The organism is Sulfitobacter sediminis (genome assembly GCF_040811725.1).
Taxonomy (GTDB): Bacteria; Pseudomonadota; Alphaproteobacteria; order Rhodobacterales; family Rhodobacteraceae; genus Sulfitobacter; species Sulfitobacter sediminis.
The window spans coordinates 1-112350 of sequence record NZ_JBFNXX010000001.1 but is presented as its reverse complement, the minus strand read 5'-3'; the positions used below and the strand labels follow the sequence as shown (position 1 = coordinate 112350).

108 protein-coding genes, 1 tRNA gene and 1 pseudogene (1 of these 110 only partly in view) are annotated in these 112350 nt (G+C 62.4%); 45 read left to right on the top strand and 65 right to left on the bottom strand.

All coding sequences use genetic code 11. The annotated features are described in order from the left end of the window. Positions 1–418, top strand: partial view of an oxygen-dependent tRNA uridine(34) hydroxylase TrhO gene (gene trhO, locus AB2B41_RS00550; protein WP_367875778.1) — the 3' portion only. The gene continues 476 nt to the left of window position 1, outside the view; only the last 418 of its 894 coding nucleotides appear in the window; its start codon lies beyond the left edge, outside the window; its stop codon occupies positions 416–418. Here the strand turns inward: trhO and AB2B41_RS00545 are convergent. Then, positions 384–1622, bottom strand: a complete 1239-nt coding sequence (locus AB2B41_RS00545) for an MFS transporter (RefSeq protein WP_420014275.1) — start codon at positions 1620–1622, stop codon at positions 384–386. The two genes, trhO and AB2B41_RS00545, sit on opposite strands and share 35 nt — an antisense overlap. Positions 1623–1762: 140 nt before the next feature. Here AB2B41_RS00545 and AB2B41_RS00540 point away from each other — a divergent pair. Continuing rightward, positions 1763–1879, top strand: a pseudogene (locus tag AB2B41_RS00540) (chemotaxis protein MotB); the annotation flags it as partial. A 183-nt stretch (positions 1880–2062) separates the two neighbouring features. Here AB2B41_RS00540 and AB2B41_RS00535 read toward each other — a convergent pair. Next, positions 2063–2422 carry a flagellar biosynthesis protein FlgN gene (locus tag AB2B41_RS00535; protein ID WP_367875777.1) on the bottom strand — a complete coding sequence of 120 codons (360 nt, stop codon included), beginning with the start codon at positions 2420–2422 and terminating at the stop codon, positions 2063–2065. Then, positions 2358–2588: a rod-binding protein gene (locus AB2B41_RS00530; RefSeq protein ID WP_420014277.1), complete on the bottom strand. Its 231-nt coding sequence runs from the start codon at positions 2586–2588 to the stop codon at positions 2358–2360. Before AB2B41_RS00530 ends, AB2B41_RS00535 begins: the two co-directional genes overlap by 65 nt. Positions 2589–2757: 169 nt before the next feature. Here AB2B41_RS00530 and AB2B41_RS00525 point away from each other — a divergent pair, with 169 nt between their 5' ends. Next, positions 2758–4293: a flagellar hook-length control protein FliK gene (locus AB2B41_RS00525; RefSeq protein WP_367875775.1), complete on the top strand. Its 1536-nt coding sequence runs from the start codon at positions 2758–2760 to the stop codon at positions 4291–4293. A gap of 11 nt (positions 4294–4304) precedes the next feature. Continuing rightward, complete coding sequence (locus tag AB2B41_RS00520) at positions 4305–4967, top strand: flagellar hook capping FlgD N-terminal domain-containing protein (RefSeq protein WP_367875774.1); 663 nt, start codon at positions 4305–4307, stop codon at positions 4965–4967. A gap of 5 nt (positions 4968–4972) precedes the next feature. Here AB2B41_RS00520 and AB2B41_RS00515 read toward each other — a convergent pair whose 3' ends face one another. From AB2B41_RS00515 to AB2B41_RS00495, 5 genes are read right to left on the bottom strand one after another with little or no spacing between them, the layout of a single operon-like run. After that, entirely contained in the window at positions 4973–6301 is a 1329-nt protein-coding gene (locus AB2B41_RS00515; RefSeq protein WP_367875773.1) for an NAD(P)/FAD-dependent oxidoreductase, read from the bottom strand. Further along, positions 6301–7119 (bottom strand): ABC transporter permease, encoded by an 819-nt coding sequence (locus AB2B41_RS00510; protein ID WP_367875772.1) that lies wholly within the window; start codon positions 7117–7119, stop codon positions 6301–6303. The genes AB2B41_RS00515 and AB2B41_RS00510 overlap by 1 nt, the downstream gene beginning before the upstream one ends. Then, a complete protein-coding gene (locus tag AB2B41_RS00505; protein WP_367875771.1) occupies positions 7116–7991 on the bottom strand; it encodes an ABC transporter permease subunit in 876 nt (291 codons plus the stop codon). Before AB2B41_RS00505 ends, AB2B41_RS00510 begins: the two co-directional genes overlap by 4 nt. A 2-nt stretch (positions 7992–7993) precedes the next feature. Beyond that, positions 7994–9154, bottom strand: a complete 1161-nt coding sequence (locus AB2B41_RS00500; RefSeq protein ID WP_420014274.1) for an ABC transporter ATP-binding protein — start codon at positions 9152–9154, stop codon at positions 7994–7996. A 46-nt stretch (positions 9155–9200) separates the two neighbouring features. Beyond that, positions 9201–10286, bottom strand: coding sequence for a polyamine ABC transporter substrate-binding protein (locus tag AB2B41_RS00495; protein ID WP_367875769.1), 1086 nt, complete (start codon positions 10284–10286; stop codon positions 9201–9203). A 146-nt stretch (positions 10287–10432) separates the two neighbouring features. Here AB2B41_RS00495 and AB2B41_RS00490 point away from each other — a divergent pair, with 146 nt between their 5' ends. Together AB2B41_RS00490 and AB2B41_RS00485 are read left to right on the top strand one after the other, a co-directional pair. Then, a complete protein-coding gene (locus AB2B41_RS00490) occupies positions 10433–11122 on the top strand; it encodes a GntR family transcriptional regulator (protein ID WP_367875768.1) in 690 nt (229 codons plus the stop codon). Between the two features lie 85 nt (positions 11123–11207). Then, the gene (locus tag AB2B41_RS00485) at positions 11208–12605 is read left to right on the top strand and encodes an aspartate aminotransferase family protein (protein ID WP_367875767.1); all 1398 of its coding nucleotides are present in this window, start codon (positions 11208–11210) and stop codon (positions 12603–12605) included. Between the two features lie 61 nt (positions 12606–12666). Here the strand turns inward: AB2B41_RS00485 and AB2B41_RS00480 are convergent, their stop codons facing one another. From AB2B41_RS00480 to dapE, 5 genes are all read right to left on the bottom strand, one after another. Continuing rightward, a complete protein-coding gene (locus AB2B41_RS00480) occupies positions 12667–13845 on the bottom strand; it encodes a lytic murein transglycosylase (protein ID WP_367875766.1) in 1179 nt (392 codons plus the stop codon). 187 nt (positions 13846–14032) lie between these two features. Then, a complete protein-coding gene (gene rnr / locus AB2B41_RS00475; protein ID WP_367875765.1) occupies positions 14033–16297 on the bottom strand; it encodes a ribonuclease R in 2265 nt (754 codons plus the stop codon). A gap of 20 nt (positions 16298–16317) precedes the next feature. Further along, positions 16318–16902, bottom strand: coding sequence for a TIGR04282 family arsenosugar biosynthesis glycosyltransferase (locus tag AB2B41_RS00470; RefSeq protein WP_367875764.1), 585 nt, complete (start codon positions 16900–16902; stop codon positions 16318–16320). Further along, a complete protein-coding gene (locus AB2B41_RS00465; protein ID WP_367875763.1) occupies positions 16899–17315 on the bottom strand; it encodes a GNAT family N-acetyltransferase in 417 nt (138 codons plus the stop codon). Before AB2B41_RS00465 ends, AB2B41_RS00470 begins: the two co-directional genes overlap by 4 nt. Continuing rightward, a complete protein-coding gene (dapE, locus tag AB2B41_RS00460) occupies positions 17312–18457 on the bottom strand; it encodes a succinyl-diaminopimelate desuccinylase (protein ID WP_367875762.1) in 1146 nt (381 codons plus the stop codon). The genes AB2B41_RS00465 and dapE overlap by 4 nt, the downstream gene beginning before the upstream one ends. Positions 18458–18699: 242 nt before the next feature. Here dapE and AB2B41_RS00455 point away from each other — a divergent pair, with 242 nt between their 5' ends. Then, positions 18700–19794 carry a Hint domain-containing protein gene (locus AB2B41_RS00455; protein WP_367875761.1) on the top strand — a complete coding sequence of 365 codons (1095 nt, stop codon included), beginning with the start codon at positions 18700–18702 and terminating at the stop codon, positions 19792–19794. A 42-nt stretch (positions 19795–19836) separates the two neighbouring features. On the opposite strand, the gene AB2B41_RS00450 is transcribed toward AB2B41_RS00455, so the two are convergent. From AB2B41_RS00450 to AB2B41_RS00435, 4 genes are all read right to left on the bottom strand, one after another. After that, positions 19837–20175, bottom strand: a complete 339-nt coding sequence (locus tag AB2B41_RS00450; protein WP_367875760.1) for a hypothetical protein — start codon at positions 20173–20175, stop codon at positions 19837–19839. Positions 20176–20239: 64 nt separating this feature from the next. Beyond that, positions 20240–20494, bottom strand: coding sequence for a GlsB/YeaQ/YmgE family stress response membrane protein (locus AB2B41_RS00445; protein WP_367875759.1), 255 nt, complete (start codon positions 20492–20494; stop codon positions 20240–20242). Between the two features lie 58 nt (positions 20495–20552). Further along, entirely contained in the window at positions 20553–21380 is an 828-nt protein-coding gene (gene dapD, locus AB2B41_RS00440) for a 2,3,4,5-tetrahydropyridine-2,6-dicarboxylate N-succinyltransferase (RefSeq protein ID WP_367875758.1), read from the bottom strand. 66 nt (positions 21381–21446) lie between these two features. After that, a complete protein-coding gene (locus AB2B41_RS00435; RefSeq protein WP_367875757.1) occupies positions 21447–21995 on the bottom strand; it encodes a thioredoxin family protein in 549 nt (182 codons plus the stop codon). A gap of 479 nt (positions 21996–22474) precedes the next feature. On the opposite strand from AB2B41_RS00435, the gene AB2B41_RS00430 reads away from it, so the two are divergent. Then, positions 22475–23320, top strand: a complete 846-nt coding sequence (locus AB2B41_RS00430; protein WP_367875756.1) for an LOG family protein — start codon at positions 22475–22477, stop codon at positions 23318–23320. Positions 23321–23331: 11 nt separating this feature from the next. Here AB2B41_RS00430 and AB2B41_RS00425 read toward each other — a convergent pair whose 3' ends face one another. From AB2B41_RS00425 to rlmN, 3 genes are all read right to left on the bottom strand, one after another. After that, entirely contained in the window at positions 23332–23544 is a 213-nt protein-coding gene (locus tag AB2B41_RS00425; RefSeq protein ID WP_367875755.1) for a hypothetical protein, read from the bottom strand. Positions 23545–23686: 142 nt separating this feature from the next. Then, positions 23687–24112: a phosphatase domain-containing putative toxin gene (locus AB2B41_RS00420; RefSeq protein WP_367875754.1), complete on the bottom strand. Its 426-nt coding sequence runs from the start codon at positions 24110–24112 to the stop codon at positions 23687–23689. Positions 24113–24202: 90 nt separating this feature from the next. Continuing rightward, positions 24203–25384 carry a dual-specificity RNA methyltransferase RlmN gene (rlmN, locus tag AB2B41_RS00415; protein ID WP_367875753.1) on the bottom strand — a complete coding sequence of 394 codons (1182 nt, stop codon included), beginning with the start codon at positions 25382–25384 and terminating at the stop codon, positions 24203–24205. Between the two features lie 223 nt (positions 25385–25607). Here rlmN and AB2B41_RS00410 point away from each other — a divergent pair, with 223 nt between their 5' ends. Continuing rightward, positions 25608–25943, top strand: coding sequence for an EamA family transporter (locus tag AB2B41_RS00410; protein WP_367875752.1), 336 nt, complete (start codon positions 25608–25610; stop codon positions 25941–25943). A gap of 12 nt (positions 25944–25955) precedes the next feature. On the opposite strand, the gene AB2B41_RS00405 is transcribed toward AB2B41_RS00410, so the two are convergent. After that, the gene (locus tag AB2B41_RS00405) at positions 25956–26486 is read right to left on the bottom strand and encodes an invasion associated locus B family protein (protein WP_367875751.1); all 531 of its coding nucleotides are present in this window, start codon (positions 26484–26486) and stop codon (positions 25956–25958) included. 178 nt (positions 26487–26664) lie between these two features. On the opposite strand from AB2B41_RS00405, the gene AB2B41_RS00400 reads away from it, so the two are divergent. Then, a complete protein-coding gene (locus AB2B41_RS00400; protein ID WP_367875750.1) occupies positions 26665–27645 on the top strand; it encodes an asparaginase in 981 nt (326 codons plus the stop codon). A 26-nt stretch (positions 27646–27671) separates the two neighbouring features. Here the strand turns inward: AB2B41_RS00400 and AB2B41_RS00395 are convergent, their stop codons facing one another. From AB2B41_RS00395 to serB, 4 genes are all read right to left on the bottom strand, one after another. Continuing rightward, positions 27672–27986 carry a YciI family protein gene (locus tag AB2B41_RS00395; RefSeq protein ID WP_367875749.1) on the bottom strand — a complete coding sequence of 105 codons (315 nt, stop codon included), beginning with the start codon at positions 27984–27986 and terminating at the stop codon, positions 27672–27674. A 14-nt stretch (positions 27987–28000) separates the two neighbouring features. Then, a complete protein-coding gene (locus AB2B41_RS00390; RefSeq protein WP_367875748.1) occupies positions 28001–28444 on the bottom strand; it encodes an SRPBCC family protein in 444 nt (147 codons plus the stop codon). Beyond that, positions 28437–28760 (bottom strand): ArsR/SmtB family transcription factor, encoded by a 324-nt coding sequence (locus AB2B41_RS00385; RefSeq protein WP_420014273.1) that lies wholly within the window; start codon positions 28758–28760, stop codon positions 28437–28439. Before AB2B41_RS00385 ends, AB2B41_RS00390 begins: the two co-directional genes overlap by 8 nt. Positions 28761–28825: 65 nt before the next feature. Beyond that, positions 28826–29701, bottom strand: a complete 876-nt coding sequence (gene serB / locus AB2B41_RS00380; protein ID WP_367875746.1) for a phosphoserine phosphatase SerB — start codon at positions 29699–29701, stop codon at positions 28826–28828. A gap of 158 nt (positions 29702–29859) precedes the next feature. Between serB and AB2B41_RS00375 the strand changes: the two genes are divergently transcribed. From AB2B41_RS00375 to AB2B41_RS00365, 3 genes are all read left to right on the top strand, one after another. Then, the gene (locus tag AB2B41_RS00375; protein ID WP_367875745.1) at positions 29860–31023 is read left to right on the top strand and encodes a phosphoserine transaminase; all 1164 of its coding nucleotides are present in this window, start codon (positions 29860–29862) and stop codon (positions 31021–31023) included. A gap of 113 nt (positions 31024–31136) precedes the next feature. After that, a complete protein-coding gene (serA, locus tag AB2B41_RS00370; RefSeq protein WP_367875744.1) occupies positions 31137–32732 on the top strand; it encodes a phosphoglycerate dehydrogenase in 1596 nt (531 codons plus the stop codon). An 85-nt stretch (positions 32733–32817) separates the two neighbouring features. Further along, positions 32818–33558 (top strand): metallophosphoesterase family protein, encoded by a 741-nt coding sequence (locus AB2B41_RS00365; protein WP_367875743.1) that lies wholly within the window; start codon positions 32818–32820, stop codon positions 33556–33558. Here the strand turns inward: AB2B41_RS00365 and AB2B41_RS00360 are convergent. Then, a complete protein-coding gene (locus AB2B41_RS00360) occupies positions 33555–34562 on the bottom strand; it encodes a phosphatase domain-containing protein (RefSeq protein ID WP_367875742.1) in 1008 nt (335 codons plus the stop codon). The genes AB2B41_RS00365 and AB2B41_RS00360 overlap by 4 nt on opposite strands. 135 nt (positions 34563–34697) lie before the next feature. Here AB2B41_RS00360 and AB2B41_RS00355 point away from each other — a divergent pair, with 135 nt between their 5' ends. After that, entirely contained in the window at positions 34698–35879 is a 1182-nt protein-coding gene (locus AB2B41_RS00355; RefSeq protein ID WP_367875741.1) for an acetyl-CoA C-acyltransferase family protein, read from the top strand. 88 nt (positions 35880–35967) lie between these two features. Here the strand turns inward: AB2B41_RS00355 and AB2B41_RS00350 are convergent, their stop codons facing one another. From AB2B41_RS00350 to ubiE, 5 genes are all read right to left on the bottom strand, one after another. Further along, positions 35968–36945 (bottom strand): EAL domain-containing protein, encoded by a 978-nt coding sequence (locus tag AB2B41_RS00350; RefSeq protein ID WP_367875740.1) that lies wholly within the window; start codon positions 36943–36945, stop codon positions 35968–35970. Positions 36946–37008: 63 nt separating this feature from the next. Continuing rightward, a complete protein-coding gene (locus AB2B41_RS00345) occupies positions 37009–37941 on the bottom strand; it encodes a diguanylate cyclase domain-containing protein (RefSeq protein ID WP_367875739.1) in 933 nt (310 codons plus the stop codon). Between the two features lie 75 nt (positions 37942–38016). Beyond that, positions 38017–38529: a putative pterin-binding protein gene (locus AB2B41_RS00340; protein WP_367875737.1), complete on the bottom strand. Its 513-nt coding sequence runs from the start codon at positions 38527–38529 to the stop codon at positions 38017–38019. 171 nt (positions 38530–38700) lie between these two features. Continuing rightward, complete coding sequence (gene ubiB, locus AB2B41_RS00335) at positions 38701–40233, bottom strand: 2-polyprenylphenol 6-hydroxylase (protein WP_367875736.1); 1533 nt, start codon at positions 40231–40233, stop codon at positions 38701–38703. A 3-nt stretch (positions 40234–40236) separates the two neighbouring features. Then, positions 40237–41010, bottom strand: coding sequence for a bifunctional demethylmenaquinone methyltransferase/2-methoxy-6-polyprenyl-1,4-benzoquinol methylase UbiE (gene ubiE, locus AB2B41_RS00330; protein WP_367875735.1), 774 nt, complete (start codon positions 41008–41010; stop codon positions 40237–40239). Between the two features lie 105 nt (positions 41011–41115). Here ubiE and mutM point away from each other — a divergent pair, with 105 nt between their 5' ends. From mutM to gyrB, 7 genes are all read left to right on the top strand, one after another. Beyond that, positions 41116–41967 (top strand): bifunctional DNA-formamidopyrimidine glycosylase/DNA-(apurinic or apyrimidinic site) lyase, encoded by an 852-nt coding sequence (gene mutM / locus AB2B41_RS00325; protein ID WP_367875734.1) that lies wholly within the window; start codon positions 41116–41118, stop codon positions 41965–41967. 63 nt (positions 41968–42030) lie between these two features. Continuing rightward, complete coding sequence (locus AB2B41_RS00320) at positions 42031–42807, top strand: enoyl-CoA hydratase (protein WP_367875733.1); 777 nt, start codon at positions 42031–42033, stop codon at positions 42805–42807. A 218-nt stretch (positions 42808–43025) separates the two neighbouring features. Continuing rightward, a complete protein-coding gene (gene rpsT / locus AB2B41_RS00315; RefSeq protein ID WP_367875732.1) occupies positions 43026–43289 on the top strand; it encodes a 30S ribosomal protein S20 in 264 nt (87 codons plus the stop codon). A 519-nt stretch (positions 43290–43808) separates the two neighbouring features. Next, positions 43809–45170, top strand: a complete 1362-nt coding sequence (gene dnaA / locus AB2B41_RS00310; RefSeq protein ID WP_367875731.1) for a chromosomal replication initiator protein DnaA — start codon at positions 43809–43811, stop codon at positions 45168–45170. Positions 45171–45312: 142 nt separating this feature from the next. Continuing rightward, entirely contained in the window at positions 45313–46431 is a 1119-nt protein-coding gene (gene dnaN / locus AB2B41_RS00305) for a DNA polymerase III subunit beta (RefSeq protein WP_367875730.1), read from the top strand. Between the two features lie 132 nt (positions 46432–46563). Next, on the top strand, positions 46564–47661 hold the full coding sequence (gene recF / locus AB2B41_RS00300) for a DNA replication/repair protein RecF (RefSeq protein WP_367875729.1): 1098 nt from the start codon (positions 46564–46566) through the stop codon (positions 47659–47661). A gap of 94 nt (positions 47662–47755) precedes the next feature. Continuing rightward, entirely contained in the window at positions 47756–50170 is a 2415-nt protein-coding gene (gene gyrB / locus AB2B41_RS00295) for a DNA topoisomerase (ATP-hydrolyzing) subunit B (RefSeq protein ID WP_367875728.1), read from the top strand. Between the two features lie 58 nt (positions 50171–50228). On the opposite strand, the gene AB2B41_RS00290 is transcribed toward gyrB, so the two are convergent. Genes AB2B41_RS00290 through AB2B41_RS00275 form a run of 4 tightly spaced genes read right to left on the bottom strand, consistent with a single transcriptional unit; the run spans position 50229 to position 54134 of the window. Beyond that, positions 50229–50792, bottom strand: coding sequence for a PqiC family protein (locus AB2B41_RS00290; RefSeq protein ID WP_367875727.1), 564 nt, complete (start codon positions 50790–50792; stop codon positions 50229–50231). 2 nt (positions 50793–50794) lie between these two features. Beyond that, positions 50795–52879: an MlaD family protein gene (locus AB2B41_RS00285; protein ID WP_367875726.1), complete on the bottom strand. Its 2085-nt coding sequence runs from the start codon at positions 52877–52879 to the stop codon at positions 50795–50797. Next, entirely contained in the window at positions 52876–53520 is a 645-nt protein-coding gene (locus AB2B41_RS00280) for a paraquat-inducible protein A (RefSeq protein WP_367875725.1), read from the bottom strand. The genes AB2B41_RS00285 and AB2B41_RS00280 overlap by 4 nt, the downstream gene beginning before the upstream one ends. Continuing rightward, positions 53487–54134 carry a paraquat-inducible protein A gene (locus AB2B41_RS00275; RefSeq protein WP_367875724.1) on the bottom strand — a complete coding sequence of 216 codons (648 nt, stop codon included), beginning with the start codon at positions 54132–54134 and terminating at the stop codon, positions 53487–53489. Before AB2B41_RS00275 ends, AB2B41_RS00280 begins: the two co-directional genes overlap by 34 nt. 169 nt (positions 54135–54303) lie before the next feature. Between AB2B41_RS00275 and AB2B41_RS00270 the strand changes: the two genes are divergently transcribed. Continuing rightward, positions 54304–54864, top strand: a complete 561-nt coding sequence (locus AB2B41_RS00270; protein ID WP_367875723.1) for a type 1 glutamine amidotransferase domain-containing protein — start codon at positions 54304–54306, stop codon at positions 54862–54864. A 34-nt stretch (positions 54865–54898) separates the two neighbouring features. Here the strand turns inward: AB2B41_RS00270 and AB2B41_RS00265 are convergent, their stop codons facing one another. From AB2B41_RS00265 to AB2B41_RS00235, 7 genes are all read right to left on the bottom strand, one after another. Further along, positions 54899–56017, bottom strand: coding sequence for a CaiB/BaiF CoA transferase family protein (locus AB2B41_RS00265; protein WP_367875722.1), 1119 nt, complete (start codon positions 56015–56017; stop codon positions 54899–54901). Beyond that, the gene (locus AB2B41_RS00260) at positions 56014–56985 is read right to left on the bottom strand and encodes a C45 family autoproteolytic acyltransferase/hydrolase (protein WP_367875721.1); all 972 of its coding nucleotides are present in this window, start codon (positions 56983–56985) and stop codon (positions 56014–56016) included. Before AB2B41_RS00260 ends, AB2B41_RS00265 begins: the two co-directional genes overlap by 4 nt. Positions 56986–57004: 19 nt before the next feature. Further along, a complete protein-coding gene (locus AB2B41_RS00255; RefSeq protein WP_367875720.1) occupies positions 57005–58462 on the bottom strand; it encodes a biotin carboxylase in 1458 nt (485 codons plus the stop codon). A 16-nt stretch (positions 58463–58478) separates the two neighbouring features. Then, complete coding sequence (locus tag AB2B41_RS00250) at positions 58479–61211, bottom strand: aminotransferase class I/II-fold pyridoxal phosphate-dependent enzyme (protein ID WP_367875719.1); 2733 nt, start codon at positions 61209–61211, stop codon at positions 58479–58481. An 80-nt stretch (positions 61212–61291) separates the two neighbouring features. Then, entirely contained in the window at positions 61292–62404 is a 1113-nt protein-coding gene (locus AB2B41_RS00245; RefSeq protein ID WP_367875718.1) for a carbon-nitrogen hydrolase family protein, read from the bottom strand. Positions 62405–62570: 166 nt separating this feature from the next. Next, on the bottom strand, positions 62571–65321 hold the full coding sequence (locus AB2B41_RS00240) for a TRAP transporter permease (protein WP_367875717.1): 2751 nt from the start codon (positions 65319–65321) through the stop codon (positions 62571–62573). A 108-nt stretch (positions 65322–65429) separates the two neighbouring features. Continuing rightward, on the bottom strand, positions 65430–66386 hold the full coding sequence (locus AB2B41_RS00235; protein ID WP_367875716.1) for a TAXI family TRAP transporter solute-binding subunit: 957 nt from the start codon (positions 66384–66386) through the stop codon (positions 65430–65432). Between the two features lie 414 nt (positions 66387–66800). Between AB2B41_RS00235 and AB2B41_RS00230 the strand changes: the two genes are divergently transcribed. Beyond that, entirely contained in the window at positions 66801–68399 is a 1599-nt protein-coding gene (locus tag AB2B41_RS00230; protein ID WP_420014272.1) for an FMN-binding glutamate synthase family protein, read from the top strand. A 71-nt stretch (positions 68400–68470) separates the two neighbouring features. Here the strand turns inward: AB2B41_RS00230 and gabT are convergent, their stop codons facing one another. After that, the gene (gabT, locus tag AB2B41_RS00225; RefSeq protein ID WP_367875714.1) at positions 68471–69877 is read right to left on the bottom strand and encodes a 4-aminobutyrate--2-oxoglutarate transaminase; all 1407 of its coding nucleotides are present in this window, start codon (positions 69875–69877) and stop codon (positions 68471–68473) included. A 188-nt stretch (positions 69878–70065) separates the two neighbouring features. Here gabT and AB2B41_RS00220 point away from each other — a divergent pair, with 188 nt between their 5' ends. Next, positions 70066–70617 (top strand): cupin domain-containing protein, encoded by a 552-nt coding sequence (locus tag AB2B41_RS00220; RefSeq protein WP_367875713.1) that lies wholly within the window; start codon positions 70066–70068, stop codon positions 70615–70617. Positions 70618–70669: 52 nt separating this feature from the next. Here the strand turns inward: AB2B41_RS00220 and AB2B41_RS00215 are convergent, their stop codons facing one another. The 4 genes from AB2B41_RS00215 to AB2B41_RS00200 all read right to left on the bottom strand — a co-directional run bounded on the left by AB2B41_RS00215 (position 70670) and on the right by AB2B41_RS00200 (position 73360). Continuing rightward, the gene (locus tag AB2B41_RS00215) at positions 70670–70828 is read right to left on the bottom strand and encodes a hypothetical protein (RefSeq protein ID WP_367875712.1); all 159 of its coding nucleotides are present in this window, start codon (positions 70826–70828) and stop codon (positions 70670–70672) included. 98 nt (positions 70829–70926) lie between these two features. After that, positions 70927–72648, bottom strand: a complete 1722-nt coding sequence (locus AB2B41_RS00210) for a sensor histidine kinase (RefSeq protein ID WP_367875711.1) — start codon at positions 72646–72648, stop codon at positions 70927–70929. A 2-nt stretch (positions 72649–72650) separates the two neighbouring features. Then, positions 72651–73208: an RNA polymerase sigma factor gene (locus tag AB2B41_RS00205; RefSeq protein WP_367875710.1), complete on the bottom strand. Its 558-nt coding sequence runs from the start codon at positions 73206–73208 to the stop codon at positions 72651–72653. Next, on the bottom strand, positions 73205–73360 hold the full coding sequence (locus AB2B41_RS00200) for a NepR family anti-sigma factor (RefSeq protein WP_367875709.1): 156 nt from the start codon (positions 73358–73360) through the stop codon (positions 73205–73207). The genes AB2B41_RS00205 and AB2B41_RS00200 overlap by 4 nt, the downstream gene beginning before the upstream one ends. A gap of 113 nt (positions 73361–73473) precedes the next feature. Between AB2B41_RS00200 and AB2B41_RS00195 the strand changes: the two genes are divergently transcribed. From AB2B41_RS00195 to AB2B41_RS00185, 3 genes are all read left to right on the top strand, one after another. Next, positions 73474–74283 carry a response regulator gene (locus AB2B41_RS00195; RefSeq protein ID WP_367875708.1) on the top strand — a complete coding sequence of 270 codons (810 nt, stop codon included), beginning with the start codon at positions 73474–73476 and terminating at the stop codon, positions 74281–74283. Between the two features lie 116 nt (positions 74284–74399). Further along, a complete protein-coding gene (locus AB2B41_RS00190; RefSeq protein ID WP_367875707.1) occupies positions 74400–74726 on the top strand; it encodes an ElaB/YgaM/YqjD family protein in 327 nt (108 codons plus the stop codon). Between the two features lies 1 nt (position 74727). Then, on the top strand, positions 74728–75078 hold the full coding sequence (locus tag AB2B41_RS00185) for a hypothetical protein (RefSeq protein WP_367875706.1): 351 nt from the start codon (positions 74728–74730) through the stop codon (positions 75076–75078). Here AB2B41_RS00185 and AB2B41_RS00180 read toward each other — a convergent pair. Beyond that, positions 75038–75394 carry a hypothetical protein gene (locus tag AB2B41_RS00180; RefSeq protein ID WP_367875705.1) on the bottom strand — a complete coding sequence of 119 codons (357 nt, stop codon included), beginning with the start codon at positions 75392–75394 and terminating at the stop codon, positions 75038–75040. The two genes, AB2B41_RS00185 and AB2B41_RS00180, sit on opposite strands and share 41 nt — an antisense overlap. Positions 75395–75481: 87 nt before the next feature. Between AB2B41_RS00180 and AB2B41_RS00175 the strand changes: the two genes are divergently transcribed. Next, on the top strand, positions 75482–76210 hold the full coding sequence (locus AB2B41_RS00175; protein ID WP_367875704.1) for a Crp/Fnr family transcriptional regulator: 729 nt from the start codon (positions 75482–75484) through the stop codon (positions 76208–76210). A 1-nt stretch (position 76211) separates the two neighbouring features. Here AB2B41_RS00175 and AB2B41_RS00170 read toward each other — a convergent pair whose 3' ends face one another. Continuing rightward, positions 76212–77138: a YihY/virulence factor BrkB family protein gene (locus AB2B41_RS00170; RefSeq protein ID WP_367875703.1), complete on the bottom strand. Its 927-nt coding sequence runs from the start codon at positions 77136–77138 to the stop codon at positions 76212–76214. 11 nt (positions 77139–77149) lie between these two features. Next, positions 77150–78001 carry a formate/nitrite transporter family protein gene (locus AB2B41_RS00165; RefSeq protein WP_367875702.1) on the bottom strand — a complete coding sequence of 284 codons (852 nt, stop codon included), beginning with the start codon at positions 77999–78001 and terminating at the stop codon, positions 77150–77152. 126 nt (positions 78002–78127) lie between these two features. Here AB2B41_RS00165 and AB2B41_RS00160 point away from each other — a divergent pair, with 126 nt between their 5' ends. The 4 genes from AB2B41_RS00160 to AB2B41_RS00145 all read left to right on the top strand — a co-directional run bounded on the left by AB2B41_RS00160 (position 78128) and on the right by AB2B41_RS00145 (position 83304). Next, positions 78128–79381 (top strand): aminotransferase class V-fold PLP-dependent enzyme, encoded by a 1254-nt coding sequence (locus AB2B41_RS00160; RefSeq protein WP_367875701.1) that lies wholly within the window; start codon positions 78128–78130, stop codon positions 79379–79381. Positions 79382–79420: 39 nt separating this feature from the next. Then, on the top strand, positions 79421–80704 hold the full coding sequence (locus AB2B41_RS00155) for an acetylornithine deacetylase/succinyl-diaminopimelate desuccinylase family protein (protein WP_367875700.1): 1284 nt from the start codon (positions 79421–79423) through the stop codon (positions 80702–80704). A gap of 90 nt (positions 80705–80794) precedes the next feature. Beyond that, positions 80795–82273, top strand: a complete 1479-nt coding sequence (locus tag AB2B41_RS00150) for an ABC transporter substrate-binding protein (RefSeq protein WP_367875699.1) — start codon at positions 80795–80797, stop codon at positions 82271–82273. 59 nt (positions 82274–82332) lie between these two features. Continuing rightward, the gene (locus AB2B41_RS00145; RefSeq protein ID WP_367875698.1) at positions 82333–83304 is read left to right on the top strand and encodes a nuclear transport factor 2 family protein; all 972 of its coding nucleotides are present in this window, start codon (positions 82333–82335) and stop codon (positions 83302–83304) included. A 2-nt stretch (positions 83305–83306) separates the two neighbouring features. Here the strand turns inward: AB2B41_RS00145 and AB2B41_RS00140 are convergent, their stop codons facing one another. Together AB2B41_RS00140 and AB2B41_RS00135 are read right to left on the bottom strand one after the other, a co-directional pair. Further along, entirely contained in the window at positions 83307–84422 is a 1116-nt protein-coding gene (locus AB2B41_RS00140; RefSeq protein ID WP_367875697.1) for an acetoin utilization protein AcuC, read from the bottom strand. Positions 84423–84516: 94 nt separating this feature from the next. Then, positions 84517–84924 carry an HdeA/HdeB family chaperone gene (locus AB2B41_RS00135; RefSeq protein ID WP_367875696.1) on the bottom strand — a complete coding sequence of 136 codons (408 nt, stop codon included), beginning with the start codon at positions 84922–84924 and terminating at the stop codon, positions 84517–84519. 277 nt (positions 84925–85201) lie between these two features. Here AB2B41_RS00135 and AB2B41_RS00130 point away from each other — a divergent pair, with 277 nt between their 5' ends. Genes AB2B41_RS00130 through AB2B41_RS00105 form a run of 6 tightly spaced genes read left to right on the top strand, consistent with a single transcriptional unit; the run spans position 85202 to position 90702 of the window. Continuing rightward, positions 85202–86149 carry an ABC transporter permease gene (locus AB2B41_RS00130; protein WP_367875695.1) on the top strand — a complete coding sequence of 316 codons (948 nt, stop codon included), beginning with the start codon at positions 85202–85204 and terminating at the stop codon, positions 86147–86149. Next, entirely contained in the window at positions 86146–86961 is an 816-nt protein-coding gene (locus AB2B41_RS00125; protein WP_367875694.1) for an ABC transporter permease, read from the top strand. Before AB2B41_RS00130 ends, AB2B41_RS00125 begins: the two co-directional genes overlap by 4 nt. Continuing rightward, positions 86958–88556 (top strand): ABC transporter ATP-binding protein, encoded by a 1599-nt coding sequence (locus AB2B41_RS00120; protein ID WP_367875693.1) that lies wholly within the window; start codon positions 86958–86960, stop codon positions 88554–88556. Before AB2B41_RS00125 ends, AB2B41_RS00120 begins: the two co-directional genes overlap by 4 nt. Further along, complete coding sequence (locus AB2B41_RS00115; RefSeq protein ID WP_367875692.1) at positions 88553–88906, top strand: cupin domain-containing protein; 354 nt, start codon at positions 88553–88555, stop codon at positions 88904–88906. The genes AB2B41_RS00120 and AB2B41_RS00115 overlap by 4 nt, the downstream gene beginning before the upstream one ends. Before the next feature lie 7 nt (positions 88907–88913). Beyond that, positions 88914–89903, top strand: coding sequence for a P1 family peptidase (locus AB2B41_RS00110; RefSeq protein WP_367876161.1), 990 nt, complete (start codon positions 88914–88916; stop codon positions 89901–89903). After that, complete coding sequence (locus AB2B41_RS00105; RefSeq protein ID WP_367875691.1) at positions 89896–90702, top strand: alpha/beta fold hydrolase; 807 nt, start codon at positions 89896–89898, stop codon at positions 90700–90702. The genes AB2B41_RS00110 and AB2B41_RS00105 overlap by 8 nt, the downstream gene beginning before the upstream one ends. A 26-nt stretch (positions 90703–90728) precedes the next feature. On the opposite strand, the gene AB2B41_RS00100 is transcribed toward AB2B41_RS00105, so the two are convergent. Beyond that, the gene (locus AB2B41_RS00100; protein ID WP_367875690.1) at positions 90729–91424 is read right to left on the bottom strand and encodes a fumarylacetoacetate hydrolase family protein; all 696 of its coding nucleotides are present in this window, start codon (positions 91422–91424) and stop codon (positions 90729–90731) included. A gap of 232 nt (positions 91425–91656) precedes the next feature. Continuing rightward, entirely contained in the window at positions 91657–92673 is a 1017-nt protein-coding gene (locus AB2B41_RS00095) for a threonine/serine dehydratase family protein (RefSeq protein ID WP_367875689.1), read from the bottom strand. Positions 92674–92877: 204 nt separating this feature from the next. On the opposite strand from AB2B41_RS00095, the gene AB2B41_RS00090 reads away from it, so the two are divergent. Beyond that, positions 92878–94332 (top strand): mannose-1-phosphate guanylyltransferase/mannose-6-phosphate isomerase, encoded by a 1455-nt coding sequence (locus AB2B41_RS00090; RefSeq protein ID WP_367875688.1) that lies wholly within the window; start codon positions 92878–92880, stop codon positions 94330–94332. Positions 94333–94335: 3 nt separating this feature from the next. Here AB2B41_RS00090 and rfbA read toward each other — a convergent pair whose 3' ends face one another. From rfbA to AB2B41_RS00065, 5 genes are all read right to left on the bottom strand, one after another. Further along, the gene (gene rfbA, locus AB2B41_RS00085; RefSeq protein ID WP_367875687.1) at positions 94336–95208 is read right to left on the bottom strand and encodes a glucose-1-phosphate thymidylyltransferase RfbA; all 873 of its coding nucleotides are present in this window, start codon (positions 95206–95208) and stop codon (positions 94336–94338) included. Next, positions 95205–96056, bottom strand: coding sequence for a dTDP-4-dehydrorhamnose reductase (gene rfbD, locus AB2B41_RS00080; RefSeq protein WP_367875686.1), 852 nt, complete (start codon positions 96054–96056; stop codon positions 95205–95207). The genes rfbA and rfbD overlap by 4 nt, the downstream gene beginning before the upstream one ends. Next, the gene (rfbB, locus tag AB2B41_RS00075; RefSeq protein WP_367875685.1) at positions 96053–97093 is read right to left on the bottom strand and encodes a dTDP-glucose 4,6-dehydratase; all 1041 of its coding nucleotides are present in this window, start codon (positions 97091–97093) and stop codon (positions 96053–96055) included. The genes rfbD and rfbB overlap by 4 nt, the downstream gene beginning before the upstream one ends. After that, positions 97090–97659 carry a dTDP-4-dehydrorhamnose 3,5-epimerase gene (gene rfbC / locus AB2B41_RS00070; protein ID WP_367875684.1) on the bottom strand — a complete coding sequence of 190 codons (570 nt, stop codon included), beginning with the start codon at positions 97657–97659 and terminating at the stop codon, positions 97090–97092. Before rfbC ends, rfbB begins: the two co-directional genes overlap by 4 nt. A gap of 246 nt (positions 97660–97905) precedes the next feature. After that, the gene (locus AB2B41_RS00065; RefSeq protein ID WP_367875683.1) at positions 97906–98898 is read right to left on the bottom strand and encodes a DUF2793 domain-containing protein; all 993 of its coding nucleotides are present in this window, start codon (positions 98896–98898) and stop codon (positions 97906–97908) included. A 214-nt stretch (positions 98899–99112) separates the two neighbouring features. Between AB2B41_RS00065 and AB2B41_RS00060 the strand changes: the two genes are divergently transcribed. Together AB2B41_RS00060 and AB2B41_RS00055 are read left to right on the top strand one after the other, a co-directional pair. Further along, positions 99113–99703 carry a hypothetical protein gene (locus AB2B41_RS00060; protein WP_367875682.1) on the top strand — a complete coding sequence of 197 codons (591 nt, stop codon included), beginning with the start codon at positions 99113–99115 and terminating at the stop codon, positions 99701–99703. An 18-nt stretch (positions 99704–99721) separates the two neighbouring features. After that, positions 99722–101833, top strand: a complete 2112-nt coding sequence (locus AB2B41_RS00055; RefSeq protein WP_367875681.1) for a calcium-binding protein — start codon at positions 99722–99724, stop codon at positions 101831–101833. Between the two features lie 15 nt (positions 101834–101848). Here the strand turns inward: AB2B41_RS00055 and AB2B41_RS00050 are convergent, their stop codons facing one another. Both AB2B41_RS00050 and AB2B41_RS00045 read right to left on the bottom strand, forming a co-directional pair. Then, positions 101849–103078, bottom strand: coding sequence for a glycosyltransferase (locus AB2B41_RS00050; RefSeq protein WP_367875680.1), 1230 nt, complete (start codon positions 103076–103078; stop codon positions 101849–101851). Next, positions 103075–103503: a glycosyltransferase gene (locus tag AB2B41_RS00045; protein WP_367875679.1), complete on the bottom strand. Its 429-nt coding sequence runs from the start codon at positions 103501–103503 to the stop codon at positions 103075–103077. Before AB2B41_RS00045 ends, AB2B41_RS00050 begins: the two co-directional genes overlap by 4 nt. Here AB2B41_RS00045 and AB2B41_RS00040 point away from each other — a divergent pair. Further along, positions 103477–104205, top strand: a complete 729-nt coding sequence (locus AB2B41_RS00040) for a hypothetical protein (RefSeq protein WP_367876172.1) — start codon at positions 103477–103479, stop codon at positions 104203–104205. The genes AB2B41_RS00045 and AB2B41_RS00040 overlap by 27 nt on opposite strands. Here the strand turns inward: AB2B41_RS00040 and AB2B41_RS00035 are convergent. From AB2B41_RS00035 to AB2B41_RS00025, 3 genes are read right to left on the bottom strand one after another with little or no spacing between them, the layout of a single operon-like run. Continuing rightward, the gene (locus AB2B41_RS00035; RefSeq protein ID WP_367875678.1) at positions 104157–105041 is read right to left on the bottom strand and encodes a sulfotransferase family protein; all 885 of its coding nucleotides are present in this window, start codon (positions 105039–105041) and stop codon (positions 104157–104159) included. The two genes, AB2B41_RS00040 and AB2B41_RS00035, sit on opposite strands and share 49 nt — an antisense overlap. Beyond that, on the bottom strand, positions 105034–106845 hold the full coding sequence (locus AB2B41_RS00030; RefSeq protein ID WP_367875677.1) for a hypothetical protein: 1812 nt from the start codon (positions 106843–106845) through the stop codon (positions 105034–105036). The genes AB2B41_RS00035 and AB2B41_RS00030 overlap by 8 nt, the downstream gene beginning before the upstream one ends. A 1-nt stretch (position 106846) precedes the next feature. Then, entirely contained in the window at positions 106847–107488 is a 642-nt protein-coding gene (locus AB2B41_RS00025; protein ID WP_367875676.1) for a CmcI family methyltransferase, read from the bottom strand. A 167-nt stretch (positions 107489–107655) separates the two neighbouring features. On the opposite strand from AB2B41_RS00025, the gene AB2B41_RS00020 reads away from it, so the two are divergent. From AB2B41_RS00020 to AB2B41_RS00010, 3 genes are read left to right on the top strand one after another with little or no spacing between them, the layout of a single operon-like run. Then, positions 107656–108816, top strand: coding sequence for an acyl-CoA dehydrogenase family protein (locus AB2B41_RS00020; RefSeq protein WP_367875675.1), 1161 nt, complete (start codon positions 107656–107658; stop codon positions 108814–108816). After that, positions 108816–110867 (top strand): acetate--CoA ligase family protein, encoded by a 2052-nt coding sequence (locus AB2B41_RS00015; RefSeq protein ID WP_367875674.1) that lies wholly within the window; start codon positions 108816–108818, stop codon positions 110865–110867. Before AB2B41_RS00020 ends, AB2B41_RS00015 begins: the two co-directional genes overlap by 1 nt. After that, positions 110864–111649, top strand: coding sequence for a carnitinyl-CoA dehydratase (locus AB2B41_RS00010; protein ID WP_367875673.1), 786 nt, complete (start codon positions 110864–110866; stop codon positions 111647–111649). The genes AB2B41_RS00015 and AB2B41_RS00010 overlap by 4 nt, the downstream gene beginning before the upstream one ends. On the opposite strand, the gene AB2B41_RS00005 is transcribed toward AB2B41_RS00010, so the two are convergent. Continuing rightward, positions 111650–111725 (bottom strand) — tRNA-Thr (locus AB2B41_RS00005). Positions 111726–112350: the final 625 nt, after the last annotated feature.

Here is a 112350-nt window from a genome sequence, read left to right as displayed (position 1 = left end):
GGAGCAGAACAAGGATCGCTTCCACAACAAGCGGATCGCGATGTTCTGCACCGGCGGTATCCGCTGCGAGAAATCAACAAACTACCTGCTGGGGCAAGGGGTCGAGGAGGTCTATCACCTTAAGGGCGGTATCCTGAAGTACCTCGAGGAAGTGCCAGAAGAGGAGAGCACCTGGGAGGGTGATTGCTTTGTCTTCGACGCGCGGGTGAGCGTGGGGCATGGATTGAAAGAGGGGCCGCATCTGTTGTGCCATGGCTGCCGGCAGCCGATCCTGCCCGAGGATATGAAGCGGCCCGAGTACGAGCATGGGGTGAGTTGCCATCATTGCTTTGACAAGACGTCCGACTGGGACAAGGACCGCTTTCGCGAGCGGCAGAAGCAGATCAGGCTGGCCGAGGCGCGGGCGAAGCGGGCGTAAGCGGCTTGCGCGGACGGCTGCGCAGCAGGAGCCAGACCATGATCGCCACGTTTACGCCGTTCCAGACGATGCCGTTGACGAAAGCCCAGTGGTAGCTGCCCGTGAGATCGTAGATCTGCCCGGACACCCAGCCACCCAGCGCCATGCCGAGGATCGTCGCCATCATCACGAATCCCACCCGCGCGCCCGCCTCTTTCGAGGGCATGTATTCGCGCACGATGAGCGCATAACTGGGGACGATGCCGCCCTGCGAGAGGCCGAAGACGAGGCTGACCACGTAGAGCGAGACGATGTCGCCTGCGGGCAGGTAGAGAAACAGCGCCAGCCCCTGCAGGGTGGAACCGATCAGCAGCGTGCGCACACCGCCCAGACGGTCGGCCAGCAGGCCCGAGACGATGCGCGAGCCGACACCGCCCAAGAGCATCAGGGACAGCATCTCGGCACCCACGGCGGCTCCGAAGCCCAGATCGACGCAAAGGGCGACAATGTGAACCTGGGGCATAGACATGGCGAGACAGCAGCAGATACCCGCGAAGCCGAGGATATAGGCAAGCGTGCGTGGGCTTAGCCCCGCGGATTGCGCATTCAGGGACGAGGCCGCATGGGCACTCGCGTGAGTCTCGGACGACACCTGTCGCCGCAAGAGCAGCGCCAGCGGGATGACCCCCGCGAAGGTCACGAAGGCCATCACCGTATAGACCACGCGCCAGCCGCTTTCCTGCATGACGCCCGCCAGCACCATGGGCCAGATCGCGCCCGACAGGTAATTGCCGCTTGCCACCAGCGCAACGGCGATCCCGCGCCTGCGCACGAACCAGTGAGAGATATCGGCAATCAAGGGTCCAAAACCAACCGCCGAAGCGAAGCCGATGATCAACTGCGCAAAAGACAGCACCGCGATGGAAGGCGACAGGACCGCGATCATCAGCCCGCCCACGATGCCCAGCGCGGCGAGGATCAGCGAGGTCGTGACCCCGAAGCGGTCGAGCGCGCGGCCCAGCGCGAAATTGCCCAGCGCGAAACCGATCATGTTGAGCGTATAGGGCAGGGAAGCATCGGCGCGGCTGGTGCCGAACTCGGCCTGCACCGCGGGCAGGATCACGACGATGGCCCACATGCCCGCGTTCGCGATGATCGCCACCAGCATCGTGACGACCAGCCTGAACCAGGAATACCGGCTGTCTGTTTCGGCTTGGGTCTGCAAGGGATGTCCTTTCCCCCGCATCAAGCGTCAAACCGTGGCTTTCCGCAAGGGGGATCGGAAATGCCCTCAATTGAAGCTGTTAAGCCTTCGTTAGGACCCGCCCTGTTACCACCGCGCCCGGGTGAATAAAGGTGGTGGAGATGGGTGCGCAGGCAAATGCGGCGCCAGTCATCATCAAACGGAAAAAGGTCGTGGGCGGCGGCGGGCATCATGGGGGTGCCTGGAAAGTTGCCATAAGCATGTTCCTTCAGTCAATGACGCTTTGCGTCCGTTATGTCCCACCCCCCAGGGGCTAGACGACATGTCGTTCTGACCAATGCATGCGCTTATGCTGTAAGACGATGCGCCACCCGACCTCGGGTGCGGGGCTTTTCATGGCGGCAGTGTGTTAACGAATCCTGAAGATCGGGCGCCCAATTTGAACACATTTTAATCAAAGCTCACGCGCGACGCTCGACCGAGCTTTCGACTGGCGAAGGAAGGTCGCGTTTCCGGCCATCCGCGCCATAGGTTTCCAGCGCACCCTTAACCTCGCGCAACTTCGCAAGGCGTGCGGACACTGCGCGAATACCTTCCAGTGCCCCGTCCATAGGCAGCTGGTTGCGCTGCACTTTCCGGTCGAGTTGCTTGATCGCCTCGCCGTCGGGCTGCGGCCCCACGTTCAGCGCATCGATCAGCGCCTCCTTTGGCACTAGAAGCGCACTCAATTTCTCAAGATCGCATTTCAGCAGCGCCTCACGCTCCTGATCGAGAAGCTCTCTCAGCTCCGTCAGCGGCATCGCGCCTTTCTTGCCCGTCATTCTCATGCTCCTTCAAAGCTTCGTAAATTGATTCGCTCAGTCCGATACCGCCGGCGCGGACGATTTGCCGTGTGTGTTCCAGCACTAGGAAGGAAGCGAATTGATCCTCTCCCGCGCCCCCACCAAAGGCCTCTCTCGCGGCTCCGAAACCGGCTGATTTCAACATTTCCGCAAGAAAACTCCCCTCTAGCTCCTGCGCGACGGTCCGCAGGCGCTGGCTCGCGGGTTCCGGCGACGGGCGAGACAGGACAGGATCGAGCGGCTGCATCGGCATGTTCCTAAATTGCGGTCCATTTTTCCCAGCATGCGCCGTCTTGGGTAAACAACGGGTAAGGATGTTCGCCGATAAGTCCGGGCATCGGCGACGAATCCCGGAGGACAACTTGCACCCCATTCTGATTGCTGGCGCTGCCGCGCAGCCCATGGGTATCTCCCCCCCGGCGGAGGCCGAAAGAACCAACGCCCCGCGTGTCCCCGACCGCGGCGAAGGTGAGGCAGCTCTCGCTATTGAGGCGTTTTCTGCCGTGTTCCGTCAGGTCTCGGAAGAACATATCAGAACGCCGAACGGAGCCCCTATGCCAGAAGCCACGCCCGCTGCTTCCGAAGCCGAGAAAGATACAGCCCCCGCAGATGGCAAGTCGCCAAAAGCTCAAGACCAGCTGGCCGAGATTTTGCCGGAAAAGCCGGCGCCGGTTGCTAAAGCCGGGACCAACCTCCTTCAGACCACCGAACCCCGCCTCCTGTCTTCGACCCGGTCAGTTGAGGGAATTGAAGGGAAGGCATCCGGTTCGGCGCTGCGCAACCTGACCGCAGCCGAAGGCCATAGCAACACCATTCAGAACACCGCCGAAGGTGACGTGCCGGCACCACTCCCGAAGCCAGCCAATCCGGCAAACGCAATCCTTTCGACCGCGCCCACTTCTCAACCCTTGCCCGCTTCCGCAACCCAAGGGCCCAGTGCAACGGACAGAGGGCCTTATGTTTCGGCCCCTGGAACATCTTCGTCGAAACGGCCCGATACCCTCGCAGCTTCAGGGCCCCTTGTCCCTGCAAAAAGCGGCCCGCCTCCTACGCTGGCGGCCCAAGGCGAATCGCAGCCAGTTCAATGGGCTCAACCGTCACTGCGGGCAGAAACGCCGTCCGTCCCAAGGACGCTTACAGCCCCATCGCTGCACGCGATCATCACCTCTCACAACCCGGCGACGCGCCCTGCCGCCCGGCGGGATCTTATTGATCCCCCGTCTGCCATTTCGGCAGAACGCCCTTCCCCCGGCAGGATCTCACGCGCCGATTTGAAAGTCCCGATGGCGCAATTGGCCCCGACCAACAGCGGTTCTCTAACGGGAAGCGGCAAGGAAAGCCCTTTCCACTTACCCCCGGCATTCGAGGCAGAGCTGCCAGTAGGGCTACGCACCGATGCGCACGTCCAGCAAGCAACGTCACAAGCCAGTACCATACTTAACCGTACGGAAATGGCGCAGCACGTATCACGCCAGATCGCCGAAGCGATTCATCAACTTCCGGGCCGACCGGTCGAGATATCTCTGAGCCCCGAAGAACTCGGCCGTGTCCGCCTTGCCGTTTCCTCTTCCGAAGCAGGCATCGTCGTGAACGTCTTCGCGGAACGCGCCGAAACGATCGACCTGATGCGGCGTCATATCAACGCGCTTGAAACCGCCTTCACCGCAATCGGATACAGCGACATCGCCTTTTCCTTCGCGGGCGGCAGCGGGGCCGACCAGCCCTCGGACTTCAACGAACGCATCGCCGGGGACAAAGATGCGGGGCCCGGATCAGAGACAGAAGCCACTGGTCCTTTGACGGTTGACCTCGACGCCACCCGCACCACCGGCCTCGACCTGCGGCTCTGAAAGGGAAAACAATGGACGCCACCGCCCCTCTAGGCACCCTGCCCCCATCCGTTGCCGCAGCCGGGTCGCAGGCCAGTTCCGTTCTGTCCTCCGACTTCGAAACCTTTCTGCGGATGCTTACGGCACAGGCCCGTTTTCAGGATCCGCTCGAACCCATCGATTCCTCCGAATACGCGGCACAGCTTGCCCAATTCTCGATGGTCGAACAGCAGGTTCTGTCGAACGATCTGCTGAGGTCCCTCGCGGCACAGCTCGGCGCAGGCTCCATGGCGCAGATGGCGGGATGGATCGGGATGGAAGCACTGTCGACCGCGCCAGTCTATTTCGATGGCACACCCGTCACGCTCAATCCCGCCCCCGCCCGCACGGCGGATGAAGCCTTCCTGGTCATCAAGGACGACAGAGGACAGGTTGTGCAACGGTTGAACCTTCCCCTGGCATCGGATCCCGTGCAATGGGCAGGCGTTTCCAACGACAACCGCCCCTTCCCAAGCGGCCTCTACAGTTTCGAGGTCGAAAGCCGGTCACGCGGCGAAGTGATCGGGACAGAGCCGATTGGCACCTATGCCCGCATCACCGAGGCGCGGCTGCAGGGGCAGGAGATACTGCTGATCCTCGAAAGCGGAGCCACGATCCCCTCGTCCAGCGTGACCGGGCTGCGCGAACCGCAATAGATCACCTAACGGTCGCGCAGCGCAAAGCTCGCGTAGGCGAATGGCATGATCGCCCGGCGCAGTGGACCCAGTTCGAACTTGGCCAGCGGACGCTGCACCGCCCGTGGATAAATCTGCTTCGGCTCCCTGTCGCAAACCAGATCGGCCAGCAGCGCGCCGCAATAGCTGCCCATCGCGACACCGTTGCCGTGATAGCAAAGGCTGACGAACATCCCCGGCTCCCCCGGCACGGGACCGACGTAAGGCATGCGGTCCCGCGCGATGCAGACCATGCCGGACCAGGCGTGCGGAGTCTCGACCTCGCGCCAGGCCGGGAACATCCGCTCAAAATCCGCCCGCGCCCGCGCAATCGCCTGTGCCTCCGACGCCGGGGTCGCCATCAGCCCCCCGCGCACACCGAAAAGCATGCGGTTGTCCGGCATCAGCCGGAAATAATGCAGCAGGTGCCGCGTGTCGTAGCTGGCCTGTGCACTGGTCCAGCCCTGCGCGCCCAGTTCTGACTGGGTCAGCGGCCGGGTGACGATGATGCTCGACTGCGTGGGCATGTAGCGGCCCGCCAGCCAGGGCGGCATATCCTCGGCGGAATAGCCGTTCGTCCCGACAATCACGCGTTCGGCCGTCACATCCCCCGCCGGCGTGCGCAGCCGATAACCCCCAGCTTGTCTTTCGATACCAGAGACCGGTGTGTCGTGGAAAAGCCGCGCGCCCGCCCGTTCCGCTGCGGCAGCGAGCCCGTTGAGATACTTGCGCGGGTTCAGCCCAAAGCCAATGGGCACGGTAATCGCCCCGTGAAAGCCCGCGTTCATCCCCTCCGCCTCAAGCGAGGCGGGAGGAGTCAGCTGCGCTTCGACCCCGTAATTCTCGGCGTAGTACGCGACATCTTCCTTCAGTTCCTCGAAATCCGATGGCCGGTGCGCAAGCTGCGTCTCGCCCGCCGAATGCCGGTCCACATCCAGGCGTAGCCTCTCTATCAGGTCTTCGACGAAGCGGATCGAGGCGACTTCTGTCTGACGCCATTCAAGACGCCCCTCGCGCCCGAACCGCCGGTCCAACGCCTTGTCCTGCAGCATGCCACCGCCCAGACAGCAAAAGCCGCCGTTACGCCCCGATGCCCCCCACCCGATGAAACGGCTTTCCAGGACCGCGACCGACACCCCCTGTTCCGCGAGGCTCAGCGCAGCAGACACACCGGTAAATCCACCTCCGATCACCGCCACGTCGCAGCCCAGGCTCCCGTCGAGGCTGGGACGTTCGGGCAGCCGATCCGTTTCATCCCACCAGCACCCGGCGCGCGGCTGGTCCGAATAGGCAAAATCCGGGTAGATGCGCCGCATCAGTTGGCGCGCTCAGCCGCCTGTACATCCTTTTGCGCGCGGACAGCGTTTTGCTTGCTGATGAGCGAGGCGGTAATCACCCCGACGGTCACGACCAGGATCATGATCGTCGAGAGCGCGTTGATCTCGGGCGAGACCCCCAGGCGCACCGCCGAGAAGATCTTGATCGGCAGCGTCGTGGCCGAGGGTCCGGCGGTGAAGGACGCGATCACCAGATCGTCAAGGCTAAGCGTGAAGGCCAGCAACCAGCCGGAAATCACCGCAGGCGCGATGATCGGCAGTGTCACCAACCGGAAGGAATCCCAGGGCGTCGCCCCCAGATCCAGCGCCGCTTCCTCCAGCGAGCGGTCGAATGTCACAAGCCGCGAGGACACAACGACCGAGACATAGCACATCGAAAAGGTCGTATGCGCCAGCACGATGGTCAGCACACCCCGGTCCAGGCCGATCCCGATGAAAAGCAGCAGCAGTGACAGGCCGGTGATCACCTCGGGCATCACCAGCGGCGCGTAGATCATGCCGGAAAACAGCGTCCGGCCAAAGAACCGTCCGCCCCGCACCAGCACATAGGCAGCCATCGTGCCCAGCACCGTGGCAAAGGTCGAGGACACCACTGCCACCTTCAGCGTCACCCATGCGGCATCAAGGAAGGCCTCGTTCTGGAACAATTCCCCGTACCACCGGGTCGAAAACCCCGCCCAGACCGTCACCAGCTTGGAGGCGTTGAAGCTGTAGAAGATCAGCACCAGCATCGGCAGGTAGAGGAACGCAAATCCCAGCGTCAGCGAGGTGACATTGAACCAGCTCAGCCTGTTCATTGCTCGGCCTCCTGCTGTTTCTGCTGGTTCCGCTGGAACAGCACGATGGGCACAACGAGGATCAGCAGCAGGATCACCGCCACGGCAGAGGCGACCGGCCAGTCGCGGTTGTTGAAGAATTCCTCCCACAGCACCTTGCCGATCATCAGCGTGCCCGAACCGCCCAGCAGCGAGGGGATCACAAACTCACCCAGCGCCGGGATGAAGACAAGGAAAGACCCCGCAATGATACCGTTGCGCGACAGTGGGATAGTGACCAGCCAAAAGGCCTGCATCTTGGAACAGCCAAGGTCCTCCGCCGCCTCGATCAGGGAACCGTCGAGCCGGTCCAGTGCTGCGTAAATCGGCAGGATCATGAAGGGCAGGTAGGTGTAAACAATGCCGATATAGACCGCGAGGTTGGTATTGAGGATCGTCAGCGGCTCACTGATGATCCCCAGCCAGGTCAGAAGCTGGTTCAACAGCCCCTCGTTGCTGAGGATGCCCATCCAGGAATAGACGCGGATCAGGAACGAGGTCCAGAAAGGCAGGATCACCAGCATCATCAGCGTCGGCCGCCATTCCTCGGGCGCCTTGGCCATGCCGTAGGCGATGGGATAGCCGACGAGCAGCGTGAGGAAGGTGGAGAGGATCGCGATGCGCAGAGAGCTGAGGTAGGCTTTCCAGTAAAGATCGTCTTCCGTGAGGAAAACGAAGTTTTCGAAATCCAGCTCGGCGAGCATCGCCGACAACCCGTCCCTCAGCGTCGGTGTGTAAGGCGGGATGGCAAGCGCCGCATCCGAAAGCGAGATTTTCAGGACGATGAGGAATGGTGCCAGGAACAGCACCAGCAGCCAGGCGTAGGGTACAGCGATCAGAGCAGCCCTGCGCATCCTCAATGCTCCAGCATCACGCCTGCCGTGGCGCTCCAGGAGATCCACACCGGATCTTCCCAGGTGATGTCCCGTCGTGCGATGCGGCGTGTGTTTGCGGTCTGCGCCTTGATGATCTGCCCAGTGGGCAATTCAACGTGATACGTGCTGAGATTGCCAAGATAGGCAATGTCCAGAACCTTGCCCTGAAAGGCGTTCGGCATGTCCTCAGGCTTTTCGGTCGAGATACGGATTTTCTCGGGCCGGATCGCCAGATGCGCCTCCTGACCGGCGCTGAAGGTTTTCTGGGTGCTGACGGTGATCGGTTCCAGCCCTTCGGCCCAGTCCAGCTTGTATTCCTCCGCGCCGGAGGGTGTCGCCTTGCCGGTGATGATGTTCACGTCGCCGATAAAATCGGCAACATATACGGAATTCGGGTACTCATAGATATTCGCGGGCGTCGCCACCTGGATGATCCGCCCCTCGTCCATCACCGCCACTCGGGAAGCCACGGTCATCGCCTCTTCCTGGTCATGTGTCACGATGACGAAAGTGGTACCGGTTGTCTCTTGAATATCCATCAGTTCGAACTGCGTGTCCTGCCGCAGCTTCTTGTCCAGCGCCCCAAGCGGCTCGTCGAGCAACAGCAGCTTCGGCGCCTTCGCGAGCGACCGGGCCAGCGCCACGCGCTGCCGCTGACCGCCGGAAATCTGGTGCGGTTTGCGCCCGGCTAATTTCTCAAGCCGCACGAGCTTGAGCATTTCTTCCACGCGCGCCTCGATCTCGGCCTTGCTCTTCTTGTCGCGGCGCAGACCAAAGGCGATGTTGTCCCAGACACTCAGATGCGGGAACAGCGCGTAGGACTGGAACATCATGTTCACGGCCCGCTCGTTCGGCGGCACCGGACCGATATCCTGACCGGCCAATTCGATCTTGCCTTCTGTCACCGTCTCGAACCCGGCAAGCATGCGCATCATCGTCGTCTTGCCGCAGCCCGAAGGGCCCAGCAGCGCGAAGAATTCCTTTTCGAAGATATCCAGCGTCAGATCGTCGATGGCGACGAATTCGCCAAACCGCTTGGTGACGTTCTGAAATCGGATCAGGGGTTTTTCATTGGGATCGTCCCAAGGGGCAAAGACGGTCTGGCTCACGGGTGGGGCATCCCTTTGGTCGTCGAGAGGCATAGAAAAAGGGCGCGGCAATCCAGTGCCGCGCCCCCCAAAGTCGGCATCAGGTGCCCGACTTGATCTTGGTCCACATGCGGGTGACGGTCCGCTGCACCTTCGGGCCATAGGGCGATGTGGTGTAGAGGTTCTGCAGCGTCTCCTCATCGGGATAGATCGCCGTGTCACCGATCACGTCTTCCTCAAGAAACTCCTGAGACGCCTTGTTGCCGTTGGCGTAGTACACGTAGTTCGATGCCGCCGCCATGTTCTGCGCATCCATGATGAAGTTCAGGAAGGTGTGCGCGGCCTCGGGGTTCGGCGCATCAACCGGGATCGCCATGTTGTCGAACCACATCAGCGCACCTTCCTTGGGTGCATAATACTCGATCTCGACACCATTGTCGGCCTCGGCGGCGCGGTCACGGGCCTGCAGGATATCCCCGGACCAGCCAACCGCGACACAGATATCGCCGTTGGCCAGCGCGTTGATGTATTCCGAGCTGTGGAACTTCTGCACGAAGGGCGCGACGGCCGTCAGCACCGGCTCGACCTTGGCGATCACATCCGGGTCCTGGCTATCTGGGTCTTCGCCGATGTAGGCCAGCGTCGCCGGAATGATCTCGGCAGGCGCGTCAAGGAAATGCACGCCGCAGGACGCCAGCTTTTCCATGTTGGCAGGATCAAGCACCATCGCCAGGGAATTCACCGGGGCGTCATCGCCCAGCACTTCCTTGACCTTGTTGATGTTCACACCAAGGCCGGTCGTGCCCCACATGTAGTTGATCGCGTATTCGCCGGTGGGGTCGTACTTCTCAAGGCGCGTCTCGATCACGTCCCACATATTTTCGATGTTGGGCAGCTTGGATTTGTCGAGCTTCTGGAATGCGCCCGCCTGGATCTGCCGCTGCAGGAAAGTGCCCGATGGCACCACCACGTCATAGCCCGAGCCGCCGGCCAGCAGCTTGGTCTCGAGAACCTCGTTGCTGTCGAAGACGTCGTAGATCAGGTCGATGCCGGTCTCTGCCTCGAATTTCTCCAGCAGGCTTTCGTCGATATAGTCGGACCAGTTGTAGACGCGGACCTCGTCAGCCACGGCAGCACCGGCCATCAGGGCGGCAGCCGCGACGCCACCAAGGATACGGTTAATCATGTTTTACTCCCATTCGGTGCCGGGTTTATCCCGGCATTCGCGCAATTTGATCAAGTTTTGCCTCTACCGGCAAGATACTTTATGCTTTCACGCAAGCAACACCTGCGCAAGATGACAGCGCAAGCGCAAAAAATGGGCGGCTCAGGATGAACGTGGACGTATTCACATCGACCAATCCGTTTATGGCAGCGGAGGCGGGCAAGACACCCGCCCATCAGCTTGTCTACGAGAAATTGCGCGCAATGATCCTGTTCGGCGATCTCGCTCCCGGTCAGGCGGTCACGATTCAGGGGCTGACCGCGGAATTGGGCGCAGGCATGACGCCCGTGCGCGAGGCGCTCAGGCGGCTGATTGCCGAAGGCGCTCTGACTCTGCAGGGAAACCGCCGCGTCAGCGTGCCGGTACTCACCCCGGAATGTGTGGATGAGCTTTGTTTTATGCGAAAAACCCTGGAAACGGAGCTTACGCGCCGGGCCACCTCGCGCATCGGAGATGCCCAGCTCAAGGCGATTACGGCATGCGACAACGACCTGAATACCGCCATCGCGCGGGGAGATATCGGCGGCTACCTCACCCACAACTACCGTTTCCACGCGATGATCTACGACTGTGCCCAGGCCGCGATCATGAGCGCGACAGTCGACCGTCTTTGGCTGCGCTTCGGGCCGTCGCTGCGCGTCGTCTGTGGCAGGTTCGGCACCAGCAACCTGCCTGACCGCCACCGCGACCTTCTGGATGCCTTCGCCCAAGGGGACGCCGACGCGGCTGCGATGGCGATGATGGGTGATGTCGAACAGGGCATGCGCCAGATCGAAGCCGCCCTGATCGAGGATTGAGCCGCGCCCTGATTCGATTGACTTCGGATAATTTGATCATATTCTGGCGGCTGAAATCTCCTCCCCTATCAGAAGGCGCCGAATCATGACCGCGATCACCAACCACCTGCCCACGGCCGAGCTTCAGGCGCTGGACGCTGCGCATCACATGCACCCGTTCACAACCGGAAACGACCTGAATGCCAAGGGCGCGCGGGTGATCACGCGGGCCAAGGGGGTCTATCTGACCGACAGCGACGGGAACGAAATCCTCGACGCCATGGCGGGCCTGTGGTGCGTGAACCTTGGCTACGGCCGCCCCGAGATGGGCCAGGTCGCAGCGCGCCAGATGAACGAACTGCCCTTCTATAATACCTTCTTCCAGACAACCCACGTGCCCGCCATCGCGCTGGCCGCGGAGCTGGCCAAGCTGGCGCCCGGCCACCTGAACCACGTCTTTTTTGCCAGTTCAGGGTCCGAAGCGAACGACACCAACCTGCGCATGGTCCGCACCTACTGGGCCGAAAAAGGCCATCCCGAAAAATCCCACGTGATCAGCCGCAAGAACGGTTACCACGGCTCCTCCATGGGCTCCGGTTCTCTCGGCGGTATGACCTACATGCACGCGCAGGGCGGTATGCCGATCCCCGGCATCCATCATATCGGCCAGCCCGACTGGTGGTCCGAAGGCGGCGACCACACGCCCGAGGATTTCGGCCTCGCCCGCGCGAAGGAACTGGAAGAGAAAATCCTCGAACTGGGCGCGGAAAAGGTCGCGGCCTTCATCGCCGAACCCGTGCAGGGTGCCGGTGGCGTGATCGTGCCGCCCAGCACCTATTGGCCCGAGATCCAGCGCATCTGCAAGAAATACGACGTCCTGCTGATCGCAGACGAGGTGATCTGCGGCTTTGGTCGCACCGGCAACTGGTTCGGCTCGAACACGCTCGACATCACGCCGGACATCATGACCATCGCCAAGGGCCTTTCCTCTGGCTACGCGCCCATCGGCGGTTCCATCGTGTCAGACGAGGTGGCCGAGGTGATCAACGCCTGCGAATTCAACCACGGCTACACCTATTCCGGTCACCCGGTCTGTGCCGCCGTGGCGCTGGAAAACCTGCGCATCATGCAGGAGGAAGACATCCTGACCCACGTACGCACCGTCGCGATGCCCGCACTGCATGCAGCCCTTGAGAACCTGCGCGATCACCCGCTTGTCGGCGGCGTGAACGTCTGCGGCATGATGGCCTCGCTGCCGCTCACGCCGCACAAGGAAAGCCGCGCGAAATTCGCGAGCGAAGGTGGCGCGGTCGGCTACATCTGCCGCGAGCATTGCTTCAAGAACAACCTCGTGATGCGCCACGTCGGCGACCGGATGATCATCTCTCCGCCGCTGGTTATCACGCCCGAGGAGCTGGAAGTCTTCGAGAAACGCGCGCGCCAGGCGCTTGATGCGACCTACAAGGACCTCAAGGAAAAGGACATGCTCAAGGCGGCCTCGTAAGGCGGGGTTCCACCCCGCCGCCCGTCCATTGAGAAACACAGGTCGGACGGTCCCGTCCGACCTACAAAGCGCGTAGTCTTTCCAGCACCGCCAGTGATGGATACCCGTCCGGCAACACCCCCTGCGACAGCTGGAACCGCCGCACCGCGTTGATCGTCAGCGGTCCCATCTTCGCGTCGATTTTGACCGTGTCGAACCCCGCCGCAGTCAGCCGCTTCTGCAGCTCAATGCGCTCATCCTTGGTCAGGGCTCTCAACCGGCGCGGCCAGCCCTGTTCAATCGCTGGTCCGCCCGCGATCCGGTCCGCCAGATGGCCAACCCCGATCACGTAGGCATCGGCGGTGTTGTACCTCTCGATCACCCCGAAGTTGGAAAAGATCATGAAGGCCGCCCCTTCGGCCCCGCCGGGGAGCAGGATAGAGGCCACGCCATGGGCGTCATCCAAAGCGCCGGTCACCGGCGTGACGCCCAGCGCAGCCCATGCGCTTGGCAGCCTCAAATCCTCGCGGTCCGCAAGCGTGTGGTCGAACCCTTTCGGAAGCCGCACCTCAATCCCCCACGGTTGCCCCTTCGTCCAGCCGTGATGCTTGAGATAGGCCGCGGTCGAGGCCAGCGCATCGGTCGGATCGTCTTCCCAGATGTTCCGCCTGCCATCCCCGTCGAAATCGACCGCATGGGCCTGATAAGACGACGGCATGAACTGCGTATGCCCCATCGCCCCCGCCCAGCTGCCTTTCATGCGCGCCGCCACCGTGTCGCCGCTCTGCAGGATACGCAGCGCCTGCAGCAGCTCGTTTTCGAAAAACGCCGCACGTCGCGCATCATAGGCCAGCGTGGCCAGCGCGCTCAGGATATCGACCGATCCGCGAAAGGTGCCGTAGGCACTTTCCAGCCCCCAGATCGCAACAACGATCTCTTTCTCGACCCCGTACTGCGCCTCGATCCGATCCAGCGTTGCGTTCCAATTGCCCAGCGCCGCGCGCCCGTTCTCGATCCGCAGGTCCGACACAGCGGTATCGAGGTAGTCCCAGACCGTCTTGGTGAACTCCGCCTGGTTCCGGTCCCGCTTGATGATGTCGGGATCATAGCGCACACCCGACATCGCCCGGTCGAACGTCGCCCCGCTGATCCCGGCGGCAATGGCGCGGGGCCGGAAAGCCTGTACCCAATTGGCAAGCCCACGGTCGCTCATTCGCTGCGCGCCCGCCGCGACAAGGGTGATGCTTGCGGCCCGTTCCATCGGTCTGACCGAGGTTTCCGGCCCCGTCGCCCCCACCGGTACACTTGCGCAGGACAGCGCACATATCGCTGCAAATGAGGTCCGCCAACCCATGCCACGTTCCATTCCTGAAGACTGCTCTGCCGCAGCCTAACCCGGAACGGCCACGCGACAAAGCCCGTCGCATCCTGTCACGCGGTCTTTTGCCTCAGCGCCGGCGCTGGCGCGCGACCTTTCGCTTGATCTTGTCCTTCTTGCGCTTTGCCTTCACCGCCTTGCGCCTTGGCCCGGAACGTCCCGCAGGCGAGCGCCGCTCACCCTGCGGCACCTTGGCTCCCTCAAGCTGAAGCAGTTCCAGCGCGATACCCCCCGTCACCGGCACCGCCTCGGCCAGACGCACAGTCACACGCTGACCCAGACTGATGATCATCCCGGTATCGGCACCCATCAGTGTCTGCGCCTCGCCGTCAAAATGGAAATACTCGTTCCCGATGGAGCGCATCGGCACCAGCCCGTCCGCCCCCGTCTCGTCCAGCTTCACGAAGATGCCGAACCGCGCGATCCCACTGATACGACCCGTGAATTCGTTCCCCACACGCTCCGAAAGATAAGACGCAAGGTAGCGGTCCGTCGTATCCCGTTCCGCCATCATCGACCGCCGCTCGGTGTCCGAGATATGCGCGCCGATCTGCTCAAGCTGGTCATAATCCTCGGGCCGCAGCCCGTCCTTCCCCCAGCCGTGCGCCGCGATCAGCCCGCGATGCACGATCAGGTCCGAATAGCGGCGAATGGGCGAGGTGAAATGCGCGTAAGACCGCAGGGCGAGCCCGAAGTGCCCGATATGCTGCGGCCCGTAATAAGCCTGCGTCATCGACCGCAATGTCGTCAGGTTGATCAGCTCCGCCTCGTCCGTCCCCGCCGCGTCGTGCAGCAGGCGGTTGAGATGCTGGGTCTGCAACACCTGCCCCTTGGCCAGCGTGAAACCCGCCGCCTCGGCCGTCTCGCGCAGGGACTTGATCTTTTCCTGCGTCGGCTCCTCGTGGATGCGGAACAGCAGGGGCACCTTCTTGGACAGCAGCGTCTCGGCGGCGGCGACATTCGCCAGCACCATGAATTCCTCGATCAGCCGGTGCGCATCCAGCCGGTCCTTGAAGTTGATCGACCTGACGGTCCCGTCCTCGTCCAGCACCACGCGCCGCTCCGGCAGGTCCAGATCAAGCGGCTGCCGCGCGTTCCGCGCTTTGACCAGCGCGTGATAGGCGGCATAGAGCGGCCTCAGGACAGGCTCCAGCAGCGGCCCGCAGCGGTCGTTCGGATTGCCGTCGATGGCGTCCTGCACTTCCTCGTAATTCAGCGACGCGGGCGAGCGCATGAGCCCCCGGTGAAAGCTGTGGCTCAGCTTGTTGCCCTTGGCGTCGATCTGCATCCGCACGGCGATACAGGCGCGCGGCACACCTTCGTGCAGGGAACACAGATCACCCGACAGACGATCGGGCAGCATCGGCACCACGCGGTCCGGGAAATAGGTGGAATTGCCCCGCTTGCGCGCCTCGCGGTCAAGGGCCGAGCCGGGCGTGACATAGGCCGCCACATCCGCGATGGCGACCCAGATGATATGCCCACCCTCGTTCTTGGGGTCCTCATCCGCATGGGCGTAGCAGGCATCGTCATGGTCACGCGCGTCTGACGGGTCGATTGTGATCAGCGGCAGGTCGCGCAGGTCCTCGCGGCCCTTGAGCCCCACAGGCTTCTGCGCATCCGCCTCGGCGATCACGTCATCGGGGAACTCGTCCGGGATCCCATGCTGGTGGATGGCGATCAGCGACACCGCCCTGGGGGCCGAAGGATCACCCAGCCGCTCGATGATCCGCGCGCGCGGCAGGCCCATCCGGCCCTTCGGCCCCGCCTGTTCGCCCTCGACCAGCTCACCGTCCTTGGCACCAAAGGTCGCGTCCGCGCCAACGATCCATTCCCGGTCCAGCCCCTTGTCGATGGGCACGATCCGCCCGCCCTCGGCCCCTTTGCGGAAGATACCCAGCACCTTCTTGGGGTTCGTCCCGATCCGGCGGATAAGCCGCGCCTCGTAGTGATGGTCCTGATTCTTGACCAGCGTCAGCCGCGCAAGGATGCGGTCACCTTCGCCCAGCGCCGGGTCCGAGGCACGTGGGATCACCAGCACTACAGGCTCCTTCCCCTCGCCGTGCCATTCCATCGGCTTGGCGAACAAATCACCCTGATTGTCCGGCCCCGTAACCACCAGCACCGACACTGGCGGCAGCCTGTCAGGGTCCTGATAGCTGCGCTTGCGCTTTTCCAGATGCCCCTCGTCTTCCAACTCCTTCAGCACGCGCTTGAGGTCGATACGCGCAGCCCCCTTGATCCCAAAGGCCTTGGCGATATCGCGCTTGGCGGTCAGCGTGGGGTTATGCTCGATCCAGTCGAGGATCTCGGCCTTGGTGGGGATTTTGCTCATGCATTGGAGGTAGCACGGGGTTAGGGGCGCGTCATGGGCAAATCGTCTGCGCTGTCCACATCACGCAGCGTCGCGGCCCGCGCGATGCGATACCCCTTCAGCGTGTCCACGCTGTCAGCAAGCGCATGTTCGCTGGACCACCGAACACCTTGAAGGATGCCTGTCGGCTGGCGTGCTGGGTGCTTCAGCCCGATCAACCAGTATCCCCCGTCCTCCGCCGGGCCAAACACCGCGTCGTGCGCACCCAGTGCAGCGAACGCCTCCGCGATATGCTCCCTGCGAATTCCCGGGATATCACCGCCGATCAGACAGGCTGGCCCCGCCCCCGCCGCCCGCAGCATGCGCGCCATCCGTGCGCCCAGATCGCCGCCGCCCTGCCCCCATCTGGGAAAACGGTGGGGCCAGATGCGGCTCTGCACACCTTCGATATCCGGCGCGACCGCAAGGACAATACGCCACCGTTTGTCCTCGACCCTTCGCAACAGCGCGTTCACCTGATGACGAAACCACCAGGCTGCGCGCACGGTGCCGATATCCCGCGCCAGCCGCGTCTTGACCCACCCGGCGCGCGGCACCTTGACCATGACGATCAGCGTGCGCCTCACAGCGCGCGCACCATGTCCCGGTGCGGAATACCTGCGTCGTCATAGATCCGGCCTGTGGCCACAAAACCGAACCGCGCGTAGAAATCTAGCGCATGTGTCTGCGCCCCAAGCTTGGCCTGCGCGGCTTTCCCTTTCGACACCTCGATGGCCTTCTCGATCAGCGCCGCGCCCAGGCCCGTGCCCCGATGTTCCCGCAGCACACAGACGCGCCCGATCTTCGCCACCTCTCCATCCAGATACACCCGTGCCGTCCCCGCCGGGGCACCGTCGACCACTGCCAGCAGATGCAGGCACTCCGGGTCCAGCCCGTCGATCTCATCCGCCTCCGAAACCCCCTGCTCCTCCATGAAGACCAGCCGCCGCAGCGCGAGGCAGGTCTCCAGATCGTCGGTCAGGGCGACGCTGAAACTCATGCGAAATAGTCGCGCAGGATACGCCCGTAGATCGCCTTGAGCTGATGGATCTGCGCGACCTCCACGTGTTCGTCCACCTGGTGCATCGACTGGCCGACCAGCCCGAATTCCACCACCGGGCAATGCGCCTTGATGAACCGCGCATCCGACGTGCCGCCGGTCGTCGACAGCTCGGGCGTCACACCCGTCTCCGCCTCAACCGCCTTCGCCACCAGCCCTGACAACTCCCCCGGCGGGGTGATGAAGCTTTCCCCGGAAATCTTGATCTTCATCTCGACCTTCACGCCGAATTCGGCGCGAATCTTCTCCACCTCTTCCTCCAGCCATGCCGACAGGCTCGCCCCGCTGTGGGTATCGTTGAACCGAATGTTTACGCAGGACGTACAGGACCCCGGGATCACGTTGTTCGCGGGGTTGCCGGTGTCCACCGTCACCACCGCCAGCGTCGAGGGATCGAAATGCGCGGTCCCCTGATCGAGCTCATGCGAGGCCAGCAGGTCCATCAGCTGCACCATTGCTGGCAGCGGATTGTTCGCGCGGTGCGGATAGGCCGAATGCCCCTGCGTCCCGATCACCTTGAACCAGGCGCTCATCGACCCGCGCCGCCCGATCTTGATCATCTCGCCCATCTTCGACGGGCACGTCGGCTCGCCCACCAGACACACATCCATCCGCTCACCGTGCGCCGCCATGTGATCCAGCAGCGCCGTCGTCCCGTCGACGGCATCGCCTTCCTCGTCGCCCGTGATGGCAAGGATCACCGACCCGTCCGGCGGTGTCTCGCGTACGAAATCCACCGCCGCCGCCGCAAAGGCCGCGACGCCCGATTTCATGTCCGTGGTCCCCCGCCCGTACATCACGCCATCCCTGATCTCGGCCCCGAAGGGCGGCATCGACCAATCCTCTTCCTTGCCGATCGGCACCACGTCCGTGTGCCCGTTGAATCCAAAGGAACGCGTGTTCCCCTTCTTGCCCCAGCGGGCAAAGAGGTTCCGGATACCGCCACGATCCGCCCAGGCACACTCGAACCCCGCCTCGCTCAGCAGCGCCTCCAGCACCTCCAGCGCGCCCTCGTTCGCAGGCGTGACAGAAGCGCAGCGCACCAGTTTCGCGGTCAGCTCGACGGGATCAACGGGGGTCATGGAGGCTCCTAAGCTTATGGGCATGGGTCATTGCCCTGTTTTGTGGCTAAATGCTCCCGGTGCCAAGGGCCGAAGATAAACAAAAGCTTAACAGCATCGCCCCCTGCTGATACCTTGGCGACAACAACAAGGCCAAAGGCTGAGATCGAGGCGGACATGAGAGCGGTGTTCCCCACAAAGCGCCCGAAGGGCGGCCGCTGCGGCATTTCAGAACGCAGATATTTGTCACGGGTCGCTGCCCGATGACATGGCTCGCCCTATGCGATCACGACGAACGCCGCCTGGCACGACGCGGTCTCGGTATCGATAAAAAGGACGCGCCCGTCATCGCGGACGATCCGCAAGCTGAACTGACACGGGGCACCATCGTCTTCGAAACGCGGCTCTCTGCCGACGGGAGACCACAGGTCCTCCTTGCCTACAAGGACAGCTATCCCCAACAGCGCAGCCTGACCTTCCAGGCAATCCCCGGCGGCGGCATCGCCATGGTGCAGGTACAGGGCGACCGCATCAGCCACGCCGCGATCCAGCACGCGACGGCGGGCCGGACGGACGTCGTGCGCATCAGTTATTCCTGGGATACCTCCGCCAGCTGGGGTCGGATGACGCTGGAAAAACCCGAAGACACCACCGTCACCAGCGTCTACATCGACAATCCCTGTCCGCTGACGCTCGAGGATATCCGTGGCCTCATGCTGGGCCGCAGCGACCAGACATTCGCCACCGACATGGTTTTCGCCGCCCTGTCGGACCAGATCGAACCGGTGGGGCCGATGCCGACCCTGCTGCCCGAAACGCCGCTGGCGACGCCCTGGGGCTACAAACCCGCGCGCAAGCTCAGGCGCGGCGATACGGTACTGACCCGGGACGACGGAACCGTTCCCGTGCTGCAATCCGTCAGGCGCACCGTGCCCGCGCGCGGCTCTTACCAGCCGGTGCGCCTGCGGGCACCCTACTTCGGGCTTCAGCAAGATATCATCGTTGCGCCGGACCAGCGGCTGATCATCGACGGGCCGGAGGTGGAGTATCTTTTCAGCCAGGAAGCCGTGCTTGTCCCTGCCCGTCACCTCGTGAACGGCTTTGCCGCGCTCAAGGAACCCTGCGGGCCGACGATCACCTACACGCAGCTTCTGCTGCCGCGGCACGAGACGCTGATCGCCGCAGGCGCCTCGGTCGAGAGCCTCTATATCGGGCGCATCCGGCGCAACAGCGAACACCTGCTTGGCAGCGTGCTGCACGCCTTCGACCGGTCGCTTCTGCCCGAACATCCGCGCCCCGCGTATCACGTCCTGCGGTGGTACGACGCGATCCACCTCGCCCGCAGACGGGCGGGTTGAGGCGATCTTCCTTGTAAGGCGGAAACCTGGAGCCGCCGCGCCTCAATCGAAGAACGGCGTCATCTGCGCAACGATCACCGCGTTCTCGTCCAGCGCGCGCTGCATCAACGCGCGTTCGTCGTCGTCGATCTCCTGCCCCTCGGCCTCGCGTTCGGCAAGCGTGCCGTAGCCCGTGACATCAAGCGGGTTGGTATCCGCCTGTTTGAGGATGGCAACCGTCTCTCGCACCGCTTCCGCCTCATCCACACCGGAGGCGAAACACATCAGTGCGGCCCCGGTGGCCTTTTCCGGCAGACCATCGCCGTGCTTCCTGCCGATCTGAACCAGAAGGGTATAGACCTGCTGTTTCGACTTCTTCTTGGACTTTCCGGCCTCGGACATGAAAAAGGCTGCCTTCTGGGAATGAGAAGGCAGCCCTAGCGCGGATCGGAGAAGTTGAAAAGCCTCAGGCGTCCTTGCGCAGCGCAGTGATGGCCGCGATCAGGATGCAGGCCCCGACGAAGCCCACGAAAAGCTGACCGATCCAGCCGCCCAGCGTCGAGCCAAAGATGAAGACGAGGATCGCGTTGAACAGCATCGCCCCCACGATCCCCATGAAGATGTTGAGCAAGAGCCCGTGATCGCGCTTCATGAACTTCTCGGCCAGCCATCCGGCAAGGCCACCAACGATAAGCGCGGCAAACCATCCAAGACCAGTCATTCGAATTCTCCTGTCATTTGATGACAGCAGAACGCGCAGCCCGCCTGGAAGTTCCGCGTCAGTCGCGCAGCAGCTCGTTGATCGACGTCTTGGAGCGTGTCCGCTCATCCACCCGCTTCACGATCACCGCGCAATACAGGCTCACGTTATTCTTCGACGGCATGGTGCCCGCCACGACGACAGAGCCCGGGGGCACCTCGCCATACATGACCTCGCCGGTTTCGCGGTCCACGATCTTGGTCGACTGGCCGATGAAGACGCCCATGCCCAGCACCGATCCTTCGCGCACGATGCAGCCCTCGACCACCTCCGAACGCGCCCCGATGAAGCAATTGTCCTCGATGATGGTCGGCCCCGCCTGCATCGGCTCCAGCACGCCGCCGATGCCGACGCCACCGGACAGGTGTACATTCTTGCCGATCTGCGCGCAGGAACCGACGGTGGCCCAGGTATCGACCATGGTGCCGCTGTCCACATAGGCGCCGATGTTCACGAAGGACGGCATCAGCACCACGCCGGGCGCGATATAGGCCGACCGGCGCACAACGCAGTTGGGGACAGCGCGAAAGCCCGCCGCCTTCCATTCGTTGTCACCCCAGCCCTTGAACTTGCTGTCGACCTTGTCCCACCAGCCGGCACCCTGCGGGCCGCCTTCCTGATGCTCCATGTCCTTGATCCGGAAACCCAGCAGCACCGCCTTCTTGGCCCACTGGTTCACGTGCCACTTGCCATCGTCCTGCTTTTCCGCCACCCGCAGCTTGCCGCTGTCCAGGGCATTCAGCGTGTCCTCGATCGCCTCTCGGGTCTCGCCCGTCGTGGCAGAGGTAATCTGGTCACGGGTGTCCCATGCGGCTTCGATGGCGGCTTCGAGTTGGGCGTTGGACATGGCGGCGCTCCTGATGCGGGTTGGGTTCCGCGCGCTATACCTTTGCCGTCGCGTCAGCGCAATCGCTCAGCGCCATTTGATCGAACAGCCCATGGACGGTATCTGATGCTCCGGCCCCTTGCCGGTCTCGGCCACCTGCCGCATGGCATTCAGCAGTTCCGGCGCCCGGCTCGACGGATCGTCGCGCATGCCGACATCGTCCAGCCTTCCCCGGTACTGCAGCCCACCGTCGGCATCGAAACCGAAGAAGTCGGGCGTGCAGACTGCACCGTAGGCGCGCGCAACGGACTGATCCTCGTCTACGAGGTAGGGCACGCTCAGCCCGTGCACCTTCGCGAATTCGACCATCCGTTCGGGCGCGTCCGCCGGATACCGGCCGTAATCATTCGACATGATCGCCGCGCACCCGATGCCCAGCGCATCCAGCGTCTTGAGGTCCTTCGCAAGGCGGTCGATCAGCGCGATCACGTAGGGACAGTGGTTACAGATAAACGCGATCAACATCCCTTTCGGACCCATGATGCTGTCGCGGGAATGGCTCTTTCCCGAAGGCGTCAGCAAAGAGAATTCCGGCGCGGGCCAGCCAAAATCACACACCTGGGATTTCGAAAGCATGCCGTCACCTTTCCTGCGGATTTGCATCATCCTCCGGGACGGCGCACAACTGGTCAATCCTCACCCCCCGGAGCGGTGGGAAAAAGGGCCTCTTGATCAGATGATCATTGAAGACGATGCGCGCCATCCCGTCTCGGTACAAAGTCGCAGGTCGCCCCGCTGCAATGAAAGGCCTTGCTGCAGACACTGCACTTCGCCATGTCCTTCAATGCTTCTCCCGTCTTGTCGAAACCATGCTGCTGCGCAATCGCTGCCGCGACGAGGATTTCATGGGTTTGCAAAGCGTTCGGTTCTATCACTTCTGTCTTCCTTGATCTTGGTCTTGCCCCTTGCGCGGAAACTGGCCTCCCCGGGTAAAAATGAACTTAAGCCGGGTGTCATTTCACACCTTCGTGGATTGGCGCGATGCCTCTCGCGAGGCACCTTGCATGTTTATCCGATCCGCGTAACGCTGACCCGACACCGTTTCGGAGACCTTCATGAAAGACGACCCCCGCCGCCATCCGCTGCGTGACGCCCACACCGACATCACGACAGCCGAGGCGATCCCGGATACCCCTCAGTCACGCGCACCCGCCTACCGGCTTGCTTTCACCGACGCTGATTTCATGTGCCGGGACGACCTGCGGCCCGTACGGCTGCAGCTTGAGCTCCTGAAGCCCGAGTTGCTGATGGAGGAACAGGGCATCAAGTCCACGATCGTGCTCTTCGGCGGCGCACGGATACCGGAGCCCTCAAAGAAACACACGGCCCGTACCAAGACGCTGGCGGAGCTGTCGCATTTCTACGACGAAACGCGGGAATTCGCACGGCTGATGACCCTGAAATCACTGGAAAGCGGCGGCAAGGAGGACGTGATCGTCACCGGTGGCGGGCCGGGGGTGATGGAGGCCGGCAATCGCGGCGCCGTGGATGCAGGGGGCCATTCCATCGGGCTCAATATCGTGCTGCCCTTCGAACAGGCCCCGAACGAATACGTGACCCCGGCGCTCTGCTTCAATTTTCACTACTTCGGCATTCGCAAGATGCACTTCCTCATGCGCGCCAAGGCGATCTGCGTCTTTCCGGGCGGCTTCGGGACGATGGATGAATTGTTTGAATCGCTCACACTGATCCAGACCGGTCGGATGCAGCGGGTGCCCTTCCTGCTGTTTGGAAGGGCCTTCTGGGAAAAGATCATCAACTGGGAGGCGCTGGCCGACGCGGGCACCATTTCAGCCGAGGACCTGGACCTCTTCCGCTTCGTGGAAAGCGCGGAGGAGGCGATGAAATTGATCGAGAATTGGGAACCGGGGCCGGCCCGGGACAGGATGCCCGGTCGCTAGCCGCAGCCGGATCAGGCGCTGAATTCTGCCGGCAGCACACCCACCTCGACATGGTGCGGCAGGGTCTCGACCACCTGGCCGTGATCGGTGTCCCTGATCGCGTAACCGTATCCGGCAAGGCGGTGTTTCCATTCACGCGCCGACAGGCAGCTTTCACGCTCCCGCATCACGAGGTCGATAACCTGGCGGGTGATAAACGGATCCTTGTTAAACATGATGGACATCTCTGTGTCTCCTGATTGAGCGGTCTCGGGAAACAATCTGAAATCCGTTCATGGCGGAAGTTTTTCAGAATTGCGGCGACAGCTGGGTCTTTTCGAGAAACTCAGGGAGCCAGACGATACGGCCAATTCTCTATAATTTTTGTTAAAGTTCAGTGCGCTGTGCGGAGCGCTCCGCCCAGTGTTTTTCAAAGTCCCGGATGAAACCGGCCTGTTCTTCCGTGTCCGGGATGGAAACACCGCGCGCCTGGGCGACCCGCGCGATGGCCTCCTCTGCGCTCTGACCAAAGCCTATCAGTGTCGCTGTGGCGATCATGCCGGACCGGCCGATACCCGCACGGCAATGGACAGCCAGGTGTCGGCCCGCCCCGAGCATCTGCAGAATGTCCGCGATCCGCGCGATGAAGCTATGCCGTTCTGGCAGGCAAAAATCCGGGATCGGATGAGAGTGGAAGCGAAGGCCAAGCGCGGCACAGATCGCCGGTTCCTCTCCAACACCGATCTCCTCTGCCTCGTCATCGGGCAGCATGGAAAGCACGTCCGTCACGCCCTCAGCCGCAAGTGCTGCCATTGCGGCGGGAAGATCATGGGGCTGGGGGCAGGGCATGACCCGAAGGCTGCCTTCTGTGCCGGTCGGAATGAGAAAGCTCGGATGCGCCACTCAGGTCGAGATACCCGCCTCGGCCTCGATCTCTCTGCGCGACTTGCGCGCGCGCTCGGTGGCCGATTTGAGCTGCCCGCAGGCCGCCATGATATCCTCCCCCCGCGGCGTACGGATGGGCGAGGCATAGCCGGCCTTGTAGATGATATCCGCAAACCGCCGGATGCGGTTGTTCGACGACCGCTTGTAAGGCGCGCCTGGCCATTCGTTGAAGGGAATGAGGTTGATCTTGGCCGGAATGCCCTCGATCAGCTTGATCAGCCGGTGCGCGTCCTCGTCGCTGTCGTTCACCCCGTCGAGCATGACGTACTCAAACGTGATCCGCTCCGAGTTCGACACCTTCGGATAGGTCTTGAGCGCTTCGAGCAGTTCCGCGATGTTCCAGCGTTTGTTGATCGGCACCAGCTTGTCCCGCACCTCGTCCGTGGTGGCGTGGAAGGATACCGCCAGCTGACAGCCGATTTCCTCTGCCGTACGGGCAATCTCTGGCACGACGCCCGAGGTCGACAGCGTGATCCGGCGACGGGACAACTGGATGCCTTCCGCATCCATGGCGATCTTCATCGCATCACGCACGTTCTCGAAGTTGTAAAGCGGCTCGCCCATGCCCATCAGCACGATGTTCGACAAAAGCCGCGTCTCGTCCTTGGGCGCGCCGATCTCGGGCCATTCCCCCAGATCGTCGCGGACCACCATAACCTGCCCGATGATCTCGGCCGCCGTCAGGTTGCGCACCAGCTTCTGCGTGCCGGTATGACAAAAGGAACAGGTCAGCGTGCAGCCCACTTGCGAGGACACGCAAAGCGTACCGCGCCCCTCTTCGGGAATATAAACGATCTCGACCTCATGCCCCCCCGCGATCCGCACGAGGTACTTGCGCGTGCCATCCTCGCTGACCTGCCGGGTCACCACTTCGGGCACCTCGATCACGAACTGCTCGGCCAGTTGCGCCCGGTAGGTCTTGGCAAGGTTCGTCATCGCGGCAAAGTCGCGCACGCCCCACTGGTAGATCCACTGCCAGATCTGTCCGACGCGCATCTTCGCCTGCTTTTCCGGCGTGCCATGGGCGATCAAAACCTCACGCATCCGCTCGCGGGTCAGCCCGACAAGGTTCACGGGCCCCTCCGGCAGCTTGCGCGGAATGGTGTGGACATCCTGTGTGATCGGTGCGGTGGCGGACATAGGGCGACTCAGGCTTGCGGTGATGGGTCTCTATATAGGACAGCGCGGCATTTGCAAAAGAGGATGGTAAGGGTTCCCTTACTTGATCGGTTTCCCGCAACAAGCGAAACTGCCGGGCATTCAACAGACCTATTCCAACGTGTTCCGATGACCGGGCAGGGCGTCGCCGCTGAGCGATAGCTCATGCCCGCTCCGCCGGGGCACTTTATCTCAGGAGGCTCCCATGCCCCTATTCATCGGATTGGCTTTTACCCTTTTGACCTCGGCGGTCGTGATCTACGGCGACTACCTTATCAAGGTTGCCGCTGACGACGGGCACCCCATGATATCGCCGCTCGTTCTTCTGGGCTGCGTGCTCTACGCCTTCTCGGCGATCCTGTGGTTCTTCGCCCTGCGTCACGTGACGCTGTCACAGGCAGGCGTCGCCTTTTCCATGCTCACGCTGCTCGCGCTCTGCGCGATCGGCGTTTTTCACTTCGGAGAGAAACTGGAATGGCGCGAAGTCGCCGGGATCGGCTGCGCACTACTTGCAATGGTGCTGATGATGCGCATCGCCTGAGCGCGCGGCGCGTCAGCCGCCGCAGCGCTTGGCGGCATCCTCGACCGCGGCGGTAAAGCCAAGCAGGCTGAAGGTATCCTTCGTATTCGTGCCGCGCCCTGACCGGCCGCTCAGCACCGCCGTAGCACCCCGTTTCATCGCAGTGATGATCTTGGAATCGTCATCCGTGGTCGCGGGCCAGGCCCACTCCCCTTCGGTAAACAGCTCGAAATTCGTGCCGGAGATTTCCATGGTCACGGTAGAGCCCGACGCAAAGGGATAGCCACCGGTAAAGGCCACCTGGCCGTTCGCACCGGCTGCAGGACGGTAGAAAACCATCAACAGCGTTTGACCCCGGTTCACCGCCACGACACGCCCGTCGCGCGAATTCACGGTCTCCTTTGGCGTCGAGACCCCCCAGCATTCGGTTGGGTTGTCTTCTACGAATACGCTCCAGTCGGTCTTGGCCGCCACCCGGTTCGTGCTCTGCTCCTGCGCGACTGCACTTGTTGCCATCAGGGCGGAAACCCCGATTGCGCACCCAATCGTTTTCATCATTCCCATTGTACAGCCTCCAAGCTGTCCTTGACCTCAATACCTATCCAGACACCCGTTGGCGGTGCTTTGCTTACCGCTCTTTTTCCAAGTGCCTGTTATCTTTTCGACAAAGAACATATTAACTTCAAACAGGCGACAGACGAAACCCTGATTGGCAGGTTTTCGCTTAAATTAAAGGTGAATAATGACGCAAGCAGCTCCCTTCGCGGAAATCTGGCGCGGACCGTTCCTGGAGAGCGTCCACAAAGGACATGCGGTGATCTGCGACAATACCGGCCAGATCGTCGAAGCCTGGGGCGACCCCGGGCGCGTCATTCTTCCGCGCTCATCCTCGAAGATGATCCAGGCGCTGCCGCTGATCGAATCCGGTGCCGCCGACGCGCGCGGCCTGACCACGGAACAGCTTGCGCTGGCCTGTGCATCTCACAATGGCGCCGCGATCCATACGGAGCGGGTGAACGTCTGGATGTCGGATCTGGGCCTCAGCGACGACGACTTCCGCTGCGGCCCGCAGGAACCCGACGACCGGCCCGCGCGGGACGCGCTGATCCGGGCACATGAGGAACCCTGCCAGGTGCACAACAATTGCTCGGGCAAACACGCGGGTTTCCTGACGCTCAGCCAGCACCTTGGCGGCGATGCCGAATACATCGACCCGAACCATCCCGTTCAGAAAGCCTGCCTCGAAGCCTTCGAGCGCACGACCGGCGAAACCTCCCCCGGTTACGGCATCGACGGCTGTTCGGCCCCGAACTTCGCCTGCAGCCTGCACGGCATGGCCCGTGCCATGGCCCATTTCGCCGCCGCGCCCGACGGCTCGGCCGAGGCGCGCCTGCATCAGGCCATGCGCCTGCACCCCGACCTGGTCGCCGGAGAGGGCCGCGCCTGCACCGAACTGATGCGCGCCATGGACGGCAAGGTCGCGCTCAAAACCGGAGCGGAGGGGTTCTTCATCGCCATCCTGCCCGAGCGGAAACTGGGCATCGCCGTGAAAGCCGCCTGCGGCACGACGCGCGCGGCGGAATGCGCCATTGCAGCGCTTCTCGTGAGGCTTGGCGCGCTGGACGCCAATCATCCCGCAACACGCAAGCGCCTCAACGCGCCGATCCTGAACCGCCGGAACATCGAAACCGGCACTCTGAGACCGGCAAGCGGCCTGCTTTGACGGCTGCGGCGGGGGAAAACCCCGCCTTACATCTCGACGATTGGCGCCACCTCTGCCGTGCCGCTGCCGTCCGCGACCATCGGACAGGCCGCCGCCATCTTGCACGCCGCTTCGATGTCATCCGCGCGGAGGATCGTGAAGCCCGACAGCGGGTTCGCCCCGCCGTTGTCCTCGACGCCCTTTGCACTGACGGTCTTCGACTTGCCCACCGGGTTGCCGGGATGCACGACGCTGTCCCCAAGGTCCTTGTACCAGGTCTCCCAGGCCGCCATGACCCGCGCCCCCTCCTCCGGTGTCTCGGGCATCTTGCCACCGTGATAGGCCAACATGAAATCGGGCATTTCTCTTCCTCCTCTCAGGGTTTGCGTTCGTCGGACAAAAGTCGCGAAAGCCTGCCAAGCGGTCCGGCCCAGCCGCGCGCATGCTGTGCCGCGATATCGTCGCTGGCCAACTCCCGGTGATCCACTTCCAGCTTCGCGCCCACGCCGGTCTCGCTGATGGTAAAGGTCACGTGGCTCTCGGGCCCGCGCTTGTCCTCGTCATCGTGCCAGGCCCAGGTGAAACCGATGCTGCGGGGCCGGTTGACCAGCGTCACTTGCCCCGACAGCTTGTAGCGGTTGCCCTCCTCGCTACGCATGTCCGCGAACCAGGGTCCGGTGCGGCTGAAATCGATGTTCTCGTCGGTAAAGGTCCAGCCATCGTGGCCCCACCAGCGGATCAGTTCCGCCCGCGTGCTGACCACGTCGAACAACCGTTCCGGCGTAACGGCGAACTCGCGCTCGAGATGAATGTCACTCATCGACCAAATCCCTGTCCTCGGCGAGCACGGCCTCAAGCCGGTCGAGGCTCGCCGCCCAAAAGCTGCGGTGAAGCGTGGTCCAATCCGCAATCGCACGCACCGACTCAGGCGCGACGCGGTAGTACCGCTTCGTCCCCTCGGCCCGCTGCGTCACCAGTCCAGCCTCACGCAGCACCTTCAAGTGCCGCGATACCGCGGGCGCCGACATTCCTGCATCCGAGACAAGCGCCGCGACGGGCAGTTCGCCCTGCTGCATGAGCTTTTCCACCACGCTCAGGCGGGTCGGATCGGAAAGGGCAGCGAAAGTGCGGGCCATGTCTTGCATGGCCTTGATATTAACAGATCAGTTAATTAAGTAAATTGTTAATCATTGATCCCGGTTCAGACGGCGAATTCCTGCCGGGCATATCCCTGCACGAACAAGAGCGCGGTCAGATCGCCGTGATTGATCCGAACGTCACACTGCGCCGCGACCGAAGGCTTGGCGTGCAGTGCCACGCCCAGCCCCGCCCGGTGCAACATGCCCAGATCGTTCGCGCCGTCACCCACGGCGATCACCTCGTCCTCACCGATGCCGATCCGCGCCGTCACCTCCTCCAGCGCATCGACCTTCGCCTGCTTGCCAAGAATCGGCTCCGCCACCTTGCCGGTCAGCACGCCGCCGTCGATCAGCAGCGTGTTGGCGCGGTTCTCATCGAACCCGATCTCCCGCGCCACATGCGAGGTAAAGGCCGTGAACCCGCCGGATACCAGCACCGCATGGCCGCCAGCCGCCTTCATCGTCGCAACCAAGGCCTTGCCACCCGGCATCAGCGTGATCCGCTCCGCCAGCACCTTCTCGATCACATCCGCCTTCAGTCCCTCCAGCAGCCCCACCCGCTCGCGCAGGGCCCCTTCAAAGTTCAGCTCTCCGTTCATCGCCCGCGCGGTGATCTCCTTGACCCGTGCGCCCACGCCCGCCTCGTCGGCCAGTTCGTCAATGCATTCCTGCTGGATCATCGTGCTGTCCATATCCGCCAGCAGCATCCGCTTGCGCCGTCCTTCAGTCGGCACAGCGACAAGGTCCACCTGCATCCCCTGGCAGCTTTCCCAGACCTCCCAGAAATTGCCGGGCATCGCTCCAACCTCGAACTCCGCCGCCTCGTCCGGGGACAACCAGACCGCATCTCCCCCGCCCCAGGCATTGCGCAGGCTCTCCACCAAGGCCGGATCGAGCGCGCGCACGGCAGGAGAAGAAAGAAGCACGACAGTATACATGGGCGAAGTTTCCGATCCGCGTCAGCCATGTCGCAAAAATGCGACCGAGCGGCGGTCTAGACCCATTTTTCCGATTGTGCCAGCCCGCGCAGCGCCTTAGACGCGTCCGTGGGACACCCTTCCCCAACGAAGGGCGCATATCTGAGAGGGTAACAGCAATGGCTACCACGCAACCGGCAACGCGGCCGGACAATAAACCTGTCGCCATCCCGGCGAATCCGCGTTTTTCCTCTGGCCCCTGTGCCAAACCCCCCACTTTCAACCTGAACAACCTCGCCGACGCGCCTCTTGGCCGGTCGCACCGCGCAGCCGAAGGCAAAGCCAAGCTGCTTGAGGCGATCGAGACGACCCGCGAGGTTCTGGGTGTGCCCGCCGACTACAAGATCGGCATCGTGCCCGCCTCCGACACCGGCGCCTATGAAATGGCCATGTGGACGATGCTGGGCGAACGCCCCGCCGAGATGGTCGCCTGGGAAAGCTTCGGCTCCGGCTGGGTGACAGACGTGGTCAAGCAACTCAAGATCGAGGCCACCGTGCACGAAGCGCCCTATGGCGAGATCGTGGACATGGGCGCGCTGAACTACGACCATGACGTCTGTTTCACCTGGAACGGCACGACCTCCGGCGTGCGCGTTCCGACGGGCGATGTCATCCCCGCCGACCGCGCGGGCCTGACACTCTGCGACGCGACCTCGGCCGCCTTCGCGATGGACCTGCCGTGGGACAAGCTCGACGTGACGACCTTCTCCTGGCAGAAGGTGCTGGGCGGCGAAGCTGCCCACGGCATGCTGATCCTGTCCCCCCGCGCCGTGGCGCGGCTGGAAAGCTACACGCCCGCATGGCCGCTGCCGAAGATTTTCCGCCTGACCAAGGGCGGCAAGCTGATCGAGGGCATCTTCAAGGGCGAGACGATCAACACGCCCTCCATGCTCTGCGTCGAAGACTACCTGCAGGCGCTGGAATGGGCGAAATCGGTGGGCGGGCTGAAGGGCCTGATCGCGCGCGCAGATGCCAACGCCCGGGCCGTCGCGGATTTCGTCGCGGCACACGACTGGATCGACTTCCTCGCATCCGACCCCGCAACCCGGTCGAACACCTCGGTCTGCCTCACGTTCACCGACGACCGCATCTCCGATGGCGCTGCCTTTGCCAAGGCCGTGGCCAAGCGGCTCGCGGATGAAAACGTCGCCCTCGACATCGGCGCCTACCGCGACGCGCCTCCGGGCCTGCGCATCTGGTGCGGCGGCACGGTCGAGACCTCGGACATCGAGGCGATGCTGCCCTGGCTCGCCTGGGCCTTCGAGGCCGAAATCTCCTCCTGAACCACGGGTGGGCGACACGCCCACCTTACCCCCATCCCGTAAGGTGGAGGCCCCCTCCACCCCCTTCGTAAGGTGGCCCCCCGGTCCACCCCCGCCAGAAAAGGACCAAGACCATGGCCCCCAAAGTACTCATCTCCGACAAGCTCAGCGACGCCGCCGTGCAGATATTCAAGGACCGCGGCATCGACGTCGATTTCCAGCCCGACCTTGGCAAGGACAAGGACAAGCTGGCCGAAGTCATCGGCAACTACGACGGCCTCGCCATCCGCTCCGCCACCAAGGTGACCGAGAAGATTCTCGAGAACGCGACCAACCTCAAGGTGATCGGCCGCGCGGGCATCGGCACCGACAACATCGACAAGGATGCAGCCTCCAAGAAAGGCGTGATCGTCATGAACACGCCCTTCGGCAACATGATCACCACCGCCGAACACGCCATCGCCATGATGTTCGCCGTGGCCCGCCAGATCCCCGAGGCCTCCGCCTCGACCCACGCGGGCAAGTGGGAAAAGTCCAAATTCATGGGCGTCGAGCTCACCGGCAAGACGCTGGGCGTGATCGGTGCCGGGAACATCGGCGGCATCGTCTGTGACCGCGCGCGCGGGCTCAAGATGAAGGTCATCGCCTACGATCCCTTCCTGGGCGAGGAGAAGGCCAAGAAGATGGGCGTGGAAAAGGTCGAACTGGACGAGCTCCTGAAGCGCGCCGATTTCATCACGTTGCACGTCCCCTACACCGACCAGACCGCCAACATCCTGAGCCGCGAGAACCTCGAAAAGACCAAGAAAGGCGTCCGTATCATCAACTGCGCGCGCGGCGGTCTCGTGGACGAGGAAGCGCTGGCCGATCTGCTGAAATCCGGCCATGTCGCCGGGGCGGCCTTCGACGTTTTCAAAACGGAACCCGCCACCGAGAACCCGCTCTTCAACCTGCCCAACGTCGTCTGCACCCCGCACCTTGGCGCGGCAACCACCGAAGCGCAGGAGAACGTCGCACTCCAAGTCGCCGAACAGATGTCAGACTACCTTCTGACCGGTGCCGTCACCAACGCGCTCAACATGCCCTCCGTGACGGCAGAAGAGGCCAAGGTCATGGGTCCATGGGTCAAGCTTGCCGGTCACCTCGGCGCCTTCATAGGTCAGCTGACGGACGAGCCGATCAAGGCGATCAACATCCTCTACGACGGTTCCGTCGCCAAGATGAACCTCGAGGCGCTGAACTGCGGGGTGGTTGCAGGCATCATGAAGCGTGCCAATCCGGACGTGAACATGGTCTCCGCCCCGGTGGTCGCGCGCGAAAAGGGCATCCAGATCAGCACCACCAACCAGGACAAGTCAGGCGTCTTCGATGGCTACATCAAGGTGACCGTGGTGACCGAGCAGCGCGAACGCTCCATTGCGGGCACCGTCTTTTCCGACGGCAAGCCGCGTTTCATCCAGATCAAGGGCATCAATATCGACGCCGAGGTCGGTGCGCATATGCTCTACACCACAAACGAGGACGTGCCGGGCATCATCGGTACGCTTGGCCAGACCATGGGCGCCAATAACGTCAACATCGCGAACTTCACCCTCGGCCGGGCCGAGGCCAAGGGCGAGGCCATCGCGCTTCTCTACGTGGACGAGGCGGTGCCCGCGCCGGTCATCGACAAGCTCTGCAAGACGGGCCTTTTCCGGCAGGTCAAACCGCTGGAATTCGACGTGGCATGATGGATCGGGGCAGCTTCGGCTGCCCCGTTTGTTTTACCCTCCCGACAGGCTTTCCGCGGGGCATCCCATACGGTAACTCAACGCCATGTCTGACCCGATCTACGCCATTGGCGACATCCACGGCCAACTCGACAAACTGCGACACGCGCTCGACCTGATCGAACGCGACGGTGGGGCGGATGCGCGCATCGTCTTTCTGGGCGATTACACCGACCGCGGCCCGGATAGCCGGGGCGTTCTTGACCTTCTTGTCGAAGGCCAGAAATCAAACCGCAACTGGACCTTTCTCAAGGGCAACCACGACCGGATGTTCAGCTGGTTCATGCAGGATTATCCGCGACACGACGCGATCCTCATGGTCGAACTGTCCTGGCTGCATCCCCGGCTGGGCGGCGACACGACACTTGCCTCTTACGGGGTCGCGGTCACGCCCCAGACCCGCCAGATCGAGGTGCACCGCGCAGCCCGCGATACCGTACCGGAAAGCCACCTGCGCTTTCTCGAAACGCTCGATCTCAGCTTTGAAACGGACAGCCTTTTCTTTGCCCATGCGGGCATTCGCCCCGGTGTCCCGCTGGACCGGCAGGATGAACAGGACCTGCTCTGGATCAGGCGCGAGTTTCACGCACATACGGACCCGCACCCCAAGCTCATCGTTCATGGGCATACGCCTGTCGAACAGGCGCAGCACTACGGCAATCGCGTCAACCTCGACAGCGGCGCGGGCTACGGGAACGCACTGACAGCGGCGGTCTTCGAGGACGAGACATGCTGGCGATTGACAGAGGCGGGACGCGAAAACCTTCTCCCGCATGGCTCCGGCTAGGTACGCAGTCCCTCATTCAGAAGCACAAGGAGCCGTTCCCCAAAGCCCTCGAACGTCGGCCCGTGCAGCAGGGGTGTGCCTGCCTGCTCGATCCGCGCCATGGCTTCCCGGCTTTCCGCATCCGGTCCCGGCCCGGGCTCGCGCAGGACCACGGCGGCAATCCGGCCGGGGTGGCGCGCGATGGCGTCGAGATAGACGAAAGCATCGTGCTGCCCGGTATCACCCACCAGCACGAAGGGCAGGCCGGGATGGGCGGCGATCAGCGTGTCGATGCTGCCCCCCTTGTGATCGCCATGCGTCCCGGTGATGAATTGCGTCCGGCTCACACCGAGATCGCGCAGGAACTTCGGTCCGCGCACAAGGCCCGCACGGTCGAAGATGGTCGCGAGGAAATCATGCAGGTTCCATGGGCTCGAGCTGACATAATAAACCGGGTTCCGCCCACCTTCGGTGAGGTGCTGCATGAAGGTCACCGCATCCGGAAAGACCTGCCGGGTCAGCGCATTGCCGGTCAGCGAGGTCCAGAGGTTCCGAGCCAGCGAATACGCACCGGTCCTGAGCATCGTGTCGTCGATGTCCGACACAACCACGAATGCCGCATCATCGCCCGCGATCATCACGGGACAGGCCACCGCCACATCGGTGTCCACGATCCGCACGATGACGTCCTGCCAGCCCCTCCGGTCGTCCCGCGCAAGCAGAAGGGTGAAATAGCCCTCCTCGTCGGTATGCGCCGTCATCCCTTCGGCAGAGATCTCCACATCCGCGACCTCGTCCGTCAGGAAAAGCCCAAGCATCTGCCTGAAGTTGACCCAGCGGGATTGCTCTGCCCGCGGGGCGTTGCGCCTGAGCGCGGTCAGCACCCGGCCCCGCACGACCAGATGATCGGGCGTCGCGTAGCCGATATAGGGTTCGATCACCCGGCGTTTGTCGCGCTGTCCGCGAACCGCGTCGATCACCCTCTCGATCCGCCAGACGACGGCATGAAGTGCTTTGCGTACCATGTCCCATGAACGCACGATCCGGCGGCTTGGTTCAACCAGGCGCGGGCACAAAGGAAAAAGCCCGCTGACGGCCCGTCAGGGCTGACAATGGGCCCGGAATTGCCGTAGATACCGCAAAACTTCGGGAGAATTCACATGACCAACGACATCGTCATCCTCGGCGGCGCACGGACCGCCATCGGCACCTTCGGCGGCGCGCTTGCCGCGACACCGCCCATCGACCTCGGCACGGCTGCTGCCAAGGCCGCGATGGAGCGCGCGGGCGTCGAGCCGGGCCAGATCGGGCACGTCGCCTTTGGCCACGTCATCAACACAGAACCGCGCGACATGTACCTCAGCCGCGTCGCCGCGATGCAGGCGGGCGTGCCCGACACCGTGCCCGCGATGAACGTGAACCGCCTCTGCGGCTCTGGCGTGCAGGCCATCGTCTCGGCCGCGCAGTCGTTGATGCTGGGGGACGCTGATTTCGCGCTGGCGGGCGGGGCTGAGAGCATGTCGCGCGCGCCCTACATCCTGCCCGATGCCCGCTGGGGTCAGAAAATGGGCGATGTACGCACGCTCGACATGATGCTGGGCGCGCTCAACTGCCCCTTCGGCACCGGCCATATGGGGATCACGGCAGAGAATGTCGCGGGCGAGCACCAGATCAGCCGCGAGGAGCAGGACGCCTTCGCACTGGAAAGCCAGAACCGCGCAGCGGCGGCCATCGCGGCGGGCCATTTCACGGACCAGATCACCGCGGTCGAAGTGCGCGTGAAGCGCGACATGGTGCCCTTCGAGGTCGACGAACACCCCAAGGCGACCACGGCGGAAGCGCTCGCCGGTCTGCGCCCGGTCTTCCAGGAGGACGGCAGTGTGACGGCGGGCAATGCCAGCGGCATCAACGACGGCGCGGCTGCGGTTGTGCTGGCTACGGCAGAGGCCGCCGAAAAAGCGGGGCTCACCCCGCGGGCGCGTATCATTGGATACGCTCATGCAGGCGTGCGGCCGGAAGTGATGGGCATCGGCCCGGTGCCGGCAGTGGAAAAGCTGCTGCAGCGGACGGGCCTTAAGGCCGAGGATTTCGACGTCATCGAAAGCAACGAGGCTTTCGCGGCTCAGGCGCTTGCCGTCACCAAGAACCTCGGCCTCGACCCGGTCAAGGTGAACCCCAATGGCGGCGCCATCGCCTTGGGCCATCCGGTGGGTGCCACGGGCGCGATCATCACCGTCAAGGCGATCTATGAGCTGGAGCGGATCGGCGGCAAGCGGGCGCTCATTACCATGTGCATCGGCGGCGGCCAGGGCATCGCCATGGCCATCGAGCGGATGGGCTAGGAACACAGGCGCGTTCGGTTTCCCCAGACCGAACGCGCCAGCTTGCTCTCGCCCCTTCAGCGCGGAAGTCTGCGAGGTGCCACATCCATCAGCCGAGGTCGCGCCGCTTTCGCACCGCTTTGGCGAGCGGCCCGCCAGTGGGTTCGTCGCGCCGGACGACGGTCCCGTCCAAAGCTTCGATCGCATCCCGCAGTAACATCGGCTTGCCAAACAGGTATCCCTGCGCGCGATCCGCCCCCATTTCGGTAAGAATCCTCGCCTGTTCAGGCGTCGCCACGCCTTCGACCACGACGCCCAGCCCGAGGTTTCCCGCGATGTCCAGAACGCCATCCAGCAGGAAGCGCGCCTCGTCCGAGGTTGCGATCTGTTCGATGATCGTCCGGTCGATCTTGACCTCGTCGACGATTGCCGACCGGAGATAGGACAACGACGAGTATCCGGTGCCGAAATCGTCTATGGAAATCCGCGAGCCCAGGGCACGCAGTTCCCCCATGATGAACTGCGCCTGTTCCCAATCCCTCAGCTCGGCCGATTCCGTGATCTCAAGGGTCAAAAGATGCGGCAGAAGCCCGGAAACCTCAAGCGCCCGATCCACCCAACCGACGATCCGCCGCGTATTGAAGTGCAGGGCGGACAGGTTCACGCTGACGGAAACACCGGTGCCGTTGACCCTGTTGTAATAGGCGATTTCCCGCGCGGCGACATCGAGGACGTATTTGTCCAGCTCGAAGATCCGTCCGCTTTCCTCTGCAATGCGGATCAGCTCTTCGGTACGTACGATATTGCTGTCCCGCACCCACCGGACAAGTGCCTCAAAGCCATAGACCTCCCGTCCGGGCAAGAAGACCTTGGGCTGCAAGTACAAATCAAGCTCACCGCGTGCGATGGCACCGGGAAGGCTCTCTACAAGGGTACGACGTTCGAAATACTGCCCTTCGAGAATCTGGTTATATTGCGTAAGCCTGCCACGCCCGCTTGTCTTGGAGGAATAAAGCGCGAAATCCGCCACGCGACAGAGGGAATCGACCGTGCGTGACGCATCGGGGCCAAGCTGCCGACTGGTCACAAAACCGATGCTCAGCCCGATCTGGATCGCTTCACCCTCGAATACCAGCCCTTTGCGCGCGTCCTAAAGCAACAGCTCGCAACTGGATATCAGGCCTTCAACATGGTCGGTATTGAGAACCATGGCGAATTCATCTCCGCCAAGACGCGCCGCGAAACCTTCCCAGTGTGCCGCATAGCTCTGTAGAAGCTGCGCGACCCGAAAAAGCACCGCGTCCCCTGCCGCGTGCCCGTATGTGTCGTTGATGCCCTTGAACTCATCGAGGTCCACCAGGACCAGGGCGACCGGCCTTTCGGCCTTGAGGCTTGCGTCCAGCCGGTTTTGGAACTGTGTCCGGTTCGGCAGTTTGGTAAGCTGATCGAAATAAGCCAGAAACTCGACATGCCGCTCCGCACGTTCCCGCGCGACGCGGCTCAGAACCTCGCTGCGCAGCAAAAGCAGAGCGGCCGCCCCGACAACAGTGATCGCAGCAAGCGCCGTCAGCACGGCAAGGCGCTGCTGACGCACCGCCTCGGCCTGGTCGCGCATCAGTTCGTTCTGGAAACGCGTTACGATCTCCTGAAAGAGAACCAGGGCACGCCGCGCCTCATCCGACGCGGGAAGCAGTTCTGACCATGTCTGCCCAATGTCCGGGAAATCCGACGCAATTGCACGGTCCGCAATCTCGATGACGCCATCAAGCGCCGCAATGGCTTCTGCCGCCGGGTCCTTCGCGTGGTCGCGATTGATGCTGCCCGCAAAGAAGTCACGCCGAACGAAAAGGATATCCGTCGCCTCGACAAAGGCGCGTCTGTCTTCCGGTGTCAGCGATCCGTGCACGGCCCCGTTCTGCGCGATCAGCAAGAGCCTTTGAAGGTCGCTCATCGACACAAAGCCATTGCGGATGTCGCGGTCGTCGAAGACCTGCTGGTTCAAATTGAGCTGCTCGACCGACCGCTCGACAAAGACGCCTGCCGAAAGGCAAAGAAGCACCAGTCCGGCAAGCGAAAGCGACAACCCAATGCGCGTTGCAAGCGCATTGAGCAGCCGTCTCCTGAGTTGAAGTCGGCGAGCATCTCGCGCCATCTTGTCCTACGATTTCGCGGCTTCGATACGTGCCGCCATCCAGACCAGGTGATCTTCGCGCGCTGCGCTGTGGGACGAGTAGCTGTCCATGTCTATGACGAACTGTATTGGACCCCGTGCGCGGCGCGAATGGGCCGCCCCGTCGACACGTGTGGCGACAAGCACATCCAGATCAAGCCAGATTTCCCGAGGGATCGCCACACGATAGTCGTTCTCGGCGGTCACGCTGATCGCCTCGGCATCGGCAGGGCCATGCGCCTCAAGCAGGTCCCTCAAGAGGACGCCCTCGAAGTTCGCGGGCTGGCTCCGCCATGGCGTCGTGGTCTGCAAACTATAGGTCGGCAGGGTTTCAAGCTGACCCGGTGCATAGCGCGTCTCGGTCCCGTCCGGGGCGATGACGGTCAATTCGGCGGGTGTGTGTTCTATCGCCGGCAGGCTGACGGGTTTCGGGGCTGCCAGCGCCGCATGGGGGAGCATCGCAAAAAGCGCAATGACCCCCGAAGTGAGAAGACGTCTCATGTTCCGAGTCCTTTAATCGCCTGTAGTCCTGTCGCAGTTCATGTAACGCAGACGGTAAAGAACCGGTTGATTTTTCGGGTGCCCCATCGGCGAAGAAGTCAGGGATTCGCATCAATTCGAGGAAAGTACCCGGGCCAACAAATTCGTTCCGCCCCGATTGAACCTGCCGCCCTAGAACGCGGCCTGGATCGCCGCGAAAACGCCCGCCCCGACCAGCGCACCAACGAAAGCCGCCAGCGCGAACCACCGCTTGCGCGGGCGGCGGTCCACCGGCGCCGGATTGCTTTGCTGCATCAGAACATCCTCGACCAGCGCGGGCAGGCGCGGGCCAAAGCGCGCCAGCACCTGCGCGGTATTGGCAAAGTCATGCAGCACCGCGCGCGGACCGATGGATTTGCTGATGTAGTTGCTGACGATGGGGCTCGCGATTTCCCAGATGTTGATATGCGGGTTGAGCGACCGCGCAACGCCTTCGACCACGACCATGGTGCGCTGCAAAAGGATCAGCTCGGTCCGCGTTTCCATCCCGAAACGCTCCGTCACCTCGAAGAGATAGGTCAGAAGCCGCGCCATCGAGATGCGGGTGGCGTCCATGCCAAAGATCGGCTCGCCCACCGCGCGCAGGGCGCGGGCGAATTCGTCGACGTCCTTGTCGGCGGGCACATAGCCTGCCTCGAAATGCACCTTGGCGACGCGCTGATAGTCGCGGCGGATGAAGCCATAGAGAATCTCGGCGTAGACCCGGCGCGTGTATTCGTCGATGTAGCCCATGATGCCGAAATCGTAGGCGACGATGTCCCCATTCGGCGCGACCTTGAGGTTGCCCTGGTGCATGTCGGCGTGGAAATAACCGTCGCGCAGCGCGTGGTTGAGGAACAGTTGCAGCACCCGATTGCCCAGCGCCACCCGGTCATGCCCCGCCGCATCTAGCGCGTCATTATCGCCCAGCGAAACCCCGTCCGCCCAGCCCAGCGTCATCACCCGGCGCCCCGACAGGTGCCATTTGACCTGAGGCACGCGGAACCCCTCGTCGCCATCGGTATTGGCGGCGAATTCAGAGGCAGCAGCGCTTTCCAGCCGAAGGTCCAGCTCTCCGCGCACCACGCCGTCGAAATGTTCGATCACATCCGTGGGGCGCAGACGTCGGGAACCGGGCGAGAAGAACTCCGCCATGCCAGCGGCCAGGTAGAAAGCATCGACATCCTTGCGGAAGGCGCGCTCGATATTCGGGCGCAGCACCTTGACCGCGACTTCCTCACCGCTGGACGCAATCCGCGCCTTGTGCACCTGCGCGATGGAGGCGGCGGCCACGGCATCGCTGAATTCCGAGAACATTCTGTCGACGGGCTGGCCCAGCTCGCGCTCCACCTCGGCCTTGGCCTCTTCGGTCGAGAAGGGCGGCAGCTTGTCCTGCAGCACGCGCAGCTGAACGGCCATGTCGTCCCCGACGACATCCGGGCGCGTCGACAGGATCTGGCCGAACTTGATATAGGCAGGCCCCAAAGCCGTCAGCGCACGGGTGGCGGGCGGCATCGACGGATCGCCCCTGTAGCCCAGCCATTTGAACGGCAGACCGAGCGCCCTAGCAACGAAGCGCAGCGCCGGTGGCGCGTCGAAGGCGTCGAGCACGATCTTCATCGCACCCGTGCGCTCCAGCGTGGCGCCCGTGCGGGCCAGCCGCCATATGTTGTGCGGTCCGCGCAAGTGTCAGAGCTTCCAGCCGGAATGCAGGCAGGCGATGCCCATGCTCAGGTTGCGGTACTTGGCCTGCTCGAAACCCGCCGCACGGACCATGCCGAGGAAGGTCTCCTGATCGGGGAAATTGCGGATCGATTCCACAAGGTACTGATAGCTGTCGCGGTCGTTGGCGATCACCTGCCCCATGCGCGGGATCACGTTAAAGCTGTAGAGGTCGTAGGCCTTCTGCATCATCGGGTTGGGCAGCTGGCTGAACTCCAGTACCATCAGCCGCCCGCCGGGTTTCAGCACGCGGTAGGCCTCGTGCAGCGCCTTCTGCGGATCGGTGACGTTCCGGATGCCGAAGCTGATGGTGTAGACGTCGAAACTGCTGTCCTCGAAGGGCAGCGCCATCGCGTCGCCTACGACCCAATCAAGGCTGTCCGCCAGCTGCGCCGCCTCGGCGCGCTTGCGCCCCTCGACCAGCATGCCTTCGGTCAGGTCGCAGACGGTGGCGTGGCCATATCCCGCGCGTTTGAGGAACTTGAAGGAAATGTCGCCGGTCCCACCCGCCACATCCAGCAGCCGTTGACCGGGGCGCGGGGCCAGCCAGTCCATCATCGCCTCTTTCCACAGGCGGTGGATGCCGACGCTCATCACGTCGTTCATGATGTCGTACTTGTTGGCGACGTCCGAAAACAGGTCGCGAACCATGCCTGCCTTTTCTTCCTCGCGCACGGTGCGCGCACCGAAGTGAGTCGTGCGCTCGTCGCGCGCGCCGGGGAAAGGCGTCTTGTCCGTCATGGTCTTCGTCCCGATATTGTCAAAGCCGAGATATAGCGCCAGAGAGCCAGATACAAACCGCCAATTGCCGCAGGAATGGGGCAAACGCGCGAAAAGGATGGGGAAATGCCGGAACTGCCCGAGGTCGAAACCGTCATGCGCGGGCTTGCGCCCGCGATGCAGGGTGCCGTGATCGCTCAGGCGGACGTGAACCGCCCCGACCTGCGCTGGCCCTTTCCGCCCCGCATGGCCGAGCGGCTGGCGGGCCAGCAGGTGCTTGGGTTGCGGCGGCGGTCCAAGTACATCCTGGCCGATCTTGCCTCGGGGGAATCACTGCTGATCCACCTTGGCATGTCGGGCCGGATGCTGATTTCGGGCGATCCACTGGGGCAATTCCTGCATGAGCATCCCATGCCCGAGAAACACGACCACGTGGTGTTGCACATGGACAACGGCGCGCGGATCACCTTCAACGACCCGCGCCGGTTCGGGGCGATGGACCTGCTGGAGACCGCGACAGCGGAGCAGCACAAGCTGCTCGCGTCCATCGGTCCTGAACCCTTGGGCAATGGGTTTCACGCGGATTACTTGATTGAAATGTTTCGCGCGCGAAACATTCCGGTGAAATCCGCGCTGCTTGATCAACGTATCGTTGCAGGGTTGGGAAATATCTATGTCTGTGAAGCGCTTTACCGGGCGCGCATCCATCCGGCACGAAAAGCGGGCCGCATCTCGGCCGCGCGGGTGGCGGGGCTGGTGCCAATCATCCGCGACGTGCTGAGCGAAGCGATCGAGGCGGGCGGATCATCCCTGCGCGACTACCGGCAGGCGGACGGAGAGCTGGGATATTTCCAGCACCGCTTCGACGTTTATGGCCGAGAAGGTGACCACTGCCGCACGCCCGATTGCGGCGCACCGGTGCGGCGAATGGTGCAATCGGGGCGGTCGTCTTTCTATTGCAGTCAATGCCAAAGATAGCTTGAAACGCGTCCGGGCCGTGATATGCACAAGCCTCGTGCGCAATAACCGAGAGCTTCCTTCATGGCATACGAAACGATCACGCTGGACGTCGACAACCACGTGGCGGTCATCACCCTGAACCGTCCCGATGCGCTGAATGCGCTGAACGATCAGCTGATGGGCGAACTGGCGGACTGTCTGAAAGGCTGCCAGGACAACGAGAAGGTGCGCTGCATCATCATCACCGGATCGGAGAAGGCTTTCGCCGCCGGTGCCGACATCGCGATGATGAAGGACAAGAGCTTTGTCGAGGCCTTTACCGAAGACCTCTTTACGCCTGAGACCGATCAGATCATGCGGGTGCGCAAGCCAATGATCGCCGCGGTGTCCGGCTATGCGCTGGGCGGGGGCTGCGAACTGGCGATGATGTGCGATTTCATCATCTGCACCGAGACCGCGAAATTCGGCCAGCCCGAGATCAACCTTGGCGTCGTCGCCGGCATCGGCGGCACGCAGCGCCTGACGCGTCTGGTGGGCAAGGCCAAGGCGATGGACATGAACCTCACGGGCCGCTTCATGGATGCGGCCGAGGCCGAGCGCGCGGGGCTTGTGAGCCGCGTGGTACCGGTGAAGAAGCTGATGGAAGAGGCGATGGGTGCCGCGCAGAAGATCGCCGAGAAATCCATGGTCTCGGTCATGGTTGTGAAAGAAGCGGTGAACCGCGCCTATGAGGTCCCGCTGCGCGAAGGGCTTCTGTTCGAGCGCCGCGTGTTCCATTCGCTTTTCGCGACCGAGGACCAGAAGGAAGGCATGAGCGCGTTCCTTGAAAAGCGCGAGGCGCAGTTCCGGGACAAGTAGGCCAGTGGACATGCGGCCCGGCCCGAGCCGCCGATACCTTTCGGCGGCCCGCTGGCGGGTTCGGACGGTCGCCCTTTACAACCCCGGTCTATCCCGGCTATAGCGCCCGCCAGACATGCGCGTGCAGCCCGCTCAGGCTAGAATCACCTTCCCGGTATATCCGGCACGGGTTTGGCGTCACGCGCCTTAACTTGAACATAACCCGAAGGTAGATACTCATGGCAAACACCCCCCAGTCGAAAAAGCGCGCGCGCCAGAACGAAAAGCGTTTCCAAGTCAACAAGGCACGCCGTTCGCGGATTCGCACGTACCTGCGCAAGGTCGAGGAAGCGATCGCTTCCGGTGACAAAAATGCCGCAACCGAAGCCCTGAAGAACGCCCAGCCCGAGCTGATGCGCGGCGTCACCAAGGGTGTTTTCCACAAGAACACCGCGGCACGCAAAATGTCCCGTCTGTCGGCGCGCGTGAAGGCGCTGGGCTAACCCTGTAAGGCTTTTGCAGAGCTTCTCAGCCTAATTGGTTGAAATTCAAAGGCATCGCTTGGCGGTGCCTTTTTCTTGCCCAGAAGGTCTCAAAAATCGGCCATAGATTCTTTTCGGGCATTTGCCGAGTCAAGTTTGAAGATTTGTTGAAGCGCCCCCTTCGAACTTGCTACCAACGTGAGGCGATTCACGAGGTCGCTGGGGGGACAGGCTCTGAATATCGGGCGCGTTGTGCGGTGCGTTATCGAGACCAGGGGCCATCGTCGGACTGTTCGGTCTGGCTTGATGAACTGCAACTGCGCTGCCGCGTCGTTGCCCTGTCACAAATTGAAATCGCGGACGGCTTCGTCCCACGGTATGCGCCTTTGGAGGTGGCATAGCGACGGGTGAGTTGTGCGTAAATTGTCCATCCGGACACAGGCCGGTTTCTTCGTTGGGACCGAATGGCGGCCTGCGTCCTGACGAAAGAAGTCGCCGGGATGAACCCGGCTTGGGTAAAGATAGGGATTGAAGTTAGGAATGACGCAGGAACAGTGGGGCGAAATCAGGCAGCGGCTTCTGAAAACGGTGGGGCAGAACAATTACACCACGTGGATCGAACCGATGGAGCCGGGCGGGGTTGCGAACGGGATCGCGACGCTAGAGGTGCCGACGAATTTCTTTGGGAACTATGTGAGTCAGAATTTCTCTGACCTCATCCTGCACGAGATCAACGCCGAGGGCATTACCGCCTCGCGTCTCAACTTCGTGCTGAATGGGCAGCGAAACAAGACAGCCAATCCGCAACCCGAAGCGCCGCGCAAGACGGCGGTGGTGGCCAGGACCACGTCCAACGGTATCGCCGGGACGGCGCCCCTGGACCCGCGTTTCAGCTTTGACAATTTCGTCGTAGGCAAACCGAACGAACTGGCCCATGCCGCCGCGCGCCGCGTGGCAGAAGGTGGACCGGTCACGTTCAACCCGCTGTTTCTCTACGGTGGCGTCGGCCTCGGCAAGACGCACCTGATGCACGCGATTGCGCAGGAGCTGAAGCTGCGCAAGCCCGAGATGAACGTGCTTTACCTGTCGGCCGAGCAGTTCATGTACCGCTTTGTTCAGGCGCTGCGCGACCGCAAGATGATGGACTTCAAGGAATTGTTCCGCTCGGTCGATGTGCTGATGGTGGACGACGTGCAGTTCATCGCCGGAAAGGACAGCACGCAGGAAGAGTTTTTCCATACGTTCAATGCCTTGGTCGATCAGCACAAGCAGATCATCATCTCGGCCGACCGCGCGCCGACGGACATCAAGGACCTGGAGAACCGCGTGAAATCACGCCTGCAGTGCGGTCTGGTCGTGGACCTGCACCCGACAGACTATGAGCTGCGCCTCGGCATCCTGCAAAGCAAGCTGGGGATGCAGAAGAAGACCTATCCCGATCTGCAGATCGAGGACGGGGTGCTGGAATTCCTGGCGCACCGCATCACCTCGAACGTGCGTGAACTGGAAGGCGCCCTGACCCGCCTCTTTGCCTTTGCTTCGCTCGTGGGGCGGCAGATTGATATGGATCTGACGCAGGACTGCCTTGCGGATGTGCTGCGCTCGAACGAGCGCAAGATCACCGTTGAGGAAATCCAGCGCAAGGTGAGCGAGCATTACAACATCCGCCTGAGCGATATGATCGGACCGAAGCGCCTGCGGAGCTATGCGCGCCCCCGGCAGGTGGCGATGTATCTCTCCAAGCAGATGACCAGCCGGTCGCTGCCCGAGATCGGACGCCGCTTTGGCGGGCGGGACCACACTACCGTCATGCACGGGGTGCGCCGGATCGAGGAGCTCAAGCAAAGCGACAGCCAGATCGCCGAGGACCTCGAGCTGCTGTCGCGGGCGCTGAAATCCTGACGCGAAAAAGACACGAGCAGTGAGGACTTGAGGGGCCCGGGTGGCCCCTCTTGCATTTGAGCCGTGAAACACTCAAAAGTCTTGTGAAAACGGGGGAAAAGGGTAGTCTGCCTCTCCCGGCGGTCCTCAGGGGAGACAGCACATGAAATTCAGCATCGAGCGCGCAGACCTGCTCAAGGCCGTCGGCCAGGCGCAGTCCGTCGTCGAGCGGCGCAACACCATCCCGATCCTCGCCAACGTGCTGATCGAGGCCGATGGGGGCGAGGTTTCCTTCCGCGCGACGGACCTCGATATCGAGGTCGTGGACCGTGTGGGTGCGCAAGTCGAGCGCGCGGGCGCGACGACGGTTTCGGCGACACTGCTGCACGAGATCGTGCGCAAGCTGCCGGATGGGGCGCTCATTACCCTGACCGCCGACAGCGCGGCGGGGCGGATGACGGTCGAGGCGGGGCGCTCGAACTTCTCGCTCGCGACATTGCCGCGCGAGGATTTTCCGGTCATGGCGTCCTCGGAATACGCCTCGAACTTCAGCGCGCCCGCGCCGGTGCTGCGGCGGCTGTTCGACAAGTCGAAATTCGCGATCTCGACCGAGGAGACGCGGTATTACCTGAATGGCGTCTACATGCATGTCTCGCATGCCGACGGCGGCAAGGTGCTGCGCTGTGTGGCCACGGACGGGCATCGCCTTGCGCGGATCGACGCGGACCTGCCGGAAGGGGCTGCCGACATGCCCGGTGTGATCGTGCCGCGCAAGACCGTGGGCGAATTGCGCAAGCTGCTTGATGATGACGACGCCAAGATCGCCGTGTCCGTGTCCGAGACCAAGGTGCGGTTCGCGACACCCGAAATCACGCTGACGTCCAAGGTGATCGACGGCACTTTCCCGGACTACACCCGCGTCATTCCGCAGGGGAACACGCGGAAGATGGAAGTGGATGCCTCGGACTTTGCGCAGGCGGTGGACCGGGTGGCGACGGTCAGCTCGGAACGCTCGCGCGCGGTCAAGATGCAGCTGGACGAGGACCGTCTGCTGCTGTCGGTCAATGCGCCCGACAGCGGTGCTGCAGAGGAAGAGCTGGTGGTTGCCTATGGCGACGACCGGCTGGAGATCGGGTTCAACGCCAAGTACCTGCTGGAAATTGCCAGCCAGGTGGACCGTGAGAACGCGGTGTTCCTGTTCAACTCTTCGGGTGATCCGACCCTGATGCGCGAAGGCAACGATATGTCGGCGGTCTATGTCGTCATGCCGATGCGTGTGTGAGGGGCGCGGACTTTTTGAAAAGTCCGGTCCGATTTCTTTGAAGAAATCGGTACTTGCCGCAAGCGTGATCCGGGGTGTCCGGAGATTTCGAAATCTCCGGATCGTTTCCTTTGAAGGAAACGGGTGCGGGTCGTGACCGGTCTTTATCTTTCGCAAATCACCCTCTCGCATTTCCGCTCGCACAAGCGCGCGGTGATCGACTGCGACGCACGGCCCGTGGTCCTCTACGGGCCGAATGGGGCGGGCAAGACCAACATCCTCGAAGCCGTTTCGCTGTTCTCCCCCGGACGCGGGCTGCGCCGGTCGAGCGCCGAGGACATGACGCGGCGGCCCGAGGCGCTGGGGTGGAAGATCACCGGCGTCCTGCATTCCCTGCACCAGGTGCATGAGCTTGAAATCTGGTCGGAAAACGGTGCGGCCCGGCAGACGCGGATCGACGGCAAGGCGGCACCACAGACCGCGCTGGGGCGGATTGCGCGGGTGCTTTGGCTGATCCCGGCGATGGACAGACTGTGGATCGAAGGGGCGGAGGGGCGGCGGCGGTTCCTCGACCGGATGACGCTGAGTTTCCTGCCCGATCACGCGGACCATGCGTTGAGCTACGAAAAGGCCATGCGTGAACGGAACAGGCTGCTGAAGGACATGGTGCGGGAACCCTCGTGGTACGCGGCACTTGAAGCGCGAATGGCGGAGAGCGGGGCAGCCATGCATGCCGGGCGCCTGGCCGCGCTGGAGGCGATCTCGGGCGCGCAGGAACAGGCGGAGACGGCGTTTCCTGCCGCCACGCTTGAATTGCTTTGTGACATGCCTGCGGAAGCGGCTGATCTGCGCGCCGCGCTCGCGGAGAACCGTCAGCGGGACCTTGCGGCGGGGCGCACGCTGATCGGACCGCACCGCGCGGACCTTTACGGTGTCTACGCGGCCAAGGGGGTTCCGGCCAAGGATTGTTCAACCGGGGAGCAGAAGGCGCTGCTGGTCTCCCTGATCCTCGCCAATGCTCGTGCTTTGGCGGATGATTTCGGCGCGCCGCCTTTGCTCTTGCTTGATGAAGTGGCCGCGCATCTCGATGCGGACCGGCAGGCGGCGCTTTATGACGAGATCTGCGCGCTGGGCGCGCAGGCCTGGATGACCGGGACCGGGCCGGAAATGTTTGCCGCGCTGGGGACGCGCGCACAGGTTCTGGAGGTGACGGAGACCGGCGGCGTTTCCGAGGTGAAGAAGGTCGCGTGAACCGCGCCCCGGCTCCACAAAATCTTGTGCCATTTGCGTGACAACCCCCTCAAAAAACACTATAAATCGGGCAAAAGAAAAAGGTTTCTCCCGCATGTCCGAGCAAGAAAAGACACCACAGGAATATGGTGCGGATTCGATCAAGGTTCTCAAAGGCTTAGAGGCAGTTCGCAAGCGTCCCGGGATGTATATCGGGGACACCGACGATGGCTCGGGTCTGCATCACATGGTCTACGAGGTCGTCGACAACGGTATCGACGAGGCGCTGGCCGGTCATGCGGACCGTGTGGAGGTCACGATCCACGAGGATAACTCCGTTTCGGTACGCGACAACGGGCGCGGCATCCCCGTAGGTATCCACGAGGAAGAGGGTGTCTCGGCGGCGGAGGTCATCATGACCCAGCTGCACGCGGGCGGTAAATTCGACAGCAATTCCTACAAGGTCTCGGGCGGTTTGCACGGGGTGGGCGTGTCAGTGGTAAACGCGCTGTCGGACTGGCTGGAGTTGCGCATCTGGCGCGAGGGTAAAGAGCATGTCGCGCGCTTTGAAGGGGGCTTTACGGTAAAGCACCTGGAGGTTGTGGGTGAGACGGAGGAGACCGGCACCGAGGTGCGGTTCCTGGCGTCCACAGCGACCTTCTCGAACGTGAATTATTCCTTCGAGACGCTGGAAAAGCGACTGCGCGAGCTTGCGTTCCTGAACTCGGGCGTGCGGATCATCCTGCGCGACGAACGGCCCGTGGAACCCCTGCAGACAGAGCTTTTCTACGAGGGCGGGGTCAAGGAATTCGTCAAGTATCTCGACCGGCACAAGAGCTCGGTCATGCCGGAGCCGATCTTTATCACCGGGGAGCGGGACGACATCGGCGTCGAGGTGGCGATGTGGTGGAACGACAGCTACCACGAGAACGTGCTGCCCTTTACCAACAACATCCCGCAGCGGGATGGCGGCACGCATATGGCGGGCTTTCGCGGGGCGCTGACGCGGACGATCAACAATTACGCGCAGTCCTCGGGGATCGCGAAGAAGGAAAAGGTGACCTTTACCGGGGACGACGCGCGCGAGGGGCTGACCTGTGTGCTGTCGGTCAAGGTGCCCGACCCGAAGTTCTCGAGCCAGACCAAGGACAAGCTGGTGTCTTCCGAGGTGCGCCCGGCGGTCGAAGGGCTGATGAACGAGAAGCTGGCCGAATGGTTCGAGGAGAACCCCAATGAGGCCAAGATCATCGTCGGCAAGATCATCGAAGCCGCACAGGCGCGGGAAGCGGCGCGCAAGGCGCGGGAACTGACGCGGCGCAAGACGGCGATGGATGTGAACTTCCTTGCCGGGAAGCTGAAGGATTGCTCGGAGAAAGACCCTTCCAAGACCGAGGTTTTCCTGGTCGAGGGTGACAGTGCCGGTGGGTCGGCCCAGACCGGCCGGGACCGGCAGACGCAGGCGATCCTGCCGCTGAAAGGGAAGATCCTGAACGTCGAGCGGGCGCGGTTCGACCGGATGCTCGGCTCTCAGGAGATCGGCAATCTCGTCATGGCGCTGGGCACCGGGATCGGGCGGGATGAGTTCGATATCTCGAAACTGCGCTACCACAAGATCGTCATCATGACGGACGCGGACGTGGACGGGGCGCATATCCGCACGCTGCTGCTCACGTTCTTCTACCGCCAGATGCCCGAGCTGATCGAGCGCGGGCACCTCTACATCGCCCAGCCGCCGCTCTACAAGGTGACGCGCGGCAAGTCCGAGGTCTACCTCAAGGACGAGGCGGCGATGGAGGAATACCTGATCGCGCAGGGGGTCGAGGGCGCGATGCTGCGGCAGGGGAACGGCGAAGAGATCACCGGGCAGGACCTTGCCCGCGTCGTGGACATGGCGCGGCAGTTGCGCCGGGTGCTGGAGGCCTTCCCGACGCATTACCCGCGCCATATCCTTGAACAGGCCGCGATTGCAGGGGCCTTCGTGCCCGGTGCGGTGGACCGCGACCTTCAGGGCGTGGCGGATAAGGTGGCGGAACGTCTGGACCTGATCGCGCGGGAGTACGAGCGCGGCTGGCAGGGGCGGATCACGCAGGACCACGGGATCAAACTGGCGCGTATCCTGCGCGGGGTGGAAGAGGTCCGCACGCTGGACGGCAAGATGCTGCGGTCGGGCGAGGCGAAGAAATCAGGTTCCTTTACGGAGCATTTGCAGGATGTCTACGACCTGCCCGCGACGCTGGTGCGCAAGGACAGGACGCAGTTGATCAACGGGCCGATGGACCTTCTGGATGCGATCCTTGAAGAAGGCGAGCGGGGCCTGTCGCTGCAGCGCTACAAGGGGCTGGGCGAGATGAACCCCGACCAGCTGTGGGAGACGACGCTGGACCCGGATGCGCGGACGCTGTTGCAGGTCAAGGTGGATGACATGGCCGAGGCGGATGACCTCTTCACCAAGCTGATGGGTGACGTGGTGGAGCCACGGCGGGAGTTCATCCAGGAGAACGCGTTGAGCGTGGAGAACCTGGATTTCTGAGTGTGGCCGGACTTTTTGAAAAGTCCGGTCCGATTTCTTTGAAGAAATCGTGTGGCGGTTAGCGCAGACCGTTGCGCGCGATGAATGTCGCGAGGTCGAGGATCAGCTGGCCCCGCGCACGGGCGATGGCATTGGCACCGCCAGCGGGATCATAGGGCACCGACAGATCGAAAAGACCCGCCCGTTCGCGGCGGCCGTTCTCGACAGCGACGAAATACTGCCCAGACGCGCGAAAAGTGCCGCTGGTCGTTGCCACGAGTTCGGCGAAACGGACCTCAAGCCGGGCATCCGGAAAGGCTTCGAACGGCCAGGGTTCGGAGGCGACGCGGCGGTCGGTCAGGCGGGCGAGATTCTGGCTGAGCTCAAGCGCGATGGCGCGTTCGGGGGAATCCGCCCAGAGCACGTCCGAGGAGCTGACCAGCGTGCCGTCGTCGGTCTGGGTGTGGATCTCATCCGCTGCTGCGTAGCTGGGCAGGGACACGTCGCGGACTTCGACCGAGGCGAAGGAGATCGGCGTCTTTTCGACAATCGCGGGCGGTGCCACGGCGAAACGCTCGGGCGATCCACAGGCGGCGAGCGCAAACGGCAGAAGGAAGATCGAGAGGCGGGCAGCAAAGGTCATGTCTATCGTCCGAGCAAGAGCGAATTGGGGTTACGTTCGATGGTCCGCGCAAGCGATGCAAGCGCATCGGCTGCCTTTTGAATATCGCGCAGGGCGGATTGCGCGGAGCGGGTCAGTTCCTCGCCCCGGTTATAGCCCTCGATGGTGCGGCCCGCCTGGTTGAAAAGCTGCGTCAGCCGTTCGACGATCTGCGGCAGGTCCTGGGACGATACGGCAATGCTGTCCGCCGCGTTGCGGGCGGAGGCAAGCGTGCGGTTGACGTTGTCGATTGCGCCGCCCTCGCGCAGTTCCTGGAGGGTGAAATTGACCTCGTCCAGCGCGCGGTTGAGCGAGCGCGGCAGGGCGACGGCATCTTCGGTGCCGACAATCTCGTCGATGGACTTCGTAAGCGCCGTAAGTTCGGCAAAAAGCTCTTCGACCGCGAGGCCGTCGGCCTTGGCCGCCACGGCCTCGATCTGGGCGACGAGTTCCGGGACGCCAGCGACCGAGGTCTCGACCGCGCTGGCGGCTTTGGCGGCACTGTCGAGGGCTCGGGACAATTCGGCCACCACGCGCTGTTCCTCAAGCTCCGCCACAAGGCCCTCGACGCGGGCAAGCGTCGCGTTCAGTGACACCGGGATATTTTGCACGTCTTCGGACGTCACCAGCCCCTGCAGATCGGCCAAAAGCTCGCGCAGGTCGGTGGGGGTGTTGCGCAGGTCCTCGCTCGAGATGAAGGCTTCGGCTGAATCGAGGAAGGTGATTGCGGAATTCAGCAGCTCTTCGATGGGCAGGTTGTTGATCCGGGTAAAGACCCCCTCGACAGTCGCAGCGGCGTCGGAGGTTTCGTTCGCGGTCGTGGGCATGATCGGCAGGCCACCGTCCGGGCTGGCAAGCTCTGCGGCGGGGGCCTCCGGCACTATAACCATCTCGACCTTGAGGCCGCCGGTCAGCAGGCTGGCCGAGGCGAGCCGTGCGCGCAGGCCCTCGGTGACGCGGCTTTGCAGGAAGCTGAGCGCCGCGGCGGCCGTCACCTCGCCCTGCAGCCCCAGACGCGCGGGCTGGATGGACAGGTTCGCGTTGAGCCGCACGCGACTATCACCGAATTGATCGACATCGACGATCCCGTTCAGGGCCGAGACCTCGCCGATTTTCAGACCGGCCAGTTCGACGGGCGCGCCGACGGCAAGGCCAGAGATATTGTCATCGAAGATCACGCTGATTTCGAGCGGATCGACCGAGGAGGCGTTGAAGAGTGAACTGCGGGCGGATTCCTTGTCAGGGAAGACCTCGAAGATCATTCCGTCCTGCACGGGGCCGCCGCCCGAGACGAAGGTGTCGAAGGTCACGCCACCCCCCACGAGCGTCGCGACCGAGGAAAAGTCGATTGCGGCACCGGCAGGGCCGATGTTCACGCTGAAGCCAGAGACATCCCAGAAGCGGGTGGACTGATTGATGAGGTGCCGGTGTTCCTCGTAGATCAGCGCCTCGACGATAGCGAAATTCCCACGCGGTGCGATGCTGGCGCGGCCCATGCGGCCGACTTCGATGCCCTTGTAGAGAATCGGGGCATTGTCGGTGAGCTGGCCGTTGGCGACGGTGCGAAAGGCAAGCTCAAGCCCCGACTGGCCGGGGCGGATCAGCGGTGCCTGAGACGCGCCCTGGAACCGCGCCATATAGGGACCCGGCTGATCGTCCCAGGAACCTTCGATGTAGACCCCGCTCAGCACCGTGCTGAGCCCGGTGATGCCCTGCGCCGATACCTCGGGCTGGACGATCCAGAAGACCGCGCTGGAATCGATGAAGGGGGCCACGTCCTTGTCCACGCGGACGCTGGCGGTCACCTTTTCAAGCCCTTCGGTAAAGCCCACCTTTTCCACGACGCCGACGGTGATGTCGCGATAGCGCAGCTCCGTCTCGCCCGATTTGATCCCGGCGCCCTGTTCGAATTCGATCACGATCAGCGGGCCACGGTCGTTGAAGCTGGACCACGCGACATAGAGCGCCGCGACGAGGGCCAGCAGGGGAATGATCCAGACAATCGACGCGCCGCTCAGAAATACCTTGCGGGCGGGCGATACCGTCACTTCTGGCAGGTCGTCACTCATGTCTTGCGCGGTCTCCCCCTGGCCTGAACGTCCCAGATCATGCGGGAGTCGAATGCCTGCGCCGAAAGCATCGTGAAGATCACCGACAGGGCAAAGAAGATCGCCGCAGGGCCGGGATTGATGGATGCCAGTGTTCTCAGTTGCACCAGCGCCGAGAGGATCGCAACCACAAAGATATCGATCATGGACCAGCGCCCGATATACTCGACAATCTCGTACATGAACTGGCGGCGGTGGTTCGAGAAATTGACCTTTTGCGTCACGCTGATGGCGAGGTAGGCGATGGCCCAGAACTTGGCCAGCGGGATCACCACAGAGGCAAAGAGGATGATGGCGGCAATGCCGTAGGCGCCGTAGTGGGCCAGCTCGACCGCGCCGCCGATGATCGTGCTTTCATCGACCTGGAACAACGTCTGCGTGCGCAGCATCGGATAGGTGTTGGCGGGGATGTAGCAGATGAAGCCGACGATCCAAAAGGCCCAGACGCGCTGCAGGCTGTGCGGGTCACGCGCGTGCAGTTTGTGGCCGCAGCGCGGGCAGCGGTTAGTCCCGGCGGGCGAGGCCTTGGTGCACCGTTTGCAGGCGACGATGCCAAGCTCGCGTGCGCTCAGGATGTCTTGGGATGTTCCAGACGATGCCATACGGACCACTTGCACATGAAACTGTCCTGCGCGATCACGAGGACGACGAGACTGCCGAACATCCAGAACGCGGGGCCAAAGCCCACGTTGGCAAGATCGGACACTTTGACGAGCGCCACGGCACAGCCGATGGCAAAGATTTCGGCCATGGACCACGGACGCAGCGCTTCGGACAGGCGGAAGGCCCAGATCGCATGGCGCGCGGCCGGTTTGTCGAGAACCAGCGGGACCAGCACGTAGAGCGTCAGCATCACCCGCAGCATCGGGATGAAGATGATCAGCCCGGCGGTGGCCAGCGACAGCAGGATCATCGGGCCACCCGAAAAGGCGAGGGCCGCGTCGAGGATCGAGACCGCGTTCTTGTTGCCTGCCGCGTCGATGGTGAGGAACGGATAGACCGCAGCGCCGATGATCAGGAACAGCACGGCGAGCGCCACGGCGATGATATGCAGCCCCGCGTTGCGGCGCGGCGCGATCAGCACCTTGTGGCAGCGCTGGCAGACCGCACGTTCGCCCTTTTCGGGCTTCTTCATGCGGTAGGCGGCATCGCATTGCGGACAGACGATCAGATCGTCCAGCACGTAATCCACGTCTCTGTCGGCGAAGTCCTTCATAGCTCGTTGATATAGGATGTTTTCGGCGGGCGACACGGCAATTCGTCCGTTTGCCCGCAATCGGGCGGATATCGTCGAAGTTGATGAATTTCGGAACACTCGGCGGGTGCAGGCGTTGGTTTATCAGAGCGTATGAACGCAAAAACAAAACAGATATGAGAGGTACAGCATGACACAGATTACCGACGCAAAAATCCTTATCCTTGCAACCAACGGTTTTGAGCAATCCGAGCTGGAGAAGCCGCTGCACGACCTGAAAGCCAAGGGCGCGACCGTCCACGTGGCGACGCCGGATGGCAATGACATCAAGGGTTGGGATACCGATGACTGGGGCAATACCGTCGCCGCTGATCTGAAGCTGGATGACGTGGATGTGGCAGGTTACGACGCGATCGTCCTGCCGGGGGGTCAGATCAACCCGGACATTCTGCGGGCGGACGACAAAGCCGTCGATCTGATCAAGACCTTTGCAAATCATGGCAAGACCATCGCCGCCATCTGCCACGCGCCGTGGCTTTTGATCGAGGCGGGTCTTATCAAGGGCCGCAAGGCGACTTCTTACGAGTCGATCTCGACCGACATGAAGAACGCCGGGGCGCTATGGGAAGACAGTGAGGTCGTGGTTGACAACGGCATCATCACGAGCCGGTCGCCCGAAGATCTGGATGCCTTCGTTGCGAAGATCGTCGAAGAGATCGAGGAAGGTGACCACGCGCGTAAAGCAGCGTAAGGCTTTCCCGTCGTAAACGACAAGCCCCCTGTTTTCAGGGGGCTTTTTTCGTGGCAGCCGCAATTTCCGCGTCTGTCAGGCCAAGCGCGCCCAGCACCTCTGCCGTGTCGGCCCCTGCTGCGGAGGGCGGCGTGACGTCATCGGGGACGGACCTGCCGAACCGTGGGGCCTTGGCCGATTGAAGCACGTCTCCGGGCGAGACGAAGGTCCCGCGCGCAGCCACATGCGGGTGTGTCTTCGCCTCCGAGAACGTGAGGACCGGGGCGACGCAAGCGTCGGTTCCGTCAAAGACGTCCGCCCAAGCGTCGCGGGGGCGGGTGGCGAAGATGCGGGCAAATTCCTCGGCCCGGGCGGGCCATGTGGCCTTGTCGTTCTGCGAGGCCACGTAGTCGGCGGGCAGGTTCAGACCGTCGAGCAGCAGCGCGTAGAACTGCGGCTCCAGCCCGCCGACGGCGATGAATTTGCCGTCCGCGCAGGTGTAACAGCGGTAGAAGGGTGCGGCCCCGTCGAGCCAGTTGTCGCCGCGCGTCTCGTGCCAGGTTCCCTGCGCCAGCATGCCGTGGATCAGGCCCATCATCGCTGGCACGCCGTCGATCATCGCGGCATCGACGACCTGCCCCTTGCCCGAAACCCCGCGTTCGATGACAGCCGAAAGGATGCCGAAGATCAGGAACATCGTGCCGCCGCCATAGTCGGCGACAAGGTTCATGGGCGGAACCGGCGGTCGGTCGGCGTCGCCCATGGCGTGCAGCGCGCCAGATAGGGCGAGGTAGGTGATGTCATGGCCTGCGACCCTGGCCAGCGGCCCGTCTTGCCCCCAGCCGGTCATGCGGGCGTAGATCAGGGTTTCAGGACAGGTCTCGGGGCCAAGCCCCAGCCGTTCCATCACGCCGGGGCGGAAGCCTTCGATCAGGACGTCGTTGGCAGCGATAAGGCGGCGCGCGGCGGCGACACCCGCTTCGGTCTTGAGGTTCAGGACGACGGATTTCTTGCCGCGCCGGTTGATGTCAATTGGGTCGGCGGGGGCCGCCCTGCGATCTACGGCGATCACTTCCGCCCCGAGATCGGCCAGCAATTGGCCTGCCAGCGGCGCGGGACCGAGGCCGGAGAATTCGACCACCTTGAGCGAGGCGAGCGGGCCTTGGCGGCTCATGCGGCACCGGGCACGAGGACCTCGCGCGCGCCTTCGACGAAATCATTGAGCGACAGCGGCCAGACGGTACCGGGCCAGCGCAGCTCCATCTCGCCTTTGCGGGGGCGGTAGACGGCGGTGTAGAGCGTGCCGAAGCCTACGCTGAAGGCGGTGGAATAGAGCGGGGGCTTGAGGAAGGCGTTGATGAACTTGTCCTCGGGGTCCTTGTGCAGGCGCAGGCGGTGCAGCAGGAAGCGTTCTCGTTCGACCGTGGCCGTAAACCGGGCGTGGCTGACCCATTCAACGTTTTCCTGGTGGTTGGTGGCCACTGCCGCATGGGTGATCAGCGTTTTGCGGTCCGGGGCCATCATCGCGGTGGCGTAGTTCCGTTTCTTGTCCAGAACGGTGACGTTGTAGCTCATGTGCGTGGGCACGCGGGCCAGCACGTCGACCGCCTCGTCCACGTTCGTGCAGGTCTGCAACACGTAGCGCAGGATCAGCGGGACGCCAAAGCCCTGCCCCACCACGCGGCGTCCGCCGAAGGTAAGCGAGATCGCGAGGCCCGCGTCGTTGACCCCGTCGACCAGCCCCCAAAGCCCATCAGAGGTTCCAAGAACCTTGCGGCCCTGCCAACTGGTATGTAGCACGAGCTGGTCAAAGGCGTTGGGGTTGTAGTCATAGTTGCGCACCATGACCGGTTCCTTGCCCGCCCAGATCGCCTGGCTACAGCCGGACAGATAGGGAGGCGGGTTGTAGAAGCTGAGGAAACGTGCGGCGTGATCGCCGCCACCCGCAAGCCTGCAAAGTTGGTCGTAGATGGGCATCAGCTCGGGCATGTGCAGCCTGAGCGCGCGGGTGCATTCCGCGTAGGTCGGGCGCGCCGTTTCGCCTTCCCTCAACCACCATTTGCGGTAGTCGGGCCAGTATTCGGCGAAAAGCCCGGACCATTTCGGTCCGGGCGTTTCTTCTTTCAGGGCGCGCCAGTACATCTGGGCCTTTCTTGAGCCGTTACAGAATCTTGAAGGCCGGGTCCGCCAAAGCGGGGCCAGCCTGCGCCGTGGGCAGCGGTTTGCCTTCCACGCCGGACTTGATCCCGTGAATCCACTTTTTCGCGCGCTCGTTCAACTGGAAACCTTTGGTCATCGAGCGACCACGAGTCACGAGGATACCGATATCGGCCCCTTCGTAGCGGTAATCGCCCGGACCGAGGATGCGCAGGAAGAAGGCTTCGTTCTCGCTCTCCACCGCGCGGCGGTGGTAGTCGAAGCGGTCAAAGACCACGCGCCCGTCCTCGAGCATCTTGTAGATGCCGGTCTGGGGCGAGGCGGTGCAGATATCGACGCTATCCTCGGTGTGCTTGATGACCATCTGGCTCCAGCCGTCGATCATTTCCGGGTCGGCCCAGCGCGCGTTCAGCTCGTCCACATCGAGCTTGAACTTCTTCTTGGAGAATTCCAGCAGGTGGAACAGGAAGAGCGGCGCATCGGCATGGGCAAAGGCCGCGTGGTTGGTCATCGAAGACGCACCGGTGATGCGCGGGTTCAGCTCGCCCAGCCAGAGATCGCCGGTTTTCTTGTCGATCAGGAAGTCGAGCTCGAAATACCCGCGATAGCCTTCCTTGCGGAGCTGTTCCCCGAATTTGAAGGTCAGATCGCGCGCCTTTTCCCGCACCTTGGGCGGGAAGGCGGTGGCGAGGATTTCGTTGCCGCACCAGCCGCCGCGGTAGGGCGTGAGTTCCTTGAAGCCCACAAGCTCGGTCATCAGCGGGCCGACGATGGTGCCTTCGCTTGTGGCGCAGGCCTCGATCGCGGAGCCGCGGCAGTCGATCCGCTTCATGATCTTGATCTCGCCCTCGCCCACGATCTCGGACTCGTGGCGGCGGAAGTCGGCCTCGTTCTTGATGAAGAAGGTTGTATGACCGGAATCGCCGAAGGCGGATTGCAGCACGAGGTCGTGGCCGAGGTTGTTCTTTTCGCAGATCTCGCGCAGGTGATCGTAGTCCTTGACCTCGGAAAGCGCGTTGGGGACGGAAGGAACACCGGCCTTGTTACCGATTCGGACGGTTTCGATCTTGTTGTCCATCGCGGTGCGCAGCTTGGCCTTGGGGAACCAGACGGTGGCACCCAGTTCCTTGGACAGACGTTCGGTTTCCTCGTCGAACATCAGGAAGACGAACTTGGGCTTGCCGCCGCGCCGCTTGATGAAGTCGATGACTTCCTTGTGCTGCAGCAGGTAGTTGTTGATGTCCTCGATGGACTGGAATTCTGCATGCGGCTGCTCTGACGGGCAGAACACGTTCGGGTGCTTGCCGTCGTAGCAGTCGATATAGCAGATGTACTTGAAATTCTTCACCCATTCATCGAGGCCCAGCAGGTTGAAGTTGGTCGCCGAGATGAAATAGATCGGGTCTTCGTTTCGGTGGAAGAACCGGCGAATTTCCGAGATGTTTTTGAGAACGGTAGCCATGTTTTTGGTCCTTTTCTTAAGCCGGTGAGTTTGAAAGATGCTTGGCGCTCACGCTGTCGAGCGCCTCTTGCGTGAATACGCGCAGGCCGAGGTCCGGCCGGTAGCCGTGAATTTCGCTCACGTCCAATGCGCGCATGAATGACAGGATTTCCTGGCTGACGACCTGTCCGGGGACAAGGATCGGGAAGCCGGGGGGATAGGGAATGATGAAGGTGGCCGAAACCACGGTTTCGCCGGCGTCCATCGCGTCCTTGAGCGATCCGTCGAGTTCGAGGTAGTCGCAGTTCTCGTCGTCATAGCTGAGGTAGTAGGCCGTACGGATATCGCCCTCGGGCGTGTCGGGTGCCTTGAAGGCTTCGTGGAAGCGGCTGAAGTCCGGCAGCGGCGGGTAGTGCTCCATCAGGTTGGCGACACGGCGCTCGAAGCTCATCCGCTCCATCCGGCTCGCGTCGTCAAGGCGCTCATCGAGCGACTTGGCGATCTCGACAAGCACCTCGATCAGGTAGGCGACGCTCGACCGTGTCGTACCGATGTTGGTCATGAAAAGCACGGTATTGCGCGAGGTCTTGTTGATCTGGATGCCGTAGCGGTCCATCAGGATATCGGTCTTGAAGGTATCGCCATCCCATCCGGTGCCGCCGACCGCGAGCGTGACGCGAGTGGGGTCGAGCACGAATTCGTCCTGCTCGTAGCAATCCCACATATCGGTCCAGCCCTGTTCGACATCGTAGTAGCTGGTCACGCCGCTTTCGCGATGCTCTTCAGGGATCATGTCGCCCGCGGTCAGCACCTTGAAGTACTTCTGCAATAGCGGATGCTCCATGATCGCGCGGCGCATGGACATGGCGGCCTCGACCTGGCGCTGGACGAATTCGAACCCTTCGAGTTCCACCTGCCTGCGCCCGATATCGAGCGAGGCGATGATCTGGTAGTTCGGCGAGGTCGAGGTATGGGTCATGTAGGCTTCGTGGAAGCTTTGTTCGACCTCGCCTTTGAAATCCTGGTCGTTCACGTGGATCATCGAGCCCTGCCGCAGGGACGTCAGGGTCTTGTGCGTGGACTGGGTGGTGTAGACGCGCACGCGGGCTTCCGGTGGCGGGATCAGGCGGGTGTTGAGAATGGTCTCCTCGTCCGCGTCTTTCAGCAGGCTTTGCTGGGCTTCGTACATCCGCTTGTGCTCGTCCGACTTGAGCTTGTCGCGCAGGCGGTTCGCCGCCTCCATCCCGGTACGCTGACGATAGGTCGGGCTGAAGCGGGCAAAGGCGAACCAAGCTTCGTCCCAGAGGAAGATCAGGTCCGGCTTGATGGCGAGGCATTCCTCCATCACCCGCTCGACGTTGTAGACAAGCCCGTCGAAGGTGCAGTTGGTCAGCAAGAGCATGCGCACCTGATCCAGCTTGCCCGCCTTCTTGAGTTCAAGAAGCTGGTGCTTGATCTCTTTCAGCGGGACAGCGCCGTACATCGAGTATTTGTTGAGCGGATAGCTGTCGAGATAGCAGACCTGCGCCCCCGCCAGCACCATGCCGTAGTGGTGCGACTTGTGACAGTCGCGGTCCACCAGCACGATGTCGCCGGGCTTGATCAGCGCCTGCACCACGATCTTGTTACAGGTCGAGGTGCCGTTGGTGGCAAAGAAGGTCTGTTTCGACCCGAAGGCGCGGGCGGCCAGTTCCTGCGCTTCCTTGATGGGGCCGTGCGGCTCCAGCAGGGAGTCGAGACCGCCTGACGTCGCCGAGGTTTCAGCAAGAAAGATGTTGGGACCATAGAAGGCACCCATGTCCTGGATCCAGTGCGACCGGGTGATCGACTTGCCCCGGCTGATGGGCATGGCGTGGAAAACGCCCGTGGGTTGCTTGGAATATTCCACCAAGGCGGTGAAAAAGGGCGATTTGTACCGCGCCTGCACGCCCCGCAAGATGTTCAGGTGCAGTTCCATGAAGTCTTCCTGATTGTAGAAGACCCTCCGGCAAATCCCCAGGTCGAGGCCCGCGATATCCTCGACCGACCGCTCGGTGACAAGGTAGGCATCGAGTTCGGGGCGTACCTTGGCGACCATCCGGCAAAGTTCGGGCCCGTAAAGCTCGGGCTCAAGCGCGTCGATTTCCTCGCGGCCGCCCGCGCGGGCGAGATACCGCGCGAGAAGCGCCTGATCCATCTTGGATTTCAGGGTCAGGCCGGGGCGTACGACGATGGCCTGGATATTGTGGTTAAAGAGCACGGCGACGAGCGCGTCTTCGAGGCTTTTGACGACCACGGCCTCGTAGATGAACTGATCTTCCGTGCGGCGCATCCGTGTCACGTTGGATTTCAGCCAGCGTTCCTGCTGTTCGTTCACGTCGTCTACTATGAGCACTTCGAAATAGGGCTTGGCCAGCGCGCGCGCCTCGGGCGGCAGCATCGCCTCGTCGTCTTCCTCGTGATCGGCGGTGTCGCGATCAAGCGGGATATGGCGGCGGCGATAGGCGCCGGTGGTCAGCGCGCGGGTGACGCGGTTCACGGCAAAGGCGAGGTCCTCGTAATTCCCGTGCTCGTACTGGCGGCGCACGTGATCGAAGGCCGCCATGCCCGGAAAGGCCCAATAGGGTTCGATCATGGCGAGCGAGCTGAACAGCTCGTCGATCTTCTTCGTCAGGTCCTTCTTGGGCTTGGCCTTGGGATCGCGGGTGAGCGCGGCCGAGCACTCCCGAAGGGCGCTCCAGCGATCAGAACGCAGTTGAATGGCTGACGAATACTCGGTCATCGAATGCATAGTCACTTCTCCGTTGCGCGGAAAAGTACCCTGCATTCCAGCCCGGCGCGCGGGAACGCGCCGGGAGATTTACAGGGGACTTACCCGCTGGATGTTTCTTCTGTGCCCGTCAGAACACCGGGTTTGACAGGCGGATTTGGCATCGCCGCTGAGGGCGCTGCCGGGGTTTCGGCATCCGCCGGCATGTTCGCACTGCCGGCGGACGGGTTCGGAAGCGGTTCGGGCGGGAAACCAGCGGTGTGATGCGAAAAGCTCGGCATCATGTCGTGTCCCTTGTAGGCCGGTGCATCCGGCACGCGCTGGGCGGGCACGTCCACGTGCAGCCCCGCACGACTTCCCTGTTGCGGTATTTCGAGCGGACCCAACGTCTTGAGATAGGCATCCGTTCCGCTGTTGCGGTCGTAAACCGAGAAATCGGTTGAGCGGTCGCGGAAGGATTTGAGCACCTGTCCGAGGCCTTTCATGCCCATCTCGCGCTGACGGCGGACCATGTCGAGGTCGATCTCGATGGGGAACATGTCCTCTTGTCCCGCCGACTGGTGCAGCACCATCGACGTCGGATCGACCACGCAGGACCGGCCGACACCGCCCGCGCCAAGGCCGTTGACGTCGAAAATGTAGCACTGGAACTGTGCTGCCGTCGCCCGCGCGATGGCAAGCTCCGCGTCGCGGTCGGTGGTGCCGGTAAGCACCGGGTGCAGCAGCACTTCGACGCCCTGCGACGTCAGTTGCCGCGTGGTTTCGGGGAACCACATGTCATAACAGATCGACAGGCCGAAACGGCCCACGTCGGGCACGTCGAAGACGCAGAAATCCGTGCCTGCCGCGATCCCCGTCTCGTAGGGCCGGAAGGGGAACATCTTAGCGTAGCGCCGGATCACCTCGCCTTCTGGGTTGATGACCAGCGAGGTGTTATAGACGCGTCCGTCCTCGGGGTTCTTGAGGAACATCGAGCCGGGCACCAGCCAGACGCGGTGCTTTCGCGCGGCTTCCTGGAATTGCTCGATCGTGTCGTTCTGCGGTGGCAGCGCGAATTTGTCCAAGGGACCGAAGGGTGCCAGTTCCGAGAACAGCACCATCTGCGTCCAGGGGAATCGCGCCATCAGGATGTCCAGCCGGTGGATCATGCCATCGACGTTGGAATGCAGGGCGTTGACGTACATTTGTACGCCTGCAATCGCGAAGGGGGTCATATCATATCACTCCGTGAAGCACGGCGCGTGGCGAAGATCGCCATGGGAGGAGGAGCGCCGAATTGCCCCGCTCTTACGCCCATCCGGGCGCAAGGGGAACAGGTGAACGCACACCTCGTTAAGAGCGCCCCGCAAGGCTGATATGACCGTTGCGCAAAGATGACAGTTACGCCGCAGCCTGCTGGCGCGCACCCCGTGACGCGCGCCCGCGTTGCATGAAGATGATCAGCGCCAGAAGAACCAGCGCAGGAATGAACATCAGGTACTTCGAGGGCTGCGGTTCCGGCTTGAGCACGCGCAGGATTTCCTGATCCCAATCGAGCCCCGCCTTCTGGGCGGCGGAATCGAAGACCACGTCATCGACAATCATCTTGTCGCCGTCCTGGCGGAAGGCCAGGCCAGCATTCTCAAGCTTTTCCTCGCCGGTCGCGCCTTCGGGCAGCGTCAGGAGTGCCACGAACTCGATCGGATCGCCAAGATCGTTGATACCGGCGATGCGCAGGCGCAGGTATTCACCCGCCGGCGTGTCGTTCGCCGCCTGCTGGATCTCGGTCGGGGCCACCTCGTCATAGGGGGGCGAGATCATGTCCATCCAGAAACCCGGACGGAACAGGGTAAAGGCGATCAGCAAGAGCGCGATCGTCTCGTAAAAGCGGTTCTTGGCAAAGAACCAGCCCTGCGTCGCCGCCGCAAAGAGCAGCATCGCGATGGTCGCCACGATGAAGACGAATATCCCCTGCCCCCATCCGACACCGATCAACAGAAGTTCGGTGTTGAAGATGAAGAGGAAGGGCAGTGCCGCCGTCCGGAGCGAATAGAAGAAGGCCACGACACCTGTCTTGATCGGATCGCCGCCCGACACGGCCGCCGCCGCGAAGGACGCAAGGCCAACGGGCGGTGTCACGTCGGCCATGATGCCGAAGTAGAAGACGAAAAGGTGCACGGCGATCAGCGGCACGATCAGGCCGTTCTGCTGGCCCAGCGTGACGATGACAGGGGCAAGCAGGGCCGAGACCACGATGTAGTTGGCCGTGGTGGGCAGGCCCATGCCGAGGATCAGCGACAGAACCGCCGTCAGCGCGAGAATGGCAAGGATATTGCCGCCCGAGAGCACCTCGACCACGTCCGCGAGGGCCGAGCCGACGCCCGTCTGGCTGACCGCGCCCACGATGATACCGGCGGTCGCCGTGGCGATACCGATACCGATCATGTTGCGCGCACCTGTGACCAGACCGTCGATCAGGTCCAAAAAGCCGTCCCTGATGTCCGAGGCAAGTTTGCTCTCGCCGCGGAAGATCGCCATCAGCGGGCGCTGGGTCAGCAGGATGAAGATCATGTAGGCCGCCGCCCAGAAGGCCGAGAGACCCGGCGACAGGCGGTCGACCATCAGCGCCCAGACCAGCACGACCACCGGCAGGATGAAATGCAGACCGGACCGGACCGTGGGGCCGGGCAGCGGAAGCGTGGTCACCGGGCTGTTGGGATCGTCAAGCTTCAGCGGTGCCTCGCGCGATGCGACATAGAGCAAGGCGACATAGACCAGGGTGAGGAAGACGAAGATGATGTAGCCTGCGGTCTCGGGGAAGGCGGGCCGGATCCAGCCCATCAGGTAATAGACCGCGAAACTAAGCGCGCAGATTGCCGCGATGGTAAATGCGACGGAGATGAGCCAGGCCACCCAGGGCTTGGGCTCGACCGCGCGCGGCAGGCCTTCCATGCCGGCCTTCAATGCCTCGAGGTGCACGATGTAGACGAGCGCGATGTAAGAGATCACGGCAGGCAGGAAGGCGTGCTTGACCACGTCGAAATAGGGAATGCCGACGTATTCCACCATGAGGAAGGCCGCGGCCCCCATAACCGGCGGCATGATCTGGCCGTTGACGGACGAGGCCACCTCGACCGCGCCCGCTTTTTCGGAATTGAAGCCCACTTTCTTCATCAGCGGAATGGTGAAGGTCCCCGTCGTCACAACGTTCGCGATGGAGGAACCCGAGATCAGGCCCGTCATTGCCGAGGACACGACGGCCGCCTTGGCCGGGCCGCCCTTCATGTGGCCCATCAGCGAAAATGCCACCTGGATGAAGTAGTTACCGGCACCCGCCCGGTCGAGAAGAGAGCCGAAGAGCACGAAGAGAAACACGAAGGAGGTCGAGACGCCCAGCGCGATGCCAAAGACACCTTCGGTGGTGATCCACTGGTGGTTCACGATCTCGGACAGGCTGTTGCCCTTGTGCGCGATGATGCCCGGCATATTGGGGCCGAGGACGGTGTAGAGCAGGAAGACCGAGGCCACGATCATCAGCGCTGGGCCAAGCGCGCGGCGCGTTGCTTCGAGCAGGATCATCATGCCGATCACAGCGACCACGTAGTCCTGCATGATCGGCGCGCCGACGCGGCTGGCGATGTCCCGGTAGAACAGGAAAAGATAGAGCGCCGCACCGGCTCCGGCGACGGCCAGAGCCCATTCCCAGATTGGCACACGATCCTTGGGCGAGCCGAGGATCACGGTTGCGGCAACGGCGATGGCGGGGATCGGGATCCACCATGTCGCGATATTGTCCTTGGCCGCGACCATGAAGAGCGCGGCGAGCGCGAGGGGCACGATGATGCCCAGCGCCAGCTGGAAAGTCGTGCGCGCGGCGGGGAACATCATGATGCCGAGGAAGACGGCAAAGCCCAAGTGGATAGAACGGGCAAGCGTGTCGTTGAAAAGGCCGATGGGTGAAGCGATGTAGAGTTGGAAGAGGGACCAGCCGAGTGCGACAAGCATCAGCAGAAGGCCCACGCCCCCGCCTACGGACCTGCCACCGGTATCTGAAGATGCGACCAGTTCGTCGAGTTCTGCCTGGCTGAGACCACCGTGCCCGGCGGCTTCTGCCTCAACGGCGGCGGCTTGCTGTTGCTCTTTCTCTGTCATGACTGTCCCCCTGTCAGCCCCGATTTTCCGGGTGCTTGATCGTTTGGGCGAAGTGCCCTGCGACGGCGGTCAAACGACCGCCGCCACGTTTGTTTTCAAGAGGTTGGCTTACATCCAGCCGCGTTCCTTGTAGTACTTTTCGGCACCCGGATGCAGGGGCGCGGAGAGGCCGCCCGAGATCATTTCCTCTTCGGTCAGGTTCTCGAAGGCGGGGTGCAACCGCTTGAAGCGGTCGAAGTTGTCAAAGACCGCCTTGACCACCTGATAGACGACTTCTTCGTCAACGTCTGCGGAGGTGACGAAGGTCGCCTTCACACCGAAGGTGTTCACGTCGCTGTCAGTGCCCTTGTACATGCCGCCCGGCACTGTGGCTGCAGCATAGTAGGGGTTGTTGTCGATCAGACCCTGGATTTCCGGACCTTCCACCGGCACCAGCTTGGCGTCGATGGTGCTGACCGCTTCCTGGATGGACCCGTTGGGGTGACCCACGGTGTAGATGATCGCGTCGACCTTGTTATCGCCAAGTGCGGCCGCCTGCTCGGCGGGCTTCAGCTCCGAGGCGAGCGCGAAGTCATCCAGCGTCCAGCCCTTGGCGTTCATCACGACTTCCATGGTGGCGCGCTGGCCGGAACCGGGGTTGCCGATGTTGACACGCTTGCCCTTCAGGTCGTCGAAGGTGTTGATGCCGCTGTCGGCGCGGGCGATCACGTTGAAGGGTTCGCCGTGCACCGAGAACACCGCGCGCAGCTTGTCGAACTTGTCACCCTCGAACTGCGAGGAGCCATTGTAGGCATGGAACTGCCAGTCGGACTGGGCCACGCCCATGTCCATGTCACCGGCCTTGATCGCGTTGATGTTCGCGATGGAACCACCGGTCGAGGGCGCGGTGCACTTGAGCCCGTGATCGGCGGAACCGCGGTTCACAAGTCGGCAGATCGACTGACCGACAACGAAGTACACGCCGGTTTGACCGCCTGTACCGATGGTAATGAATTTTTCCTGTGCCGTCGCTGCCGAACCGGCAGCCATCGCCCCGGCAAGAGCAAGCATTCTGAACATTTTCATACTGTCTGTTCTCCCTTTTTATTTTTCCGCGCCCAAATGATCAGAAGGCACGCATTATGTGAGACGATCATCCGCCCATTCTCCGGTCCTTGGGATCGGATCAGGGGCGCGATTCCTGTCTCTGCCCCCGCGAAATTACGGCACCGTCATGGGCCCACGCGGGAATCTGGGAATCATGCTAGGCAGGTTTCCCTTACTCTACAAGCAAGCTTTTCCCATACGGACCGATGAATATTATCTTATTGATCTGATTAGTGGATTTCGTCCTCCAATGCGTCGCTCTCAAAAAACCCTTCAGTAAGGTTTTTCTTGCTTGATCGCGCAAAAGCTTGCGAAAGTCCGGTATCTCGGCAGAGTTGACCGGGCAAAAACACAGGCAGAAGAACAGGGGACACCATGCCTAGATTGGGAGAGATGACCAGATTCGCGACATTCGCCGGGGTGACGGTGCTGTCATTGGTGTCATTTGTGCTGACACTCGCATGGTCATGGTGGTTTGCCCTCCCCTTTGCGCTGTTCGCGGTGCTGACCATCATGGGCGTCTACGACGTCACGCAGACATCGCATTCGATCCTGCGAAACTACCCGGTTCTTGGCCACATGCGGTTTTTCTTCGAAGGCATCCGGCCTGAAATCCGCCAGTACCTGATCGAATCCGATCAGGACGAGGAGCCGTTCAGCCGCGATGACAGGAGCCTTGTTTACCAGCGCGCAAAGGGTCAGGAGGACGCGCGGCCGTTCGGCACGCGCCAGCGCGTCTATGACGCGGGGTATTCCTGGGTCACGCATTCCGTGCAGCCGGTGCATATCGAGGATTTCGATTTCCGCACGACGGTCGGGGGACCGCAATGCAGCAAGCCCTATTCGGCCTCTCTCTACAACATCTCCGCGATGAGCTTCGGCTCGCTTTCGGCAAATGCCATCCAGGCGTTGAACACCGGGGCGCGCAAGGGCGGGTTTGCCCATGACACCGGCGAAGGATCGGTGAGCCGCTATCACAAGGCCGGCGGCGGCGACCTGATCTATCAGCTTGCGTCGGGCTATTTCGGGAGCCGCGCGCCGGATGGGTCCTTCGATCCGGAAAAATTCCGCGAGACCGCGTCGCTGGACCAGATCAAGATGATCGAGCTGAAGCTGAGCCAGGGGGCCAAGCCCGGTCATGGCGGCCTGCTGCCTGCTTCGAAAATCTCGCCCGAAATTGCAGAGGCACGGGGGGTTCCGATGGGCAAGGACTGCGTGTCTCCCGCCGCGCATTCGGCCTTCTCCACGCCGATCGAGGTGATGGAGTTCCTTGGCAAGCTGCGTGAGCTGTCGGGCGGCAAGCCTGTGGGCTTCAAGCTGTGCATCGGGCACCGGCGTGAATTCATGTGCATGGTAAAGGCGATGATTGAAACCGGGATCACGCCGGATTTCATCGTCGTTGACGGGACCGAGGGCGGTACGGGTGCGGCACCGGTGGAGTTTTCGAACCACGTCGGCATGCCGATGATCGAGGGGCTGACATTTGTCCACAACACCCTGCGCGGTGCCAACCTGCGCGATCACGTCAAGATCGGCGCGGCGGGCAAGATCGTGTCAGCCTTTGATATCGCGCGGGCCCTGGCGCTGGGCGCGGACTGGTGCAATTCGGCGCGCGGTTTCATGTTCGCGGTGGGCTGTATCCAGGCGCAGGCCTGCCACACCAATCACTGTCCGGTAGGCGTGGCCACGCAGGACAAGATCCGGATGCGCGCGCTGGATGTGACGCAGAAGAGCGAAAGGGTCGCGCGGTTCCACCGCAATACGATGGAGGCGCTGGGCGAGATGACGGGCGCCGCCGGTCTTCATCATCCGAGCGATTTCCTGCCCTACCACCTGATGCTGCGCCAGGGCGACCAGAGCATGGCGGAGGGCAGTGACGTCTATGCCTATCTGCCGGAGGGCTTTCTGCTGGATGACGGGGCGGAGGATTATCACGGCCACAAATCGCGCTGGGGACGGGCCCGGGCGGAGACCTTTGCGCGGGCGGGCTGAACGCCCATCACGTTTCAAAAAATACAAAAGGCGCGCGGAAATCCGCGCGCCTTTCGTTTCTCCGTTACCGATCAGGCTTCGGCGACTGCCGCCTGAACCGCCGCTTCGAGGATCGCAAGGCCTTCTTCGACCACCGCGTCAGAGGCCGTCAGCGGTACCATGATCCGCAGCGCGTTGCCGTGCATGCCACAGCTGAGCAGCAGCAGACCGCGCTTGAGCGCATGGGCGATCACCCGCTTGGTGAAATCGGCGTCGGGCTTGGCGGTCTCGAAATCGGTCACGAATTCGACGGCCACCATGGCACCCAGGCCACGGATGTCCCAGAAGCGGTAGGGGGCAGAGCGTGCACCGATCTCGGCCAGGCGCGCCTTGAGCGTCTCGCCCATGGCGGTGGACCGGGCCAGCAGGCCTTCCTTCTCGATGGCGTCGATGGCTGCCAGCGCTGCGGCGCAAGCAACCGGGTTGCCACCGTAGGTTCCGCCCAAACCGCCGGGGTCCATCGCGTCCATGATGTCGGCGCGGCCGATCACGCCGGCCAGCGGATAGCCACCCGCCATGGATTTCGCCACGGTGATCAGGTCCGGCACCACGCCGGAATGTTCGATGGCGAACCAGGTGCCGGTCCGGCCAAAGCCTGCCTGCACCTCGTCTGCGATCAGCAGGATGCCATGTTCGTCGCAGATGGCGCGCAGTTGCTGCATCATCTCGAAGGGCACCGGGGTATAGCCGCCTTCGCCAAGCACCGGCTCGACGATGATACAGGCGACACGGCTGGGCTGCGCGTCGGTCAGGAACAGGTTCTTGAGCCCGGTGATCGCATCCTCGACGGTGATGCCGTCACGCACCGACGGGAAGGGCGCGCGGAACACGTCCGCCGGGAAGGGGCCCACGTCCTTTTTGTATGGGCTGATCTTGCCGGTCATGCCCAGCGTCAGCAGGGTGCGGCCATGGTAGCCGCCGGTGAAGGCGATCACACCCGGACGACCGGTGGCCGCGCGTGCGATTTTCACAGCGTTCTCGACGGCTTCGGCACCCGTGGTGACCAGCAGCGTCTTCTTGGGCGCGTCGCCCGGCGCGAGTGCGTTTAGACGCTCGGCCAGTGCGATGTAGGGCTCATAGGGAACGACCTGGAAAGAGGTGTGCGTGAACTGGTCTTCCTGCGCCTTCGCGGCCTCGATCACCTTGGGGTGACGATGGCCCGTGTTCAGCACCGCGATGCCACCGCAGAAGTCGATGTAGCGGTTGCCTTCTACGTCCCACAGCTCGGCGTTCTCGGCGTATTTGGCGTAGATCGGCGCGGCAGAGGCGACGCCGCGCGGCACGGCTGCATCACGGCGGGCGATCAGCTGGGCGTTGGTCACATCGGCTGCTGCGACAGCCTTCGACACGATGTCATCAACCACGGCCTTGGTTTCGGCTACCGGCGCCTTTCTCTTGGGGGCGGCCTTGCGGCGGGTCTTCTTCACGGTGCTGGACATTTCTCGAATCCTTTGATGAAAACGCTGGTCTTGCGTTTAAAAAATCCTATCCTCGTGTTTAATATTCTTGTCAATCGCTGTTTTCTGGTCAAATGATTTTTTTAGGGGACCGCGCCAAATTTCGCCTGTGACAAGCGATTCGCGGCGCGTTAACAAGGCGTTGTGGATATTTGGCAGGGATTGCTGCATTGGACATCGGACATAAGCTCAAGACAATCCGGAAGCAGCGCGGCCTGTCCCAGCGCGAGCTGGCCACCCGCGCGGGTCTGACGAACGGCACGATCTCTCTTATCGAGCAGAATCGCACCAGCCCTTCGGTTGCCTCGCTCAAGAGCCTTCTGGATGCGATCCCCATCAGCATGGCGGAGTTCTTTTCCACGATCGAGGAAGCGGATACGCCAAAGGTCTTTTACAGGGCCAACGAATTTACCGAGATCGCGCCGGACAGCGACGGGAAGCTCTCGCTGCGGATGCTGGGCGACGCCCAGAACCACGCGCTTCAGGTTCTGCACGAAACCTATCCGCCCGGTGGCGATACCGGACCAGAAGAGATATCGCACGAGGGCGAGGAGGCCGGGATCGTGGTGCGCGGCAGCATCGAGGTTACGGTCGATGGCCATTCCGCCATTCTCAAACCCGGTGACGGCTATCTGTTTGACAGCCGCCTGCCGCATCGGTTCCGCAATATCGGAGACGAAGTCTGCGAGATCGTGAGCGCCTGCACTCCGCCCAGTTTCTAACAGAAGACCCCGCAGCGAACTGCGGGGCCTCTTTCTGGTGATCTTCGTGGACTTAGCGGTCCGATTTTGATGCGCGATCGCTGTTCGATCGCTGAGATGTGCCGTTGCTCCTTTCGGAAACCTGTCTTCGGCCATTCGAGGTCAGAGTAACGATGATGATCGCCACCAAAACCAGACTTGCCAAGCCACCGAGGAAAATATCGATGTTCATGGTCAGTCCTTTCTGAGCTTCGTCTTGTGTTCCCAACGACACGGCGCGCGGACGGGTTCCAAGGACCAGGATATTTTTCTGCAGCGCGGCTACGACGATCAATAGTCGTAGACCGGTTTCTCTTCCTGCGGCACTGGAAACGAAATCTCGATGGTGTAGCGACCTTCAGCCTCGATGACGTTGATCTGACCGTTCAATTGCCGCGCAAATGCGTGGATCAAACGGGAGCCGAGGCCAGTGCCCTCCTCGTTGGGCGTGCCGCCGGTGGTGTTGCTGACGGTCAGCTTGGCCTGCTCGGGCCCTTCCTGTTCCAGGGTGACGGAAATTTCCCCTCCCTCAGCGGTGTGCTGGGCCACGTATTTCAAGGCGTTTGTCACCGCCTCGGAAACCAGCAGGGTAAGTGGCGCGGCATCGTCAGCTTCCAGGCTTACCGGGGCATAGTTCTGGTCGACCCTCACGTTCGAACCGGGGGCAAGGCCCACGGACAAAAGCTGATTGACGATTTCGTGCAGCAGCGCGGCCGCATCCACGCGCACGAGATTGTCGTTCTGGTAGAGATTCTTGTGCACCGTGGCGAGGCTGAGAATACGTTCCTGCAGGCGGCGCAGAACCAGCCGGGCGTTCTCGGTCTTGGCCTGACGAATCTGCATGTTCATGATCGATGAGATCAGTTGCAGGTTGTTCTTGACCCGGTGGTGAACCTCCTTGAGCAGGATGTTCTTCTCGCGCAGGCTGTCTTCGAGGATCGCCTCGTCGCGCAGAATGCTTTCGCCCATGCTGATAAAGGCGGCTTCCATCTCTACCAGTTCGGTGGGCACGCCGGCGCCCAGGGTTTCGCGCGGGAGGTTCCGGTTCAGCGCGAACCGCCGCATCTGGCGCACGAGTTTGCGGATGTGCCGGATCGCCAGCCGGTTGAGCGCCCAGAATGCCACAATGAGGCTTGCCGCCCACATGACGATGGGCACAAGCGCACCGAGGCGCGTGACGATCGAGGGATTCAGGAAGGGCGTGTCGATGGGCCATACGCTCACGGCAAAAACCGCGTTCTTCACAATCGGCGTTACGGCGTAGACGCGCGTCAAGCCGTCGACGTTTTCGGCCTCGAAAACGGCGGACTCGCGGTCGGTGAACACCGCGAGGGAAACATTCAGCGGTAATTCGCCGGCAACGGCTTGCCGCCCCTTCTCTGCCGTCAGGATTTCGCCCTTCTGGTTGAAGGTCATCAGGGCGATGGGCCGTCTGGCAATGGCCGGCTCCTTGATCGTCGCGAAGGATTCCATGGGAATGGAGATGGTGACGGCACCGACAACCTCAGCCCGTTCGAAGAGCGGCGTTGCCACGACCGTCACAGGTTCGTTGGTCACCGCGCCCACCGTAATCGAACGCGCCAGGCGGGTGGGGGGCGAAAGCACCTCGATCAGGCCCGGGTCTTCTGAAAAGTCAAAGGAGCCCTCGGCAGAGGAGCAATGCATCATTCCGTCCAGCTGAATGAAACCGACAAGGCTGTAGAAGGGATTTGCCGTCTGATAGTCGCGGAGAAATTCCGAGCATTCGCTCAGGTCATGCCGGTGCAGGCGGACGACCGATCCGATCGCTTCGGCGGCACCGAAAGCCTCCTGGATGATCTGGCCCTCCGCCGTCGCCGCCTGTTCTGTGATGGCGACCAGGGAAAGTTCGGCGTTGACGCGGTTCTGCTCGGCGATTTGCTGCGTCTGGCTGATCGCGATCAGGCCGATGGGCAAAAGTGCAAGCGAGAGGAAAAAGAGGACACGAAAGGCCAGTCCCCTCAAGAGGTCTCCGTTGAAGAAACCGGACGTCATTTCTAGAAGCTGGAAACCTTGGATGCCGACAAGACCGACATCGTGGCGTCGTCCGTCATTTCCATTGCTTCATTCTCATTCATGCCCAATATCTCGGCAAGCTGCGCGCGCGCCCGGTTTGTCCGGCTTTTGATGGTCCCGATGGCCACACCGCACATCTCTGCCGCTTCTTCATAGGAAAAGCCCGATGCGCCGACAAGCAGAAGCGCCTCGCGCTGCTCGTCCTTGAGTTGCATCAGGGCACGGCGAAAATCGGCAAGCTGCATGTGACCGTCGTGGGCCGGCTTCTCTGCCAGGCTCTCGGTAAAGACACCGTCGACGTCGGCGACCTCTCGCTTGGCCTTGCGGCGGTTTGAATAATAGGTGTTGCGCAGGATCGTGAAGAGCCAGGCACGCATGTTCGTGCCCACCTCGAACTTGTCGATGTTGGTCCAGGCCTTGACCAGTGTGTCTTGCACCATGTCATCGGCAATCGCCCCGTTGCGCGTCAGGCTGATCGCAAAGGCCCGCATCGCGGGCAGATGTTCGACCAGTTCGTCGCGTGGATCGGCAGTACTCATTTCGAAGAGCCTTGGCCGCTGTCCTGCTCCTTAAGCTGGGACAGCAGGGTCTTGAAGCGGTCTGGAATACCTTCTTCGAGCGTCTGTTCGAAAACCTTCTTGAGATTTTCGTCAATCGCCCTTTCACGATCATCTTTTTTCGGCGTATTCACAAGTCTGACCTCTGATTTTGCACAGGCGTGCACAGAATATTTCACTCGGATCGGAACCAAACGCGGCGTGCGGGCGTTTGGTTCCCAGAAAGTTCAAAAAAAGGACCGCGTTGATGAGTGACACATCGCAAGTACAATCCGTAAGCGACCAACTTGGAGCCAATATTCCCTATCTCCGTCGGTTCTCCCGCGCGATGACGGGCAGTCAGCAAAGCGGCGACACCTTTGCGGCCGCTGCACTGGAAGCCATCCTCGCCGATCGCTCTATTCTTGATGGACATGATGTGAAGGTCGGTCTTTTTAAGGTTCTTTACGGTATCTGGGCCAGTGCCGGTGCACCGATCGAAGACGGCGAGACGGGCGCACGCGCCAAGGCGCAACGGCGCCTTGCCAGCCTGACCAACAACAGCCGCGAGGCGCTGCTGCTGCACACCATCGAGGGGTTTTCGTTCTCGGAGGTCGCCAAGATCATCGGCGTCGATCAGGCTGAGGCGGAGGAGCTGACCAGCATCGCGCGCCGCGAGATGGCGGATAGCGCGTCCGGATCGGTCATGATCATCGAGGATGAAGCCATCATCGCAATGGATATCGAATCCATCGTAGCCGACATGGGACACCGGATCACCGGCATCGCCCGCACCCGCGACGAGGCCATCGCGCTGGCCCGCGCAGACACGCCCGACCTGATCCTGGCCGATATCCAGCTTGCCGATAATTCCTCGGGGATCGACGCGGTCAATGATATCCTGCAGGAGCTTGGCATGCGCCCAGTGATCTTCATCACCGCCTTCCCAGAGCGGCTCCTGACCGGGGACAAGCCAGAGCCGGCCTTCCTGATTTCCAAGCCATACTCGGTCGATCAGGTAGAATCTTCGGTTTCGCAGGCGATGTTCTTTTCTTCGACCGAAACGCTGAACGCCTGACATCGTTCTTGCGACGAAAAAAAGCCCCGGCCCGGTGCCGGGTTTTTTTTTGTGGAACCAACTCCTTCGCCTTGCGTTGCTGATTCAACTGAATGCAAAGCCAGGAGGATGACAAAATGGCAAGCACTGCCAAATCCACAGCGAAGAATGGTCGCGCGACCGACACGGATATTTCCATTGAGGACCTGTCGGCACAGATCGACATCCTGAAGGCCGATATCGCCAGTCTGACGGACGCGCTGGGCACTTACACCAAGGCCAAAGGCGCCGAAGCAAGCGAATACGCGAAGACCAAGGCGCGCGAGACAGCGCGGGCCGGTCGTGAGAAGGCGGTCGAGGCCCAGTTGCACGCCGAAGACTTCGTGCGCAACCAGCCGGCGACGGCGCTTGGTATCGCCGCTGGCGTGGGCTTTCTTGTCGGAATGTTCACGGCTCGCCGGTAAGATGTTCGACCGGTTCATTGATCGGGCACAGGATGCAGCCGCCCGGACCGCGCGCAAGGCCGCGCTCGGTCTGGGCGCCGTGCTCTGCCTGACAGTCGGGATCGCGTTTCTGACGGTAGCGGCTTGGTTGTTCATTACTTCGGTGACCACGGCGCTGAATGCCGCGCTGATCATCGGCGGAGCCTATTCGGGCGTAGGCCTGATCCTGATCGGGGTGATGTCGGCGAAAGGGTCCGCCGAACCAGAAGGTCGGAGCAATGCAAGTCAGACGGCGGCCGAAGACGATATCGGGCCGAAGATCGTCGAAGCCTTCATGACCGGCCTTCGGGCGGGTCAAAAAGCACGGTCCTGACCGCGGCGATCAGAGTCGCGCTGCTGAACGGGCGCTGAAGATAGGCCTGATTGTCAGGCGCCGGGATCAACAGATCGGAATGGTCCACGATGAACACCGTTCTGGATTTGTCGAAGGGATCAGGAAGGGCTGGCAGTGTTTCCTGCTCATTTGTCGAGACGATGAGCACGGTATCTGCGGAGGGACGGGTACGATGGCCGTCGAGTTCCTCAACCGATTCAAGCATGACAACGTCCTCCGACGGAAATTCCTCCGCCAGAGCCTCACTGATGTCTGCACGAACGAAGGGATCCCCCTCGACGACGATGAACGGCATTCTGGTACTCACCCTTTCTGAACCTGCAAGCTAGCCTCGCTGCGAAGCAGCCGCATTAAACTGTGACATACCCAAGGACAGAAATTAATGACGACGAAATGCAAGAACTGCCCCCTCCATGGCAAGAACCTGTTCAAGACCATGACCAGCGAGGAGCTGGCTGCCATGCAGCGTTTCAAGGTGGGTGAATTGACGGTTGACGCAGGCACCCCGATCCTCATGGAGGGGTCGAATGCCCCCCAGCTTTACACGGTGCTTTCCGGCATGGGGATCAGGGATTTGGCCCTGGAGAACGGCGAGCGGCAGGTGATCAACTTTGTCTTTCCGGGCGATTTTATCGGGCTTCAAGCGGGCGTTCTGGGCGAGATGTCTCATTCGGTTGAGGCCCGCACGCGCATGCGGCTCTGCGTGTTCGACCGTTCGGAGTTCATGGGTTTTTTCAAGACTAATCCGTCACGCGGCTATGATGTGACCTGGCTCGCGGCGGTGGAAGAGCATTTTCTGGGCGAGGCGCTCTCAAGTATCGGACGGCGCAACGCGATGCAGTCGATTGCCTGGGCGCTGGTGCGTGTGTTCATGCGCGGCGACGCGCTTGGCCTTGTGTCCAACGGCGAGATGCCCTTTGCCTTTACGCAGCGGGACCTTGCGGATGCGTTGGGTCTGTCGCTCGTGCACACCAACAAGACGCTGAAAAAGCTCAAGGAACGGCAGCTTGCCTCGTGGAATGAGGGCGTGCTGCGGATCAATGATATCGATGCACTGGCAGAGGTAGGCGTTACGTCAGCTGACACACCAATGAAGCGGCCGCTAATGTAACTTAACCATTTGTTTCAACTATTTTATCGGCAACAAAAGCGCCGCGTTCACCCGCTGGCATCGGCTGTCCGACGGTGCTGTCGGCCTTGGTGCGCAATTCGATCTGCGCGTTCAGTGCCGCACCATATAGTACCAGAAAACTGCTGATCCAGAGCCAGATCAACATGGCGATCACCGCACCGATAGAGCCGTAGACCTGGTTGTAGTTGCCGAAATTCGCCACGTAGTAGGAAAAGCCCACCGACAGCAGGACCCAGAACAGCACCGCGATGACGGCACCGGCGGAAAGCCAATGCACCCGCGCGGCCTTGCGGTTAGGGCCAAAACGGTAGAGCAGTCCGATGCCGACGAAAAGCACGCCGATGGCAATGACCCAACGGACGATTTCGACAAGAATGGTCCCGATCACGCCAAGCGGGAAGAAAGCCAGCACAACGGGGATCACCACGAGGCTGAGCAGCGCGACGATACCGACGGCGACAAGAGCGATCGTCAGCAGCAGCGCGCGAAAATAGTGTTTCGCGGTGTTCCTGTCGCGCTCCTTGTAGACGGAGTTGAGGCCACTGATCATCGCACCAACGCCCGCGCGCGCGGACCACAGGGCAAGGAAGACCGACAGCGCGCCGGCCCATCCCAGCGTATCGCTGCTGGTCGTCACGAGGCCCACCACCTGGGCGTTGAGGATCTCGTAGACATCGTTGGGCATGAAGGGGCGCATCTCTTCGAGTTGCGCCACCACCACCGCCGGATCGGCGATCAGGCTGAGCACCGCAATCAGGGCGGCAAGCCCCGGAAACAGCGACAGCATCGAAAAGAACGCGACGCCCGCGGAGATCAGGGCCAGGTTGTTCTCGCCCACGTGGGAAAAACTTCCCTTGAGCGCGTCCCAATAGCCGCGAAATCCCAATGTCGGGCGTCGTGTTACCAAGGGGATACTCCCTAATTATCCGGCAATTCCAGGTCGTCGCGCACCTGACCCCAGGCGACAAGCGTGAAGACTAGCGTGCCGCCGAAGATATTACCGGCCAGCACCGGAATAAAGAAGCCGAGGACGGCAGCATTAAACCCTAGTTCACCTTGCAGCACTAGCACCGCCATTTCCACCGATCCCGCCACGATATGGGTAAAGTCCCCCGCGGCGATCAGCCATGTGAAGGTCAGGATCAGGAAAAAGGCAGCCTCGTCGGCCTGGGGCAGCATCCAGACGATCAGCGCCACGATCACCCCTGCCGGGATGGCGCGCCAGAACCCGGTGGATGCGCCCATGCCCGTCGCGTGCCGCGAAAGCTCCTCGATGGCGGGCATGAGTTCGGCCGGGAGGGCCGGTGTGAAGACAAAGAGCGCTGCGGCCGCGAAGGCGCCTACGACATTCGCGGCCAGCACGATGGACCAGAGCCGCATCATCGACCCGAAGGCAGAGAGGGTGCGTTCACGCATGATCGGCAGCACCGTGGTGATCGTGTTCTCGGTAAAAAGCTGCATCCGACCCATGATCACGGCCAGGAAACCTAGGGAATACCCAAGATTTTCAATCAGGTAGCGTGAAGGATTGTCCGGCAAATAGGTACGGAAAATCGCCTCGCCCAGAACCGACAGGCTGATGAGCATGCCCGCCGCGATGCCCGACCATACGAGCGACCGTTTGGTACGCGCCAATTCTTCCTCGCCGTCCCGGCGGATGACTTCGTAGATCAGCTTGGGCGACAGCGCCGCCGCATCCTTGACCGATTTTTCTTCTCTTGCTTCCTCGGCGTTCTTGCCGGGCGCGTACTTCGTGACCAGTGGGGACATCTGCGTCAAATTCCTAGGTTTCGTTGCTAGGGGAACTAGCCCGCCAGACGGGAATTGACAGGGCAGGCTTGCAATCTTTGTGCCAAAGAACCAAGGGTTTGACGCAACTTCACCTGAGGACCTGCCGTGATCACGCATTCGCCCGATATGACCCGCGCCATCCGAGCGCGTTTCGCCCATGTCGAGAGCTGCCCCTTTCAGGGGCCGCGCATCTTTTTCGAGAACGCGGGCGGCGCGCTGACGCTGAAATCGGTGGTCGATACATCCGCCACTTTTGCGGCGATCCCGGACAATCAGGGGCGTGACAACCCTGCCTCAGCCGCTTTGGTGGAGACGATCAGGAAGTCCAAGGCCGAAATGGCGGTTTTCTTCAACGCCCCCGAAGGGCAGTTCTTTGTCGGCGAATCGGGCACAGAGTTGTTGTTCAGGTTGATCCGGACAGCAGTCATGGGCAGCGCGTCGGGCGGCAAGGTGCTTGGGTCCACGGTCGAACACCCGGCGTCGCGCAGCGCGGCGCAGCACTGGGCGGAACTTGCCGGGAAGCCCTACGTCAGTGTTCCCCACGATGACGAGACTGGCCAGGTCACGCCCGGGGCCTATGCCGAGCGGGTCACGCCGGACGTGCGGGTGGCCACCATCCTGCATACCTCTCCGGTGACGGGCATCGCCAACGACGTCGCCGGTATCGTACGGGAAATCCGCGCGGTCGCGCCCGACGCCTACATCATCGTCGACGGCATCCAGCATGCCAGCCACGGGCGGATCGACATCGCCAGCTACGAGATCGACGGCTACGTCGTGTCACCCTACAAGGTGTTCTCGCGCCATGGATATGGCGTGGCCTGGACCTCGGACCGGCTGTCCGGCCTGTCGCTCGAAGCGCTCAAAGATGGTCCGCTCGGAAACTGGGAGATGGGCACGCGCGACACGGGTGCTTACGCAACCTTTTCGGATGTCGTGAAGTACTTCGACTGGCTGGGCGGAGAAGTGTCGGGGGAAACAGCCCCCCGTGCCCGGATCGAGGCCGCAGGCCACGCGATCCACGCGCATGAAAAGGAACTGACCGACGCCATGCTGCACGGCACCGGCAATTTGCCGGGCCTCGCCGATCTGCCCGGCATCACCATTCTGGGTGGCGTCGACAACCCCGACCGCGAGGGGCTTGTCTGTTTCGCCCTCGCCGACATTCCCGCCGCAGAGATCGTGGAGCGCCTGAATGCCCAGGGCATCCGGACCCATGTCCGCAAGGCCGATCACTATTCGGGTAATGTCCTCACGCCCCTCGGTCTTGATGCGGCCGTGCGTGTCTCGCTGTGCCATTACAACACACTCGAGGAGGTCCGCAGCCTGCTTGCCGCGATGAAAAAGATGGTGGGATAAGGGATTGCCAAAGCTCCGGCATCGTTGAACGATGCGCCCATGACGACAGACCTTGCCAAAGCCATCGAGGGGCGGCGCGACGACCTGATCGCCCTGACCCAGGACCTGATCCGTATCCCGACGCTCAACCCGCCCGGACGCGACTATCGCCTGATTTGCGAGTATCTGGACAAACGTCTTACCGCGCATGGGTTCCAGACCGAGTTGATCCGCGCGTATGGAACGCCGGGCGATAGCGATAAGTACCCGCGCTGGAACATCATCGCACGTCGCGAGGGGCGGCACCCGGGGGATTGCGTGCATTTCAATAGCCATACCGACGTCGTCGAAGTGGGCCATGGCTGGACCTTCGATCCTTTCGGGGCGGAGGTTTCGGACGGCAAGATCTACGGTCGCGGCACCTGCGACATGAAGGGCGGTCTGGCCGCCTCGATCATCGCGGCGGAGGCTTTTATCGAGACACATCACGATTTCGCGGGGGCCATCGAGATCTCCGGCACGGCGGACGAGGAAACCGGCGGCTACGGCGGCGTCGCCTACCTGGCCGAGAAAGGGTATTTCGACCCCAAGCGCGTGCAGCATGTCATCATCCCCGAACCTCTGAACAAGGACCGCATCTGCCTTGGCCATCGCGGCGGCTGGTGGGCGGAGATCGAGACCAAGGGCGAGATCGCCCATGGCGCGATGCCGTTCCTGGGCGATTGCGCCGTGCGCCACATGGGCGCGGTCTTGCAGGAATTCGAGGACAAACTCTTCCCCGCCATGGCGGCGCGGCACACGGAAATGCCCGTGGTGCCCGAAGGCGCGCGGCAATCCACGATGAACATCAACTCCATCCACGGGGGCGAGGCGGAACCTGAGCCGGGGTTCACAGGGCTGCAGGCCCATTGCGTGCCGGACTCGTGCCGGATCGTGATTGATCGCCGGTTTCTGGTCGAGGAATCGCTTGAAGGGGTGAGGGAAGAAGTGACGACGCTGCTGGAAGGGCTGAAAGCCAGCCGCGCGAATTTTGAGTACCAGCTGACCGAACGCAATTCGGTGCTACCCTCGATGACCGACAAGGAAGCGCCGGTGGTGCGCACCGTGGCGCAGGCTATCGAGACCGTGATGGGCAAGCCACCGGAATACGTCGCCTCGCCCGGCAGCTACGATCAGAAACACATCGACCGGATCGGAAAGCTGAAGAACTGCATCGCCTATGGGCCGGGCATTCTCGACCTTGCACACAAGCCGGATGAATACATCGGCATCGACGACATGATCGACAGCGCCAAGGTCATGGGGGCGGCGCTGGAGACGCTGCTGCTGCCAAAGTCCGAGTGAACTTATGCACCTTGCGCCACCTGAACGGAACGCTGGCAACTGAAACATCTTTTGGCTAGCCTTTCCCCATAACCAATAAGGGAGAGACCCATGTTCCACCTTCGCCACATCCTGCTTGGCGTCAGCACGGCTGCCCTCATGGCCGGTGCCGCCATCGCAAAGGACGACATCACCGTCGCGCTTCAGCTTGAACCGCCGCACCTCGATCCAACATCCGCCGCCGCCGGGGCCATCGACTCGGTGCTTTATTCCAATGTCTTCGAGGGGCTGACCCGCTTCATGTCGGACGGTTCCGTTGTACCGGGACTTGCCGAAAGCTGGGAAATCTCGGACGACGGCCTGACCTACACCTTCAAGCTGCGGACCGGCGTGACATTTCACGACGGCACCACGATGGACGCCGAGGACGTGAAATTTTCACTCGACCGGATCATCGCTGAGGATAGCGCGAACGCGCAAAAGGCGCTCTATACCGCAATTTCCGAGGTCAACGTCATCGACCCCGCGACCGTCGAGGTGAAGCTTTCGGAGCCTAACGGCAACATGATCTTCAACCTTGCCTGGGGTGACGCGGTGATCGTGGCCCCCGAAAGCATCGAGAACATCAAGCAGCAACCCATTGGCACCGGTGCCTTCAAGTTCGACAGCTGGACGCAGGGCGACAGGATCGAGCTTTCCCGCAACGACAACTACTGGGGCGATGCCCCGGCACTGGCGAAGGCCACGTTCAAGTTCATCTCCGACCCCACCGCCGCCTTTGCCGCGATGATGGCCGAGGATGTGGACGTCTTCAGCGGCTTCCCCGCGCCCGAGAACCTGCCGCAGTTCGAGGCGGATCCGCGTTTCCAGGTGCTTGTCGGATCGACCGAAGGTGAGACGATCCTGTCCACCAACAACAAGATGCCGCCCTTTGACAACAAGCTGGTGCGCGAGGCGCTGGCCCATGCCATCGACCGGCAGGCGATCATCGACGGTGCGATGTTCGGCTTCGGCACGCCCATCGGCACGCATTTCGCGCCGCACAACCCGGCCTATGTCGATCTGACGGCGCAGTCGAACTACGACCCCGAGAAGGCCAAGGCGCTGCTGGCCGAGGCGGGCTTCCCCGACGGGTTCGAGACCACGCTGCACCTGCCGCCCCCGTCCTACGCCCGTCGCGGCGGCGAGATCATCGCGGCGCAGCTGGCCGAGGTCGGGATCAAGGCCGAGATCACGAATGTCGAATGGGCGCAGTGGCTGGAAACCGTGTTCCGGGGCAAGAACTTTGGCCTGACCATCGTCAGCCATACCGAGCCCATGGACATCGGCATCTATGCCAATCCGGACTACTACTTCCAGTACGACAACCCGGATTTCCAGGCGCTGATCACCAAGCTGAACGGCACCACGGACCCCGATATGCGGACCCAGATGATGGCCGACGCGCAGAAGATCATCGCGGATGACTACGTGAACGGCTATCTCTTCCAGCTTGCCGCTTTGGGCGTCGCCAAGGCCGGTGTGCAGGGTCTCTGGGCCAACGCGCCGACACAGGCAACAGATCTGACCGGAGTGAGTTGGTCGGAGTAAACAGGAACAGCACTCGATGGGCCCCGCATCCGCCGGGGCCCGTTGCATCTGGAATTCTGATGGCTGACCCCTTTTCGCCCTCCCCCGAACTCGCGGCCATTGCCACACGCTGGCTCAAGGCCTACGCGGCCAGAAACTCCAAGACTGCCGCGAACCTACTCTCCTCATCCGACGCGTTGACCTATATCGGATCGGATGAGGGCGAGCTTTTCACGGGTGAGAACCTGCGCGAGACGTTCGAGAAATACTCGGACGACCAGGCGGTTCTGATACCCGAAAATATCAACGCGACGGCATATGAAGCCGGTGATTTCGGTTGGGCTTTCACCACCTTGACCATTCACGCGCCGGAGGCCGAACTGCAGGTCGCCTTCCGCAACACCTTCATCTTTGCGATGGAGGAAGGCGTCTGGCGGATCGTGCATATCCACAACTCGAACCCAAAACCGAATATGGAGGCGATGGGTTACGAATTGAGCCGTTTCGAAGACCTTCTCGATGCCGCGCGCGCCGAGGAGATCGAGATCACTCAAACAGGCATTGCCTCGGTGATGTTTACGGACATCGTCGACAGCACCGCTCTGGCATCTGCCGTTGGGGATGCCCGGTGGCACAGGATCGTCACCGCGCACATCGGCCAGATCACGGCACTGGTGCAGGCCGAAGGCGGGACATTGGTGAAATCTCTCGGCGACGGAACGCTCGCCACCTTTTCCTCTGCCGCAGCGGCGATGCGGGCCGCTATCGGGATCCAGCGGACCATGGCAGATCAATCAGATGAGCCCAAGCTGCGCATCCGGGTTGGCATTCACACCGGGGACGTCATTCAGAAAGACGGCGATTTTGTGGGCACCGTGGTGAACAAAGCCGCCCGCGTGGCGGGGATGACAGAACCGGGCAATATCCGCGTCTCCGAAGCGACGCGCGTCATGGTTGGTGACGCAACCGGATTTACCTTTACTGACCCCATCGAGACGCCGTTGAAGGGCCTTGAAGGCGAACATCTGGTCCATTCGCTGAAGTGGTCATAACCTTACGGCAAAGACCGCCGTGAAAGCAGCGCAACGCTCTCCCTGATTTCCGACCGCACCACACCCTCTCTCGGCGCATCCTTCAGAGTCTTGAACCAATGTGCTGGCGGGTTCTTCCCCCGCCGGTTCCCGTCAAACCGCAGCCCGCGCAGCACCTGCTCCGCCGCTTCCGGCAGCACCTCCGGTGCCTCCAGCCCGTTCAGCACTCCCCAAACCTGCGCCCACAGTCGCCCGACGGACCAAGGGTTATACCCACCACCGCCCAGCACCAGCAGACGCGGCGCCATCCCCATCAGCCCGCGCAGCACATCCAATTGCGCGTTGTTGCTGAGCGCCATGTGCGACAGCGGGTCTTCCTCCAGCCCGTCAGCCCCGCAGAGGAGGACAATGGCCTCCGGCTGAAATGCCGCAACCTTCGGCAGGATCAATTCCTCGCGCACCAGCGCCATTTCGCTGTCGTTGAACCCGCGCGGCACCGGTAGGTTCGCGGCATTCCCGCCCCCGTCATTCTCGATGGGCCCCGTGCGCGGCCAAAGACGCGCCTCATGCACGGAGATCATCAGACACTCGGGATCGCCGCCAAAACCTTCCTCCACCCCGTCCGGGTGGTGCGCGTCGATATCCACATAAGCGATGCGCCGCACCCCCTGATGCCGCAGGCTCAGCATCGCCAGCACCGGATCGTTGAGATAGCAAAACCCGTTTGCCCGGTCAGGCATGCCGTGATGGGTTCCGCCAGCGGGGTTGTAGACGACACCGCCGTCGCGCAGAAGCTCACCGGCAAGGATCGAGCCGCCCGCGGCGGTGGCCGGGCGGCAGAAAATCTCGGGGAAGACGGGGTTTGTGACGCTGCCTATGTCATGGCGCGCGCGGTCTTCCTCGGTGGTTTCCTGCGTTTCCTCCACCCTTTGCAGGGCCGCGATGTAATCCCCGGTATGCCAGTTCGTCAGCGCCCTGGGCTTGGCACGGGGCGATGTGATGAATTGTTCCGGCGGCAACCAGCCCAGTGCGCGGCTGAGATCCATCACGGTTGAAACGCGCGGCACCCGCAAGGGATGCCATCTGCCGTAGGTTGAGTGGCGATAGATCTCGTGGCCAATGAAAACGGGTTTCTGCATGGGCAGAATGTATCCTGACCTCCGGGCTTTCCAACCTTCGCAAAAGAAAAGAGGGCGCCTTGGGGCGCCCTCGTTCCGATTGTGTGGTATCCGCTTAGCGGGTGCCGGCCATGCCTGCTGCTGCTTCGGACACCATGGCATCCCAGTTGCGCGAGCACACGCGATTCAGCACAGCGATCTCTTCGGCAAAGCGCGTCATGTCGTCGTCCGCGTTGGCGATCGAAGTTGCGGTTGCGGACCCTTGCGAAGCGGCGCTGTTGCTCTCCTCCTGTGTGGTACCTACGGAAGAAGCAGTGGCGGTCGCCGTGCCATCGGTCGGCTGGACGTTGTCGTTCATCGCGGCAATTGCCATCACGGCGATCTTGTCACGATCGGCGCCGCTCAGCTGGTTGTATTCTTCGCAGGTCATGGAGGTCGGATCCATGTGCGCGGCGGCGAATGCGGGGGCGGAAATTGCAGTCATCAGGGCTGCTGCGGCAAGGGTTTTGAATGTCTTGGTCATTGTTATCTCCAGTTGAATTCCAGTTGGGCAACCAACGCAATGTCGGGAAAATTTGTTCCGCTGGAAATTGGGGAAAATCCATGAAATTTGACAAAACTTTCGTAGTTACCTGAAATAAATTAGTATTCTAAGGTGAAATTTTTCTGTTACCGCTTTCCTCTCGTCATCATCATGTTCGCGGCCCCTCGTTCAACCTTGAGATAAACGCACCGTCTCACACCCGCCTCTGCCGAACATTTTCTGGACGGCGAGCGGCGCTGCTCATAACCTCGGCGCGATGTTGCGCTACACCCTGAAACGTCTTCTTTCGCTGGCCATCAGCCTTGCCGTGGCATCCATCATGATCTTCGCCGTGATCGAGGTCGCCCCCGGCGATCCGGCGTCCTTCATGCTTGGCATCAATGCCCAGCCCGAGACCCTTGCCGCCCTGCGGAGCGAGCTTGGGCTCGATGTGCCCAAGGTGCAGCGGTACTTTGCCTGGGTAGGCGGGATGCTGACCGGGGATTTCGGAACCTCCTACACCTACCGCACGCCGGTGATCGAGATGATCGGCGACCGGCTCTGGGTCTCTCTGCCGCTCGCGCTCTACGCCCTGACGCTCAGCACATTGGTCGCATTTCCGGCGGGCATTTATGCCGCCAGCCGCCGCGGTCAGGCGGGTGATATCGGGGTGATGGGGGCCACACAGCTTGGCGTTGCGGTGCCGAATTTCTGGTTCGCGATGATGCTGGTGCTGATCTTTGCGATCAACCTAAGGTGGTTTGCCGCCGGTGGCTTTGTCGGCTGGGACGCAGGCTTCTGGGCGGGTATACATGCGCTGACGCTGCCCGCAATCGCGCTGGCGCTGCCGCAGGCAGCGATCCTGGCACGGGTCATGCGGTCCTCCCTGCTCGACGTGCTGGGCGAGGATTTCATGCGCACCGCGCGGGCCAAGGGGCTTTCGGCGCGGCAGGCGCTCTGGCGGCACGGGCTTCGGAACGCGCTCATACCGGTGCTGACCATCATCGGGCTGCAATTTTCGTTCCTGCTTGCCGGGTCGATTATCATCGAACAGGTATTCTACCTGCCGGGCCTAGGGCGGCTGGTGTTCCAATCGATCTCGGCCCGCGATCTGATTGTCGTAGAGTCGGTGGTCATGCTGCTGGTCTTCTCGGTTATCGTGGTAAATTTCCTGGTCGACCTCGCCTATGCCGCCGTCGACCCACGGCTGAGGTCCCGGACATGAGGCGCAATCTGATCCTCGGCGCGTTGCTCTCGGCGCTTTTCCTGCTCGCCGCAGCGATCAGTTTCATCTGGACGCCCTACGATCACACCGCGCTCGATATTCCGAACAAGCTTAAACCGCCGGGCGGCGACTACCTTCTTGGCACGGATCACTTCGGGCGGGACCTCTTGAGCATGATCATGGTGGGCGCGCGGACCTCCATCGCCGTGGCGCTGGTGGCGGTGGGCATCGGCATGGGGCTGGGTGTACCGCTGGGCCTCTGGGCTGCCGCACGGAACGGGAGCTTCATCGACGAGCTGATCATGCGCGGTAACGATCTGGTCTTTGCCTTTCCAAGCCTCGTCATCGCAATCCTGATCACCGCGATCTTTGGTGCGGGCGCTATCAATGCGATCATCGCCATCGGCATCTTCAACATTCCCGTCTTCGCCCGGATCACGCGTGGGGCGGCACTGTCGCTTTGGCAGCGTGAATTCATCCTCGCCGCCCGTGTCGCGGGCAAGAACGCGGCGCGGATCTCGGTCGAGCATATCCTGCCCAACGTAACCAACCTGCTGATCGTGCAGGGGACCATCCAGTTCTCGCTAGGTATCTTGGCGGAGGCGGGCCTGAGTTACGTGGGCCTCGGCGCGCAGCCGCCGACGCCAAGCTGGGGCCGGATGCTCGCCGATGCGCAAACGCTGGTGAGCATCGCACCCCACATGGCGCTGGTGCCGGGCTTCGCGATCATCCTTACCGTGCTCGGTCTGAACCTAATGGGCGATGGGTTGCGCGATTATCTCGATCCCCGGCTACGGGTGGCGCGCACATGAGCCTGCTGTCGATCGAGAACCTTGGCCTGTCGATCCATCAGTTCGACATCCTGCATGACGTGAGCATTACCGTTGCCCCAGGCGAGATTGTCGCGATCACCGGTGAGAGCGGGTCGGGCAAGTCGATGACGGCGCTTGCCACCATGCAGCTGTTGCCAAAAGGAGCGCGCACAAAGGGCCGCATCCTGCTGGGCGATCGGGAGATCACGGCGCTGTCCGAGCCCGAGCTTTGCAAGATGCGGGGCAATGACATGGGCATGGTCTTCCAGGAACCCATGACCGCGCTGAACCCGGTTCAGACCATCGGACGGCAGGTGGCCGAGACCATCCGCATCCACGATCCCGCGATGCCGCGCGCCGAAGCGGCAGAGCGTGCCGCCGAAACCCTCGCACGGGTGGGCCTGCCGCAGGAGCGTTTTCCCCTTTCCCGCTTTCCGCATGAACTTTCCGGCGGCCAGCGTCAGCGCGTGGTCATCGCCATGGCCATCGCCCTGCGTCCCCGTCTGCTGATCGCGGATGAGCCGACAACTGCGCTTGATGTGACGACGCAGGCCCAGATTCTCGACCTGCTGAAACGGCTGGCCAAGGAGGACCAGATGGGCCTCCTGATGATCACCCATGACCTTGCCGTGGTTGCCGACATGGCGGACCGGATCGTCGTCATGCGCCATGGTGAGATCGTTGAGCAGGGCGAGACGAAGGCGCTGCTGCTGGGCATGCAGCATCCCTATACGAAGATGCTGTTCGAGGCCTCCGGCCACCAGGTCGCCCTGCCCGCAGCGCCGCCCCCCGCGCCGCTGATGGAGGTGAAGAACATCACCCGGGATTACCGCCTGCCGCGCACGAAACTTTTGGGCGCGCCGGGGCATTTCCGGGCGGTGGATGACGTGAGCTTCACAATCCAGCGCGGCGAACGGCTGGGGCTGGTGGGCGAAAGCGGCTGCGGAAAATCGACACTGACACGGGCGCTTTTGGGTCTGGAGCAGGTGCAGTCGGGAACCATCACGCTCGACGGTGTGCCCGTCTTCACTGGCAACAAGCCGAACCTCGCCGTGCGCCGAAAGATGCAAGTGGTTTTTCAGGACCCCTTTGGCAGCTTCAACCCCCGCCACAGGGTCGACCGCCTGATCACGGAACCCTTTCACCTGCTTCCTGATCCCCCCTCGGGGGCGGAGCGCCAGAAGGCCATAGACAATTCCCTCACCGCCGTCGGACTGAGGCCGCAGGACGCCACCAAGTACATCCACGAATTCTCCGGCGGACAGCGCCAGCGCATCGCCATCGCCCGCGCGCTGATCATCCGGCCGGAGCTGATCCTCTTTGACGAGGCGGTCAGCGCGCTTGACGTGTCGGTCCGGGCGCAGATCCTCGACCTTCTGGCCGAACTCTGCGGCGCCTATGACCTGACGTATCTCTTCATCTCGCACGACTTGTCTGTGGTGCGCACCGTCACCGACCGGGTTCTGGTGATGCAGGCGGGCAAGATCGTGGAGCAGGGTGAGACGGAGAAGATCTTCACCAACCCGCAGCACGGTTATACCCAGACCCTGATCGCCGCCGCCCCGGTGCTGCCAGACCTCGGAGCCATAGCATGAACCATCCCGTCAACCTTGCCCAGAATCTGAGCCGGATCAGCACCCATTGGGACCCGCACGTCATCGCCGATTACAACGACAATGACGTGATGGTCGTGAAGTTTCAGGGAGAGTTCCCGTTCCATTTGCACGAGGACACCGATGATTTCTTTCTTGTCCTCAAGGGAGAGATGGTGATGGACGTCGAAGACGCCTCGCACCCGGTCAGGGCGGGCGAGATATTCGTCGTGCCGAAAGGTGTCAGCCACCGTCCCCGGGCAGAGCTGGAATGCGAGGTGCTGCTGATCGAGCCCAAGGGTGAGCCCAACACCGGCGATCCTGCGACCGCCGCCAAGAAACCGAGGCTTTGACATGACGATGGAACCGGGGCGCAGGAATCTGATCACCGATGTGACCGGCCTTCTGGTAGGAAGTGCGCAGGACGATGCGCTGAAATCCGGCAGCACGGTGGTGATGGCGGACAAACCTTTCACCGCCTCCGTCCACGTGATGGGCGGTGCCCCCGGCACGCGCGAGACGGACCTGCTGGCCCCCGACAAATCCGTTGCCGCCGTGGATGCGCTGGTGCTCTCGGGAGGCTCGGCCTACGGGCTCGACGCCTGTTCCGGCGTGGTGGACGGGCTGCGCGCGGTGGGGCGGGGATTTCGGGTTGGTCCGGCCACGATCCCGCTGGTGCCGGGCGCGATCCTCTTCGATCTGCTGAACGGGGGACAGAAGGACTGGGACGAGAACCCCTACCGCGCCCTGGGACGGGCGGCGTTCGAGGACGCATCGGAGGACTTCGCGCTTGGCACGTCGGGCGCCGGAACGGGGGCCCTGACGGGGATGATGAAAGGCGGTCTCGGATCGGCCTCGCTTGTTCTGCCGGATGGATGCACGGTGGGGGCGCTGGTCGCGGCAAACCCGGTGGGGGCTGTCACGACCCCCGGCGACAAGCACTTTTTCGCAGCACCTTTCGAGATTGGCGAGGAGTTCGGCGGCCTGGGGCCCGACCCCGCTTCCGGGCTCGGTTTGACCCTGCAAAGCCGGAAGATGCGGGCCATGTCGCTGCGTGAGAACACGACCATCGCCATCGTCGCCACCGATGCCACCCTGACCAAGGCCGAATGCCAGCGTGTCGCCACCGCCGCGCATGACGGCATCGCTCGCGCCACGGTACCCGCACATCTGCCGCAGGATGGCGATCTGGTCTTTGCACTCAGCACCGATGCGAAACCGCGGGGCGATGTGGGGCTGATCGGCCATGCCGCCGCGCTCTGTCTTGCCCGCGCCATCGCCCGCGCGGTTTACGAGGCAAAGCCCGCGCCGGGCGACCTGCTGCCCTGCTGGAGAGACCTCAATGCCTGACCTGCCGCTCGATGACATCACGCTACACTACGAGATCGACGGCAGCGGTCCGCCGCTGATGTTGCTTGCGGGTATGCTGAGCGACAGCGCGACGTGGACACCGCTTTTTTCGCTGTTGACCGACCGGTTCACCGTGATCCGCCCCGACAACCGCACCACAGGCCGGACTGAACCCAAGGACGCGGCAGCCGACTGCGCCCTGATGGCGAAGGATGCGTTGGCGCTGATGGACCACCTCGGGTTTGAGCGATTTCACTGCGCCGGTCACTCCCTTGGCGGGTTGCTGACGCTTGAATTGGCCAGCGCGCATCCGGAGCGCGTCGCTTCGGCGACCGTGCTCGCCTCGGGGCGGGTGCGTGCGCCGCGGACCGCCGCGCTGTTCGATACGCTGCTCGCGATCCGCCAGGCGCCGAAGGGTGAGGAGATGTGGCTGCGTGCGCTTTATCCGTGGATCTTCGGGCACCGGTTCTTCGAGGACCTCGCCAATATCGAAACAGCGCTGGAGGCGGCGCTGGCCTATCCGCATGCCCAGACGCTGGATGCCATGGCGCGGCAGATCGCGGCCTTCCGGGCGTTCCGACCCGAGGCAGAACCGGCAAATATCACCAGCCCCACGCTTATCCTCTACGCCGGGCAGGACATCATGGTGCCGCCCGACGCGGCGCGAGCGAGCTTCGAGGCGTTACCCAATGCGGAGCATCACGTGATCGGATACGCAGGCCATTCGATCATCTGGGATGCGACCGAGGAGGTTGCGGCGCACCTGCACCGCTTCCTCTCGGCACATCCTATTGCGTGAAAGAGGGGCTTTGCGCCTGAACGCCGTCAGGCGCGGGGCCCGATTTTGACCTCGATCTCCCCGATCCCCTCGACCCCGCCGGTGATCACGTCGCCCGGCACCACTGCACCAACACCTGCGGGCGTACCGGTCATGACAAGGTCTCCGGGTGCAAGGGCCATGCTGTGCGACAGGATCGACACATGCTCTTTCACGGACCAGATCAGGTCAGCGATATCGGCGTCCTGTCGCAGCTTGCCGTTGACGGCGAGCCAGATGCGGCCCCTTTCGACACTGGGCACATCGGCAATCGGTTTGATCGGCCCGATGGGTGCTGATTGATCGAAGGCCTTGCCCCAGTCCCAGGGGCGGCCCATTTCCTTGGCCTCGCCCTGCAAATCGCGGCGCGTCATGTCGAGACCGACAGCCGCGCCCCAGACGTGTTCCATGACATCGGCCTCGGCGATCTCGGAGCCGCCCTTGCCGATGGCGATCACCAGTTCGATCTCGTGGTGGAGGTTCTCCGTCAGTTTCGGATAGGCGATGGTGCAGGGGGTATCCAGCGCGGCATCGGCGGGCTTGGTGAAAAAGAAGGGTGCCTCGCGCGTCGGGTCCTTGCCCATTTCCCGCGCGTGCGCCTCGTAGTTCCGGCCCACGCAAAAGATCCGGCGAATGGGAAAGCGGTCATCGGTGCCCTGAACGGCGAGGCTGGCCTGCTGGGGCGGTTCAAAGACGTATGACATGGGCGGTCCTTTCCGTGGGATGATTTGCACCACACCGAACACCGCCCGCGCGATGGCGTCAACATCGCCTCGGCTGTCGCGCGTTCCGCGTCTGGCTTCGGTTGCCATGCACCCCCACCGCAGTTCCTGTGTTGAACCGGGGACGTCACGAAACCTGGCGTTTGATGGTACCACGAACTGCCGCTTCTCAGACAAAACAGAACGACGGCTGCGGGACGGTCAGTGGGAGCGATCAGACCCGGGTGAGAAGCTCCATGTTTTCGACCCCGCGCATCAGCTGACCGGCGTAGGTCTCTGCGTCGATATTCGCCCCGCAGACCACGACGCCGACCCGCTTCCCAGCGAGTTTGCCCCTGAGCGGACCGAAAAGCCCCGCAAGCCCGGCCCCCGCCGCAGGTTCCACCGCCAGTTTGGCGTCCTGCTGAAAGATCACCATGCCCGCGCAAATCGCGTCGTCGCTGACAGTCACGATGTCATCCACGAAGGCCTGGCAGAGCGCGTGGCCCAGCGGCAAGGCCATCGGCGCGCCAAGGCTGTCGGCGATGGTCTGAACCTTGTCCAGCGTCGCGGGTGCACCTTCCGCGAGGGATTTCGACATGCTGGCCGCGCCTTCGGGCTCAACGCCATAGACCTTGCAGGCTGGATTGATCTGTTTCACGGCTGCCGCGATGCCGCTGATCAGCCCGCCGCCGCCTACGGTGACGATCACGGCATCAAGGTCGGGGACTTGCTCCATGAACTCCAACCCTACACCGGCGGTCCCGAGGATCGTGCCCTCGCCCTCGAACGGATGGATAAAGGTGCGTCCCTCTTCCGTGGCCAGCCGTTCAGCCTCGGCAAATGTCTCGGCACCCGGGGCTTTGAGAACAATTTCGGCCCCCTCTTCGCGGGCGCGGGCAATCCGGAAGGGATTGGCATTGTCCTGCATGACGACCTTGGCCGACAGCCCGGCCATGCGCGCGGCCCAGGCCGCCGCAATGGCGTGGTTTCCCGCGCTGGCCGCTGTGATGCCGAATGCCCTCCTGCCCTCCGGGATCGCCCGAACATTCGACAAGGCACCCCGCGCCTTGAAGGTGCCGGTGTGCTGGAAACACTCCAGCTTGAGCATGACAGAACCCCCATCGAGGGCCGTATCCACCAAGGCAGTTTCAAGCGGGATGACCGGTGTGCGCCGCACGCTTTGCGCCAGCTCCGCCGCCCGTGTCCGAATGGCCTCCAGCGAGATCGTGCCGATTTCTGCCGCCTGCATGACTTCCAGTCTCCCCGAATGTACTTTCCAACCCTTCAATGCGGGTCTTTTGCGTCGCAAAAGTCAACAAAATTCATGGCTTGGCAAAAACCTGCATGTTGCGACCATCCCCTGGGGTATTGTCGCTTGCAACTCGGTGCCGCGGCAGCCTAACAGGGGGCGTCTCAGCGGCGCGACCGGGCGCAAGGACGAAAAGGACAGGCGATGACAACCAACGAGATTACCCCGGTGATCCTTTGCGGTGGATCAGGGACACGTCTTTGGCCGGTCTCGCGGAAAAGCTTTCCCAAGCAGTTCATCGACCTGATTGGTGAGGGCAGCCTTTTCCAGCAATCCAGCAAGCGGCTCGCAGGTGAGGGGTTCGCCCCGCCGATCGTTGTCACCAATTCCGATTTCCGGTTCATCGTGACCCAGCAGTTGCACGATGCGGGCATCGACCCTGGTGCGATCCTGATTGAACCGGAGGCACGCAACACCGCGCCTGCCCTGCTGGCGGCGGCGCTGGTCGCGGCGAAGGACGATCCGGATCAGCTGATGCTGGCTGCCCCGTCGGATCACTACATCACCAAGGCAGACCGCTTCTGCGAGAGCGTGCATCGTGGCGTTGCTGCCGCGCGCGCGGGTCAGATCGTCACATTCGGCATCACCCCGGACCGGCCAGAGACGGGTTTTGGCTACCTCGAATTGGGCGAGGGCGCGGCGCATGGCGCACGGCCGCTCAAGCGGTTCGTCGAGAAACCGGAACTGGCCGAGGCTGAGCGGATGCTTGCCGCGGGTGGATACCTTTGGAACGCGGGCATCTTCATGTATTCCGCGCGGACATTGATCGACGCCTTCGCCAACCACCAGCCTGAGATGCGCGGGCAGGTTCAGGCCTCCGTCAACGAAGCACAGCCTGACCTTGGCTTCCTGCGCCTCGATCCCAAGTCTTGGGCCAAATGCGAAGATATCTCGGTCGATTTCGCGATCATGGAAAAGGTCGATAACCTGTCGGTCGTCGCACACGACGGTGACTGGTCCGACATGGGCGGCTGGAATGCCGTGCATCAGCATGCTGAACGGGACGCGCAGGGCGTCGCCCTTCAAGGCAAGGCGCATGCGGTCGATTGCAAGGACACGCTGCTGCGTTCGGAAAGCGGTGCGGTGCAACTGGTGGGCCTTGGCCTGCAGAACATCGTCGCCGTTGCCATGCAGGACGCGGTGCTGGTCGCGGACCGGAGCCGCACCGCCAACCTTGGCGACGTGGTCAAACAGATGCGGGCGGCGCACGTGCCTCAGGCGGACAATTTCCCCAAGGATCACCGCCCCTGGGGCTTTTTCGAGACGCTGATCCTGTCGAAGTCATTCCAGGTGAAACGCATCGTGGTGAACCCCGGTGCCGCCCTGAGCCTTCAAAGTCACAAGTTCCGGTCAGAACACTGGATCGTCGTGGTGGGTACCGCCAAGGTCACCGTGGGCCCCGACAAGGACAACCTGAAGGTCCAGTTGGTGCATGAGAACGAATCCGTCTACATCCCGCTGGGTGCCATCCACCGCATGGAGAACCCGGGCGACACACCGATGGAGCTGATCGAGGTGCAGACCGGCAGCTATCTGGGTGAGGACGATATCGTCCGCTATGAAGACGTCTATGCCCGGGGGCAGGGAGCGAAGGGCTGACCGTTACTTCAGCAACTCCTTAAGATAGCTGCCGTAGTCGTTCTTTTCGAACATCTCGGCGCGCTTTAGCAGGTCCTCATCGCTGATCCAGCCGCGCTCGTGCGCGATTTCTTCCAGACATCCTGTTTGCAGCCCCTGCCGCTGGGTGAGCGTGCGCACGAAGTTCCCCGCATCCAGCAAGCTCCCGTGTGTTCCGGTGTCGAGCCAGGCATAGCCGCGTCCCATACGTTTCACCCGCAGGTTACCCTGGGCGAGGTACATCTCAAGAAGCGTCGTGATCTCCAGTTCACCCCGCGCCGACGGTGTCACGTCGCGCGCCATCCGCGGGGCTTCGCCATCGAGGAAGTAGAGCCCGGTGACCGCGTAATTCGACGCGGGATTCTCGGGCTTTTCGATGATCGTCTGTGCCACGCCCGCCTTGTCAAAACCGACAACACCGTACCTGCGGGGGTCCGAGACGTGATAGCCGAACACCGTCCCGCCCTCGGTATGCGTATCGGATTCCGCCAAAAGCTCGGGCAGGCCGTGACCGAAGAAGATATTGTCGCCCAGCACCATCGCCGAGGGCGCACCGGCAAGGAAATCCTCCGCCAGGATATAGGCCTGCGCCAGCCCGTCGGGCGAAGGCTGCACGATGTAGGTAATCGAAATGCCCCACTGGCTGCCGTCACCGAGCGAGCGCTGGAACTGCTCCTGATCCTGCGGGGTGGTGATCATCGCGATCTCGCGGATGTCCGCCAACATGAGCACCGAGATCGGGTAGTAGATCATTGGCTTGTCGTAGATCGGCAGCAGTTGCTTGCTGATCCCCATGGTGATCGGGTAAAGCCGCGTGCCCGATCCACCGGCCAGAATGATGCCCTTGCGTTTGGTCATGTCAGCGCTCCGAGGTCGTGGAGAATATCTTTGAGGCTCGCCCGCCAGTCGGGTCGGCCGATGCCGAAGGCCGCTTCGGTCGCGGTGCAGTCCATGCGCGAATTGAGCGGCCTGCGTGCCGGTGTCGGGTAGTCCGACGAGGGGATATCGTTCACCTGGCAGGTCAGTCCCGCCTGCCCGAAAATCTCGCGCGCGAAATCCGCCCAGGAGCAATCCGGCGCGCCAGAGAAATGGTAGGTGCCGGACTTCTCAGGTGATGTGCGTAAAGCCTCGCAGATGCCATGGCAGGCCCGCGCGATATCCCGCGCCGCCGTCGGCCCGCCGATCTGGTCTGCGACCACGTTCAGCGTCTCGCGCTCTGCCCCAAGGCGCAGCATCGTCTTGACGAAGTTGTTGCCGTGTGCGGACACCACCCAGGACGTGCGCAGGATCGCGTGGGTCCCGCCTGCGGCGCGCACCTTCTCCTCACCTTTCAGCTTTGAGCGACCATAGGCCCCCAGCGGGCCGGTCGGGTCATCGGGCTTCCAGGGGCGCTCACCATCGCCTGCAAATACGTAATCCGTCGAAATCTGCACGAAAGGAATGTTCAGCGACCCGCAGGCCCGTGCCATCACGCCGGGCGCGTCGGCGTTGATCAATGTCGCAAGCGCCTCTTCCTCTTCCGCCTTGTCCACCGCCGTATAGGCCGCCGCGTTGATCACGGCGCTCGGCACATGGGCGTGGATCGCCGAGGAACATTGTTCCGGCACCCGCAGATCCGCCTCGTCCCGCCCGATGCAGGCCGTCCCCGGCAACAGCGCCAGTTCACGCGCGACCTGCCCGGTCTTGCCCAAGACGAGAATGTTCATGCTTTGGTTCCCAGACGTTGGCCCACGCCGTCGCGCGATTGCAGGGCGCGCCACCAGTCTTCGTTTTCCAGGTACCAGCGCACCGTCCTCTCCAGCCCTTCCTCCAGCGTCACCGAGGGACGCCAGCCCAACTCGTTACGAATGCGGCTGGGGTCGATGGCATAGCGCAGATCGTGCCCCGCCCGGTCCTGAACGAAAGTAATCTGGTCTGCATAAGGCGCATCCTTTGGCAGCATACGGTCCAGTATGGTACAGACCGTCTTGACCAGATCAATGTTCCGCGCCTCGTTCTCCCCGCCGATATTGTAGCTGCGGCCCAGCGCCCCCTTCTCCAGCACCAGAAGCAACGCGTCGGCGTGATCCTCGACGAAAAGCCAATCCCGCACGTTCAGCCCCTGCCCGTAGACGGGGATTTCGTTGCCTGCCAGTGCGTTCAGGATCACCACCGGGATCAGTTTCTCCGGAAAATGAAACGGCCCGTAGTTGTTCGAACAATTGGTCAGCACCACCGGCAGCCCGTAAGTCTCGTGCCATGCCCGTACCAGATGATCGCTCGCCGCCTTGGACGCAGAATAGGGCGAGCGCGGATCATAGGGCGTTTCTTCGGTGAACATCCCTTCTTCGCCGAGCGAGCCATAAACCTCGTCGGTCGAGATGTGATGAAACCGAAACCCCTCTGGCCTGCCCTGCCCCACCCAATAGCCGCGCGCGGCCTCGAGCATGTTGTAGGTCCCGGTGATGTTCGTCTCGATGAAATCGCCAGGGCCGTCGATGGAGCGGTCCACATGGGACTCCGCCGCCAAATGCATCACCGCCTCGGGGCGATGCCTGGCAAAAACCCGGTCCAGCGCGGCCCGATCACGGATGTCGACATGCTCAAAAGCGTAAAACCTGCTGTCGGCCACCGACGCCACGTTGTCGAGACATCCGGCATACGTCAGCGCGTCGAGATTGATCACCTCATGGCCCAGGCTTACCGCGAGCCTGACGACCGCCGATCCAATGAACCCCGCACCCCCTGTTACCAGTATCTTCATGACGCGCCCTCGTAGACAAAGGGGCTGTCGAAATCAGCCATCAGCGGTGCCTTTTGGTCCTTTTCGGAAAGCACCGCCTCGCCGCTCAACCCCCACTCGATCCCGATATCGGAATCATCGAACCGGACCGCACCGTCACATTCGGGGGAATAGTAATCGCTGCATTTGTAGATGATCTCGGTGTCCGGCACGCGGGTCGCGAAACCGTGCAGGAACCCTTCGGGAATGAGCAGTTGCAAACCATTCTCGGCCGACAACTCGTAGCCAACCCACTCCCCGAAGGACGGACTGCCCTTGCGCACATCAACCGCCACGTCAAAGAGCACCCCCCGCCCGCAACGCACCAGCTTGGCCTGGGCATGGGGCGGCGACTGGAAATGCAGCCCGCGCACCGTGTTCACCGCCGCCGAAATCGAATGATTGTCCTGCACGAAATCAATATCGATCCCGTGCTCCAGCATCCGCTTGCGGTTCCAGCTTTCGCTGAAAAATCCGCGCGCGTCGCCAAAACGTGGCGGGTTCAGCAACACCACTCCGGGCAGCTTCGTCTCGGTCAGAAAGTCCACGGGGTCTGCTCCATCCCTGTTTGGCGTCCATTGGTAAGACACCAACAGGGTGGAGGGAACGGTTTAACGCCGGTTTTACGTCTTTTTCTTGGTTTTCCGGGGCGGCGTTGCGTCACTATCCCATCCCCGCCCAACACCTGGGCGAGGACATCTTCCTCGCTCAAGCCCTCCGGTATTTCGACCCGTCCAAGCCCCGGCAGCATGACGCTGCGATAGACCGGTTCCACTGCGTCTCTCTTGCTCATCTCATTTCCCCAATGTTGAAAGCGTGAACAGCCGGTTCGACCCAAGCCGGTTCTCGACGTAAAGCTTGGGCACGCTGCCGCTGTTGTCGATGGACAGGTTGATCTTGCCCGCCGCACCGGTCGTCCCGGTCAGCACCCCTGTCGAATAGGTCAGCGTCCCCGGCGGGTTTGCGAACATCTGGCCAAAGTTGCTCGCCCCCGTCAACGTCCCGCTGATCGCGACAAGATAAAAGCGACCCTCAAGGTTCACGCTCAGCCACAGCATGATGCGCGACGGGTTCGACCACGGGATGTTCACCGACCAGACGGAATCGTTCAGGATGAACACGTCGGAGAAATAGGACTGCCCTTGCGGGAACTGCACCCCGCCAGTAGCCGAATCGACGTTGATCGCCGTCTTGAAGGCTGAGCCGTTGGCGCTGACCTTGACCGAGAAATTGTCGTTGCCTGCCGTCCCCATCTCTGCCCGACCCGAGAACCCCGTCTGAAACAGCAGGCTGGCCGTATCCGCCGCCGTCGCCTTGTTCAGCTTCAGCTGATGGCCGCCGCCCGCGTTGTTGAGCAGCGTCGCATTCGAGGACACCGCCAGCTTGTTCGTCGCATCCGCCGTCGTGTTGATGCCCACCGCAAGCACGTTCTGCAGGTTCAGCACCCCCGCCGTGCTCTGCCAGTCCGTCCCGTCAAACCGCACCTCATCGCCCGTCGTGGCGATATCCGCGCGCCAGCCCACGCCGGGCGCAAAGAACTGCCAGGTGCTGTCGACCCAGACCGCAACGTTCTGATCTTGCCCGGCCCAGGCGCCTGTCGCGCCCTGCGCCACGATATAGCGATCGCCCGGCGCAGGCTGACCCGGTGGCGCGGTCAGCGTGGTGTCGATCACACTGAGCTGGGTGACCGCGTCCAGAATGCGGAGGGCTTCGTTGTGGGTGACATGCTTTTGCGCCTGCGCGGGCTGGATGTAGGGCAGCGAAAGAATGGGGGACGTCTGCGACATATGCTGTCCTTTGATGCGTGAATGAAATCCGAATGGCGCGCACCCTGTGGCAAGCGCGTAAAGATCGGCTGAGACCACCGCTCGGACGCGCGCAAATTGAGGCAACATTGATCTTCTAAAATCCGCGGAAAGCGCCCAGAAACCGCCATCAATCGACCGCATGTGCCGCACCTTTCTGACGACACTCCGCAGCCTGTCTTGTCGGAGCGGTCTTATGGTCAGAGCCACTTTCTCACAGCACGGCGCATTGTTCTCGGCAGAGGAATTCGGCCTTGTGGGCCTGAACGATATCCGGATCGTCGATGGCGCACGCGGGCCGATGCTTTTTGCCGCGACACGGGGCGACGGATGGCTATCGGCCTATGATCTCGGGAGGACGCCCGGGCAGTCATCGCTGATACAACACTGGCGGATCGGGCCGGAGTTCCTGCAGCTTGAAACCACCGATCTGGTGTTGCGCGAGGTGGGCAATACCCAACAGCTCTTCATGGCGGGACTGAACAACAGCAACCTGGCCGGCATCCGCCTGGACAGCGACGGCTTCGGTGCTGCAATCGACGGCAGCCTGTCGTTCTCCGCCGCAGGCCGCAATCTGAGCGGCCTGTCCGAGATGGAGCTGATCAACGATGGCTCCACCGGACTTGGGGCGCTGCGCACGGGCGGCCTCGTCAATATCTCCTTCGGCGCGGGCAGCACGCTGAACGTCTCGAACATTTATCAGGGTGCCGCGATGCAGGGCGAACGCGCGACCGGCATCGCCACGGCCACGCATGACGGGCAGACCTACGCTTTCGTCACCTACTAGGGGGCCGATACTATCAGCATGTTCAAGCAAGGCACGAACGGCACCATGCAGCATGTCACGGACGTGGGCACTGGCGCGGGCTTCTGGGTGGATCGCCCGGGCGCAGTCGCGGTAACGTCAGCGGCCGATGGCAAGCTCTATGTGGTGGTCGCAGGCGCTGGCAGCGATTCGCTGACGACCTTTCAGGTCTCCCCGAACGGCATGGTCCCTGTCGATCACCTGATCGACAGCCGCGACACCCGTTTCGCTGACGCGAGCCACGTGACCAGCGTCACAATTGGCGGTCATAACTTCGTCCTTGCCGCAGGTTCCGACAGCGGTGTGAACCTCTTTAGCATGCTGCCCGGCGGACGCCTTCAGCACATCGATGCCATCCCCGGCTCCATCGAGACGCCCCTGCGCGCGATCACCTCGCTCGATGCCATGGCCACGCCCGACGGTATCCGTCTCTGGGTCTCGACCGAAACCGCCCCCTATCTCGCCGAATTCTCCGCCGCCCTCCCGAACCTCGGCGTCACCATGGGGGCCACCAACGCGGGCAATCGGCTCCAGGAAACCTCCGGCGACGACGTGCTCTCGGGCGCATCCGGTATCGATCAGCTTTATGGCGGTTTCGGCAACGATATTCTACTCGACGGCGCAAATGCTGATGTTCTGCGCGGCGACGGCGGGCGTGACACCTTCGTTCTGGTCGAGGATGGTGCGCGCGACGTGATCAGCGACTTCCAGCTTGGCTTCGACCGGATCGACCTGACCGATTTCAGCCAGCTGAGCGGCCTCGGCGCCATGACCATCACCCAGCGCAGCTGGGGCGCCGAAATTCGCATCGGTTCGGAAATCCTCGAAGTGCGCTCCGCCGATGGCCGGGCGCTCAGGGCAACCGACTTCGACAGCTCCAACCTTATCGTCGGCAACCGCATCCAGACCGACCCTGCAATCTATCCGGGCGGCACAGGCGATCCGCGGCCCGATCCGAACCCCGGTGTGATCGAGAACCCATCGGGCACCAACCCGGACACGCTCTCTGCCCCCTGGCAGAACGAACCGACCTTCACGCTGACACGGGGGCAGAACGACTTCATCGGCACGAACGGCGCCGATGTGATCCAGTCAGGCAGTCAGAACGACCGCCTCTTCGGCGGCGGGGGCAACGACTCGATCCAGTCGGGCTGGGGTGTTGACCGGATCGACGGCGAGGGCGGAAACGACCTGATCGACGGGGGCGGCGATGCGGACCTGCTGATGGGGTCGGCCGGTTTCGACACGATCATCGGAGGGGGCGGAAACGACACGATCTCAGGCGGTACCTTTGCGGATTCCCTCGATGGTGGTGACGGGAATGACACCATCCTCGGTGGCGACGGCTTCGATCAGATAACCGGTGGCAACGGGGACGACCGCGTCTGGGCCGGCGACGCGCCCGACCGCATCTACGGCGGCGAGGGCAACGACTGGCTCAGCGCCGGCAGCAACGTGGGCTTCAGCGTGGATGGCGTCTCTGGCGAAGGCGGGAACGACACGCTCTTCGGTAACGCAGGCTTTGACCTTTTGAATGGCGGCGACGGCGATGACATCCTTGATGGCGGACACCAGTCCGACAACCTCTACGGCGAGGATGGCAATGACACGCTGCTGGGCGGCTTCGGCTTTGACCGCCTGTTCGGCGGGCGGGGGGATGACCAGATTTTCGGCGGTGATGCGGGCGACGGACTTTTCGGGCAAGAGGGCAACGATACGCTCTGGGGCGGCGAAGGGGGAGACCGTTTCTTTGGCGGGCAGGGCAACGACATCGTCGATGGCGGCACAGGCGAGGATACGATCTATGCCGGTGCCGGTTTCGACACCGTGATCGGCGGCGAAGGAAACGACCTGCTCTACGGCAGCTTCAATGCGGACGAGTTCGTCTTCTCCGACGGCCACGGACAGGACACGGTGGCCGATTTCGAGACGGAGAATGTCAACGAGGTGATCGACCTCAGCAATGTCTCAGGGCTCAGGACGTTCCAGGATGTGATGGGAGCTGCCAGCCAGTCCGGCGCGGACGTGGTGATCAATACCGGCGCTGGCAATTCGATCCGGCTGCGCAACGTCCAGATTGAGGACCTGGACGAGAATGATTTCACCTTTTGAACCGGTGCCGAAAGGTCAGGCAGCCCGGGCGAATGCCAAAAGAACCCGGTTCGCAATCGCCGTAAAGGCGCGCGCCTGATCGTCGAAGCTGCTAACAGCGTGGGGAGGCCGGACACGGGTGTAGTCGCTCAGCTGTGTCTCGATCGCCTGGCGCAGGCCCTCCGAGGAGGCGCCGATGGGAATGAGTTTTTCCGGGACAACTGCCGGATGCTCCACCGTGCCGCCGCTGTCGGTCTGGATCACGGCAATTCCCCGCGCGATGGCCTCGCGAATGGCAAGGCCGAACGTTTCCTTCCACTGTGACATGAAGAGCAGCACGTCGATCTCTGCATAGAACGCGTCCATCGTCGATTGGTTGAACCGGGGATGAATGCACCAATCTCCGGACAAACCTGCGAGATCGCTTTCGCGCCACCAGCTGCCGTCAAGGCTTCCCTCGACAACGATGCCACGAAAGTCCTGCCGACTGAGGCCTTTGAAGGCGCGTTTGATCTGCGGCCATCCCTTGATCTGTGATGGACCGCCAAGATACCCGAAGGTCAGCCGCCCGTCCCTCCGGCGCCTGTCCCGCTGCCGGACAAAGAACGCCTCGCCTGGCGGGCGGACACCGTTTTCCCAGACCACGCCGAGACCGGGGGCAAAGCCCGAGGCCTCGCTCAGGTTCCGGGAAAAAGCACTGGGATAGGTGACGGCGGCCACTTTGCGGCTCATGTCTTGCAAGTGATTGAAGCGCATCTTGGCCGCCCAGAAATTCTCCGCGCAGCCCTTGCAGCCCTCGATGCGAACCGGGGATTGGCCGCAGTAGGTCTCGTCCATACGGATCATGAACTGCCTTTCACAAAGCCACCAGAAATCATGCACACTCAGGATTACCGGCACCTGCGCGGCTTCGGCGGCCGAGATCAGCCCGGTGCCGATCTCCTGAATGCAATGCGCGTGAATCAGATCGGGCTCAAGCGCATGGATCAGCTCGGCCAGCCGCGCGGTGACTTCGGGGTTGTCGTACATCGCCCCGTAACCTCTGCCCGCTGGAACGTTGATGAGATAATTCTCGATCCCGTTTTGCTGGGATTTCATGACAACGTAAGGCGCCAGATCGCTTCGCGCACAAAGCGATACCGCAGTGACGCGGAACGCCCCCTGCCGGATCAGCGCCTGCGCAACCTGTTCAGCCACCACCGTCGCCCCGCCGTAGCTGAAAGGAGCGAAGAAGACGTTCGCCACAAGGATATGGCGCTTGGTCATCCCTCGACCCAGTCGATCAGCTCGGGTGCGAAGATGTGCGAGGCATCCGATGCAGCCCAGCGCCGATCAAGATCGTCACGCGCGGCCCGACCCATCCGGCGCGCCCCCAATGGATCTTCGGCCAGTGCCCGGAGGGCCTCCAGCCACCCTTCCGTGCTTCGCACGATGTGTCCGGTGTCCCCGTCGCGCACCACCTGCGCCAGATCGCCGACGCCCCCGACGATCGAGGGGACGCCGACCGCCGCCGCATCGAGGACGCGCACGGCGCTTTTGCAGCGATTGAAGATATCGTCACAGAGCGGCATCACCGCGCTGTCGGCCCGGCGCAGAGTCTCCAAATATTTCTGATAACCGGTGAATTTGACGGACTCGATCTGACTCACCAAACCCTCGGGAAGATGGCGCTTGTCGAAATGACCGAGCACCAGAAGCCTATCTTGCGCGACAACTTTGGCACGCGCTGGCTGTCACGCGAGTTCGACACCGAGTGCGGCGTGAATGCGCAGGCGGTTGGAGATTGGATCGTTCAGAGTGCCAATGGCGTTGCCTATTCCACACATACCCTGATCGGCCCGCTGCCGAAACTGCCCGGCGTTGAGGTCATCCCCGTCCTCCTCCTGCGCGACCCGGCCGAGCGGATCGCATCTGCCTACCGTTTCGAGCGGGGTCAGGACGCGCAGACGCAAGGCGCGATCCTGGCGAAACAGCATGGCTTTCCAGGCTATGTACATGCGCGCTTGTCGCTGCCCGGGGACCGGCAATGCCGCAACTTCCAGACCGAGCGGCTGGCCGCGATGGCACCGGATGTTCCGGGGTCAGAGCTTGACCGTGCCTGCGCTGCCTTGCGGGCACTCATGCAAGCGGGTGTCCTCGGCCTTGTCTCGGACTTCGCTGGTGCGATGGCGCGGCTGCAGGACGTCGCGCGGCGATATCATCCCGCGTTCACCTGGCAACCGGTCAAGGCGAACGCCTCGGGTAAGGCCGCCGGCCAATCCATGTCTCCTGACATGCGGCAGGTTCTGCTTGAGACTAACAAAGACGACCTTGAACTACTGCGTCGGACGCGCGAGCTTTTGCGTCACGCCCCGACAGGCAGGCCTGCGCTCCATCCCGCGGGGATGCTGTAACCCTCCGCCGCAACTTCCTTGCAGATGCGGCGCACGTCACTGGCCACGAGATCGGGAAAGAAAACGGGCATCCGATGCTTCACGCTTTCGGTGAACCGGCCATCGAGGACCGATTGCGGATAGTCGAACGCCGGGATACCGAGAAAGTCTTCGATCCCGCGCAGGGTTGCTCGCTGATCGGCGTGCAGGTCTTCGTAAAAGAGCACCTTGAGCGTCTCCGGCGTAAGTCCCGCGCGCAGGTTCCGCAGGATCACGCCGTATTCGGCATTTACCCATATATGAGGTCTGCGAATGAATTCGTTGAACTCCTCCGGCCCCCAGCTATCGAGCTTGTCCAGATGGCCCGTGATCTGCAGGTGAAACTTCGTGTGGCTCCAAAGCCGCTGAACCGGATCACGCATGGTGAACAAGACCCGTAGCCGGTCACATTTGCGCGCGGTCTGCGGCCAAGCCTCGCGTGGGAGTTGCGCGTGCAGGTTCGAGAAGTCGCAGGCATAGGCATGCCCGTCGCGCATGTGAAACAGGTTGCGGTACCAGTAATCGTCAACCGGGCGTTCAAGGTAGGACCCGACCCAGCGTAGGTTTGCGCGGATAACGTCGATGTTCGCCTTTTCGGGATCGAAGCGGAACAGGTAACGGTTGCGCGCCTCGCGCAGTCGGTAGGCCTCGCTCAACTGGCCGGGATTGACGAAGCGGTGGTAGAAATAGTGAATTTCCTTTTCCATCGCGAAGTGCAGCGCGGGATGCCGCGCCAGCACCGCATAAAGCCAGGTCGTGCCTGCCTTCATGGCACCGACGCTGAGGAAAAGACCGGGGAAGAGACGCGGTTCACTCATGTTCAGGACCTTCCGCCTCGGCTTCCGAGAGCTCCGTCAACCGCCCCAGGATATCACGGTAAAGCCGATGATAGACCGGACGTTTGAAATGATTGAGGTCGATCAGGTCGGACGGTCCCGAGATATGATCCGCCGGATCGACCAGAATCACCCGCTCCCGCCCCTGCGCGATCTCCCGCAGGATGCGGTTGAGACGCGCGTGGTGCGGATGCAGCGGACGATCAGGAAGCTGGTAGTGCATGGGCCCCCGTTCATTTGCCAACATCAGGACAACCGTCGACCCTGGTGGCATCGCATCGAGGATACGGGCATAACGCTGCCGCATCTCATCCTCGCCCAAGAGGCCTTCATGGACAAAGTCGGCGCAGAGCGTCTCCAACCGCTTCCGCTGCTCATCCGTACGGGCCACCGCCTCCCGGAGGTCCTGACGGGCAATAAGATCGTGGTTTTGCGCGCCGACCAGCCAGTAGGGCACGCGCAGACCGCTTTCCCGGTGTCGGTAGACCGGGATATCTGCGTCGGCCCAGAAACTGAGGAAAATGAGCGGCCTGCCCGCAGCGATCGACCCGAGCGCGCTTTCGAAATCCAGCGCTGAATAGCCCAAAGCCTCGGCCGCGCGCAGCTGGTCGCCGGTCAGCCCGCCCCCGAGGGCGGGCGTCAGGAATGCGGTGTGGTCGCGGCGGAGCATCTGTCCGTTCTGGGGCTGGTTGAACTCCTCCACGAGGTGCCCGGTGTGCAGGGTGAAGTAGTGCATGAGGCTGGCAAGATCGCAGCCTCCCCGCGCGAATACCCGGTCGAACCGCAAGACAGGAGCGGGCGCATCGCTTGCCATCGCCTCGATAGGAGCGGGGGTGATCCAGTCGACAACGACATCCGGATCGGTGGGGTCAGAGAGCACCTCCCCAATGGGGGTCAACACGGGGCGGCCCAGAAAATCGTAGGTCCAATGCTCTATGAACATGTTCAGCGTCCGGCAGGAAAAGCAGAAATGCTCCAGCCGCCGGGCGTTGTTCAATCGTCGTGTCAGGTAGAAGCCGACAAACCCGTAGTCGCCGTAATCGTCCCGGACCCGGATCAGCCCCGCGTCTGTCGTATTGTGCGAAAGCAGCGCAAGCAGGTCTCTGCGCGCCGCTTCCATATCGTCCGGCAGGCGATTCTTGGTGAAATTGAGCTGGTTGGTGCGGTTGATCAGTTCGATCGCCCGATCAAGGTGCGCCTCCACGTCATGGTCGATGAAGACCCGCACATTCGACTGGCGCAGAAACGCTACGGTATCGCCCCCGAGAGTTTGCGCTGCCTCCGCCTTGCGCTCCTTGACCTTGTACTGCGCCAGCCGTGTCAACTCGGTATCTGCCTTGCCCTGCAATTGCGGCGCATCGCTAAGCTGCGCGATCAGCGCGGGTGCGCCGGTGTTCAGGCCGGGGTTCATATGCGCGGCCTGGGCGAGGTTCATCGAATTGTCGTCAAGAAAGAGGACGGAGGCAGGCCGCAGTCCGATCTGCGCAAGCATCTGCTGGATACGTGGGCCTTTCGGTGTCCAGTCGATGCTGGGAAAGACGAAGTAGTCCCAAAGCCCCTTGTCCCGCAGCAACGCCTCGACAGGCGCGAGATCGTTCTTGGAGCAGATCGCCGACAAGATCCCGCGTTTCGCCAGCTCGACCACCAGCGCATGGTGATCCATCCGGTAGCTGATCCCGCCCTCGGTCAACGTGCCGTCCCAGAATGTCTCGTCCAGGTCCCAGATCACAAGACGAATATCTTCTGCGAAGAGGGATGCGCTTTGCCGGGCCTCTGCCAATGCCATCTCAGAGCTTTCTCAGGTAGCCGTTGGGATTGGTGGTGGCGTTGGTGCCGAACATGTCGCAATAGGCTGTGTCGATCTTATAGACCTCTGGATACCGGTCGAGGTAGGTGGCCAGTGCCCGGCTTGGCCCGCCATCGAAACGGTCGGCGAGATCGAGTTCGGCCAACACGCCGTCCTCGATGATCAGGTATTCGCCAGCCAGCAGATGCCGCGCCCCGAAATCCAGCACCGCCATGCAAGCGTCATAGGTATGCGCGCTTTCCTCCGACAGGATCCACGGCCGCGGCAGATCGAAGAGCCAATGCGCCTCGAACGTCCGCTCCAGCGCCATCACGCCGCCTTGCACAAATCGTATCCCCTTGAACCGCTGATCGACCATCGGCGGCGCCCGGTCGATGGAGACGATCTGCGTCTCCATGTCGTACATCTTGGCCATGTCGCGGAACATCAGCGCGGAGCCACCGAATTTCGTCCCGATCTCGATGAACGTCGCAGGCTGCACCGCGTGAAAGAGATGCAGATAGAGCGCAATGTCGATGGGTGACTTGTTACACATCACGTCGCGATAGTGATACTGCATCACGCCGTTGTGGTAGGCCCCAAGCTGGGGCCGGGTGAAAGGTGTCTTGAAAGATCGGATCATTGTCAGCCTTCTGCCTGCCATCCGCCTTTGGGGCGCTGGCGCGGTTGCCCTACCCGCTCTCTTCTCGCCTGAAAACGGTAAACAGGGGATTAATGGCGGCGTTTTCTGGATAGTATTCCGGGCCGATCCGCCTAAGGTCGGCCCAAAGACGACCAAAGGAAGACCCCATGCATTTCGGCCTCAGCGAAGAACAGGAGATGATCGTCTCCACCGTCCGCAGCTTCGTGGAAAAGGAAATCTATCCCCACGAGGCCGAGGTCGAACGCACCGGCGAAGTGCCCGAAGGCTTGGGCGAAGAGATCAAGCAAAAGGTCATCAACCTTGGATTTTACGCCTGCAACTTCCCTGAAGAGGTCGGTGGCGCGGGCCTTTCCCACCTTGATTTCACCTTGGTCGAGCGTGAGCTTGGCCGCGGCTCCATGGCGCTCACCCATTTCTTCGGCCGCCCCCAGAACATCCTGATGGCCTGCAACGCCGAACAGCGTGAACGCTACCTGCTGCCCGCCGTGCGGGGCGAAAGGATGGACGCGCTGGCGATGACCGAACCTGATGCCGGGTCGGACGTGCGCGGCATGAAATGCTCCGCTGTGCGTGACGGCGGCGACTGGGTCGTCAACGGATCGAAACACTTCATCTCCGGCGCCGATCACGCGGATTTCTTCATCGTCTTCGTCGCCACCGGAGTCGACGACACCCCCAAGGGCCCCAAGAAACGCATCACCACCTTCCTGGTCGATCGCGGCACGCCGGGCTTCGAGGTGCGCAAGGGCTACAACTCCGTCAGCCACCGGGGCTACAAGAACTGCATCCTCGACTTCGACAACTGCCGCCTTTCCGACGCGCAGGTGCTGGGCGAGGTAGACGGCGGTTTCGCGGTGATGAACGAATGGCTCTACGCGACACGCCTCACGGTCGCCGCTTTCTCCGTCGGCCGCGCGCGGCGGTGTTTCGACTACGCCCTCAAATACGCCGCCGAACGCAAGCAATTCGGCCAGCAGATCGGCAAATTCCAGGGCGTCGGTTTTCAGATCGCCGACATGATCACCGAAATCGACGCCGCCGACTGGCTGACCCTCGCCGCGGCATGGCGCCTCGATCAGGGCCTGCCGTCGAACCGCGAGATCGCATCGGCCAAGGTCTATGCCTCGGAAACGCTTGCGAAGGTCACCGACACCACGCTGCAAATCTACGGCGGCATGGGCCTGATGGACGACTTCCCCATCGAACGCTTCTGGCGCGACGCCCGCGTCGAACGCATCTGGGACGGCACCTCGGAAATCCAGCGCCATATCATCTCGCGCGACCTTATGCGCCCTCTGGGGGCCTGATGCGCGACCTGTCGCGCCTGCTGCAACCCCAATCCATCGCCGTGATCGGCGGCGGAACTTGGTGCGCCAACGTGATCGAGCAATGCCGGAAATTCGGTTTCACCGGGGACATCTGGCCGGTCCATCCGACCCGAGAGGAATTCGCTGGCATCAAGGCATTCGCGAAACTCACCGAACTTCCCCGCGCCCCCGACGCGGCCTTCGTCGGCGTGAACCGCAACGCAACGATTGATGTTGTCCGTTCCCTTTCCGAAACGCATGCAGGCGGTGCCGTCTGCTTCGCCTCGGGCTTTTCCGAGGCTGCGGCGGAGGACGACACATCGAACGACCTGCAAGCCGCTTTGGTGCAGGCCGCAGGCAACATGCCCATCCTCGGGCCCAACTGTTACGGCTTCGTCAACGCGCTCGACACGGCGGTCATCTGGCCCGACCAGCACGGGTGCATCCCGGTGGATCGCGGCGTGGCCATCCTGACGCAAAGCTCCAATATCGCCATCAACCTCACCATGCAGCAACGCGCGCTGCCCATCGCCTACGCCATCACCTGCGGAAACATGGCGCAGACCAGCCAGGCCCAGATCGCCCGCGCCTTGCTCGACGACGACCGCGTCACCGCCATCGGCCTGCATGTCGAAGGTTTTGGAAATATCCCAGAATGGGAAACCCTCGCCCGCGACGCGCACGCAAGGGGCGTCCCCCTCGTCGTCCTCAAGGCAGGCGTCTCCGAACAGGCCCGCGCCGCCACCGTGTCCCACACCGCCTCCCTCGCCGGATCAGACGCGGGTGCGCAGGCGCTGCTCGACCGGCTCGGGATCGCCCGCGTGACCACACCCGCGATTCTGCTGGAAACACTCCAGCTCCTGCACTGCAACGGCCCGCTGGCCGGGAACTGGCTCGCCTCGATCAGCTGCTCGGGCGGGGAGGCCAGCTTGGTCGCAGATCTCGCAACGACGCGCGACCTGACCTTCCCGCCCCTCACGCCCGAACAGAAAACCGGCCTGCGCGCCGCACTCGGCCCCATGGTCGCGCTCAGCAATCCGCTGGACTACCACACCTACATCTGGGGCGATGTCGCGCGCATGACGCAAGCGTGGTCCGCCATCTGCGCGCTCGGCATCGACCTGACGCTCAGCGTCGTGGACTACCCCACCACCGACCGCAGCGCATGGCGCTGTACCGTCGACGCCGCCCTCGCCGTCCGCGCCCAGACCGGACGCCCCTTTGCCATCGTCGCCAGCCTGTCGGAGCTCATGCCACCAGACATTGCCGCCGAACTGATGGCAGGCGGCGTCACGCCACTTCACGGCCTTGACGAGGCACTCGCCGCAGCTGAAGCCGCCGCGCGCATCCGTCCGCCCCATGCACTGCCCGTCGCCCCAGCCCCGGCAATAGACGATACCCGGACCCTCACCGAGGCAGAGGCAAAAGCCCGCATCGCCAGCCACGGTGTCATCGTCCCTTGGTCCTGCCGATATGAGGTACGGGCCGATGGCATCGCCCCGATTTCCGACCCAAGAACCGAGCACACCGGCGACTGCTTTTACTCAGACACCTACGCCATCAAGGGCGAAGGCATGGCGCATAAATCCGAGGCCGGAGCCGTGCGCCTGAACGTTGCGCAAGAAGACTGGGAAAGCACCGCCCGCGACATCGGCACTCAAATTGTCCTTGTCGAATGCATGGTGACGGGTGGCGTCGCGGAACTCCTCATCGGCATCACCCGCGACCCCGCCCATGGTTTTGCGCTCACCATCGGCGCGGGAGGCATCTGGACCGAACTGCTGCGCGACACCGCTACGCGTCTGCTGCCAGTCACCGAAGGCGACATTCACGACGCCCTCAAATCCCTGCGCATCTACCCGCTGCTCACAGGGTTCCGCGGCAACCCCCCCGCGAACCTCTACGAGATCGAAACCGCGATCCTTGCCCTGCAAGATTACGTGCTGAACGGCCCCGACGCCGTGGCGGAGGTTGAAATCAACCCGCTCATCTGCACTCCTGACCGCGCCGTCGCCGCCGATGCCCTGATCACTCTGGAAGACAAAACATGACCGACAGCCCCATCAAGACCCGCCGCGAGGGCGCGATCCTCGAAGTCACGCTCGACCGCCCCAAGGCCAATGCCATCGACCTCGCCACTTCGCGCATCATGGGCGAAACCTTCCAGCAGTTCCGTGACGACCCAGACCTGCGCGTCGCCATCATCACCGGCGGGGGCGAGAAATTCTTCTGCCCCGGCTGGGACCTCAAAGGAGCCGCGGACGGTGACGCGGTCGATGGTGACTACGGCGTCGGCGGCTTCGGCGGCATCCAGGAAATGCGCGACATGAACAAACCGATCATCGCCGCCGTCAACGGCATCTGCTGCGGCGGCGGTCTGGAACTGGCGCTCTCCGCCGACATGATCCTCGCCGCCGATCACGCCACCTTTGCCTTGCCCGAAATCCGCTCCGGCACCGTCGCAGACGCGGCCTCGGTCAAACTCCCAAAACGCATCCCCTACCACATCGCCATGGAGCTTCTGCTCACAGGCCGCTGGTTCGACGTGCACGAGGCCAAAGGCTGGGGCCTCATCAACGAAATCACTACCCCCGATCAGCTCCTGCCCCGCGCATGGGACCTCGCCAGACTCCTCGCCTCCGGCCCCCCGCTGGTCTACGCCGCGATCAAGGAAATCGTCCGTGACGCGGAAGACAGCAAGTTCCAGGACACCATGAACCGCATCACCAAGCGGCAGTTGCGCACGGTGGACACGCTCTATGCGTCCGAGGATCAGATGGAGGGCGCACGCGCCTTCGCGGAGAAGCGCGATCCGGTTTGGAAGGGAAAATAGTGGTGCCGCTGAAGGGACTCGAACCCCCGACCCCATCATTACGAATGACGTGCTCTACCAGCTGAGCTACAGCGGCTTCCTGGACGCCATAAACCGTTAAAAATCAGAGATTTGTACTGACCTGCGACGTCTACCTTAGGTTTGCACTGAGCGTTCCTATCGTCAGGAAGCACAAAGCTCCGAACTCTGTCAACAACACAAATAGCCACAAATGTGTACCAAATGTGTGCCAACCGAAGCTTCACAAGGGAGTTCAAAAGTGAAGCACACTTAAGCTATCTCAGAGCTGAAACAGGGGGGGGGGCATGGGACAAGGGCCCTGTACGATATCACTTAACATGACCTCTGCCAGAGTTCAGACCCGGATAGTGTTAACCACATTTCGACAACTAACGGCAGTAAGGCCTCGGAGAATGCCTATCCTCGGTTTCATCGATGGCGAACTATGAGTTGATAATCCTGAGGTCATTGCAAGGCATTGCACCAAACGCTGGAACTGAAGCGGGTTCAAATGTAAAGCCTAGAGTACTACCCTATCTTGTCCTTCCCCCCTAGAACTGGGCCACTACGATGGCCGAGAGAGGGGGACAGAGAATGGCTCGGAAACGGTACTCAGACGAAGAGGTCCTGAAGCTTCTGCGTGAGATTGAACTGAAGCTTTCGGAGGGCAGTGATGTGCAGACAGCATGCCGCGCCGTCGG

Bases quoted from the DNA above. Each gene is read 5' to 3' on its own strand.
- AB2B41_RS00535 (WP_367875777.1), bottom strand. From the start codon at position 2,422: ATGACGGGCAAGAAAGGCGCGATGCCGCTGACGGAGCTGAGAGAGCTT.
- AB2B41_RS00530 (WP_420014277.1), bottom strand. From the start codon at position 2,588: ATGTTGAAATCAGCCGGTTTCGGAGCCGCGAGAGAGGCCTTTGGTGGG.
- AB2B41_RS00525 (WP_367875775.1), top strand. From the start codon at position 2,758: ATGTTCGCCGATAAGTCCGGGCATCGGCGACGAATCCCGGAGGACAAC.
- AB2B41_RS00520 (WP_367875774.1), top strand. From the start codon at position 4,305: ATGGACGCCACCGCCCCTCTAGGCACCCTGCCCCCATCCGTTGCCGCA.
- AB2B41_RS00515 (WP_367875773.1), bottom strand. From the start codon at position 6,301: ATGCGGCGCATCTACCCGGATTTTGCCTATTCGGACCAGCCGCGCGCC.
- AB2B41_RS00510 (WP_367875772.1), bottom strand. From the start codon at position 7,119: ATGAACAGGCTGAGCTGGTTCAATGTCACCTCGCTGACGCTGGGATTT.
- AB2B41_RS00505 (WP_367875771.1), bottom strand. From the start codon at position 7,991: ATGCGCAGGGCTGCTCTGATCGCTGTACCCTACGCCTGGCTGCTGGTG.
- AB2B41_RS00500 (WP_420014274.1), bottom strand. From the start codon at position 9,154: ATGCCTCTCGACGACCAAAGGGATGCCCCACCCGTGAGCCAGACCGTC.
- AB2B41_RS00495 (WP_367875769.1), bottom strand. From the start codon at position 10,286: ATGATTAACCGTATCCTTGGTGGCGTCGCGGCTGCCGCCCTGATGGCC.
- AB2B41_RS00490 (WP_367875768.1), top strand. From the start codon at position 10,433: ATGAACGTGGACGTATTCACATCGACCAATCCGTTTATGGCAGCGGAG.
- AB2B41_RS00485 (WP_367875767.1), top strand. From the start codon at position 11,208: ATGACCGCGATCACCAACCACCTGCCCACGGCCGAGCTTCAGGCGCTG.
- AB2B41_RS00480 (WP_367875766.1), bottom strand. From the start codon at position 13,845: ATGGAACGGGCCGCAAGCATCACCCTTGTCGCGGCGGGCGCGCAGCGA.
- rnr (WP_367875765.1), bottom strand. From the start codon at position 16,297: ATGAGCAAAATCCCCACCAAGGCCGAGATCCTCGACTGGATCGAGCAT.
- AB2B41_RS00465 (WP_367875763.1), bottom strand. From the start codon at position 17,315: ATGAGTTTCAGCGTCGCCCTGACCGACGATCTGGAGACCTGCCTCGCG.
- dapE (WP_367875762.1), bottom strand. From the start codon at position 18,457: ATGACCCCCGTTGATCCCGTCGAGCTGACCGCGAAACTGGTGCGCTGC.
- AB2B41_RS00455 (WP_367875761.1), top strand. From the start codon at position 18,700: ATGACATGGCTCGCCCTATGCGATCACGACGAACGCCGCCTGGCACGA.
- AB2B41_RS00450 (WP_367875760.1), bottom strand. From the start codon at position 20,175: ATGTCCGAGGCCGGAAAGTCCAAGAAGAAGTCGAAACAGCAGGTCTAT.
- AB2B41_RS00445 (WP_367875759.1), bottom strand. From the start codon at position 20,494: ATGACTGGTCTTGGATGGTTTGCCGCGCTTATCGTTGGTGGCCTTGCC.
- dapD (WP_367875758.1), bottom strand. From the start codon at position 21,380: ATGTCCAACGCCCAACTCGAAGCCGCCATCGAAGCCGCATGGGACACC.
- AB2B41_RS00435 (WP_367875757.1), bottom strand. From the start codon at position 21,995: ATGCTTTCGAAATCCCAGGTGTGTGATTTTGGCTGGCCCGCGCCGGAA.
- AB2B41_RS00430 (WP_367875756.1), top strand. From the start codon at position 22,475: ATGAAAGACGACCCCCGCCGCCATCCGCTGCGTGACGCCCACACCGAC.
- AB2B41_RS00425 (WP_367875755.1), bottom strand. From the start codon at position 23,544: ATGTCCATCATGTTTAACAAGGATCCGTTTATCACCCGCCAGGTTATC.
- AB2B41_RS00420 (WP_367875754.1), bottom strand. From the start codon at position 24,112: ATGGCAGCACTTGCGGCTGAGGGCGTGACGGACGTGCTTTCCATGCTG.
- rlmN (WP_367875753.1), bottom strand. From the start codon at position 25,384: ATGTCCGCCACCGCACCGATCACACAGGATGTCCACACCATTCCGCGC.
- AB2B41_RS00410 (WP_367875752.1), top strand. From the start codon at position 25,608: ATGCCCCTATTCATCGGATTGGCTTTTACCCTTTTGACCTCGGCGGTC.
- AB2B41_RS00405 (WP_367875751.1), bottom strand. From the start codon at position 26,486: ATGGGAATGATGAAAACGATTGGGTGCGCAATCGGGGTTTCCGCCCTG.
- AB2B41_RS00400 (WP_367875750.1), top strand. From the start codon at position 26,665: ATGACGCAAGCAGCTCCCTTCGCGGAAATCTGGCGCGGACCGTTCCTG.
- AB2B41_RS00395 (WP_367875749.1), bottom strand. From the start codon at position 27,986: ATGCCCGATTTCATGTTGGCCTATCACGGTGGCAAGATGCCCGAGACA.
- AB2B41_RS00390 (WP_367875748.1), bottom strand. From the start codon at position 28,444: ATGAGTGACATTCATCTCGAGCGCGAGTTCGCCGTTACGCCGGAACGG.
- AB2B41_RS00385 (WP_420014273.1), bottom strand. From the start codon at position 28,760: ATGGCCCGCACTTTCGCTGCCCTTTCCGATCCGACCCGCCTGAGCGTG.
- serB (WP_367875746.1), bottom strand. From the start codon at position 29,701: ATGTATACTGTCGTGCTTCTTTCTTCTCCTGCCGTGCGCGCGCTCGAT.
- AB2B41_RS00375 (WP_367875745.1), top strand. From the start codon at position 29,860: ATGGCTACCACGCAACCGGCAACGCGGCCGGACAATAAACCTGTCGCC.
- serA (WP_367875744.1), top strand. From the start codon at position 31,137: ATGGCCCCCAAAGTACTCATCTCCGACAAGCTCAGCGACGCCGCCGTG.
- AB2B41_RS00365 (WP_367875743.1), top strand. From the start codon at position 32,818: ATGTCTGACCCGATCTACGCCATTGGCGACATCCACGGCCAACTCGAC.
- AB2B41_RS00360 (WP_367875742.1), bottom strand. From the start codon at position 34,562: ATGGTACGCAAAGCACTTCATGCCGTCGTCTGGCGGATCGAGAGGGTG.
- AB2B41_RS00355 (WP_367875741.1), top strand. From the start codon at position 34,698: ATGACCAACGACATCGTCATCCTCGGCGGCGCACGGACCGCCATCGGC.
- AB2B41_RS00340 (WP_367875737.1), bottom strand. From the start codon at position 38,529: ATGAGACGTCTTCTCACTTCGGGGGTCATTGCGCTTTTTGCGATGCTC.
- ubiE (WP_367875735.1), bottom strand. From the start codon at position 41,010: ATGACGGACAAGACGCCTTTCCCCGGCGCGCGCGACGAGCGCACGACT.
- mutM (WP_367875734.1), top strand. From the start codon at position 41,116: ATGCCGGAACTGCCCGAGGTCGAAACCGTCATGCGCGGGCTTGCGCCC.
- AB2B41_RS00320 (WP_367875733.1), top strand. From the start codon at position 42,031: ATGGCATACGAAACGATCACGCTGGACGTCGACAACCACGTGGCGGTC.
- rpsT (WP_367875732.1), top strand. From the start codon at position 43,026: ATGGCAAACACCCCCCAGTCGAAAAAGCGCGCGCGCCAGAACGAAAAG.
- dnaA (WP_367875731.1), top strand. From the start codon at position 43,809: ATGACGCAGGAACAGTGGGGCGAAATCAGGCAGCGGCTTCTGAAAACG.
- dnaN (WP_367875730.1), top strand. From the start codon at position 45,313: ATGAAATTCAGCATCGAGCGCGCAGACCTGCTCAAGGCCGTCGGCCAG.
- gyrB (WP_367875728.1), top strand. From the start codon at position 47,756: ATGTCCGAGCAAGAAAAGACACCACAGGAATATGGTGCGGATTCGATC.
- AB2B41_RS00290 (WP_367875727.1), bottom strand. From the start codon at position 50,792: ATGACCTTTGCTGCCCGCCTCTCGATCTTCCTTCTGCCGTTTGCGCTC.
- AB2B41_RS00285 (WP_367875726.1), bottom strand. From the start codon at position 52,879: ATGAGTGACGACCTGCCAGAAGTGACGGTATCGCCCGCCCGCAAGGTA.
- AB2B41_RS00280 (WP_367875725.1), bottom strand. From the start codon at position 53,520: ATGGCATCGTCTGGAACATCCCAAGACATCCTGAGCGCACGCGAGCTT.
- AB2B41_RS00275 (WP_367875724.1), bottom strand. From the start codon at position 54,134: ATGAAGGACTTCGCCGACAGAGACGTGGATTACGTGCTGGACGATCTG.
- AB2B41_RS00270 (WP_367875723.1), top strand. From the start codon at position 54,304: ATGACACAGATTACCGACGCAAAAATCCTTATCCTTGCAACCAACGGT.
- AB2B41_RS00265 (WP_367875722.1), bottom strand. From the start codon at position 56,017: ATGAGCCGCCAAGGCCCGCTCGCCTCGCTCAAGGTGGTCGAATTCTCC.
- AB2B41_RS00260 (WP_367875721.1), bottom strand. From the start codon at position 56,985: ATGTACTGGCGCGCCCTGAAAGAAGAAACGCCCGGACCGAAATGGTCC.
- AB2B41_RS00255 (WP_367875720.1), bottom strand. From the start codon at position 58,462: ATGGCTACCGTTCTCAAAAACATCTCGGAAATTCGCCGGTTCTTCCAC.
- AB2B41_RS00250 (WP_367875719.1), bottom strand. From the start codon at position 61,211: ATGCATTCGATGACCGAGTATTCGTCAGCCATTCAACTGCGTTCTGAT.
- AB2B41_RS00245 (WP_367875718.1), bottom strand. From the start codon at position 62,404: ATGACCCCCTTCGCGATTGCAGGCGTACAAATGTACGTCAACGCCCTG.
- AB2B41_RS00240 (WP_367875717.1), bottom strand. From the start codon at position 65,321: ATGACAGAGAAAGAGCAACAGCAAGCCGCCGCCGTTGAGGCAGAAGCC.
- AB2B41_RS00235 (WP_367875716.1), bottom strand. From the start codon at position 66,386: ATGAAAATGTTCAGAATGCTTGCTCTTGCCGGGGCGATGGCTGCCGGT.
- AB2B41_RS00230 (WP_420014272.1), top strand. From the start codon at position 66,801: ATGACCAGATTCGCGACATTCGCCGGGGTGACGGTGCTGTCATTGGTG.
- gabT (WP_367875714.1), bottom strand. From the start codon at position 69,877: ATGTCCAGCACCGTGAAGAAGACCCGCCGCAAGGCCGCCCCCAAGAGA.
- AB2B41_RS00215 (WP_367875712.1), bottom strand. From the start codon at position 70,828: ATGAACATCGATATTTTCCTCGGTGGCTTGGCAAGTCTGGTTTTGGTG.
- AB2B41_RS00210 (WP_367875711.1), bottom strand. From the start codon at position 72,648: ATGACGTCCGGTTTCTTCAACGGAGACCTCTTGAGGGGACTGGCCTTT.
- AB2B41_RS00205 (WP_367875710.1), bottom strand. From the start codon at position 73,208: ATGAGTACTGCCGATCCACGCGACGAACTGGTCGAACATCTGCCCGCG.
- AB2B41_RS00195 (WP_367875708.1), top strand. From the start codon at position 73,474: ATGAGTGACACATCGCAAGTACAATCCGTAAGCGACCAACTTGGAGCC.
- AB2B41_RS00190 (WP_367875707.1), top strand. From the start codon at position 74,400: ATGGCAAGCACTGCCAAATCCACAGCGAAGAATGGTCGCGCGACCGAC.
- AB2B41_RS00185 (WP_367875706.1), top strand. From the start codon at position 74,728: ATGTTCGACCGGTTCATTGATCGGGCACAGGATGCAGCCGCCCGGACC.
- AB2B41_RS00180 (WP_367875705.1), bottom strand. From the start codon at position 75,394: ATGCCGTTCATCGTCGTCGAGGGGGATCCCTTCGTTCGTGCAGACATC.
- AB2B41_RS00175 (WP_367875704.1), top strand. From the start codon at position 75,482: ATGACGACGAAATGCAAGAACTGCCCCCTCCATGGCAAGAACCTGTTC.
- AB2B41_RS00165 (WP_367875702.1), bottom strand. From the start codon at position 78,001: ATGTCCCCACTGGTCACGAAGTACGCGCCCGGCAAGAACGCCGAGGAA.
- AB2B41_RS00155 (WP_367875700.1), top strand. From the start codon at position 79,421: ATGACGACAGACCTTGCCAAAGCCATCGAGGGGCGGCGCGACGACCTG.
- AB2B41_RS00150 (WP_367875699.1), top strand. From the start codon at position 80,795: ATGTTCCACCTTCGCCACATCCTGCTTGGCGTCAGCACGGCTGCCCTC.
- AB2B41_RS00145 (WP_367875698.1), top strand. From the start codon at position 82,333: ATGGCTGACCCCTTTTCGCCCTCCCCCGAACTCGCGGCCATTGCCACA.
- AB2B41_RS00140 (WP_367875697.1), bottom strand. From the start codon at position 84,422: ATGCAGAAACCCGTTTTCATTGGCCACGAGATCTATCGCCACTCAACC.
- AB2B41_RS00135 (WP_367875696.1), bottom strand. From the start codon at position 84,924: ATGACCAAGACATTCAAAACCCTTGCCGCAGCAGCCCTGATGACTGCA.
- AB2B41_RS00130 (WP_367875695.1), top strand. From the start codon at position 85,202: ATGTTGCGCTACACCCTGAAACGTCTTCTTTCGCTGGCCATCAGCCTT.
- AB2B41_RS00125 (WP_367875694.1), top strand. From the start codon at position 86,146: ATGAGGCGCAATCTGATCCTCGGCGCGTTGCTCTCGGCGCTTTTCCTG.
- AB2B41_RS00120 (WP_367875693.1), top strand. From the start codon at position 86,958: ATGAGCCTGCTGTCGATCGAGAACCTTGGCCTGTCGATCCATCAGTTC.
- AB2B41_RS00115 (WP_367875692.1), top strand. From the start codon at position 88,553: ATGAACCATCCCGTCAACCTTGCCCAGAATCTGAGCCGGATCAGCACC.
- AB2B41_RS00110 (WP_367876161.1), top strand. From the start codon at position 88,914: ATGGAACCGGGGCGCAGGAATCTGATCACCGATGTGACCGGCCTTCTG.
- AB2B41_RS00105 (WP_367875691.1), top strand. From the start codon at position 89,896: ATGCCTGACCTGCCGCTCGATGACATCACGCTACACTACGAGATCGAC.
- AB2B41_RS00100 (WP_367875690.1), bottom strand. From the start codon at position 91,424: ATGTCATACGTCTTTGAACCGCCCCAGCAGGCCAGCCTCGCCGTTCAG.
- AB2B41_RS00095 (WP_367875689.1), bottom strand. From the start codon at position 92,673: ATGCAGGCGGCAGAAATCGGCACGATCTCGCTGGAGGCCATTCGGACA.
- AB2B41_RS00090 (WP_367875688.1), top strand. From the start codon at position 92,878: ATGACAACCAACGAGATTACCCCGGTGATCCTTTGCGGTGGATCAGGG.
- rfbA (WP_367875687.1), bottom strand. From the start codon at position 95,208: ATGACCAAACGCAAGGGCATCATTCTGGCCGGTGGATCGGGCACGCGG.
- rfbD (WP_367875686.1), bottom strand. From the start codon at position 96,056: ATGAACATTCTCGTCTTGGGCAAGACCGGGCAGGTCGCGCGTGAACTG.
- rfbB (WP_367875685.1), bottom strand. From the start codon at position 97,093: ATGAAGATACTGGTAACAGGGGGTGCGGGGTTCATTGGATCGGCGGTC.
- AB2B41_RS00065 (WP_367875683.1), bottom strand. From the start codon at position 98,898: ATGTCGCAGACGTCCCCCATTCTTTCGCTGCCCTACATCCAGCCCGCG.
- AB2B41_RS00060 (WP_367875682.1), top strand. From the start codon at position 99,113: ATGGTCAGAGCCACTTTCTCACAGCACGGCGCATTGTTCTCGGCAGAG.
- AB2B41_RS00055 (WP_367875681.1), top strand. From the start codon at position 99,722: ATGTTCAAGCAAGGCACGAACGGCACCATGCAGCATGTCACGGACGTG.
- AB2B41_RS00050 (WP_367875680.1), bottom strand. From the start codon at position 103,078: ATGACCAAGCGCCATATCCTTGTGGCGAACGTCTTCTTCGCTCCTTTC.
- AB2B41_RS00040 (WP_367876172.1), top strand. From the start codon at position 103,477: ATGGCGCTTGTCGAAATGACCGAGCACCAGAAGCCTATCTTGCGCGAC.
- AB2B41_RS00035 (WP_367875678.1), bottom strand. From the start codon at position 105,041: ATGAGTGAACCGCGTCTCTTCCCCGGTCTTTTCCTCAGCGTCGGTGCC.
- AB2B41_RS00030 (WP_367875677.1), bottom strand. From the start codon at position 106,845: ATGGCATTGGCAGAGGCCCGGCAAAGCGCATCCCTCTTCGCAGAAGAT.
- AB2B41_RS00025 (WP_367875676.1), bottom strand. From the start codon at position 107,488: ATGATCCGATCTTTCAAGACACCTTTCACCCGGCCCCAGCTTGGGGCC.
- AB2B41_RS00020 (WP_367875675.1), top strand. From the start codon at position 107,656: ATGCATTTCGGCCTCAGCGAAGAACAGGAGATGATCGTCTCCACCGTC.
- AB2B41_RS00015 (WP_367875674.1), top strand. From the start codon at position 108,816: ATGCGCGACCTGTCGCGCCTGCTGCAACCCCAATCCATCGCCGTGATC.
- AB2B41_RS00010 (WP_367875673.1), top strand. From the start codon at position 110,864: ATGACCGACAGCCCCATCAAGACCCGCCGCGAGGGCGCGATCCTCGAA.